Below are 115,343 nucleotides of genomic sequence, written 5' to 3'. Positions count from 1 at the left end.
TTGGATTTACACTAACCCAGAACATAATGCAGCCGACAGAGAAACTGCTTTTAAACAAATCTATACTCGTTTTGGCGCTGGTTTTGCAGATTGGACAAGCTTTGAACAACAATTTGGCAATTTGTGGCAAAAACAATTGCACTTGTTCGAAGTTCCTTTCTATTATATCGAATATGCAATTGCACAATTAGGTGCTATTGCTGTTTGGAAAAATTACAAAGAAAATCCGGAGAAAGCATTAGAACAATATTTGGCTGCGTTGGCTTTAGGCTATACCAAACCAATGAATGAAATTTACGAAACCGCAGGTATTAAATTTGATTTCAGTGCTGCTTACGTCAAAGAACTAGCCACATTTGTAAAAGAAGAATTGAATAAATTAGGATAGTCATCCAACCATATTTTTAAGAAGCCAAGCTATTCGCTTGGCTTTTTTTATGGAGTATAATTTAACTAATAGTTATTTTTTTGGATGTGTTCGTTTTACATTGCTAAAAGAATTATGCCATTATATTTATTAGCTCGAACTTAACTCGGGCTTCAGTCGCACTTTGGTCGGGTTCAATTGTCACAAGTCCGAACCAACCCCGAACTAACTCCGTCTAAAGTCCGTTTTAACAGGCATCATTTTACAATGATTTTACACCTAAAATTCAATGATGAGGGCTCAAAAATTGAATAGTTTTAAAGCTTAACTTTAAAGAAACTTAGCTGATTTTGCTTCATTCAGAATTTCTTCAGAATTAAAATCTAATTTTGCACATTCGTACAACCAAATCGAAATTTACATCTCATGCTTAAAAAAATATTCGCCACTCGTTTTAAACTACTGGCAATTGTATATCTATTTATTATTTCCGTTTCATTTTTAACAAGACTTGTTCTTTTCATCAAATCGTTTAGCCAAATAGATCCAAATCCACTTCAAATTATTGGCATCTTTTTAATTGGTTTGTTAAATGATACATTGATGAGTACATTTTTCCTTATTCCTTTTGTATTGTACTTATGGTTGGTGCCAAATAAAATCTATTTTAAAAAATGGCATCGGTTTATTTTATACGGTTTATGCCTTTTGGCATTTACTATACTCGTTTTTAATGCGGTTTCAGAATGGTTTTTTTGGGACGAATTTTCAACTCGCTATAATTTTATCGCGGTAGATTATCTTATTTACACCACCGAAGTTATTGGCAATATCTGGCAATCTTACCCAATTGTGAAGTTGATAATTGGCATTGTTGTGCTGAGTATTTTAGTGTTATTATTCACCAAAAAATACATTAAAGCAGAAGTAACTAATAGGATATCATTCAAATACAGAACTTTAATTACACTTATTTTATTGCTTTTACCCGTATTAGTTTTTCTATTTGGAAGTAATGGTGCAAAACAATTTAGTAAAAATCAATATGCATCAGAACTTTCTGGTAACGGAATGTATGATTTTGGAGCAGCCTTTATTAACAACCAATTAGATTACGATAAATTTTATAAAACTAATTCTGTGAATGCTATTTTCACTACCGTTAAAAAAGATTTCATCGCCAATAATAGTCAGTTTCAAAGCGATTCATCAACCTCAATTACTAGAACAATAACGTATCCTGGAGATCAAAAAAACTATAACCTAATTATGATTAGCGTGGAGAGTTTAAGTGGCGATTTCCTTTCCAGATTTGGCAATACCGAACACATTACTCCAAATTTAGATAGTTTAGCAAATCAGGGATTATTCTTTTCTAATCTTTTCGCCACTGGCACAAGAACCGTTCGCGGATTGGAAGCTTTGTCATTAAGTCTTCCTCCTACTCCTGGTCAATCTGAAGTGAAAAGACCAAATAATGAGGGCAGATTTTCACTAGGAAATGTGTTGAAAAGCAAAGGTTATACCACTCAATATTTATATGGTGGTTATGGGTATTTCGATAATATGAATTACTTTTTTAGCAATAATGGGTATGAAGTGATTGACCGTTCGGCCATTACAAATGAAAAAGACATCCATTACGAAAATATTTGGGGCGTGGCCGATGAAGATCTATTCACGTTAGCTGTTAAAACTTTTGACGCGAATTACAAGTTAAAAAAGCCTTTCTTTAGTCAAATAATGACGACTTCTAATCATCGTCCGTATACTTACCCAGAGGGAAGAATAGATATTCCATCACATACTGGGCGTTCTGGCGCAGTAAAATATACTGATTATGCTATTGGGAAATTCATTAACGATTGCAGAAGTAAACCTTGGTTTAACAATACCATATTTGTAATCGTAGCCGATCATTGTGCATCTAGCGCTGGCAAAACAGAATTACCCATTAAAAATTATCGCATACCCATGATTGTGTATGCGCCATCCATTATAAAACCAAGTACTTTTAATGGATTAACTTCTCAAATTGATATTCCGCCAACTTTATTAGGGATGTTAAATGTAAGTTACACTTCTAAATTTTTCGGGTTTGATATTTTTAATACACCAGCAAATCTGCGTAGAGCATTTATAAGTACGTATCAAAATTTGGGCTATTATAAAGGAAATCAATTAATTATTTTATCGCCACAGCAAAAAGTAGAAGCATTTAATGTAGACTCTACAAACTTTACAACCACACCGATAAAATCTCTTCCTGCGTTAGAAAAAGAAGCTATTTCTTATTATCAATCGGCAAGTTATTTATTACATCACCGACTTTATCAATTTAAAAAGTAACGAATACCTAACAAAACAATTTTTGGGAGAGTAGATTTAAACTTAATTTTTTAAGTTTGAGCAAACTAAACACGGAGTGCTCTTTGATTCCGCTAAAAACCATAATAAGCCAAAAACCCAAATATGTTCGACAAACTATTTAGAAAGAAATCCATTAGCAAAATTTTAGAAGATGCTGCAAAAGGATATGGAGACCACGGAGATTCATTACATAAAACCTTAGGAGTAAGAGATTTAACAGCATTTGGTATTGCTGCCATTATTGGTGCTGGTATTTTTAGTACCATAGGTAAAGCAAGTGCAGATGGCGGTCCGGCAGTTATTTTCTTATTTATTTTTACTGCAGTAGCCTGTAGTTTTGCCGCTTTTGCCTATGCAGAATTTGCCTCAATGGTTCCAGTTTCTGGTAGTGCGTACACGTATTCTTATGTAGCTTTTGGCGAGTTAGTGGCGTGGATTATTGGTTGGTCGTTAATTATGGAATATGCCATTGGTAATATCACAGTAGCTATTTCATGGTCCGATTACTTTACAGGATTACTCTCCTCCATCCGAATACCGGCATTAGGTATAGACGGTATAAATATCCCCGATTGGGCTACAATGGACTATTTAACCGCTTTTAATGGCCATAAACATGCTGACGCCTTATTAAATGCGGGTAAAAGCATGGCTAATTTAGATGATGCAACTCGTATTGCAAATCATGCTTGGACTTCCGCTCCTAAAATTGGAAACTTCCACCTAGTGGCAGATTTACCAGCATTAGGCATTATCATCTTTATTACGTGGTTAGTTTATCGCGGAATGAAAGAATCTAGAAATGCTAGTAATGCGATGGTAGTGGTAAAATTGGCCGTTATTTTATTGGTTTTAGCAGTCGGTGTTTTTTATATTGATACTAAAAATTGGAATCCTTTTGCACCAAACGGAGTTTCAGGTGTACTAAAAGGAGTTTCGGCTGTGTTTTTTGCTTACATAGGTTTCGATGCGATTTCTACTACTGCCGAAGAATGTAAAAATCCACAGCGAGATTTACCCAGAGGGATGATGTGGGCAATTATTATCTGTACGGTTTTATATGTTGCCATTGCTTTGGTATTAACGGGCATTGTAAAATCGGATACGTTGGCCGTAGGTGATCCATTGGCATTCGTGTTTGATGCTATCGACCTCAAATTAATGAGCGGTATTATTGCGGTGAGCGCAGTATTTGCCATGGCGAGTGTGTTATTGGTTTTTCAAATGGGTCAGCCACGTATTTGGATGAGCATGAGCCGCGATGGTTTATTACCTAAAAAATTCTCTAAAATACATCCAAAGTATAAAACTCCATCTTTTGCAACTATCGTGGTAGGTTTTGTAGTAGCGGTTCCATCGTTATTTATGAATTTAACTATCGTAACAGATTTATGCTCTATCGGTACTTTATTCGCCTTCGTATTGGTTTGCGCTGGTGTATTGGTGTTACAAAATAGACCAGGTGTACAAAGAGGGAAGTTCAAAATACCTTACGCAAATTCAAAATTCATTATTCCTGTTGCATTTATTGTAGTACTAGCAGTAGCATTCACAAAATATAAAGAAGAAACAACTGATTTTATCATTAACAAAACAAAAGTAAATAGCGCTGTTCCGTTTATCACTTCGTTATCTGCTCCAGAATTAGAAACTGTTAAAAAGGAAATCAGTGCAAGCCCTGTGGTATTACAAGGAAAACAGATTGATGCTGAGGCTTATTTAAATAGCCTAACACCTGCGCAGTACGATGAATTCATGACCAAATCAACCATCTCATTCGATAAGAAATACGAAAGTGGCTGGGGCTTATTTAAGCACAAAATTCCAATGTGGATTTTCTTAGTTATCTGTTTAGTCATTACGTATTATTGCGTTACTAAAAACTTATCATTAATACCTGTATTGGGCTTATTGAGCTGCTTATACATGATGTGTGAGCTAGGTATTTCTAATTGGATAGGTTTTGGAATTTGGTTGGTAGTTGGTTTGGTGGTTTACTTCGCCTATGGTTTTCACAATAGTAAATTAGGGCAGCAACAGGCTGAAGGATAGTTTAATTTCGGTCGCTGAGACCTAACCAATAGGTTTAAAATTATTATGCCACAGATGCGCAGACTGTCATCCTGAGCGTAGTCGAAGGAAATCTGCGCATCTGTGGCTTTTATTATATTAGTTAATAGAGATTCTTCGCTTCGCTCTGAATGACAAAGCTTAATTTTGATCGATTAGATGCCGACAGATAGGCCTAAGAACTATGTATCTATGTGGTTTAATCTTCAAATAAGTATCTTTGCTGGCAAGAATGAGCGACTTTAAAGTAAAAGATGACACTTCATGGCTAGACAATTTAAGAGTTATTGCCACAATAGGTGTAATATTCCTGCATGTCGCGGCCCCATTTCTATACAAATTCACTAAAATTTCTGGCTTTAATTGGTGGACTGCCAATGTTTATGATAGTTTGGTGAGATTTTGTGTTCCCGTATTTGTAATGATTACTGGAGCTTTATTACTGCCTAAAGATTACCAGTTAAATGATTATTTAAAGAAACGAGTAGCAAGAATAATCTTCCCATTTCTTTTTTGGATTGCAGTTTATTCCATTCATATTTTATTCATCCTTAAAAAAGGATTTGAATTACCAATTTTCAAAATGCTAACCATATCATCTAGTGCTTTTGGTTATAAAATAACCTACCATTTTTGGTATATCTACATGATTATTGGTATTTATTTATTCATTCCCATCATTTCAAAATGGATTAAAAATGCAAAAGAAAATGAGCTAGTTTATTTTCTTGTAATATGGCTGATAGCAGTACTAATCGCATTACCTATTTTTTCAAATTATATCCCCGATTTTAATTTAAAGTATTTCGGAGGTTTTATTGGTTACATCGTTTTAGGCTATTATTTATCAGTGAGAAATTTCGAAAATGTAAAACATATCAAAACCATTTCTCTTCTCATTTTTGCATCCGGTGTCTTATTAACCATATTTGGCACCTATTTTCTATCAACATACAATGGTCATTTTAGAATAGATCTATATACCTATTTTTCGCCAAATGTAATACTTGCAGCTGTAGGTTTGTTTCTATTTATTAAGCATACAAATAGTACAAATTCGACATTAAAAGCAATTAGAAAATTTCTTAATAAGCATAGCTTCGGCATCTATTTTATCCATATGCTAGTGCTTTACTACTTAAATAAATATGGTTTAAATGGTGCTGTTTTTGGCCCAGTATTCGGCATTCCGATTACCACTATAGCTTGCCTTGCTATTTCTAGTCTACTTATTTTTCTTTTAAAGAAACTGGGATTAGAAAAAGTGGTTGGTTAGCTTTAAATTATTAAGCCACAGATACGCAGATTTCCTTCGACTACGCTCAGGATGACAATCTGCATATCTGCGGCTTTCTTTATAAAGATTAATAGAGATTCTTCGCTGCGCTCTGAATGACAAGTGCGCTCTGAATGACAAGATTTTCGCCTACCTAAAGACTTAATTTTCTTAATTCCTTAATGTTAAAAACCGTGTTAACCTAAACAGCCAATCTATTCAATTCTATATCATCAGGTGTAACAAAAATTAACGGAACGGTTTCAACATCTACATAACTTGAATCTAAACCAAAACCACTCACTTCTGATAAACTAAAGTGCTTTAAAAGAAAGTAATAATCCATTATTGAACGTTCATAGAAACTTAATTTTGCAAATTTAGAAAGTTGTTTTTCTAATAGTACGAAACGAAAATCTCCAGCTATTTTATGTTTATTTAAAGACGAATATTGACTTGTAATATCTACTTCCCCATTTTTCACCAATTCTTCAACTACTTTACGATATAAAAGATTTACTCTTTGCTCTACCCTAAAACCTAACTTAAAATCTATACGTATCAATTTACCAGGAATTAAAAATTCTACCTTGTAATCTCTCGTATAGGGCTCGTCTACTACATCAACGTGTACCAACCAATACACATCGGCACGTTTAGGTTCCTTTTGTATAATCGAATATATAATTTTCGATTCGATCTCTGTTTTAAAGTTAGCACTGGTTAAATACACCAATTGCGATGAATATTTAGGCACAGAAATATCATCACTTAACTCGCTAATAATTTGAAAATAGTCTTCAATCTCTACATATTTAACAAACCGATTTTTAATTTTTCTGGCCACATACCAACTCCACATTACTGTAAATAAGCAGGAACCGATTAATACAGTTAACCAACCGCCTTCCATAAATTTATGAAGATTACTTACTAAAAAGGTGCCTTCAATAATCACATAAACCGTAATAAATATGGCGATAATGTATTTGGGAAACCGCTTGATTTTTAAATAATAACTTACCAAAATAGTAGTCATTAACATTGCAATAGTAATAGATAAACCATAGGCTGCATCCATCTTTTCTGATTTTTCCCAAAACCATACAATACTGCAACATCCAATCCATAACATCAAATTGATAGATGGCACATATAATTGCCCCTTTGAAGTAGTTGGATAAACGATACGGATTTTTGGCCAAAGGTTAAGTCTAACTGCCTCGGCAATTAAGGTAAACGAACCGCTAATTAATGCCTGACTAGCAATAACCGCCGCCATAGTAGCCAAAATAACCATTGCAATTTGATACTGCTCAGGTACAATTTGAAAAAACGGGTTCATTTTTGCGCCAGGAATATAATTATTTGCGTTTTGCAATATCCATACACCTTGTCCCAAATAATTAAGAATTAGGGTAAGTTTAACAAAAATCCAACTAATTCTAATGTTATTTCGACCGCAATGTCCCAAATCAGAATATAAAGCCTCGGCCCCAGTAGTACATAGAAAAACACCACCAAGTATAATAAACGCAATATTATTGTTAATTAATAGATGAATAGCATAATAAGGATTTAAGGCTTTCAGAATACTGAAGTCTTTAATGATAAATGAAATACCAACAATACCCAAAACTGCAAACCACACAAACATTACGGGACCAAAAAGCTTACCCACTAGGTTAGTGCCAAACTGTTGGATGATAAAAAGGATACTCAAAATGGCAATTACTACATATACCACCGGAATATGGGAAAACTTATTCGTTAATCCCTCAATAGCAGATGTTACAGTAATACTTGGGGTAATAATACCATCGGCCAATAACGCACAACCACCAACAATGGCAGGAATAACTAGCCATTTAGCCTTTTTACGCACCAGCGAGAAAAGTGAAAATATACCACCTTCACCCTTATTATCGGCTCTTAGCGTAATAATTACATACTTAATAGTAGTTTGTAAGGTTAAAGTCCAAATGATACAAGAAAGTACTCCTAATACAATATCTGCTGTAACTAGTTGCTTATCTCCTAAAATTGTCTTGAATATTGCATTTAAGGTATACAAAGGCGATGTACCAATATCTCCAAAAACAATCCCTAAACTGATTAGAACCCCACCGGCTGTGAGCGCATTAACGTTTTTATGATTTGACACTGCTATAAAATTTGACTGCAAAATTACTTAAATAAATAATATTAAAGTCATTAATATTTACATCATCACATGAAGCCGAAATAAGTAAAATTCAACCAAAAACAACTGTTGTTAAATAGTGTTAAATATTGTTTTAATACGCAAAATGTTTGATTTCTTTGCTTTATTATTTATATTTTTGCCAAGAGTAAAGGATGATTTCAAAGCCAAAAATAACGTTCTCATGGAGTTTACTATGCACAATTTGCATGGTGGTTTTGATGGGTTCTTCTGTTTTTGCGCAAAAAATTGACACTTCTAAAATCTCTATTAAACCTAAGGCAAAAGTAGTTAGTCGAGTTCCTCAAATAAAAGCAAACATCCAGCCTTACAAACCTAATACAATAGGCTACAACTCATCTAGCACTACATTATCTAGCCCTACGCTTACAAAACGCGGGAAAGTTTTAACGGTTTTAAAAGTTTATCCTAATCCTGTAAACGAGCAAATTAATATCAGCCTACGCCTAGATAGAGAAACCACACTTTCTATAAAAATAACAGATTTATTGAGTAATGATGTGGTTACCTTAGCCAACGAACGTACGCCAGCTGGTGAGCAAACCAAAACCTATACTATTCCAAATAAATTAAATCCTGGTATTTATTTTTTAAGGATATTGGCAAACGGCGAATCGATTGTAAAGAAGATTTCTGTATTATAAATTCCCCCATTTCTTTTCTATTTTTGCTATATGAAGATAATTGCAATTGGTCGCAACTATGCTGCGCATGCTAAAGAATTGAACAATGCTGTTCCAACAAAACCTATTATATTTTTAAAACCAGATACCGCTGTTTTAAAAGACAATAAACCTTTTTACATTCCCGATTTCTCATCAGATATTCATTACGAACTAGAAGTAGTTTTAAAAATTTGTAAAGAAGGAAAGCATATTTCCGAAAAATTCGCATCCAATTATTATGATGAAGTTGGACTAGGTATAGATTTTACAGCTAGAGATATTCAAAGCGAACATAAAGCAAAAGGTTTACCTTGGGAACTGGCTAAATCTTTCGATAATTCTGCTGCGATAAGCAATTTCTTACCAAAAGCAGAGTTTTCGGACATGTATCAATTGCAATTTGAATTGCAAATAAATAAAGAAACTCGTCAAAATGGGCATACTTCCAACCTCCTATTTTCGTTTGAAGAAATAATAGCTTTTGTTTCTCAATATATCACCTTAAAAAAAGGCGATTTAATTTTTACTGGTACGCCAGAAGGTGTTGGCCAAGTAAAGCAAGGTGATCAATTAGAAGCCTGGTTAGAAGGCAAACAATTGCTCAATTTCAACATAAAATAATCAACATGTATCGACCGAAAAACTATTCATATACATTAAAATACTCATCTTTATTTTTTTTACTCTTTTTAGCCATCAAGGCGGATGCCCAACAAATTTTTAGCAATACTATTTATCCGCTTACAGATTTTAGACAGCCTTTAGATATTGCGCCACCAGCATTGGCAGGTTCTTTTGGCGAGTTAAGAGCAAATCACTTTCACTCTGGAACTGATTTTAGAACAAATCAAAGAATTGGTTATCCGGTTTACGCAACTGCGGATGGCTATATTTCACGTTTACGTGTACAAAATAGTGGATTTGGATTGGCTTTATATATTAATCATCCTAATGGTTTCACTTCTGTTTATGGGCATTTATCTCGGTTTAGCCCTAAAATTGCACAACAAGTAAAAAGTATCCAATACAAAAATAAATCCTACGAAATAGACGAGTTTCCTAATGCCGATTTAATTCCTGTGCGCAAGGGAGAAGTGATTGCTTATTCGGGCAATACTGGAAGTTCTGGTGGTCCGCATTTACATTTTGAGTTGAGAGATACTAAAACCGAATTAACCATAAATCCTCAATTATTGGGCATTGAAATTCCTGATAATATTCCGCCAGTTATTTATTCGATGTATGTTTATCGCCTAAATAGCAAACCTTTTAATGAATTTACGCCTAAACAATACTTTCAAGTTGTTGGTGCTAACGGAAAATACAACTTAAATAAGGTAAAAACTATTAATTTAAGTGGGGAAGTTGGTTTTGGTATCATAACTACTGATAAACATAATGGACTTTCGGGTACAAACGGCGTTTATTCTATAGAATTGGAAGTAGATGGAAAAACTATTTTTACATCAGCTTTAGAAAAATTTAGTTTTGAAAACAGCAAGGCCATCAATTCTCATATAGATTATCCTGCATTTATCACACTTAAACGTAGCATTCAAAAAAGTTTTGTAGATCCAGGCAATCCCTTGCAGATTTACAGCAATTTGGTTAATCGTGGTCGTATTACCTTTAATGATGATAAATTACACGAAGTAAACTACATCATTACCGATTCTAAAGGCAACAAAAGCACACTTTTATTTAATGTAAAAGCCGATGCAAAAGCAATCATCAATACGCCTACTCCGTCTGCTGGCATTCCGTTTAGTTATGCAAAAGTAAATGAATATAATAGCGATGACATCAAAGTAATTTTACCAAAGGGAACTTTATACAATGATCTTAATTTCACTTACAAAAAATTACCAAAGCCTCAGCATAATGCATTTTCGGCAATTCATCAAATTCAAAATAATTTAACGCCGTTACACATTGGTTTCGAACTTTGGATTAAAGCAGATAGCAGTTTAGCAAAATATCAAAACAAGGCGTTACTAGTAAATACCAATCGTTCATCGCAAGGTGGATATTTCGAAAACGGTTATGTGAAAGCAATGCCAAGAAATTTCGGCAGTTTTTTCATCGCTATTGATACAATTGCGCCAACTATAGTTCCTGTAAACATCGCCAATGGTAAAAATATGGCGGGGATAAGTAAAATGAGTTTTAGAATTAGCGATGGACTTTCTGGAATTAAGAGTTTTAATGGCTACATTGATGGCAAATGGATTTTAATGGAGTTTGATGCAAAAACAGCAAACTTATGGCATAATTTTGATGAGCGAACTTCAACAGGAAAACATACATTTGAGTTAATTGTTGTTGACATGAAAGAAAATGTTAAACGATATGCCATCGATTTTTATAGATAAATAAAATAATTATGAGCACACTTAAGGCAGGCGATAAAGCGCCAACATTCACTTCAAAAGATCAAAATGGAAATACTGTTTCTTTAGATCAGTTTAAAGGCAAAAAAGTGGTTTTATATTTTTATCCAAAGGATGATACCCCAGGTTGCACCACCGAAGCTTGCAATTTTCGCGACAATTACCAAGGTTTAAAAGCTAAAGGAATTGAAGTTTTGGGTGTAAGTATAGATGATGAAAAATCACATCAAAAATTCATTACTAAACATAGTTTACCCTTCACACTTTTGGCAGATACTGATAAAGCAATTGTAGAGGCCTACGGCGTTTGGGGCGAAAAAAACATGTATGGCAAAAAATATATGGGTACCATTCGCACTACTTTTATTATAGATGAAGAAGGAAAAATTGCTCATATTATTTCTAAAGTAGACACCAAAAGTCCAACAGCACAAGTTTTAGATTTACTTAAATAGAATTTTAGTATATAAACAGTTTATTTTCGCTTAAACCTTATTCATAAATACATTACCTTTGGAAGGTAACAACAACACTTTATTTTAATGAAACATACAATTAGTGAATTAGAAGACATTGCCTCACAAGTTAGAAGAGATTGTTTGAGAATGGTTCATGCCGTTCAATCGGGTCACCCTGGTGCATCTTTAGGTTGCGCAGATTTCTTTACGGCTTTATATTTTGAAGTATTAAACCACAATCCTAAGTTTTCAATGGCTGGAGTTGGGGAAGATTTATTTTTCCTTTCAAACGGGCATATTTCGCCGGTTTGGTATAGCGTTTTAGCAAGATCTGGTTACTTTAAAGTTAGTGAATTAGCTACTTTCAGAAAATTAGATTCAAGATTACAAGGTCACCCTACTACTCATGAAGGTTTGCCAGGAATTCGTATTGCATCTGGATCATTAGGACAAGGTTTATCTGTTGCTATTGGTGCTGCTTTAGGCAAAAAACTTGATGGCGATAAAGGATTAGTTTATACCTTAATGGGCGATGGCGAGTTGCAAGAAGGTCAAAATTGGGAAGCATTAATGTTTGCTCCTTTTCACAAGGTGGATAATTTAATTGCGAGTGTAGATTACAACGGGCAACAAATTGATGGTCCAACTGAAAAAGTACTTTCATTAGAAAATCTTCAAGCAAAATTTGAGGCTTTTGGTTGGCATGTAATTACTTCAGACGGTAATGATATGGATGGAATTGTAAAATCATTGCATTATGCAAAATCATTAACTGGAAAAGGGAAACCAATTTTAAACTTAATGAGCACTCAAATGGGTTATGGCGTTGATTTTATGGTTGGAACCCACAAATGGCATGGTTCAGCACCAAGTGATGCGCAATTAGAAGTAGCATTAGGTCAACTTAAAGAAACAGCTGGGGATTATTAAACTAGATTTGAGACATTAGATATTAGATTTGAGTTTTCCTCTCACAATCTCCTATCTCAAATCTCACTTCTCATATCTAAATTAGAATGAAAAAATATACATATACAGAAAAGAAAGATACACGTTCGGGTTTTGGAGCTGGATTACATGAAGCAGGTAAACGCAATGAAAATGTGGTGGCCCTTTGTGCTGATTTAGTTGGCTCTTTAAAAATGGATGCTTTCATTAAAGATTTTCCAGAAAGATTTGTGCAAGTTGGTATTGCAGAAGCAAACATGATGGGTATTGCTGCAGGTTTAACCATTAATGGAAAAATTCCTTTTACAGGTACTTTTGCTAACTTCTCTACTGGTCGTGTTTACGATCAAATTCGTCAATCAATAGCTTATTCAGGTAAAAATGTAAAAATTTGTGCATCACACGCAGGTTTAACATTAGGAGAAGACGGAGCAACTCACCAAATTTTAGAAGATATAGGTTTGATGAAAATGTTGCCAGGCATGGTGGTAATTAATCCTTGCGATTATAACCAAACAAAAGCAGCAACATTGGCTATTATGGATTATGAAGGACCAGTTTATTTACGTTTTGGTCGTCCGGTTATTCCTGTGTTTACACCAGAAGATCAAAAATTTGAAATTGGTAAAGCTTGGATGGTAAACGAAGGAAAAGATGTAACCATCGTAGCAACTGGCCACATGGTTTGGAGAGCAATTGAAGCTGGCGAAAAATTAGCAGAACTAGGAATTGATGCGGAGATTATAAATATCCATACGATTAAACCTTTAGATGATGAGGCAATACTTAAATCTGTTAAAAAAACAGGCTGTATTGTAACCTGCGAAGAGCACAATAAATTTGGCGGACTAGGTGAAAGCGTTGCTCGTTTGTTAACTACAGAATATTTGGCACCACAAGAATTTGTGGCAGTAAATGATAGCTTCGGCGAAAGCGCTACTCCAGATCAGTTAATGACTAAATACAAATTAGATCCATCTGATATTGTTGCTGCAGTTCAAAAAGTAATGAAAAGAAAAAAATAAATTTGAGACATTAGATATGAGATTTGAGGCATGGTGTCTATGTAAATCTCATATCTAAATTCTCACATCTCACATCTAAAAAATAAATGAAACAAGTTGAAGATGCTGAAATATTGCAAAAATTTAGTGTAGAAAAAACACGAAATGAAGCCTTCAACTTGCTTTTAACTAAATATCAACAAAAAATATATTGGCACATCCGTAGATTAGTTATTGATCACGATGATACGGATGATTTAGTGCAAGAAACCTTTGTTAAGGTTTGGAAAAATCTAGCCAATTTCAGAAGCGACTCGCAGCTTTACACTTGGATTTATAGAATTGCCACTAACGAATCCATCACATTCTTGAATAAGAAAAAACTGAAGAACAATATTTCATTAGATGATGTAAGTGGAGAATTGGCCGAAAGCCTTACCGCTTCGTCTTATTTTGATGGAGATAGAGCACAGCGAAAACTTCAAGAGGCGGTTTTAACCTTACCAGAAAAGCAACGAATTATTTTTAACATGAAGTACTTCGATGATATGAAATACGATGAAATTTCAGAGGTTTTAGGTACAAGCGTAGGTGCGTTAAAAGCCTCATTTCATATCGCAGTAAAAAAAATAGAAAGTATTTTACTAAATGAGGATTAAGTATTAAACCTTTTACATTAAAATCTATCAATAGTTACATAATGAATAAGAGAGACGAAAATATGGAATGGGAAATGGAAGCACCGCACTTAGCGAGCTTGCCAAGAACTACGCCATATTGTGTACCAGATAACTATTTCAACGATTTAACAACACGTATTAATCAGTCTGTTTTTGTAGATGGATTGATGCAAAAGGAAAATCAAGGTTTTACTATTCCTCAAAACTATTTTGAAGATTTAGGTACGCAAATAGAAAATCGTATTGCTTTAGATCAACTTAAAACTTTGGTTCAAAACGATGGATTTAAAACTCCAGCAAACTATTTTGATAAATTACAATCCGATATTTTAAGCAAAACTTCAGGCACAGTTCAAAAAACAAAAGTTGTTCGCCTGTGGCATACAGATTTTATGAAATATGCTTCTGCTGCTTGCTTTATTTTGCTAACTGCATCAGGTTTATACTTTAACCAGCAAAACACACTAAAAGAAACTCGTACTGCCGAATTAGCAAGCGAGCAAATGTTATATGATATTGACGAAAGTGTAATTATTGATCATATACAAGAAAGCCAAGCGGCTACCACAACTTCTGCCTCAGATACAGAAATGGAAAACTACATTTTAAATCATTTCTCATCAAGTGATTTATCGAATAACTTATAAAATTTAGAGATGAAAAACTTAATTATTGCACTATTTATTTTATTACCAGGTTTAGCTTTTGCACAAGGGCCAAGAATGGATGATGAAAAAATGGAAGCTTACAAAGTAACATGGCTAACTACAAAACTTGATCTTTCTGCAGATGAAGCCAAAACATTTTGGCCTATTTATAACGATTTTACTAGAGAACAAAACGCATTGCGAAAAGAACGTATGCAGAAAATGATAAGTTTTAGAAAAATTAAAGAGATTGATGATTTAACAGATGTTCAAATTCAAGCGCTAATTGTTAATGATTTTGACTTTAAACAAAGAGAACTTAACATAGAGAAGAAATACTACAATAAGTTTAAATCAAATTTGCCTATTAAAATTGTAGGGAAATTTTATAGAGCACAAGAGGCATTTAAAAAAGAATTACTTAACCGTTATAGAGGCGGTCAACCAAAACAATAATAATTAATTATTTTTTAGAAAATCCTGTATGTACAAACGTATGGGATTTTTTATTTTAACGTGAATTCGGATTGAGCATTTCGCTATTTTTAACTAACTCAAGCCTAAGCACTATCTCTTCGTAAACCGAAAATCGACCTTGTCCAGTGCGGAATGCACCAATTATCCTTAGCAGAAACTTTAATAGCGCTGGGCGCAGTCGTGGATTTCTTTGCATACTTTTTTCATCTACAGGAAAAAAGTTTGTCCGCGAAGCGACAGAATCATAAATATATCTCAGAAATCAATGCCTTTTAAACCGCAATCATTGTATTTGCTATTTAAAGACTATTATTTATCCCGAACTTATGTTATTTTACATTATTCTGCTCGGATAAAATAATTAAGATTTCAAAAAAGCTTAATTTGCACTATGCAAACACAACGTCAGTTATTTTTAAAACATAACGCTCAAACCTCTGAAACCCCACTTCTATTAGAGTTTGTAAAAGCAAAAGGCATTTACATGTATGATCAATCTGGTAAAAAATACATGGATTTAATTGCAGGCATTGGCGTTAGTAATGTTGGACATTGTCATCCCTCAGTTGTGGAAGCAGTAAAAAAACAAGCAGAAACATACATGCATTTAATGGTGTATGGCGAGTTTGTACAAAGCCCTCAAGTTGATTTTGCAAAAGCCTTAGCATCGGTTTTGCCAGAAAATTTAAATTGCACTTACTTTGTAAATTCTGGAGCAGAAGCCGTTGAAGGAGCAATGAAATTGGCGAAAAGATATACCAATCGTACCGAATTAATAGCCTGTAAAAATAGCTATCACGGCAGTACACAAGGTGCTTTGAGTTTAATGGGGAATGAAGAATTTAAGCAAGCTTATCGTCCGTTATTGCCAGATATTAAGTTTATAGAGTTTAATTATTTACCCGATTTAGAAAAAATAACCACTAAAACTGCCGCGATTTTTATAGAAACCATGCAGGGCGAAGCAGGCATTAGAATTCCAGATGCAAATTACATAAAAGCCTTACGAAAGAAATGTACAGCAACTGGAACACTTTTAGTTTTTGATGAAATTCAGTGTGGATTTGGTCGTACTGGAAAGATGTTTGGTTTTGAACATTTTGATATTGTTCCTGATGTTTTATTATTGGCAAAAGGCATTGGCGGGGGAATGCCCATCGGCGCCTTCATCTCTTCTTCACAAATAATGTCGGTATTTACAAATAATCCAATTTTAGGTCACATCACTACTTTTGGTGGGCATCCTGTTAGTTGTGCAGCCGGATTAGCCACCTTAGAAACCATACTAGCTGAAGATTTAATTACTGAAGTGGAACAAAAAGGAGAATTATTTAAATCACTGTTAAAACATCCTGCAATTGCAGAAATTAGAGGAAAAGGATTAATGTTAGCCGTTGAATTTGACAGTTACGAAACCAATAAAAAAATTATCGATGGCTGTATTGAAGATGGCATAATTACCGATTGGTTCTTACATTGCAGTAATTCCATGCGTATTGCTCCACCCCTAATTATCACCGAAGATGAAATTAGGGAAGCTTGCAACATCATATTAAAAAATGTAAATTCAGTTTGCAATTAACTATTTGCATAATCCTAATGAACAATTGAACTAATGAACCCTAAATTAAATGAACGTATTAATAGTTGAAGATGAAAAAGGCTTAGCACTAGAAATGGATGAATTTTTAAGTAGAGAAGGATATATTGTTGAGCATGCTTGGAAAAAATCATCTGCCGAAGAAAAGATTTTCGTTAATAATTACGATTTCATTCTCCTAGATTTAGGTTTGCCAGATGGCGATGGATTTGAAGTACTTAAACAGTTAAAAAATCTAAAAGATCGCGATGATGCTGTAATTATCTTAACAGCTCGAAGTGCGGTTGATGACCGAATTAAAGGTTTAGATAGCGGAGCGGATGATTATTTAGCAAAACCTTTTTCATTAAATGAATTATTGGCTAGGATGCATGCCATTATTCGTCGCAAACATAAATTAGAGAAAAACGAAGTTAAAATACACGATTTCGTATTAGATATTCAAAACCATACTGTTTCATTTCAAGACGAAAGAGTTCCTTTAACAAAAAAAGAATATGAGATTTTTAATTATCTAGTTTTGAATAAAAATAGAGTAGTTTCTAGAATGAGTTTAACAGAACACGTTTGGGGAGATATTTTAGAAGTAAACTCTGATTCTAACTTTGTAGATGTGCATGTAAAAAATCTTCGCAAAAAACTAACACAATGCACCAAAACCGATTGGTTTGAAACCGTTCGTAGCATTGGTTATCGAATTAACTATTAACCAATGAACCTCCAGGCAAAATTTGCTTTATACAATGCCATCACTAAAATAGCCATCATTTTAGTGTTGGGAGCTATCATTTTGCTTTCCTTAGAAACCATTTCATCGCATCATTTAGATGGTCGATTAACTAAAAAAAGATTAACAGTAATTGAAAACTTAAGTGATAATGAAATAGACAGTTTATTAAGCAATCAACATTCATTTACAGATTACAATATTTTAAAAGATGAATTTATCGTCTTAAATGCAATTCCAAATGTGGGTAAAATTGATACGAGTATTACTTTTACAACCGAGCGAAGGGAAATTGAGGGCGATATAGAAATTTACCGAATCCTTAACGATCAATTCGAGTACAATAACAAACGGTATAAATTGGAGTTAGGCGAAACCATGACAGCTATGGAATCTGTAAAAACCACCATTCGCTTTTACATGTTAATCGTACTAATTGGCTCTTTATTAGTTACGCTCATTACAGATTACGCTTTTACCAATCTTATTTTAAAACCATTTTACAAAATAATCGATCAAAAGCTAAACAAAGTAAACGACCCCACTTCGTATAATTACGAAAACATTCCTACTAATACTACAGATTTTAAGATATTAGACAATAGTATTAATTCGCTCATGCGAAAAATTGCAAATTTATTTTTGTTAGAAAAACAGTTTATTGCCAATGTTTCTCACGAATTACTTACCCCTATTTCTATTTTAAGTGGTCGTTTAGAAAACATTTTGACTGCCGAAAACCTACCTATCGAACACGAAAACAAAATTTTAGCCTCCTTAAAAACCTTAAATCGCTTAAAAGTAATTATCAATAGTTTGTTATTAATTTCTAAAGTAGAAAACGAACAATACATTAAAAAAGATCAAGTTTCAATCCAACAAGAGTTAATAGATATTTACGAAGATTTAGAAGATCGCATTACCGATAAAGAAATCGTATATAAAAACGCAGTTAAAGAGCATTTTACCTTCACAGGAAATAAAGCGTTAATTCATACTTTATTAATTAACATTATTAACAATGCCACAAAATATAATGTAAATAACGGTTCAATCACTATACACGATGAACTAACGCTCACAAAATATATTCTAACTATTAAAGACAGCGGAATAGGGATGGAAAAAGAGAGCGTAGCCAATGCTTTTAATAGATTTGAACGCGAAAATAGCGATAATGAAGAAGGATTTGGATTAGGCTTGGCAATTGTAAATAGCATTGCAAAATTTCACCAATTAAACATCTTTATTCAGTCCGAAAAAGACAAAGGAACCACCGTTACCATAGAATTCCCAATTAGTTAATCTCTAACTTAAAACGCTCGTCATGCTCAGCTCGACTGGGCATCGTAATGCGATGGGTTTCCTAACCCTAATTAACACCTTCGTCATTGCGAGTCTCCAATTTTTCATCGGGACGAAGCAATCTTTCATGCAAAAAAAGACTGCTCCTACCTCCCAATAACAAAACAAAAATAAATGTCTTTTATTAATTGAACTCACGCCACAAACTTCATAAAATCTTCATAATTGAACGGCATCTTTGAGTAACAAAACATCAGAAGCGATTTCCGTTTTGTTATCTAATAAAACTCATCAATAGTTTTTTAGTTTTCCGGTTACCCTTATCTGAACCTTCCTGTATTGAAAAATATAGGAAGGTTTTTTTGTCTTTTGCATCCGTCATTGCGATACCGATTTTCCATCGGGAGAAGCAATCTTTCCAGCTAGATAGATTGTCATTTTAATTATCCTTCGACAAGCTCAGGATGACAAGTGAACCATTGAAACAGTGAACAAATGAACAAATGAACCACCCTACCCCATTTTCTGCCGCTTAATCAAATACCCTTGCAATACCTGATTAAACCCCGCATTAATATCAGCATCAATCATATCAATTTTATATTGCGCACATTTTAAAGCCAACTCTTTACGATAATTACTCATTTGTTCTATATAAGCAGCTGCAACTTTAGAAGTATGCGCTTTTAAAGTTGCACCAGTTTCCATATCAATAAACTGATGCGGTCTATTAGCAAAATCGAAATCCACTTCCTTATTTTTATCCGTAACATTAAAAATAACAACCTCATGCTTATTAAATTTCAAGTGTTGCAAAGAAGAAAACAAAGCCGAAATTTTATCTTCATCATGCACCGTATGCAGCATATCGCTAAACACAATTACCAACGAACGTTTATGAATTAACTCGGCTATTTGATGCAATGCCAAAGCCAAATTAGTCTGCACATTCATTTTTGGCGCTTGCAAAACCTGCTCCAATTGCGAATACAAATACTTTTGATGCGTGCCAGTCGATTTAGCCTGCGTATTTAAACTCAATTGATCCGTAAATAAACTCAACCCAAAAGCATCACGCTGTTTCTTCAATAAATAAATTAATGCTGCCGTACTTTGCACTGAAAAAGTCAATTTATTGTACTCCTTATCCGGAAAATACATAGACGAAGAAGTATCAATCACAAACTGACAACGCAAATTCGTTTCTTCCTCATAACGCTTACTAAACAGCTTATCCGTCTTCGCAAACAACTTCCAATCTATGTTTTTTACGCTATCTCCCGTATTATACAACCGATGTTCAGCAAACTCAACCGAAAACCCATGGAAAGGACTTTTATGCAAACCCGTAATAAACCCCTCAACCACTTGTCGGGCCAAAAGTTCCAAATTGCCCAAACTTCCCTCGTTCTGATAATTGATTTGCTGCATTACGTAAAACTAATAAATTATTGCGTTTAGTCCATACCATTTTACTACCCACCCCGTCATTCGCGTAAAACACGAAGCGTAAAGCAAAAACTAGCTAATTAATCTTTCTACAGCATTAAAAGCTATTTTAATCCCCATCCTTTTAGCTTAAAAAGTTAGTTGAAAATCACTTCCTGTACTCATCGGTTAGTTCAGCCCCGCTTTCCGTTACAATCTTTTTTGCATTTGTCATGCTGAGCTTGTCGAAGCACTGCAACAAAAAAGTATTTCCACTACAATCGGGTTTAATTAACAAAGCTAGTAGCTTTTGGGATTGTGCAGCTCCTGTAAACCTTCATAATTATTCGCTCAAAACCTAAGTACTTGTTATAAGTAAAAATTTAATAATCGGATATTAAACGGTTATATTCGTTTATAAATGCTTAAAAATAAACTTCGTAAACAAGAAGACCGAACAAAAATTCTTCTTTAAAAACGAGAAACAAGCAATAAAATGAACAACACTACAGCGCTTAACAAATTGACTGACATTTGGAACAAATACAACCAAGTAAGATTAGCTGGTGACAAAAAAACTGCCAATAAACTTTTAGCAGACTACATTGGCTTATTAAAACAGGAAGACCAAAAGGATATCAAAATATTCGTTGACAACATCTGCAGTTTGACTTTGGATACTGACGACAAAATAATTTCCAATAACGGAACAGAAGTATCAGAAAAAGATACAAGAATTCAACATCCACTTTTTAAAGAAATTATTCTACCAATACTCAAAGACCAATATAAAAAAGACAGTGCAAAACATATCAAATGGATTGGACAACTGGAGCAATTTTTCTATTCTGACTATACCACAACTATTACCTTTTTAAGAGAACTAAATATTACCGAATATTTTGAAGCAAGATATTTTTTCGAAAAATCTTTTGCCATTAACAATAGTCAAAATACACTTACACTACTGTTAAATAGAATGGCTAAGACCATCAATTTTTACACACACGAAGTTCCAATGGGTGTTCTTGTTAACCCAGACGTTTTAGCCGAAGAATTGATAATCTTTCGACAATACTGGCAACAATCAAACACAAAGAATATCTGGGAAGCTACTTTAACTGAATGGGAATTAATTTCAAAGCATTGGACATTGTATGTTGCAACCAAAAACAAATATGACAGCTTTGAAACTTATTTAAACACAAGTGGAATTCAACTTAACTGAAATACCTTCACTTGCTAGTGCAAGCTTTTAGCCCGTACTAATAAGCACTTGCCGTTTGTTGGCATCCCCACCAATAGGTTTCTTCATCCAGCAAGTAGAAAGCTAGCACCACCAGAAAGAAACCTAGCAAACGCAAGAAGAAACCTAACATGCGCAAGTAGAAACCTAGCAAACGCAAGCAAGAACCTAGCAAACGCAAGTAGAAACCCAGTAAGCGCAAATAGAAACCTAGCAAACACAAGCAAGAACCTAGCACCCGCCAAGAGAAACCTACCACCCGCCAGTAGAAACCTAACCTTGCTTTCCTCAACAAACACCTCCACCAGCTAAAATTTTACTAAATTTATCATGTCAGTCAGACATATATGCTATAACCAATGAAAAAAGCAATCTTTATAACTCTACTAACTGCTACAGCATTTTGCTCTGGCTTCGCATTTAAAACCATACTATCACAAAATAAAAATACAAAAATGAAAAAAGTAACAGGTATTGGCGGCATTTTTTTCAAATGCAAGGATCCAAAAGCAATGACAGAATGGTATCAAAAACATTTAGGTTTAAATACAAATCCTTACGGCGCAACTTTCGAGTGGTTTGAAGGTGCAGACAGCACAAAGAAAGCTCAAACTCAATGGACTCCATTTGCTGAAAAGACAAAATACTTTGAACCATCAACCAGAGAATTTATGATTAATTACAGAGTTGAAAACTTAGAAGCACTTGTTGAAGAACTAAAAAAAGAAGGCGTAACCTTAGTAGATACCATCGAAACTTACGATTACGGTAAATTTGTACACATACTAGATGCCGAAGGAAACAAAGTTGAATTATGGGAACCTAAGAATTAAATGACTAACAGCATATGCTAAAAAACCTATCAAAGCTCTTGATAGTTTTTTTTTGTTAAGCACTCGCCAAAGTTTTATAAACCTGATATGTTAGTAAAGCGTTTAGCTCCATCGGAGTCCCATGGGACAGTACTGAATTAACCTAAAAGCACTATTCTTGCTTTTCAAGTTAAAAAAGATCGATTACTTTTTATTTATTCTATACAAATTACCGCCATCTGTTACCGCATATAAAGCACCATCTTTACCTTCTACCAAATCTCTAAAACGCTCACCTTTATCTTCTAGTAATCTTTCTTCGCCGACTACTTTATTGTTTTTAAGTACTAAACGAATAATATGGGAACCACTTAAAGCACCTACAAATAAATTCCCTTTCCACTCGGCAATGTGGTTGCTATTATAAAACGCAATACTTCCAGGAGAAATAACCGGATTCCAATAATAAACAGGTTGTTCCATGCCAGCTTTTTGCTGAATACCATCGCCTACTTTCGCTCCGCTATATTCTACACCGTAAGTTATAATTGGCCAACCATAATTTTTGCCGGGTTTAATTAAATTAATTTCATCGCCTCCTTTTGGACCAAATTCGGCTTCCCATAAATCGCCAGTTTGTGGGTTAATTGCCAAACCATCTGGATTACGATGTCCATAAGAATAAATTTCTGGTCTGGCATCAGCTTTATCAGCAAATGGTCCACCAGCAACAGCTTTTCCTGCTGGGGTAAGGTGAAGGATTTTCCCTAAAGAAGAATTTAAGTATTGCGCTTGCACTCTAATTTCTTTATCAGAGCGTTCTCCTGTACTTACAAATAGGTTTCCATTTTTATCAAAAACTATTCTTGAGCCGTATTGCAATTTGCCAGTATGTGCCGGAGTAGCTCTATATATGATAACTTGATTTTCTAACGTAGTTTCGTTTGCCGATAACTTTCCTTTCGCGATAGCCAACACAACACCTTTGCTTAGCGGTTCAGAATATGCCCAATACACCATTCTACTTTTTGCAAAATCTGGAGCTAATGTTACGTCTAAAAGTCCACCTTGTCCAGAATCATCTACTTTAGGAAGCGCAGTAATTGTTTTAGACAATGTTCCATTGGCCAATAAAATAACCATTGTGCCACTTTTCTGAGTGATAAAAAATCTTCCATCTGGCATTACAGAAATTGCCCAAGGGTTTTCTAATTTCTTGTTAATGACTGATATTGCAAGTGGTGTTGTCGTTTTTACTGCTTTTATTCTGGTCTGACCTTCAAATGCGGGCTTATAATCTGCAGAAGGTTTTCCTTTTTCAACTGAATTTTGTGCTGAAACATTCGTTTCATTTACGCAGCTAAATAAAATGCTTACTGAAAGCAGACTTAATAATTTAAATGTTTTCATAAACTGGGATTTACTTAAAAGAACAAAAAATTAGTTGTAATAAAAAATCCGAGCTCAAGGAGATCGGATTTAAATATATATTCTCTTAAAAATTACTCTTTAAGATTGTGCCTCGCAAAACGAGAGGGCTTATAATTGCTTGTCTAATTTACCAGCTAATACTGATTTTGGAACTGCGCCAACTTGTTTATCAACAACTTCACCATTTTTAAAGAACAATAAAGCAGGAATATTGCGGATACCAAATTGAGTTGAAATTTGAGGATTGTTATCTACGTTCACTTTTCCTACTATTGCTTTTCCTTCGTATTCTTTTCCAATTTCATCAACAATTGGGCCTACCATACGACAAGGACCGCACCACTCTGCCCAAAAATCTACCAATACAGGTTTATCTGATTTTAATACAACTTCCTCGAAGTTCGCATCTGTTATTTCTAAAGCCATAACTTATTTTTAAATTTATATACAAATATATTATCAATTGTAATGCCATCAATAGGTTGCTGTCAATTTGACAATTTTACAACTTATTTTTGCACCGTCACCCTGAATTTATTTCAGGGTCTTTCCATGCTAAATAGATGCTGAAATAAATTCAGCATGACGATTATGTTAATTCAGTTTATAGTTTACAACATTCAATTTCGTTAATTGTTCTAAAAACTGATTGTTAGGATTTATTTTTAATGATTTTGAAGGAAGTTCTAATTTCAAATTCTGTTCCCTATCGTAAACTTCAAAATTTAGCTTACAATTGTGGCGCTCACTACCCTCTTTATTTTCTTGTAAAATCACATCTATTTTCTGCATTAACTCATCGTTAATTTCTTCAATAGGTACCTGAATAGTAATACATTTCGTCAGTTTATCACGTAATTCTGACAGTAAATCTATCGATGTAACTTTAAACTCCCAATCGCCTTCTTTTCTAAAACGTTCTCCTACTCTACCTCTAATTTGCAAGAAATATCCTTCCGTTAAAAACTGTTTAAATTTCAAGAAATCATCTCCAAACAAAGCAATTTCGCAACTATCGTCATAATCTTCAAAAACAAAAGTACCAAATGGCTTACCTGTTTTAGTAATGCGTTGTGAGGCGAGAACAACTAACCCGCCAACTACTAAATCTCTATTTTTTAAGGCTTCAAACTCTGTTAAAATTTCTTCGTTTGTATCGCCACTACGAATTTTATTTACAACTGATAAATGTTTAACCGAATGTTGGCAAAAATGGTTCAGCTCAAAACGATAATCATCTAACGGATGTCCTGATAAGAAAATTCCAATCGCATCCTTTTCATATTTCAAACGATCAATTAATCCCCATTCTGGAGAAACAGGGAAAGTTGGTTCTAAAATTAAATCGGCTTTTGAACCACCAAAAAGGGAAGCTTGAGATGAGCTTTCATTATTCTGGAAATCGTTAGCATATTTAATTAACTTCTCAATTCCATTCATTTTATCGTTAGCACCGATATAAAAATACTGCGCTCTATGAAATCCATAGGCGTCAAAAGCTCCGCTGTACACAAAACTTTCGTACGCTTTTTTGTTTACGATACGTGTATTTGAACGTTTAGAAAAATCGAAAACTGAAGTATAAGGCCCATTTTCTACACGTTCTTCAATAATACTTTCTACCGCTTTTTCTCCTACTCCTTTTACCGCCGACATGCCGAAACGCACTTCGCCTTTGGCATTTACAGAGAATTTTAAATCAGATTCATTTACATCAGGGCCCAAAACCGTAACGCCCATTTGTCGACATTCTTCCATAAAAAATGCCACCTGCTTAATATCACTCATGTTATTGGAAAGTACCGCAGCCATATATTCTGCTGGATAATTTGCCTTTAAATAAGCAGTCTGATACGCAATCCAAGCATAACAAGTAGAGTGAGATTTATTAAATGCATATTCTGCGAAAGCTTCCCAATCTTTCCAAATCTTTTCTAAAACTTTGTCATCGTGACCTTTTGCTGCCGCTTGTTTAATGAATTTGGGCTTCATTTTATCCAACACATCACGTTGTTTTTTACCCATCGCTTTACGCAAAACATCGGCTTCACCTTTGGTAAAGTCCGCTAATTTTTGCGATAAAAGCATTACCTGCTCTTGGTAAACTGTAATTCCGTACGTTTCCTTTAGTAATTCTTCGCAGGCTTCTAAATCGTATTTAATTTCTTCCTCACCGTTTTTTCGTTTTACGAAACTCGGAATATACGCTATTGGACCTGGTCGATACAACGCATTCATGGCAATTAAATCTCCAAAAACCGTTGGTTTCAGCTCTTTCATGTACTTTTGCATACCCGCACTCTCATATTGGAAAATGCCGACTGTTTCGCCACGTTGAAAGAGTTCATAAGTTTTTACATCATCTATCGGGAAAGTGTCTGGATCTAAATCAACATCATGTCTTTTCTTCACCAATTTTACGGTATCCTTAATTAGCGTTAAAGTTTTTAACCCCAAGAAGTCCATTTTTAACAAACCAGCGCTTTCTACAACCGAGTTATCAAATTGAGTAACATATAAATCCGAATCTTTTGCAGTAGCAACCGGAACGAAATTGGTAATGTCATCTGGTGTAATAATTACTCCACATGCGTGAATACCTGTATTTCTCAATGAACCCTCTAAAATTATAGCTTGTTCAATCGTTTCTGCGCTTAAATTTTTGGCCGCTGCTAAAGCTTTTAACTCTATAATTTTTTCATATTCATCTGGTCGCAAAGCGGATTTTAAAGCCTTTTCATCCAAGGTGAAAATCTTGGCTAGCTTCATATTCGGTATCAGCTTCGCTATTTTATCTGCTTCAAAAAGTGGCAAATCTAAAACTCTAGCCGTATCACGGATGGATGATTTTGCAGCCATTGTTCCATACGTAATAATCTGTGCTACTTGGCTCGAACCATATTTATTAATTACGTAATCCATTACACGACCACGACCCTCATCGTCAAAGTCAATATCAATATCGGGCATGGAAACACGATCTGGATTAAGGAAACGCTCAAATAGCAAATCGTATTGCAAAGGATCGATGTTAGTAATCCACAAACAATACGCAACAACAGAACCCGCCGCCGAACCACGACCAGGACCCACAGAAACATCACGACGACGAGCTTCCGCGATAAAATCTTGTACAATTAAGAAATATCCTGGGTAACCAGTTTTCTCAATCGTAGCTAATTCAAAATCTAAACGCTCAATTATTTCTTCGGTGAGTTCACCGTATCTTTTCTTGGCGCCTTCATAACTTAAATGCCTTAAATATTTATTCTCACCGCGTTTACCACTGTCTGTTTTATCTTCATCAACTAAAAATTCTGCTGGAATATCAAATTTTGGAAGTAAAACTTCACGAGCTAATTCGTAAGCTTCAATCTTATCTGCAATTTCTTGCGTACTCAAAATCGCCTCTGGTAAATCTGCAAAAAGCGATTTCATTTCATCAGCAGATTTAAAATAATATTCTTGATTTGGCAAACCGTAACGATACCCACGACCACGACCAATTGGCGTTGCTTGTTTTTCGGCATCTTTTACACACAACAAAATATCGTGTGCATTAGCGTCTTTTTTATTGATGTAATACGTATTGTTGGTAGCTACTAATTTAACAGAATGCTTATTAGCTAAAGCAATTAAATCTTTATTTACACGGTCTTCATTTTCCTGACCATGACGCATCAACTCGATATAAAAATCATCAGCAAATTGCTCTTTCCAATAAACTAATGCTTCTTCAGCTTGTTTTTCACCTAAGTTTAACAATTTACTAGCAACTTCACCAAACAAGTTTCCAGACAGCACAATAATATCACTTTTATACTGCTCAATTACTTTTCTATCAATACGAGGTACGTAATAAAAACCTTTGGTATAGGCAATTGATGACATTTTGGCGAGGTTGTGATAGCCCGTTTTGTTCTTTGCCAATAACACCACTTGATAACCATTATCTTGTCGCGTTTTATCCAAATGGTTTTCGCAAACAAAAAACTCAACCCCAATAATTGGTTTTACAACTTGAACAATTGGTTCTTCGCCTTTGGCTAAAGCCTCTTCGTTTTTAGTTTTGGCTTCTTTATTATGTTTACTTACTGCACTCACAAAGTGGAAAGCGCCCATCATATTCGCATGATCAGTTAGCGCTACTGCAGGCATTTTTTGTGCAGCCGCAGCTTTTACCAAATCAGGTACACTAATGGTACTTTGTAAAACCGAAAATTGAGTGTGATTATGCAAATGCACAAAGTTTGCGTTCGCTAATTCTTCCTTATTTCCAGCTAAAGTTTGTTTAGAAATGCCGCCAGTTTCTGTACTTTGCTGGCGTTTTCTTAATTCAGCAGATGCTGATTTTAAGTTTACATGCTGTATGCCAACAGCTTCAATTATTGGATTACGTTCTCTAAAACGAAGATAATAATCGGTATCAACTAATAATTCTTCTTTTTTGAAGACTTCTTTTTTAATCAATTCTAAAAAGCAACGCGTAGTCGCTTCCACATCGGCAGTTGCGTTGTGTGCTTCAGAAAATGGAACACCAAAAAGGTATTGGTGTAATTCCGTTAAAGTCGGCAATTTAAATCGACCGTTTCTACCTCCAGGTAGTTTTAACAAATTAGCTGTAATTTCTGTACACGTATCCAAAACAGGCATATCTGCCATCTGACTTGCTACACCTAAACGGTGAAATTCGCAACCCATAATATTTACATCGAACCCTACATTTTGGCCAACTACAAATTTTGCTTTACCAAGGGCGATGTTAAATTTATCTAAAACTTCAGCTAATTCAATTCCTTGATCTTGTGCCAATTCTGTAGAAATCCCATGAATTCGCTCTGCATCGTACGGAATATTAAATCCCTCTGGCTTTACCAAATAGTCGTGATGCTCAATCAGTTTCCCCATTTCATCATGCAACTGCCAAGCAATTTGAATACAACGCGGCCAATTATCGGTATCGGTAATAGGTGCATTGTAATTACGTGGCAAACCAGTCGTTTCAGTATCAAAAATCAGGTACATAGTTGGGAATTGATGGAAATCAAAAATAGAGAAATTTGAGGTGGAAGTTGTCAGCAAATTATCAACAATAAGAGAAATTGTTGAATTGATAGATTGTTAAATTATTGGCAATTTTGAAAAAGAAAGATAAATCTTATTAATCCATAAATTATAATCATATGTTCTTACGCACCGAAACTATTTCTTCCAAAAAGCTAATCGGTTTTAGTTTAAAAATGTCATTGGCCAATAACAAAACTTTTGAGCTTTGGAGCAAGTTTATGCCACAAAGAAAGGAAATTGAAAATACAGTTGGGAGTGATTTGTATTCTATACAAGTATTCGATAACAACTATAACCAATTCGATCCTCAATCAATATTCGAAAAATGGGCAGCAATTGAAGTAACTGGTTTTGAAGATGTTCCAACAGATATGGTGTCTTTCATTTTACCTGCCGGAAAATACGCTGTGTTTTTGCATAAAGGCTCTGCAAATGAAGGCTACAAAACTTTCCAGTATATTTTTGGAGTCTGGCTACCAAATTCTGGCTACGAGTTAGATAACAGACCCCATTTTGAGATTTTAGGAGAAAAATATAAGAACAATGATCCTAGTTCTGAGGAAGAGGTTTTTATTCCAATTAGATAACTAAGAGTTCTTAATTTTCCTAGGCTTAACATTAAAATGACAAAACCACTTTTTTAAACTAATGCAATTCTATACCTTAGGCAAGTAAACAATTTCTATCCAAAAATCTATAATAAAACAAAAATGAAGATAACGGTAGTAGGTGCTGGCGCTGTTGGTGCCACCTGTGCAGACAACATCGCAAGAAGAGAATTAGCTGAAGAATTAGTATTGCTTGACATTAAAGAGGGTTTTGCCGAAGGTAAAGCAATTGACATGATGCAAACTGCTACTTTGTTAGGCTTCGACACAAAAATTAAAGGGGTAACAAATGATTATAGTCAAACTGCAGGTTCTGCTGTTGCTGTAATTACATCGGGCCTACCACGTAAACCTGGAATGACTCGTGAAGAGTTAATTGGTATTAATGCTGGTATTGTAAAAGGCGTAGCCGAAAACATTTTAAAATATTCTCCGGATGCAATTATCGTTGTAATTAGTAATCCAATGGATACAATGACTTATTTAGCATTAAAATCTTTAGGATTACCTAAAAACCGCATTATTGGAATGGGTGGAACATTAGATAGCGCCCGCTTCAAATATTATTTAAGTGTTGCATTAAATTGTAATTCAAACGATTTACAAGGTTTTGTAATTGGCGGTCATGGCGATACAACTATGATTCCTTTAACCCGTTATGCAACTTACCAAAGTTTGCCAGTTAGCAATTTATTAGATGAAGCTACTTTAGCAAAAGTTGCTGCAGATACAATGGTTGGTGGTGCAACGTTAACAGGTTTATTGGGCACATCTGCTTGGTATGCTCCTGGTGCTGCAGGTGCGGCTTTAGTAGAAGCAATTGTACGTGATGAGAAAAAATTATTCACTTGCTGCGTTGCTTTAGATGGCGAATATGGTCAGAAGGATATTTGCCTAGGTGTTCCAGTAATTATTGGTCGTAATGGTTGGGAAAAAATCATCGACTATAAATTAAACGAAACAGAACAAGCTACGTTCAATAAAAGTGCTGATGCAGTGCGTAATATGAATAATGTATTGGCTGAAATGAAATTGATATAATTCAAATTTTAACATTAAGGAATTAAGAACAACAAGGCTACTCTTAATTAGCCTTAACTTCTTAATGGTAAAAACATAAAATGAGAACAATCACTGTTCCCTTAACTCTAATTAATTTACAAGACAACGGTTTCCATCTTTTGGTGGAAATTGTTGTTTTTGGCGAAAAATTATTTGCCGTATTAGATACTGGTGCTTCGAGATCTGTATTTGATAAAGGCTTAATGGAAAAGCACATTCAAGAACTCACCATAAGTGATGAAACGCAAGCGGCAACCATTTTTAGTACCGCAACGACTTTGCAAGGTTTTATCCCAAAACTTAAAATTGGAGGCTTGACTTTAAAACAATACCATGCTGTTGCTTTAGATTTACAAGGTGTAACCGATACATATTTATTGATGGGGCATCCGCCAATTGCAGGCATTATTGGTGGTGATATTTTAACCAAATTTCACGCCAAAATAGATTACCAGAAAAAAGTATTAAGGTTTTACAAATAATTTCTAATTAGTTGATACGCATTTTTAAACTCCTTCCACTTCTTTTACTTTTTAGCTTCACAACAAGTTTTGCTCAACAAATTCAGATTATCAATAAACCAATAGTTTTTGATGAAATAAGAGCTCAACTCTCTTTAGATTATTTGAAAAGAAGGCATAATCTCATCCAAAAAACACCAATAATTATTCCAAAAATGATTGTTCTACATTGGACAGCTTCTAGAAGTTTGATGGGAACTTATAATACATTTAACAAATCCATTTTGCCGAGTTCACGCAAGGCATTAGTGAATGCTAGTAGCTTAAATGTCTCTTCGCATTATTTAGTGGATCGCGATGGTTCCATTTATCAGTTATTACCCGATACCGTTTTTGCTCGCCATGTAATTGGTTTAAATTATTGCGCCATTGGAATTGAAAATGTGGGAAGCGATACTTATCCACTAACTCAAGCTCAACTTTTTGCCAACGAAAAATTAGTTCGTTATCTAACAAGAAAGTATAATATCGAGTATTTGATTGGGCATTATGAACATACTTGGTTTAAAAACACCTCTTTATGGAGAGAAACAAATCCTTATTATTTTTCTCAAAAAATCGATCCGGGAATATCATTTATGAGAAGAATTAGAGAAGAATTGCAAGATCTAAATTTAAAGGGTGCTCCTCCTAAAAAATAAGACTTGCATTTTCACTTGGTTTATTGCTAACTTTAAGTAAACCAAAACAAATAAAATATGAAAGTTTTAAAAGTTTTACTAGGCATAATTGTCGTATTAGTAATCATTTTCTTCGTAGGCGGAATGTTTTTGCCTAAAACCTATTCTGTAAGTCGCACAACAACCATAAATGCACCTGATAGTGTAATTTATAAGAATGTTGCAGATTTTAATGAGTTTTTAAAATGGAATCCGTGGACTAAAATGGAACCAACTGCTAAAGTTACCATTACTGGTACTGTTGCTCAACCAGGTCATTTATACGAATGGGTGGGCGATAAAGTTGGCACCGGCCAGATGAAATTAACTGAGGCTATGCCAAATCAGTCAATTGTAGAAGAAATGAAATTTATTAAACCGATGGAAAGTTCATCAACAGTTCGTTTTGATATTGCTAAAGAAGGCGATGGCAACAAAGTAACTTGGACCATCAGCGGCGAAAGCGTAGGCGCTATGAACAAATGGATGGGTTTATTTATGGATAAAATGATGGGCAAAGACTTTGAAGATGGCTTAAAATCTTTGAAAGAAAAATCTGAAAAAGGAGAATAATTTTCTTGATAAGACAAAAAAGCCCTTCAAATATTAAATTTGAAGGGCTTTTATTTGGTTTTCAGCTTTAGTCTTTTAGCTTATTAAGCGTCAATCTTAGCATATTTCGCATTGCGCTCAATAAATTCTCTACGTGGAGCAACTTCATCGCCCATTAACATAGAAAAAGTATGATCACATTCTGCTGCATTTTCAATAGTAGCTTTCAATAATGTACGTTTAGCAGGATCAAGAGTGGTTTCCCATAATTGCTCTGCGTTCATCTCACCCAAACCTTTGTAACGTTGAATGTGTACACTTTCTTCTTTACCAGCACCTTTTAAACGTTGAACTGCTTGATCGCGTTGTACATCATTCCAGCAATATTCAAAATCTTTACCTTTTTTAACTTGGTAAAGTGGTGGAGCAGCAATGTATACATAACCAGCTTCAATTAATGCTTTCATGTAACGGAAGAAGAAAGTTAGAATCAACGTAGTAATGTGTGATCCGTCAATATCAGCATCCGTCATAATCACGATTTTGTGGTAACGAAGTTTAGTAATATTTAAAGCTTTATCATCTTCTGGCGTTCCAATACTTACACCCAAAGCAGTAAACATATTTTTAATCTCGTCATTTTCGTAGATTTTATGCTCCATTGCTTTTTCCACATTCAGGATTTTTCCTTTTAGTGGTAAAATAGCTTGGAAATTACGATCACGACCTTGTTTAGCAGTACCACCCGCCGAGTCTCCCTCCACTAGGTACAATTCGCATTTTTCTGGATCAGTATCAGAACAATCGGCTAGTTTTCCTGGCAAACCAGAACCGCCCATTACACTTTTACGTTGCACCATTTCACGAGCTTTACGAGCAGCGGCCCTCGCAGTAGCAGCCAAAATAACCTTGTTTACGATCATTCTCGCCTCTCTAGGATATTCTTCCAAATAAATACCTAAAGCTTCACCTACAGCAATATCTACCGCACCCATTACCTCACTATTACCTAACTTGGTTTTGGTTTGTCCCTCAAACTGTGGTTCTTGTACTTTCACAGAAATTACCGCAGTTAATCCTTCTCTAAAGTCATCCCCAGTAATTTCAAATTTCACATTTTTAAGCAAACCCGATTTTTCAGCGTAAGCTTTCAATGTACGCGTTAAACCACGTCTAAAACCTGCAATGTGCGTTCCACCTTCGTGAGTATTAATGTTATTTACGTACGAGTGTACATTTTCCGAATAGCTATCATTGTATTGCAATGCCAACTCTACCGGAATACCATTTTTAATTCCTTCTACATAAATTGGCTCTGGAATTAATGATGGGCGAGTTCCATCCAAAAACTGAACAAACTCTTTTAATCCACCTTCAGATTTAAATAATTCTGATAAGAAAGTGCCATCTTCATTTACTTCACGCTCGTCTGTTAATGTTAAACTAATCCCTTTATTTAAAAAAGACAGCTCACGTAAACGCGATGCTAATGTATCATAACGATATTCTGTAGTCTGCGTAAAAATGGTAGCATCAGGAGTAAAAGTTACAATTGTACCACGCTTTTCTGTAGTTCCAATTTGCTTTACATCATACAAAGGTTTACCAATGTTGTATTCCTGCACCCAGATTTCTCCATCGCGATGTACTTCTGCTCTTAAATGTGTAGATAATGCGTTAACGCAACTTACCCCTACACCATGCAAACCCCCAGAAACTTTGTAGGTATCTTTATCAAATTTACCACCAGCGTGTAAAACCGTCATTACGATCTCTAGTGCTGATTTATTTTCTTTTTTATTTATTCCAGTTGGAATACCACGGCCATTATCTTCAACCCTAATTGAATTGTCTTTAAGGATATTTACATAAATGGTATCAGCGTGACCAGCTAATGCCTCATCAATTGAGTTATCTACTACTTCGTAAACTAAGTGGTGCAAACCTTTAATTCCGGTATCACCGATATACATGGAAGGACGCTTACGTACAGCCTCTAAACCCTCTAAAACCTGTATATTATCGGCACCATAATTTGAGTTTGGATCTTTTTCTTCGCTCATAATTTTATTTAATACATAAAGAATCAAAAATAACCATTTTTTACCTAATTAGGGCAGATGTGGATAACTATTTGGGTGTTAAAATCGGATTAAAATTGATTAAAAAACGTATGTTTTTAGGATAGTCCGTTTTGATTTTTATATTTGCTAAAATTTATTAAAATAGAATGAAAGTAACTACATTAAAAGTAAGCAGTTTAGCTACTGCAATAGCAATAGTTTCGGTACTAACTGCTTGTGGAAATAAGGATGGTAAAACTGATGCAGCAGCTACAAAAGCAACAACTGCAACAGTAGCCGCGGATGAGAAGATTGTTTATGTTAACTCTGATTCATTGTTAACTAAATACGAATATTTTAAAGACCTTAAAGCCAAAATGGAAGTGAAAGGTAAAGCTGCTGAAGGTGATTTAGCTGCTAAACAACAAGCTTTCCAACGTGAAGTACAACAATATCAACAAACGCAAAATACGTTGCCTGCTGATCAAAGAGCTGCTACTGAACAAAGATTACAACGTAAACAACAAGAATTACAAGCTTACCAACAAAATGCTGGTGCTGCTTTACAAAACGAGCAAGCTAAAGAACAAGAAGCTTTATATAACAAAGTTGCAGAATACTTAAAAGGTTATGCTAAAACTAAAGGATATAAAATGGTTTTAACTTACTCTAAAGGCAATAGTGCTATTTTATTTGCTGACGAAAGCCTTGATGTAACTAGCGCTGTAATTGTTGGCTTAAACGAAGCGTACACAAAAGATAAAAAATAAGATATCATTCTGAGTTTAGCTTAGAATTTTAGAAATTAAAATGCTCCGAGTAATCGGGGCATTTTTTTTGTACAAGAAAATATAAAAAAGATGGGCAATTACGAAGAACAGATCAATTACGAACTTCAGTTTTGGGAAATGGAGTTAATGAAAAAGCCGTCATTGCTTGGGAATTTAGCGACCAAAGTTCAAGCTAAAATCAATAGCTACATTCCAACAAAAGTTCACAAAGCGATTACTACAACCATTAAACAAATGGTTAAAGCTGTTTTATTTGGTTCTACGCACACTACATCGGCTACGCCAGATGTTGATATGAGTTTACTGCATCGCGAAGCCTTAGTAAAAGCAAAAATTGACAATTATAGCAAAACTGGCGCAGCCGAAGGCGGCATAACTGGTGCTGGCGGATTTTTAATGAGCATGGCAGATTTCCCAATCCTAATTGGCATTAAAATTAAAATGCTTTTTGAAATTGCTTCATTGTATGGTTTTGATGTAAAAGATTATCGTGAAAGACTTTACATTTTACATATTTTTCAGTTGGCATTTTCTAGTAAAGTAGGCACTCAAAATATATTTAAACAAATGCAAAACTGGGATGAAAAATTAATTGTGTTGCCAGAAAGCGCAGAGCAATTTGATTGGCAAACATTCCAACAAGAATACAGAGATTATATAGATTTGGCTAAAATGGCGCAATTACTTCCAGTTGTTGGTGCGGCAGTTGGCGCAGTTGCAAATTATAAATTAATACAAAAATTAGGCAAAACAGCAATGATGGCCTATCGATTAAGGATTTTAAATCAATTATCAATAGAAGATCGGTAGTTTAAGGTTTAAGTTCCCCTAATGAACCAATGACACCAATAAACTATTCTTCCTCAAACATCCCTCCTATTAAATCATCCGTTTCGCGTCTATCTTTTTTAGTCGGCCGTCCGGCACCACGATCTCTTTTCAAAGTTGGCGCATGAAACATCGATTTGAAAGCATGAGTTTCTTCCACAGGTGTGAGATCTTTATACTTCGTTACTGCAATTTTTGCTTCAACCCTGTTGTATAAAAGTTCTACCACTTCGATTATTTTTTTCTCTATTCCTTTTGATACCTGATAAACTTCGCCAACTTTTACAATGGCCGATGGCTTAAGATTTTGACCATTAAATTTCACACGACCCGCTTTACACGCATCAGTTGCTAGACTACGGGTTTTAAACAATCGTATTGCCCATAGGTATTTATCAATCCTTAATTTCTCTTTCTCCGTCATAAAAAATCAAAAATACAATGCTCAATACATAAAATTGACTTATTTTGTAAAAAAATAAAAAATACAATGATTGAAGATTTAAAGAAATTAATAGAAGCCGCCTGGGAAGACAGATCTTTATTAGCCTATAATAACTATTGTGAAGCAATTGAAGAGGTAATTTCAAGATTAGATAAAGGTAAATTGCGTGTTGCAGAGCCTGTTTTAAATAGTTGGGGAATTAATGAATGGATCAAGAAAGCTGTGATTTTGTATTTCCCGATTAACGAAATGAAAGAAATTAAAGTTGGTCCTTTCGTATACCATGATAAAATGGATTTGAAAACCAATTATAAAGAACAAGGTGTGCGTGTTGTACCTATGGCTAGTGCTCGTTATGGCGCTTATTTGGCCAAAGGAGTAATCATGATGCCATCCTATGTGAATATTGGCGCATATGTAGATGAAGGTACAATGGTGGATACTTGGGCAACTGTAGGCTCATGTGCACAAATTGGTAAACGTGTGCATTTAAGTGGTGGCGTTGGTATTGGCGGGGTGTTAGAACCTGTTCAAGCTGCTCCAGTAATTATAGAAGATGATTGTTTCCTGGGTTCAAGAGCTATTGTAGTTGAAGGCGTTAAATTAGAAAAGGAAGTTGTTTTAGGTGCAAATGTTGTTTTAACTGCATCGACCAAAATTATTGATGTAACAGGCGAAAAACCAGTCGAATATAAAGGATATGTTCCTGCTCGTTCGGTAGTAATTCCTGGTTCTTATACTAAAAAATTCCCTGCTGGAGATTTTCAAGTTCCTTGTGCATTAATTATTGGAAAACGTAAAGAATCAACCGATAAAAAAACTTCACTTAATGATGCATTAAGAGAAAATAATGTAGCTGTTTAATGATTTCTCGTAAAGGATCAGAAATTGTGTCAGTATCAATTGCGATGTGCACTTATAACGGCGCAAAATACATCGATGAGCAATTGGAAACAATTATAGCGCAAGATTATCCTTTACATGAAATTATTGTAGTTGATGACCGTTCATCCGACGATACTTTTAAAATTTTAGAAGAATGGCAGGCGAAATATCCTACATTATTTAAGCTTTGTTTAAATGAGAAGAATTTAGGTTTCGACAAAAATTTCGAAAAAGCCATTTCTCTTTGTACTGGAGATTTAATTGCAATTGCAGACCAGGATGATATTTGGATGAATGACAAATTAAGTTCTTTAGCTGAATTATTTTCAAATGAAAATGTAATGTTAGCACACGGCGCTTCAATTACCCTTAAAAATGGAAGTTTACACCACTTCTCTGGTCAGTTGAAGCGTTATAAACTTTTTGAAGGAAATGATAGTCGAAAATTATTTCTTTTAAATCAACTGAGTGGACATAATATAATGTTCAGAAAATCAATTTTAAATCAGGCCATTCCTATACCCGATTTTATGCCTTACGATTGGTGGTTAGCATTAAATGCAACTGTGCTGGGCGAAATTAAGGCGATTAAAAAATACCTAGTTCATCACAGAAAGCACGGAGACAATGCATTCTTCAGCAAGAAAAGGATAAAAAATCCATTAACATTGCTATCAAGATTATTGTTATTTAAGCAGATCCAAAATCTAAGTTCAAAAAGCCACCTATTTCTTGATGAATTTATAGCCCATGCAAAACAGCATGAACAAGCTACCGAATCAAAAATTGATTGGCAGTTTTTTAAATTTTTAATGAAGTACAGTAAAATTATTTTCGGTCATAAAAAAAGGATTTTCCCAGCGTTTACCTTTTTAACGAACTCCATTAAATTTGCAAAATGAAGGTATCCTTAATCATTGCAACCTATAATTGGCCGCAAGCATTAGAACTTGCCATTTTAAGTGCATTTAAGCAAAGCAGATTGCCTGATGAAATAATTATTGCTGATGATGGCTCGACCGATGATACTCGATTAGAAATTAATAAACTCGCCGAGAAAAGTAAAATACTAATCATTCATCTTTGGCAAGAAGATAATGGTTTTCAAAAAACATCAATTCTAAATAAAGCTTTTGCAAAAAGTACAGGAGATTATATTATTCAAATAGATGGAGATATTATTCTTCATCATCATTTTATTAAGGATCACTTAGGCTTAGCCAAAAAGAATGCATTTATCCAAGGTGGTAGAGTATTATTAGGTCCTGAAATTTCAAGTAAAATCTTATCAAATAAAAATATAAATATTAGCATTTTCGATGGTGACATCAAAAGAAAAAAAGATGGTATTAGGTTTTTAGCACTTTCAAATTTTATTGCTGCCGGATATAGAAATAGACATCCAAAATATTTTGCAAGAGGCGCAAATATGTCTTTTTGGAGAGAAGATTTACTCTTAACAAATGGTTACAATGAAGATTTTTCCGGATGGGGTCATGAGGATAGCGAACTCACCATTCGATTAATGAATGCTGGCAAACAGAAACTCCAGCTTAAATTTGGAGGTATAGCTTATCATATTTACCATAAAGAAGAAGCTTCCAAAAAACACGACCAACAAAATAAAGAGTTATTAGAAAACACAGTTAAATCAGGAATAATTTTCACACCAAAAGGTTTAAATCAATATTTAGATGCTTAGAGAAGAAGTTAATAAAGCTTTAGAGATTTTAAAAAATGGAGGAGTAATTCTCTACCCTACTGATACTGTTTGGGGTTTAGGCTGCGATGCTACAAACGAAGAAGCTGTAGCAAAAGTAAATGCGATTAAAGGTCGTGCTGCTGATAAAAGTTTAATTGTTCTTTTAGAAAACGATAATAAACTGCAGAGCTATGTTACCGAAATTCCAGATGTTGCATATGAGTTAATTGAATATGCTGAGAACCCATTAACAATTATTTTTTCTGGCGCAAAAAATTTAGCTAAAGGCGTGATTAATAGTGATGGTAGTGTTGGAATTAGAGTTGTAAAACACGATTTCTGTGAGCAATTAATTCAGCGTTTTCGCAAACCAGTAGTTTCTACTTCTGCTAATATAAGTGGTCAGCCAACACCAAAATTTTTCGATGAAATTAGCGATGAAATTAAAGACGCTGTTGATTACATTGTAGATCTTGAACAAGAAAATCGCACTGCAAAAAAGCCTTCAACCATTATTAAGTTGGGTCCATCTGGGCAATTTGAGTTTATACGTAAGTAAACCCCAACCCCTAAAGGGGCTTTATTCTGCATAAATTAAAGAAGCACCAATAGTTTTTATTAATTTCGCATTTCCTTTGTCATTCAGAGCGTAGCGAAGAATCTCTAAAAAAAGATACTTCCTTTGTCAGCATGACAAGTCTAAAATTATGCAGCAACATCTACAAAATCCAATATTTAAAGTTTTAGCCAACATTGCTGATCAAACCAAGACAGAAATTTATGTTATTGGAGGATTTGTACGTGATTTATTTTTAAATCGTCCATCAAAAGATATTGATATTGTAGTGGTAGGTAATGGAATTGAGTTTGCAGAAAAAGTTGGTCAGCAATTAAAAACTAAGGTTGCGGTATTCAAAAACTTCGGCACTGCCATGTTAAAATACAATGATTTGGAAATCGAATTTGTAGGCGCTAGAAAGGAATCATATCGCTCTAACTCCCGCAAACCAATTGTAGAAAATGGTACTGTAGAAGATGATCAGTTGCGAAGAGATTTTACGATTAATGCATTAGCAATATCTCTTAATGTAACAAATTACGGTGATTTAATTGATCCATTTAAAGGATTGACAGATTTAGAACAGAAATTAATTCGAACCCCATTAGATCCAACCATTACTTTTTCAGATGATCCGCTTCGCATGATGAGAGCTATCCGTTTTGCTACTCAATTAAATTTCAATATTGATGAAAGTGCAATCGAGGCGATTAAAGCACAGAAAGAACGGATTAGCATTGTGTCAAAAGAGCGAATTACAGACGAGCTGAATAAAATTATTTTAGCTAAAACTCCCTCAATAGGCTTCAACTATTTATTTGATACTGGCTTACTGCACCTTATTTTTCCGCAAATGGCGACTTTATATGGAGTGGAAATTATAAAAGGAAAAGGTCATAAAGATAATTTTTATCACACCTTACAAGTTTTAGATAACATTTGCACAACAACGGATGACCTTTGGTTACGTTGGGCTGCTATTTTACACGACATTGCTAAACCTCCAACCAAAAGATTTGAAGAAGGTCATGGTTGGACTTTTCATGGCCATGAAGATAAAGGAGCGAGAATGGTACCTCAAATTTTTGCTCAGTTAAAACTTCCATTAAATGAAAAAATGAAGTTCGTTCAAAAATTAGTTCAACTTCATTTACGCCCAATTGTTTTAGCACAAGAAAAAGTGACTGATTCTGCCGTAAGGCGATTACTTTTTGAAGCTGGAGAGGAAATAGAAAGTTTAATGTTGTTATGCAATGCTGATATTACAACCAAAAACGAGTATAAAATCAAGAAATACCGTAATAATTTCGAGTTAGTGAAACAGAAATTAAAAGATGTTGAAGAGCGTGATCAATTGCGCAACTGGCAACCACCTATTTCTGGCAACGACATTATGCAAACATTTGGTTTAAACGCAGGCAAAGAAGTCGGCATACTAAAAAATGCAATTCGAGAAGCTATTTTAGAGGGCGAAATAACAAACAATTACGAAGAAGCTTTTAACTTTATGTTAAAGAAAGCTAACGAATTAGGTTTAAAACCAATTACTAGATAGGCTTAACACCTAAAAATTATTTTTTATTTCTTAATTTTACAGTTAGAAACAGTACACTGAAAATGGCAATTTATAGATTTAAAATTTCTTTCGAAGATTTTGACGACGTAGTAAGAGAAATCGATATTAAAACTAATCAAACTTTTGAAGATTTACACAGAGCAATTCATCGCTCTACTGGCTACAATGCAGATAAATCATCGTCATTTTATGTAAGTACAGATAACTGGATTAAAGGTGATGAAATTTCTATTTTACCAAACCAACGCAAAATAGATAATGGAGTTACTTTGATGGAGAATGCTAAACTGAGCAACTTTATTGAAGATCCACATCAAAAATTTTATTATATCTACAATTTTGAACGTCCTTTTGATTTTCATGTAGAGCTGATTAAAATTATTCTAGAAAACGATCCAAACATCGAATATCCATTCTTAGTAAAAAGTACTGGCGAAGCACCTAAAATTATTGATCAAAACACAGGTGGTTTTGCGGTAACTAGTGCTGCCGCTGCATCAAGTGATTTTGATTTCTTAAATGAAATGGATTTTGTTCCTGAAGATACCGAAGAATTAGAAGCAATGGGTGGTAGAGGGATAAATGCTCCAGAAATTGATGAAGAAAGTGAAGAAGAGGAAGAAAAAGATGAATTTGCTGATGGCGATGATTTCGAAGAAGATTTCGGTTCAGAAAAAGAAGACTATTAGTAATTAATCCGTCACCCTGAATTTATTTCTAGGTCTAACTTGCTTAAATAGATGATAAAAGATTTTTTAAAAAATTTATTTAATCGAAAGAACACTAATGACCTTTCAAACCATAAAATTCCAGCAGGTTGGTATTTAACTGTTTCCGATTTGCATGAAGAATTGAGAAGCGGTAAAAGGATACAATTTGGAGAAAGCGAATTGACTTGGGCAAGAGAATATGAAAGAAGTTTAATTCCTGAAAATTACCGTTTTCCTCGAAAAGGAGATTTATATCAGGCTAAGTTTGATCAAGAAATCGATTATATTACAGATTGGTCTGCTCCTTACTCTGGTGGCGGGAAAGCAAAAATTTACGTTGGGGAGAAATTTTGGGTACATACAAATCCATCGGATAAAAAACCTATTGGAGCTTATCTAATCCCCGTTAATTACAAAGATTTAGAAGAGCGAATTATACCTTTTGATGATAGAACAGCTTTCAAATATAATGGCTATTACTTTTATGTAAGAACTAATTTGATTAACGAAAATTTCATTTTAGATAAGACAGGATTTCAAAAAGAAAAATATATTTAAAGCCCTCTATGCCACAAAAAACTTTAATTGTAGTAGTTGGGCCAACCGCCATCGGTAAAACTGCTCTAGCTATTGAGCTTGCTCAATTTTACCATAGCGAAGTTATTTCTGCAGATTCCCGTCAATTTTTTAAGGAAATGAATATTGGTACTGCTAAACCTTCAAAAGAGGAATTAGCAGCTGCACCACATCATTTTATTAATTCTCATAGCGTACAAACATTATTTAGCACAGGCGATTTTGAAGTTCAAGCACTTCAATTAATGGAAGATCTTTTTAAAAAGCACAACATTTTAATTGTGGTTGGCGGCTCTGGTTTATATATTGATGCCATTTGCAAAGGATTGGATGATTTACCTGAAATTGATTTTGCAATTCGTGAAAAATTAAATCAACAGCTGGCGAATGAAGGTATCGAAGCTATCCGAACACAATTACAAGAATTAGACCCTGAATATTTTGCTAAAGTAGATCAATCTAATCCTCAGCGCATGATTAGAGGATTAGAAGTTGTACTTTCTACAGGCAAGAAATTAAGCTCTTTTTTAACTTCCAATAAAAAAGAAAGACCTTTCAACATCATCAAAATTGGTCTAAACACAGATAGAGCTTTACTTTACGAGCGCATTAATCATCGCGTAGATTTAATGATGGAAGCTGGTCAACTTGAAGAAGCAGAAAGTTTGCTTCCTTACCGTCAATACAATGCACTAAATACTGTTGGCTATTCAGAATTGTTCGATTATCTAGATGGAAAAACTGATTTAGCTTCGGCAGTTGCAATGATTAAACAAAACACCCGTCGCTTTGCCAAAAGGCAACTTACTTGGTTTAGACGAGATGAAAACACAGTTTGGTTTGAGCCAAATCAAATTGAAGATATTATTCAATATCTAACCAAATTTTGTCATTCCGAGGTACGAGGATTCTAATAGAGAAGATAAACAAAAGAGATTCTTCGCTTCGCTCTGAATGACAAAAACCTTTTAAGCTTGCGCAGTTGGTCCGCCAAAATTCATTGGGAAACCTGGAGGCTCTTCTTGAGTTTTTATCCTTCCATTAATAGCTTCAAATTTCTCAACATTATCTAACATTGCATGAACTAACCTTTTTGCATGTTCTGGCGTTAAAATAATTCTAGATTTCACCTTCGCCTTTGGCACTCCTGGCATTACTCGTATAAAATCCAATACAAACTCAGTATTCGAATGAGTTATGATTGCTAAGTTTGAAAATACACCTTCAGCAATTTCTTCAGATAACTCTATATTAAGTTGGTTTTCGTTCTGTTGTTCTTCCATAATAATCAAAAATATAAAAAGCGTTTGTTAATTGGTACAATACGCAACAAAAAATCCCTAGCGAATGAACGCTAGGGATTTTAATTACAACTCCTTTTCAGGAATTAGTATGATGAATTATGCTTCTACCTCTTCTTCAGCTTTAGATGCTAATAATTTATCGTATTCTTCTTGAGAACCAACAATGATACGCTCATATCCACGAACACCAGTACCTGAAGGAATCAAGTGACCAACGATTACGTTTTCTTTTAAGCCTAACATATGATCACGTTTACCTGCGATAGCTGCTTCATTCAGTACTTTAGTAGTTTCCTGGAATGATGCTGCAGAGATGAACGATTTAGTTCCCAATGATGCACGTGTAATACCTTGTAAAATTGAACTCGCTGTTGCAGGTTGTGCATCACGTACTTCAATTTGTTTCAAATCTTTACGTTTCAATTGAGAATTTTCATCTCTTAATTTACGTAATGACAAGATTTGACCTGGTTTTACAGTGTTTGAGTCACCAGCTTCTACTACAACTTTTTTGTCATAGATGTCATCGTTCTCAACCATAAAGTCCCATCTATCAACAGAGTCATTTTCTAAGAAACGAGTATCACCCGGATCTTCGATATGAACTTTCTGCATCATTTGGTGTACAATTACTTCAAAGTGCTTATCGTTAATTTTCACACCTTGTAAACGGTAAACCTCTTGGATACCATTAACTAAGTATTCTTGTACAGCCGCAGGGCCTTTAATAGCTAAAATATCAGCTGGAGAAATTGATCCATCAGATAATGGCATACCTGCTTTCACAAAGTCATTATCCTGTACCAAAATGTGTTTAGACAATGGAACTAGATATTTTTTAACTTCTCCATCTTTACTTTCGATAGTCATTTCGCGATTACCACGTTTAACACCACCTAAAGTTACCACACCATCAATCTCAGTTACTACAGCTGGGTTAGATGGGTTACGTGCTTCGAATAACTCAGTTACACGTGGTAAACCACCCGTAATATCTCTTGTTTTTCCTGTTGCACGAGGTATTTTAACTAAGATTTGACCTGTTTGAACTGCTTCGCCTTCTTCAATAGCGATGTGAGCACCAACTGGGATGTTATAGTTTCTGATTAACTCACCTTTTTTATCTACTACCTGAATAGCAGGGTTTTTAGTTTTATCACGTGTATCGATAATTACTTTCTCACGGTGACCAGTTTGTTCATCTGATTCTTCACGGAAAGTAACACCTTCTACGATAGCATCGAAATGAATTTTACCTGCAAACTCTGAGATAATAACCGCGTTGTATGGATCCCATGAACAAATCTTATCGCCTTTAGAGATTTTTTGACCTTCTTTAACGAATAAGAATGCACCATAAGGAACATTGTTAGTTACAATTACTTTTCCAGTACCTGGTTCAGTAATTTTAAACTCGCCCGAACGACCTAATACAATCTCAACTACACCGTCTTCCGTTGTTGTTGGTACAGTACGTAAGTTTTCAAACTCGATAACACCATCAAATTTAGCGTTGATTTGAGATTCTGCAGCAATGTTTGATGCAGTACCACCCACGTGGAATGTACGTAACGTTAACTGTGTACCCGGCTCTCCGATTGACTGTGCAGCAATTACACCAACAGCTTCACCTCTTTGAACACGTTTACCAGATGCTAAGTTACGTCCATAACATAATGAACAAACACCTCTTTTATTTTCGCAAGTTAATACCGAACGAATTTCAATACCTTCTAATGGAGATTCTTCAATTGTTTTAGCAATTTCTTCCGTGATGTCTAATCCAGCACCCACTAACAATTTACCGTCTAATGGATTGAATACATCATGTAGAGAAATACGACCTAAAATTCTGTCATATAATGGCTCAACAATATCTTCTTGATCTTTTAATGCAGTAGTGTACATACCTCTTAACGTACCACAATCAACCGCGTTAACGATCATGTCTTGTGCAACGTCATGTAAACGACGAGTTAAGTAACCAGCATCAGCAGTTTTTAACGCTGTATCCGCCAAACCTTTACGAGCACCGTGAGTAGAGATAAAGTATTCTAATACCGATAATCCTTCTTTAAAGTTAGATAAAATCGGGTTTTCGATAATCTCACCACCAGAACCTGATTTTTGAGGCTTAGCCATCAAACCACGCATACCTGCTAACTGACGAATTTGCTCTTTCGAACCACGGGCTCCAGAGTCAAGCATCATATAAACAGAGTTGAAACCTTGGTTATCGCTAGACAATTGGTTCATTACAAACGTAGTTAAACGGTTGTTGATACGTGTCCAGATATCGATAATTTGGTTATAACGTTCGTTGTTGGTAATGAAACCCATGTTATAGTTGTTTCTTACCTCTTCAACTTCACCTGCTGCTTGTGCCAATAAAGTATGTTTCTCTACTGGAATATTAACATCTTGTAAGTTAAACGATAATCCACCTTGGAAAGCCATTCTAAAACCAAGTTCTTTGATATCATCCAAGAATCTTGCAGAACGAGCCATACCAGTCATCTTCACTACTTCACCAATAATATCTCTTAAAGATTTCTTAGTTAATAGTTCGTTGATATAACCCACTTCTTCTGGCACCATTTGGTTGAATAATACTCTACCAACAGTTGTTTCAGTTAATTTATTTACGATAGTTCCATCTTCTTGTTTTACATTAACTTTCACTTTAATGAAAGCGTGTAAATCAATTTTCTTCTCGTTGTAAGCAATAATAACTTCTTCTGGAGAATAGAATGATGAATCTTGTCCTTTAACTACACGTCCTTCGTCAGTTCTACGGCCTTTAGTAATATAATAAAGACCCAAAACCATATCCTGAGATGGAACCGTAATCGGTGTACCATTTGCAGGGTTTAGAATGTTGTGAGCTGCTAACATTAGAACTTGGGCTTCCAAAATTGCTGCATGACCTAAAGGTAAATGCACTGCCATCTGGTCACCATCAAAATCCGCGTTAAATGCAGTACAAACTAATGGGTGTAATTGGATCGCTTTTCCTTCAATTAAACGTGGTTGGAAAGACTGAATACCTAATCTGTGCAACGTAGGCGCACGGTTAAGCAATACTGGGTGTCCTTTCAATACGTTTTCTAGAATATCCCAAACTAGTGGGTCTTTTCTATCAACAATTTTCTTAGCAGATTTAACTGTTTTCACAATTCCACGTTCAATCATCTTACGAATAATAAACGGTTTGAAAAGCTCAGCAGCCATATCTTTTGGTAAACCACACTCATGTAGTTTAAGGTTTGGTCCTACAACAATTACCGAACGAGCAGAATAATCTACACGTTTACCTAGTAAGTTTTGACGGAAACGACCTTGTTTACCTTTTAAGATATCTGATAAAGATTTTAATGCTCTGTTACCTTCAGTTTTAACAGCATTTACTTTACGTGAGTTATCGAATAACGAATCTACAGCTTCCTGTAACATACGTTTCTCGTTACGTAAAATAACTTCTGGTGCTTTAATCTCGATCAAACGTTTTAAACGGTTGTTACGGATAATTACACGACGATATAAATCGTTCAAATCTGAAGTTGCAAAACGACCACCTTCTAGAGGTACTAAAGGACGTAATTCTGGTGGAATAACAGGAACGATTTTAATAATCATCCACTCTGGGTTATTCTCAATACGAGTTCTAGCACCACGGAAAGCCTCAACAACTTGAAGACGTTTTAACGCTTCATTTTTACGTTGTTGCGAAGTTTCGTTAGCAGCTTGGTGACGTAAGTTGTATGATAAAGTATCTAAGTCAATACGTTTTAATAAATCTTCTAACGCTTCAGCACCCATTTTGGCGATGAATTTATTAGGATCTTTATCATCTAAATATTGATTTTCTTTAGGTAATTTATCTAAGATATCTAAATATTCTTCTTCAGTTAAGAAGTCCATATAGTTGATACCTTCTGCCTCCATTAAACCAGACTGAATAACTACATAACGTTCGTAGTAAATAATCAAATCTAATCTTTTGGTAGGTAAACCTAATAAGTAACCGATTTTGTTAGGTAAAGAACGGAAATACCAGATATGCGCCACAGGAACCACCAAATTGATGTGTCCCATACGCTCTCTACGTACTTTTTTCTCAGTTACCTCAACACCACAACGGTCGCAAACAATACCTTTATAACGGATACGTTTGTATTTACCGCAATGACATTCGTAATCTTTTACCGGACCAAAAATACGCTCGCAAAACAAACCATCACGTTCAGGTTTGTAAGTACGATAATTGATAGTCTCAGGTTTTAACACCTCACCACTTGAACGCTCCAAAATAGTTTCTGGAGACGATAAGCTAATGGTTATCGAGGTGAAATTGCTTTTTAATTTATTATCCTTTTTGTAAGACATAGCTCTTTAATTTTGAGTAGTTAGTCATTAGTATTTAGTATTTAGACTAGGCGTTTGGCTTTATCTAAATACTAAATACTCGATACTAAATACTTAGTCTAACGTAATATCTAAACCTAAACCGCGTAACTCATGTACCAATACATTAAATGATTCTGGTACACCAGGAGTTGGTAAGTTTTCGCCTTTAACGATGGCTTCGTAAGTTTTGGCTCTTCCAATAACATCATCAGATTTAACTGTTAAGATCTCTTGAAGGATATTAGCTGCACCAAATGCCTCTAATGCCCAAACCTCCATCTCACCAAAACGCTGACCACCGAATTGAGCTTTACCACCCAATGGTTGTTGTGTAATTAATGAGTATGGTCCGATAGAACGAGCGTGCATCTTATCATCAACCATGTGACCCAGTTTAAGCATATAAATAATACCTACTGTAGTCGGCTGATCAAATTTCTCACCCGTTAAACCATTGTGTAAGTAAGTTCTACCAGAAGCTGGCACACCTGCTTTAGCAATCCACTCTTCAACCTCTTCAGACTTAGCACCATCAAAAATTGGAGTTGCAAATTTAACACCCAATTCTTTACCAGCCCAAGCTAATACAGTTTCGTAGATTTGACCAAGGTTCATACGTGAAGGTACACCCAGTGGGTTCAACACGATATCAACTGGTGTTCCATCTTCTAAGAATGGCATATCTTCATCACGTACAATACGAGCAACAATACCCTTATTACCGTGACGACCAGCCATCTTATCACCTACTTTTAATTTACGTTTTTTAGCTACATAAACTTTCGCCATTTGAACAATTCCTGATGGTAACTCATCACCAACACTAATCGCAAATTTATCACGTTTATAAGCACCTAATTCTTCGTTTACACGGATACCATAGTTGTGTAATAACAACTTGATTTGATCGTTTTTATCATCATCAGTTGTCCATTTGTATGGGTTAATATGAGCATACTCTAGGTCTGCTAATATTTTCTGAGTAAACTTAGCGCCTTTAGCGATTAATAATTCTTTGTAAACATTGAATACACCTTGAGATGTTTTACCGTTTACAATTTGGAACAATTTATCAACTAATTCGTTTTTAAGGTTCTCTGTAGCTAAATTATATCTCTTATCTAATTTCTCAATAGCTGATTTTTCTTCTGCTTTAGTAGTTTTCTTAGCTCTTGAGAATAATTTAGTATCAATTACCACACCTTTAATTGAAGGTGGAGTTTTTAATGAAGCATCTTTAACATCACCAGCTTTATCACCGAAAATTGCACGAAGTAATTTCTCTTCTGGAGAAGGATCAGACTCGCCTTTTGGTGTAATTTTACCAATTAGGATATCGCCTTCTTTTACTTCAGCACCAATACGAATGATACCGTTTTCATCTAAATCTTTAGTAGCTTCTTCAGAAACGTTAGGGATATCTGGTGTTAGTTCCTCTTCTCCACGTTTTGTATCACGTACTTCTAATTCAAATTCTTCGATATGTAAAGAGGTAAAAATATCATCTCTAACAATACGTTCATTAATTACAATCGCATCCTCAAAGTTATATCCTTGCCAAGGCATGAAAGCAACTTTTAAGTTTCTTCCTAATGCCAACTCTCCATTTTCAGTTGCATAACCTTCACAAAGTACTTGACCTTTAACAACTTTCTGACCTTTCTTAACAATTGGTTTTAAGTTGATACACGTATTCTGGTTGGTTTTTTTGAACTTAATTAATTTATAAGTTTTGCTATCACCTTCAAACGATACTAAACGATCTCCATCGTTACGTACATATTTAATAGTGATTTCGTTAGCATCTACATATTCTACAACACCATCACCTTCAGCATTGATCAACGTTCTTGAGTCACGAGCAACGCGACCTTCCAAACCTGTACCAACAATTGGAGCTTCTGGACGTAATAAAGGCACAGCTTGACGTTGCATGTTCGATCCCATCAAAGCCCTGTTCGCATCATCATGTTCCAAGAAAGGAATTAATGAAGCCGCGATAGAGGTAATTTGGTTAGGAGCAATATCCATTAAGTCTAATTTCTCAGGCTCAATAATCGGGAAGTCACCCTCATAACGTGCTTTAACACGAGCAGTTGTAAAGTTACCTTTATCATCATACTCAGCATTAGCTTGTGCAATTGTTTTACCATCTTCATCTTCAGCAGATAAATAAATAACTGGTTTATCTACCATTACTTTTCCACCTTCAACAGGTTTATATGGTGTTTCGATGAAGCCTAAGCTATTAATTTTTGCATGCACACAAAGTGATGAAATCAAACCGATGTTTGGTCCCTCTGGTGTTTCAATGGTACATAAACGACCATAGTGAGTATAGTGAACGTCACGAACCTCGAAACCAGCACGCTCACGTGATAAACCACCTGGGCCTAAAGCTGACAAACGACGTTTGTGTGTAATCTCTGCCAAAGGATTGGTTTGATCCATGAACTGAGATAATTGGTTAGTACCAAAGAATGAGTTAATAACCGACGATAAAGTACGGGCATTAATCAAATCTGTTGGCGTAAACACCTCATTATCACGAATATTCATACGCTCACGGATAGTTCTAGCCATACGAGCTAAACCAACACCGAATTGCGCATATAATTGCTCACCTACTGTACGAACACGACGATTCGACAAGTGATCAATATCATCCACTTCTTCTTTAGAGTTAATCAATTTGATTAAGTATTTAACGATAGCAATAATATCTGCTTTAGTTAATACTTTCACATGATCAGGAGTATCCATTTTCAACTTACGGTTGATACGGTATCTACCCACATCACCTAAGTCATAACGTTTATCTGAGAAGAATAAACGCTCAATGATACCTCTAGCAGTTTCTTCATCAGGTGGTTCTGCGTTACGCAAAGCACGATAGATGTTTTCAACAGCCTCTTTTTCAGAGTTTGAAGTATCTTTTTGTAAAGTATTGTATATAATAGTATAATCAGCTTGAGATGCACCATCTTCTTTAGACAAGATGATAGTTTTAACACCTGCATCGATGATCATATCGATATGGTCGTCTTCAAGAACGGTATCCCTATCTAAGATAACTTCGTTACGATCTATAGAAACTACTTCACCTGTATCTTCATCTACAAAATCTTCAGTCCATTTTCTTAAAACTCTTGCAGCAAGTTTACGACCTGTATACTTCTTCAAACCAGATTTACTAACTTTTACTTCGTCAGCAAGATCAAATAGTTCTAAGATGTCTTTATCAGAATCATAACCGATTGCACGTAATAAGGTGGTTACCGGGAATTTTTTCTTACGATCAATGTAAGCATACATTACGTTATTAACGTCTGTAGCAAACTCAATCCAAGAACCTTTGAAAGGAATCACACGAGCAGAGTACAGTTTAGTTCCATTTGTGTGACGGCTTTGACCGAAGAACACACCTGGAGATCTATGCAATTGAGATACAATTACACGTTCTGCACCGTTGATCACGAAAGTACCTTTTGGAGTCATATATGGTATGGTTCCTAAGTATACATCTTGTATGATGGTTTCAAAATCCTCGTGTTCTGCATCGTTACAAGAAAGTTTAAGCTTTGCTTTTAACGGAACACTGTAAGTTAACCCACGATCAATACATTCAGGAATGTCATAACGTGGTGGGTCAATAAAATAATCTAAAAATTCTAAAACAAAGATATTTCTAGAATCTGTGATTGGAAAGTTTTCAGCAAATACTTTAAATAAACCTTCTGTGTGACGGTTATCTGAAGTGGTTTCTATCTGAAAAAATTCTCTAAATGATTGCAACTGCACATCCAGAAAATCTGGATAATCAATGATGTGCTTACTACGTGCAAAATTTACTCTTTGGTCTACGACTTTATTTGCCAAGGGACTAAATTTAATTTAGTTTAAGAATAAACTATTTGCTTGGTTTGCCTCGAACCATTTCACCAACCAAACAAGATGAAATGTTTATAAACGGGAATAGACTCCGACTTAATAGTCGGAGTCTTATTCTTAAAGGTTCGTTAAAATTAAGTGATTACTTAATCTCAACTACAGCTCCAGCTTCTTCTAATTGTTTTTTCAAAGCTTCTGCTTCGTCTTTAGCAACACCAGTTTTTAATTCTTTTGGTGCACCATCAACTAAGTCTTTTGCTTCTTTCAAACCTAAACCAGTTAAGTCTTTTACTAATTTAACTACTGCTAGTTTAGCACCACCAGCTTCTTTCAAAATTACATCGAAAGTAGTTTTTTCTTCAGCTGCAGGAGCATCAGCACCAGCAGCAGGACCTGCAACAGCAACTGCCGCAGCAGCTGGTTCGATACCATACTCGTCTTTTAAGATTTGAGCTAATTCGTTAACTTCTTTAACTGTTAAGTTTACCAATTGCTCAGCAAACGATTTTAAATCTGCCATTTTATAGATTTTTAAAATTTTTACGTAAAATAATTTAATTCAATACGAACTTTAAGGGTTCGTTAACCTTCTCTTTCTTGTAGTGTTTTAACAATACCTGCAAGTTTAGCACCGCCAGACTGTAATGCCGAAATAACATTTTTAGCTGGAGATTGTAATAAACCAATGATTTCGCCAACAAGTTCTTCTTTTGATTTAAGACTTACTAATGAATCAAGGTAATGATCTCCAACAAATATTGCTGAATCGATATAAGCAGCTTTTAGCTGTGGTTTTTCTTCTTTACCTTTTCTTAAGGCTTTGATCAGCTTAGCTGGACCATTACCTACTTTAGAAAATAATAAAGCCGATTGACCTTTTAATGCTGGGAATATCTCAGATGAGTCGCCTTCTAATCCATCAATCGCAATTTTGATTAATGTATTTTTTGCAACTTTCATTTCGATACCGCTTTCGAAACATTTGCGACGGATGTTATTTACTTTCTCAACAGATAAGCCCGAGGTATCAGCAATATAAAAATTGCCAAACTCTTGCATTTTCTCTTGTAGAGCTAAAACTACTTCTTGTTTTTCTTCTCTGTTCATAATTAGATCCCCGCTACTGATTTAGTTTCGATTGCAATTCCAGGACTCATTGTAGAAGACACGTGAATGCTTTTAAAATAAGTTCCTTTTGCAGCAGAAGGTTTTAATTTTGAAATCGTTTGAAGTACTTCTAACGCGTTCTCATATATTTTCTCTGCTGAGAATGATACTTTTCCTATTGAAGCATGGATGATACCAGTTTTGTCAACTTTAAAATCAATCTTTCCGCCTTTTACGTCAGTTACAGCTTTACCAACTTCGTTGGTTACTGTACCTGATTTTGGGTTTGGCATAAGGTTCCTTGGACCTAAAACACGGCCTAATTTACCTACTTTTGCCATACAAGCAGGAGTAGTGATAATAATGTCAACATCTGTCCAACCACCTTCAATCTTAGCCACATATTCGTCTAAACCCACGAAATCTGCTCCTGCAGCTTTAGCCTCTTCTTCCTTATCAGGAGTACAAAGTACTAAAACACGTACAGTTTTACCTGTACCATGAGGTAAAGTAGCAATACCACGTACCATTTGATTAGCCTTACGTGGATCAACACCTAAACTCACATCGATATCTACCGATGCATCAAATTTAGTTGTAGTGATTTCTTTTACCAAAGCAGCCGCATCCTGTAAAGAATACGATTTACCGATTTCTAGTTTAGCGTGTGCCAGTTTTTGATTTTTTGTTAATTTCGCCACTGTTGTAAACTGTTTTTTGTTAATTAATTTGTCCAGGGTGCATCACCGCTAACGGTAATTCCCATACTGCGTGCTGTACCTGCTACCATTTTCATAGCAGATTCGATAGTGAATGCATTTAAATCAGTCATCTTATCTTCAGCAATTGACTTAACTTGATCCCAAGTCACCGAACCAACTTTCTTACGGTTGGGCTCAGCAGAACCACTCGTTAATTTAGTAGCATCCAATAATTGAATAGCTACAGGAGGGGTTTTGATGATAAATTCGAAAGACTTGTCGACATATACAGTAATTACAACGGGTAATACTTTACCTGGCTTATCTTGGGTACGAGCATTGAATTGTTTACAAAACTCCATGATATTAACACCTTTAGCACCTAATGCAGGTCCTACTGGTGGTGATGGGTTTGCAGCTCCGCCTTTGATTTGTAATTTAACAAGTGCACCGACTTCTTTTGCCATTTTCTGATTTGTTAATTGTAATACTCAATGTTAAATATTGGAAGCATGTAACATTTAAGACCTTTTTGCTATCGTAAAACAGCAAAAGGACTGCAAAGATATGAATAATCTTGCAGTCCTCAAATATTTTTTTATAAAAAAGTTGTTATTCTTTTTCTACTTGCATATAGTTAAGCTCCAATGGTGTTTTACGACCGAAGATTTTAACCATAACTTTCAATTTTTTCTTTTCTTCGTTAACCTCTTCAATAACTCCAGTAAAACCGTTGAAAGGACCATCCATTACTTTAACGTTCTCACCTACATAATAAGCGATGTTCATTGTTTCACCTTGCTGGCTCATTTCATCAACCTTACCTAAAATACGGTTAACTTCTGCTTGACGCATTGGAATTGCATTTCCGGCTTTATCACCTAAAAATCCAATTACACTATTTACCCCTTTAATAATATGTTCTAACTCACCATCTAAAATTGCTTCTATTAAAACATAACCAGGATAAAAGTTACGTTCTTTAGCAATTTTCTTACCCTCTTTCATTTGATAGTATTTCTCCATCGGGATTAATACTTGAGGAACCAAATGAGAAAGACCTAAACGGCTAATTTCAGAATCGATATACTGTTTTACCTTCTTCTCTTTACCACTTACCGCTCTAACTACATACCACTTTAACTGATCGTTCATCTAGTACTATTAATTTAAAGTGATTTATAAAAAGTTGATAATATATAGTTAGCACCATTATCCATTGCGTAAATTACTGCAGCAATAATTAGTGATGCGACTAGAACCAATACTGCCGAATTTTGCAATTCGCCCCATGTAGGCCAAGTTACCTTTTGGGTCATTTCTTCGTACGATTCTTTAATAAATTGAACTACACTAGCCATATTTATATTTTTTATGCACGGGAACAAGGATTCGAACCCTGATCAAAGGTTTTGGAGACCTCTATTCTACCGTTGAACTATTCCCGTAATTAGAAAGCAAAGTACCTAAGAAAATCATCTTAAGTACTTTGCAATCATGTATTCTTAATCCCCTAAGGGCTTTAGAATTATTTTACAATTTCAGTTACCTGACCAGCACCTACTGTTCTACCACCCTCACGGATAGCGAAACGTAGACCTTTTTCCATTGCGATTGCGTTAATCAATTTTACGTTGATTGTAACGTTATCACCTGGCATTACCATTTCAGTTCCTTCTGCTAAAGAGATTTCTCCTGTAACGTCTGTAGTACGGAAATAGAATTGTGGACGGTATTTGTTAAAGAATGGAGTGTGACGTCCACCTTCTGCTTTCGATAATACATAGATCTCAGCTTTGAAATCTGTGTGAGGAGTTACTGAACCTGGTTTACAGATTACCATACCACGACGGATATCAGTCTTCTCAATACCACGTAACAATAAACCTACGTTATCACCTGCTTCACCATAATCAAGGATCTTACGGAACATCTCAACACCAGTTACTGTAGATTTTAAGTTCTCAGCACCCATACCTAAGATTTCAACTGGATCACCAGAGTTGATTACACCACGCTCAATACGACCAGTTGCAACAGTACCACGACCAGTGATCGAGAATACATCTTCAACAGGCATTAAGAATGGAAGCTCAGTTAAACGTGGAGGAATTGGAATGTAGCTATCTACAGCATCCATTAACTCCATAATTTTTCCAACCCATTTTGGATCGCCGTTCAAGCCACCAAGAGCTGAACCTTGAATAACAGGAATATCATCACCAGGGAATTCATAGAAAGATAATAATTCACGAACTTCCATCTCTACTAATTCTAGTAATTCTGGATCATCCACCATATCAACTTTGTTCATGAAAACAACTAACGAAGGTACACCTACCTGACGAGCCAATAGAATGTGCTCGCGAGTTTGTGGCATCGGACCATCTGTAGCAGCAACAACGATAATTGCACCGTCCATTTGAGCCGCACCAGTAACCATGTTTTTTACGTAATCCGCGTGACCTGGACAGTCAACGTGTGCATAGTGACGGTTAGCTGTTGAATACTCAACGTGAGCTGTGTTAATCGTGATACCTCTTTCTTTTTCCTCTGGAGCAGAGTCAATCGAATCAAATGAACGCGCCTCAGATAAACCAGCATCAGATAACACTTTAGTGATAGCTGCTGTTAAGGTTGTTTTACCGTGGTCAACGTGACCGATAGTGCCGATGTTTAAGTGCGGCTTGCTGCGGTCAAACTTTTCTTTTGCCATGTTTTTATACTTATTAGTAGGTTAACTTTTTTATTTATTTATTGTTTTGATACAAATTCAATACAAAAAACCTTGTCTATTCTGTTACTACAGATTTAACAAAGTGTTTCTTCTTTATTATTATTACCAGAGCCAACTATGGGAATTGAACCCATGACCTCTTCCTTACCAAGGAAGTGCTCTACCGCTGAGCTAAGTCGGCTTATTCTTTTTAGCTCATTAGTTCATTTGTTCATTTGGCTACAATTGAACCATTTCAACTAATGAACTTCCAAGAGCGGAAGACGAGGTTCGAACTCGCGACCTATAGCTTGGAAGGCTATCGCTCTACCAACTGAGCTACTTCCGCTTATCGACTTACGATTTTTCGATTTACGAATTACGATTGAAATTCATCAATCTAAAATCGTCAATCTGAAATCTAAAATCAGATTGTGGGGGGAGAAGGATTCGAACCTTCGAAATCTTGCGATAACAGAGTTACAGTCTGTCCCATTTGGCCGCTCTGGAATCCCCCCGCTTCTAGTTTAACAACTTATTGCTAAGTCTATAAACTAAAAGAGCCTCCTATCGGGATCGAACCAATGACCTACTGATTACAAGTCAGTTGCTCTACCAGCTGAGCTAAGGAGGCTTATATCTTTCGTTAATTGAATTAAATCAACGTTTTTGATATTATTTTAATCTTTCATAGAACTTTCCATTTCTTCTGAGCCAATGCCCCCTCCGAAATGGAATGCAAATCTACAAAAATTAATCTTTGAAAAAAATATATTTTAAAAAAAAATTTGGCGGGTTGTTGCCCGCCAAATCTTATCTAATACAATATAAAAATATCGCCTTAGTAATCAGACACTTCGTCTGTGCTTAATATAGCTTTGTGCTCACTTAATTTAGCACGAGTTTTATCTTTATGTTTAGTAATTTGCTTTTTTAGGGATTCTATAGCCAAATCTGTAGCCTCTTCGAAAGATTTACATTGCTCTTTGGCAAAAAGTGTAATGCCGGGAACCATTAATTTAATTTCTGATATTTTATTTTCTTCATCTTCTACATTTTCTAGTTTCAAATAAACTTCACCTCCAATAATCTGATCAAAAAACTGATCTAACTTATCTACTTTCTTTTGAATGAACTCTAATAATTTTTGGTCCGCGTTAAAATGGATCGACTGTACTCTAATTTTCATTTTTCCTCCTTTTTTATGCCTTTGGATGGGCTTGTTTATATATAGATTTTAAACGTTCTACTGAATTATGTGTATATACTTGCGTAGCAGCCAAGCTGGCATGCCCTAGTAATTCTTTTATTGCATTTAAATCTGCACCTCTATTTAATAGGCTACTGGCAAATGAATGCCTCAGCACATGTGGGCTCTTTTTATCTTGTGTTGATATTAATGTCAAATAACGATTTACTATACGATAAATTAACTTCGGATATGCCGAAGCTCCTGTATTGGTAACGATTAAGGTAGTGCTTTTGTTATTAAAATTTTCAATTGATTTTAAAGCAAGGTAAGCTTTTAGTTGTTTAATCAATTCGCCATGTAAAGGAATAATTCGCTCTTTGTTTCTCTTACCCAATACTTTAATTGTGCCCTCATAAAAATCAATATCATTTTCTTTTACCTGTAACAATTCTGCTAAACGAACCCCCGTACCAAACAATAGTTCTAAAACCATTTTATCTCGTTGTCCAGAAAAACCATCCTCAAAATTTTCTGCATTATCTAAAAGGCTATCCATTTTAACTTCCTCAATAAAAACTGGTAAGCGTTTAGGAACTTTTGGTGCTTTAATTAAAAGCATTGGATTTACTTTTACTTCTTTTTCGCGAAGCAAATGTTTATAAAAGCTACGAAGTGTAGATATTTTTCGCCCAATGGCATTTTCAGAAATCTTATGATCTAAAAGATCAACTATAAAACTACGAACGTGTTGAGTTTGGACAACAGTTACCTCTAATTCAAAATTCGCTTGTAAAAAATCTTTAAATTGAATTAAGTCTGTTTTATACGACTGTATAGTGTGTGGAGAGTAGCGCTTCTCGTTTTGTAAATAGGTTAAGAAACTACTAATAAGCATAGGCCTTACTTTGTTATTCGTATTTGTGAATATACAAAAAATTAATGGATGAAAAATTTATTTTGTCATAAAAACGTACAATTTCTTAAAGGTTCTTAATGCGTCTTTTTTAAGGGCTTGGTTAATTCTACTGTATAGTAAGTCCGCATATAGTCCGCATATAGTCCGCATTATTATTTATAAATGCGGACTTACTATGGATTAACTGTGGAATTATACTAACTTAGTCTCGGACAAAGTATATTAAAGTGTCCTAGCAGGAATGGCAGTATACAATGGAAAAAGCCTTAAGGGCTCATTTGGAAATTTAACCTTTATTAAACATGGCGAGGTTGACATAGTAAGATCCAAGAGTAAGAGGGTAAAACAGACGAAGGCAACCAAAAAATCTGCATCCGTTTTCGGGAAATTTATTAGCCCTTTTGCAAAATTTATTAGGCAGTCTTTCGATGTGCTTATTAACGGCAATGCCGATAGCGCAATGGTAAACCGAATGAATTCTGATATTTCTACCTTAATTTATCAGCATATTGATGTTGATGGGAAATTCAATTTTACTCCGACTAGTTTCGATAGGTTACTAGATTTTAATTTTAACCTTTCATCTTCACTAAATAAAAGTTTATTAATTAAGCCTATTGTTAATTTTACATCTGGCAATGTGGAAATTATATGGCCAGAATTCTTGATTGCTAAAAATCTCCGTTTCCCCGTTAAGGCAAACAGTTGTGTAGTGAGCTTTCGCTTTGCGCAATATTGTTTAGCTAAAGGAAAATGGAATATCCCTGAAGTAGAAGAAATAGAAATCAAGAAAAGTCAATTATCCACCATCTCGCAAAGCTTTAATCTTCCAATACCCGCGGGATCACTTTTTTTACTTGGAGTAGGCATTACCTATTTTACAGGGACACCTAAAATAAAGCTAAACAATAAGACCTTTAATCCTGCTGGTATTTGTGGAGTAGGCTTTGTTCCTGGAAATTGTGCAGCCGCAGAGATAGCAGATTGGGAAATACTGCCCCTTGCTACAATGCAATAAAACGTACTAAACAAAAAAGCCTCCAGATTTTACATCTGAAGGCTTTAATATCAATTATAGAACTATAAAGTTCCTTCTTGGTTCATGTTCTGAATATAAACAGCGTGTTTAATTTCTGTACGACGAGCTACGGATTTTTTCTCGTATGCTTGACGACTACGTAATTCTCTCAATACACCAGTTTTTTCAAACTTTTTCTTGAAACGTTTAAGCGCTTTATCTAATGATTCGCCGTCTTTAATGTTAATAATAATCATAACGTTGAAATACCTCCTCTCGATGTGTTTAAATTTCCCCTATTTACTTGGGGTTGCAAATGTAGGTAAAATATTGGAAGAGAGAAAGTTTTTTCAAAAATCTTCTAATAATTAATGGATTTCAGAAAATTTATCTTTACAGTAAACAGTATTATTTATTTAATACTAGATTAAAGCACGTAATTCTATTTCTTTTGTTATTTTTATTTACCTAAAAAACATACCATGACAACAGGCAAAAAGGTTTTTTCTATAGCAACAGTTTTAATCGTATTGATTTTGGCTGGAATAATATACTATCGCTACTATTTTGTATTTGGCGAAGGTGTTAAAGCCGGCGAATTAAATTTCATCGTAAAAAAAGGTTACCTCTTTAAAACGTATGAAGGAAAAATTATTCAATCGGGAATACGATCAAGACAAACGGGTACGGTACAATCTAATGAGTTTGAGTTTTCCGTATCTGATGAAGAAGTAGCAAAAAAGATGATGGCCAATAGTGGTAAATCTTTTGAGCTACATTATAAGGAATACAAAGGCGCTTTGCCTTGGCGAGGATTTAGTGTATATGTGGTTGACAGCGTAGTAACCATGCATGAGCCATTGCCATAGTTATAAAAAACTTTGACAATCTTTTTTAGATTGTCAAAGTATAATTATTTTAGAATCTCTCTAGCAATTACTATTTTTTGTATTTCGGAGGTTCCTTCTCCTATTGTACATAATTTGCTATCGCGATAAAATTTCTCTACCGGAAAGTCTTTGGTATAGCCATAACCACCAAATATTTGAACCGCTTCTGTAGCACATCTTACTGCAACTTCTGATGCGTAATATTTAGCCATTGCCGATTCTTTGGTCATTGGTAAATGACGATTTTTTAAATCAGCCGCTTGGCGAATTAATAATTCTGCTGCTTCTATTTCTGTTGCCATATCTGCCAATTTAAAGCTAATCGCTTGAAAACTTGAGATAGGCACTCCAAATTGATAGCGTTCTTTAGCATAATCTAAAGCGGCTAAGTAAGCACCTTTTGCAATACCCAATGACAATGCTGCAATTGAAATACGACCTCCATCTAGTACTTTCATAGCTTGTTTAAAGCCATCACCTTCGTTACCTAACAGATTTTCTTTTGGAACTCTACAGTTATCAAAAACCATTTCTGTGGTTTCTGATGCACGCATGCCCAATTTGTTTTCTTTTTTACCAGCAGAGAAGCCCGGCGTACCTCGTTCTACTACAATTGCCGAAATTCCTTTAGCACTACCAGCTTCGCCTGTGCGAACCATAACTACGGCAACATCTCCTGATTTACCATGAGTAATCCAGTTTTTTGCACCATTAATTACGTATTCATCGCCATCTAAAACAGCAGTTGTCTGCATACGCAACGCATCAGAACCTGTATTGGCTTCTGTTAAGCCCCAAGCACCAATCCATTCTGCAGTAGCTAATTTTGGCAACCATTTTAACTTTTGTTCTTCATTACCGAAAGCCAAAATATGACCTGTACATAAAGAATTATGTGCAGCGAGCGATAAGCCAATTGAGCCGCAAACTTTTGAGATTTCTACAATAACATCTACATATTCTTGGTATCCAAAACCAGAACCTCCATAGTTTTCGGGCACTAAAACACCCATTAAACCTAGTTCGCCTAGTTGTTTAAAAATTTCTATAGGAAAATGCTGTGCTTCATCCCATTCCATTACGTTTTGACGAATATTCTTTTCGGCAAAATCGCTTACCATTTTTTTAATAATTTCTTGATTTTCGGCTACTTCAAAGCTAAAGCCTGTGTCCATATAGATAGGGTTTAAAAAAAGAAAAGCTTAAATCGAACGCCTTATAAGCGTTTGGATTTAAACTTTTCTTAAGATTTATATTTGGTTAGGAACAATGATAAGCAAATAATATAATAGAATCAACATATTTATATTCGCCAAAAAGTAGAATGTTTTGGTATTTGGTTCAATAACTTAATTCATTTAATTATTTGTAAGGAATACGTAGAAAAATTTAATTGAAAATATTTAAAAATTGCTTTATAATTAATTTTCAATGTGTTAAAACTTTGCCAAAGAAAATGTATTTGGGCTAAAAGAGGTTAATCGATCTCTACCATTTAAAAAATCTAAACTGATTAAGAAAGAGTACGCTGCCACATTTGCTTGTAATAAATTAACCAATTTAGAAGCCGCAACAACTGTACCGCCAGTAGCCAATAAATCATCGTGAATTAACACATTTTGCCCGGGTTTAAAAGCATCTTCATGCACTTCTAGCGTTGCACTTCCATATTCCAAATCATAAGATTGCTGGATGGTTTTGTAAGGCAATTTGCCAGCTTTACGAATAGGTACAAAAGGAACTTTTAATTCTTGTGCTAAAGCCAGACCAAACAAAAACCCACGACTTTCTATCCCTGCAACTACATCTATTTTAATATCAGCCAATTGCAAAGCTAAAGCTTGAGTAATTTCAGCACATAAAATTGGATCATGCAATACTGGAGTTATATCTTTAAAAATAATTCCTGGTTTAGGAAAGTCAGCTACATCGCGTAAGGTTTGTTTAATTTTTGCTTCAATCATTTAGAAAATAAGATAAGGTGCTATGGTTTGAATAATTTGCGGCGTTAAGATAGCTACTTTCTTTAAATCGGCAATATCATTATATTTTCCATGCTGTTTTCTGTATTGAATAATCGCATTAATTTGTTTGTATTTTAGGTAAGGATGATTTTTAAGGTCATCAAATTCTGCAGTATTAATGTTAATCTTTTTAAGGTTAGAAACATCAATCTTAATCTGATCTTTTATTTCGTTAAACTTAATACTATCCAATCCAAAAACTTCCAGTAATTGCTCTTTTTTATAAAATCCTCCGAGCCTATCTCGATATTTCGCAATCCTCCTCGCAAATGCTGCTCCTACCCCTTTTATTTCGTCCAGTTGTAAGGTATCTGCACTATTAATTTCTACAATTACTAGTTCTTTTTTTACATATGGAGCTTGCTTTGCATATTCTTGTTTTACATATTTAGTAGTTGTGTTTTGAATGTTGATATAAGGAGCTAATTGTTCAAACTTCTTTGGCGATATGGTATACATTTTCTTCAAATCTTCTGGCTTATAAAACTTCCCGCCTTTGTTTCTGTAATTAACAATTGACTGTGCCTGTTTTACAGATAAACCTAGTTTTTGCCACTCTTCAACATCAATTACATTTGGATCAAATTTGAAAAGTGCAGTGGTTGGAGTTGCTTCACTATCTTCAACTTGATTACGCATTTTAGCGTAATAGTTGGGCTCTTGCTGATTAACTAAAATCAACTTTTGTATAGCAACATGTTCTTCACCAGAAATAAGTGTCGGTTTAATCCAGAATGTTGTATAATAGTACGGAAGTACGCTTATTATTAACAGAATAGCCATTAAGGCTAATAATGCATTGTACTCTCGCTTTGTAAAGCCAAAGTAGTTATTTAACCATTTTTTCATAGATAGCATAGGTACTATAAATATAAATCTTATTTTTGATATTGCTTTATAAATTAAATACCTCCTTTTTAAATGAAGATAATTACTACAAAAGAGTTTGCTAAAGCGACCAAAATAGACAAATTAGGCGTTCCAGGTCTTGCGGCTCTATTAATGGAAGTAATGAAATTGAACGATATCAATAAAGTATTTTCTAAGAACGAACATTTTGCAGGCTTAGAATTTGTTGATAAAATACTAGAGACCATTGGCGTTACTATAGATTTTGACGAAGACGATTTAAAAAACATTCCAAAAACTGGAGGTTTTATTGCGATTGCGAATCACCCATATGGTGGTGTAGAAGGCTTAGCGTTAGTGAAACTTTTGTGTACGGTTAGGCCAGAAGCAAAGGTGATGGTGAATTTTATTCTTAAGAAAATACCTAATCTTAGTGAGTTTTTTGTGGCCGTAAATCCATTTGAAAATGTACAACATACATCAAGTATTAGTGGTTTAAAGGCAACTTTTGATTTATTACAAAGCGGAACTCCGATTGGAATTTTCCCAGCTGGTGAGGTTTCTACTTTTAATTTAGAAAGTCAGGAAGTTACCGATAGAATATGGCATCCGGTAGTTGGAAAGTTAATTGCTAGAGCAAAACTACCCGTTGTCCCTATCTATTTTCATGGCAATAACGGTGTGTTATTTAACATTTTAAGCTTTATTCACCCAACATTAAGAACTGCCAAATTACCTTCAGAATTTTTGAATAAACATGGTTTGAAAATTAAGGTAAGAATTGGAAAGCCGATTAAAATTGAAGATGTTTCTTATAAAAATAACACCAATAAATTACTCGATTTTTTAAGAGCTAGAACTTACGCATTAGGCACAAGCCTAGAAGAAGAAAAGAAATTATTTAATCCCATTAATCTTTTCAAGAGAAAGAAAAAACCTGCGCAAATTGTAGAAGAAACTGACAGAAACTTAATTGTTAAAGAAGTTGAAAAACTAGAAGATTTTAAAGTTTGGGAAGAGAAGAATTATGAGGTTTATATTACTCCCACCTCTAGCATTCCTAATATTTTAAGGGAAATTGGTCGCTTACGCGAGATTACTTTTAGAGAAGTTGGCGAGGGAACCAATAAAAAAATAGACTTAGATAACTACGATATTTATTATAATCATTTATTTATTTGGGATAAAGATTTACAAAATATTGTGGGTGCATATCGTATTGGCAAGGGAGATGAAATTTTAAATACGATGGGTCGTAGAGGTTTTTACCTATCCGAACTATTTAAAATTAGAGAGCCTTTTTACCCTATTTTACGCCAAGGGATAGAATTAGGTCGTTCATGGATAAGAAAAGAATATCAGCTAAAACCATTACCATTATTTCTATTGTGGAAAGGAATTTTAAAATATCTAGTTTTAAATCCTCAATACAGATACTTATTTGGCCCTGTTAGCATCAGTAATAATTTTTCTAAATTATCTAAATCTATCATTGTAGATTATATTACTAAAAATCATTTCGATTATGAACTGGCAGCTTATGTTAAGCCAAAAAACAAATTTAAGGCCGATTTAACTGGAATAGATACCGATTTATTAGTAGAAAGTAGTGATTCGTTAAAAGATTTAGATGGTTTAATTGGAGATATTGAGAATTCGCATATTAAAATTCCTGTGCTATTACGTCAATACATGAACTTAAATGCAAAAATTATTTGCTTTAACATAGATCCTAAATTTTCTGATTGCCTGGATGGATTTTTAGTAGTTGATGCACATAAAATTCCAACGGATATGCTGGAAAAGATTGGCAAGAACTTTTAGTTTAATAGCTCATTAGTTCAATTATAAAATATCATTAAAACAAAAGCCCCGACATCCATCGGGGCTTTTTGTTATCAACTAACCTAAACTGTTCTGCTAAATATTAACCAGATATTTAACACTGCAAAAGTAAGTTAGGTATGTTAAGCCTTCGTAAAATCGAGATTATCTTAAGATTATTTAACATACGATTTAAGAAAAACTCATTTTCTTAAAGATTTCATGTTTTACAAGCAATAAAGTAGATCATTAGATGTTAATTTTATGTATATTTAATATATCCTAAATGTTAACAGTTGAAAAATTCGTTTAAACATATTCTGTTTAAAGCATTAATTATCATCACATTAGTGTTTTCATTTGCTCTTGCTAAAGCACAACGCTATAGCTTTGAGTTTTATGATGGCACCTTCAATTTTGAAGCAGATTCAACTGTAAATATTAGTTTTAATCAGGAGTTGAGTAGCCAATCTGTAACTACTTTTTACAACAAGATTAACTCTGGCAATTACCAAGATGTAGTAAAATCGCTCTTAGCATATAAAGAGAAAAATAAATTAAATGACTGGCTTTATTATCAGCTAATTAGAAAAACAGCTCAACAGATTAGTCCAAAGGCCGAGAATTATAGTCGTTATACGTTGTATAAATGGTTTCTAATGTCGAAATCTGGCTATGATGCAAAAGTAGCGGTAGGAAATAATCAAATTATATTTTATGTGCGTAATGATGAGGATATTTCCGACATTCCTTTCTTCATGATCAATGAGAAAAAATACATGTGTTTGAATTACCATGATTATGGCAAGTTATTTAAAAAAGAAGATGCTTATAAACCTGTTGAAATAGTTGTACCAAATGCTACAGCCGCTTTTAGTTATAAAGTTACTCGCATGCCAGATTTTAAACCCGAAGATTACGTAGAAAAACAAATCGCGTTTAATTATAAGCATAAAGACTACCATTTTAAGGTGAAGTTAAATACAGAGGTAGAAACAATTTTTGTGAATTACCCTGGAGTAGATTTTGAATCTTACTTTAATATTCCATTAAGTCATGAAACTTATCAGTCTCTTATTCCTCTTTTAAAAGAAAATGTAAAGGGAATGAGTAAAAAAAATGGTGTTGATTATTTGATGCGTTTTACTCGCTATGCTTTTTTATATGAGGATGATGAAATGAATTTTGGAAAAGAAAAACGTTTATCGCCTGAACAAACTTTATTAACAAAATATAGTGATTGTGACGATAGAGCGGCATTATTTTTTTATCTGGTAAAGGAAATTTACAATTTACCAATGATAGCCTTACTCTATCCTACGCATATTACAATGGCTGTACAATTTGATAAACCAATTGGCAATCCTGTTGTTTATAATGGCAAATCTTATACTGTTTGTGAGCCTACACCACAAAAGCAAAACTTACGCATTGGCGAATTATCTGCAAGTCTAAAAAACAAACCGTACGAGGTTGTTTATCATTATGATCCTTTGAATAGATAATTTTAAAATCTTGCGCCAATACCCACAACTTTTTGGTCTTTACTATCAATATAAACAAATATAGGCCCTAGTAAAGCATCTTGGGTGGTATTAAACATTACAGCAACCATGTCTTTATTATCACGTTTTTCATAAGTAACGGATGCCTTTTGCCATTACGTGGTTACGGTAGCTTTTGAGTTTGCATCTAAATAATTCCAAGCAATTTCCCGATAGGTTGCATCAGTGATTTTTGCATCCTCTTTTTTGCAAGCTGATAAACTAGCTACAAATAAAATCAGGATTATTAAAAGTCTGATTGGGAATTTTAAAAGTAAAGTATGGGATTTCATAGCGTTTTATATTTATTATCAATACGTAAACTAAGCTGCTTTCGCTACATGTTTAATTTAATAAATAAGTGAAAAATCTACTAAAACAAAAAGCTGCTCCAACAAAAGTCGAAGCAGCTTTTTTTATTTATATTTCTTATTAATTTACAGCACCAGGTGTAGTGTAAGCTAAACCCTGTGGGTTAAAATTTGCCCAACTCGAAGCCCAATTAGTAGCACCGAAAGCACCTTTAAAAGTTACCGTTTTATCAAATCCTGAAGCTAATTTAGCATCAGTAAATAATGCACCACTAGCGGCGGCAGAAGCAGCAACAACAGTGAAGTTAGGAACACCAACTCTGGCAGTTGCAACTAAGTCAGCAGAATATTTATAAGGATCTGTGAAGATAGATGCGGCAGTTGCAGCAGCATCAAAGGTATTACTTACAGTTAATAATGGAGAAATTACGCCTAAAGCTGTAGCATTAGAAGCTTTGATTTGGTTTGATTTACTGTTGCTATTATAGATTAAGTTATTAGCAATTACAGATCTTCCAGCAGATAAGTTACCTGAAGAGTTTAATGTACCACCTGCAGGTAAAGCGTCATCAAAGAAAATACCTTCTGTATAACCAACAATAACAGAGTTGAAGATGCTTATTGCAGAATTACGGCGGATTTGAGCACCATGCTGGAAGTTTGCATTAATACTTGAACCACCTGAACCTACTGGACCTAAAATTGTCATGTTTGAGAAGACAGCTGAAGTTTGTGGAGTAGCGTTATCACCAGCAGCGTTGTTGTCTGATTCGAAACCGTTAGAACCAGATACATCAGCAGTTACAGCTAAACGTTGTGCTAAACCAAATTGAACTTTACCTGAGAAACCGTTATCAGTATCAAAATCATCATCCCAAGAATCAATAGCGATTAAGTGAGAACAGTTAACCGAACCACCGAACCATTCATAAGCATCATCACCAGAACGATAAACTTCAATATAATCAATAGTTGTACCTGAACCAACAGAACCGAAAGTTAAACCATTAATTTCGTTATCTGGACTTAAAGCAATACCTGCATATTCAATACGCACATATTTCATAGTACCAGAGTTATCTGCATTATCAGTACCACCATGTTTTCCTTTATCAGTAGCATCTGAAATACCTTCAATTGGCACAGAAGTACCTAAATTATTTTGGGCTTTACCTAATAAAATAACACCTCCCCAATCGCCTTCTTTACGGGCGCCAGCTGCGATGCTTGAAGTAAATACAATTGGTTTATCTACTGTACCAACAGCCATAATTTTAGCTCCTCTAGTAATAATTAAAGCTCCTTTAGTTGCTTTATCACCTTTAATAATGGTACCAGCTTCGATTGTTAATGTAGCATTGTTGGTTACAAAAACATTTCCTTTTAATACATAAATTTTACTTGCAGACCAAGTTGTGCTTGCAGTTACATCACCAGAAATTTCTACTGTATTTGCATCTGCTGGCGGATTTACATCTCCACCATTATCCGTTTTAGAACAGCTTGCCAAAAAAACTAACACGCTTAGCGCACAAAGTAATAATTGTTTTTTCATTTTATTTAAAATTTTATTTTTTTCAAAAGTGCGATATAGATATAATTCAATGATTAAGATTACTTTAAGTTATCATTAACAATACACCTACTTAAGCAACAATAACTTAACATTAAAACGTATACGTAAATGATAACGAGTAATTTGCACCTGGTTTATAACTACTTAAAGTATAATCTCCATTTGCTACACTATATTTTTTGTCCTGATCATTATCAAAATAGAAAGTTGTGCGTTGATTTAAGATATCGCCAGCATTAAATTTCAACTCTCCTTTTGTTTTTAATACTTTCAATGCCAATTGCAAATCAACCGCATCACGAGGGTTTTCCCAAACACCATGGAAAAGACGACCACCAGCAATATTCAACTTACGACCAACCCTGTTATATAAAGCGTTAAAACTTAATTTATCATTTAAGAAGCTGTGTTGTAAACCTGCATTGATGACGTAAGGTGCCTGACCAACCATTGGTCTGCTTGGTTCTAACAAAGTGATACCAACGTTATTGGTTTCAACTTTCGATTTTATAAATGAAAGATTGGTATAGAATGTTGTCTTCTTTAAAAAATCAGTTTCAGCAATAAAATCTAACGTTTTACGCAACTCAAACTCAACACCGTATACATTTACATTATCTGTATTCATATAGGTAATTGTTCTCGAAGAGTTTACATCACTATTGAAAGATTCGATTGCATTATGAAATTTTTTGTAGAAAGCGGAAACCGATATAACTTGTCCAGCTTGTGGATAAAATTCAAATCTAACATCAGCATTATCAATTTTTGCTTCCTTTAAAGAAGGATCTCCTTGTTGTTGCGCTAACAATTCGTAATCATAAAATGATCCAGAAGATAATTCTCTAAACTCTGGGCGTGCCAAAGTGCGGTAATATGATGCTCTTAAATTAATTTTTGGTGTTAAGCTATAGGTATAATTTACGGATGGCAAGATATCTACATAATTCTGATCAACCGATGTTTGTGGAGTTTTCACCTTTGCATCCAACGCTACGTGGAATTGCTCTACACGTACGCCCCATACCAATCTTGATTTTGCGCCTAATTTGTTATCTAACATTAAATAACCAGCATTAGTCATAGAGTTTGCAGTATAACTATCTGCATCACCTGGAATTTCATCTAGGTTATAAGATCCATTACTTAATACATCTCTACCAAATAAGGTATTTAATGGTCTTTGTCTTATTAAATTCGCATCAGATGCAGCAGTATTTAGTTGTAAACCTAAAAATCTTGCACCAAATGTACGGTTGCGATATAAAGAACTTAGCCCTGTTTTAAATATTGAAGTTTGTCCGAACATTTTTAATGGTAGAGTATAATTAGCAGCAGCCGAATAATTATCCTCGTTGAGTGTTGAATACAATCTCGTATTTTCTTTACCTAAAGTGGTAACATTGGCAAAATAAACATAGTCAGGCGAGCCAATATCCGATCGGTTTCTGTAATAAGAAACTTTCTTCTGATCTGGCTGATCATTTAATATATTACTGTAGCTTAAAGACCAGTTAATTTTTGCTTTTTCACCTAGCGGATGTGTGCCTTCTAAAGTTGATTTCAATAGAGCTTTTTGCATCAAATCAAAAGCAAAAAACTTCACATCTGCCCCACCACCAATACTTGAGTTTAAACCAGTTCTTGATAAAAAATTATCATCATACGTTCTGTTATAGATATTTTTGAAGGTGATTTTACTTTTACCATAGCTATAAGCGAAATTGGCAATCGCACCAATATTAGTCGAAAATTTATATACATTATCTCGATAATCCACATCAACATAATCACGAATTACATCATTATTAATTGTTTGCGAATTACGATAAGTTAATGATAGTAAGGCACCAAACTTATTACCTCCTTTAAAGTTCTTAACTCGTCCTAAGCTTAGCAACAAATTTTGTGTAGGTAATGCCGAGCTTGAATAGATATTAAAATCTTGTGGCAAGCTTTTCATTGCAGCAATACCTTGAGTTTGTGTAAGTGCTCTATTTACAATTTTGCTGGTTGATGGAAAACTTGCAGGTAAAGCTTTGTTGCCATTATCAAATCCTAAATAATCGGTTGCATTTCTAGCACCGCTCTTAAAATCCTTAAAAGTAGATGCAGTATTATAACCTTCACCAATACCAACACTAAAAAAGTTCTGATCAGGAATATCTTTGGTTACAATTTGAATAGCGCCACCTGCAAAATCTGCCGGCAGGTCTGGTGTAGCAGTTTTGCTAACAATGATATTGTCTACCAAATTTGACGGTACAATATCAAATGAAAATGCTTTTCTATTTGGCTCTGTACTCGGTAATGTAGCGCCATCAAGCGTTGCTGTATTGTATCTATCGCTTAATCCTCTAATTACTACAAATTTATTATCTTGAATTGTAGCACCACTTATCCTTTTCAAAACATCCGATGTATTTTTATCTGGAGATTTTTTAATTTGATCGCTTGAAACACCATCAGAAATTACAGCACTATTTTTTTGTTTTGCATACAATGAATTAACCGACTCTTGTTTAAAACTCGCTGTAATTACAACTTGATTTAAGGTTTGAGAACCCGCTTCTTCCATAATCACATTTAATGAAGTAGTGGTATTATTTTTAACCTCTACATCTGTGATTTTTTTAGTTGAATAGCCAACATAAGATATTTCAATAACGTATTTACCTTCTGCTAGACTTGGAAATATATATTTACCATCTACATCTGTACCTACACCTCTTGTTGTGCCAGCGATTTTAACAGAAACACCAATCAGCGTTTCGCCAGTTTTTTTATCTGATACTGTACCTGAGATTTTTCCTGTTCCTTGAGCGAAAACAGTTGCACCAATAACTACAAATAGTAAGGTTAATAATGCTTTTTTTAAAGTTAATTGTGATTTCAATTTGCCTATTTTTTGTTTAGGCAAAACTATTACCACAATGTTAGCTATATGTTAGCTGTAAATTACTATTCGTTTACCCACAGGTTAACAAATTGTTAAATACTAAGAGAATTAATATTTTAAGCCAATTTTTTTACAAATGAAGTGCAATAACCAAATTGGGCCAATTAACAAAAACTTAACATCATCTAAAAATGAAGGCTTCTTTCCTTCTATTTTATGACCAATAAATTGACCGATCCAAGCTAGTACAAATATAGCAGCATAAATGCCGTAAGCAGTTCCGCTCCCTAACCCAACCGCATGCTCTATCTTTACAATAAAAAAGCTCATAAGTCCTACTACCCATATCATTATAAAAAACAGTACGGGAGAAAGTGTAAAATAGTAATACAAGGAAAAGGCAAGTAGGAAAGATGCCCAGTTAAAGAAGGTTTTATATTGTCCTAAAAAACTTAATTCTGGAAATGGAATTTGCCAAACTAAACCCAACAAGCTAAAAACAATTAGCGGTACACAAATCCAGTGTATTAACTCATTCGTATGATTTTGATGGCTTTCTGCATATTTATCAAAAAGCACATCTACTGCGCGTTTTTCTATTTGTTCCATGGTTCAAAATTATATCCCTTATTGTCTTGTTCTTTATTTATAGATCCTTCGACAAGCTCAGGATGACAAACTGGAATGATTTGATTGTATAAAAATAAAAAAAGCGATAGAGAAACCTATCGCTTTTAAAAATTAATTTTATGCTATTATAAATTACTTAGCAAATGCTACGGATCTAGTTTCTCTAATTACCGTAACTTTAATCTGACCAGGATAAGTCATTTCAGTTTGAATACGATTAGAAATATCTGCCGCTAATAATTCTGCTTGTGCATCTGTAATTCTTTCACTTTCTACAATTACACGCAATTCTCTACCTGCCTGTATCGCAAAAGTTTTCTCTACGCCAGGATATGATAATGCTAATTCTTCTAACTCTTTTAAACGTTTAATGTAACTTTCTACCACTTCACGTCTTGCCCCAGGTCTTGCTCCCGAAATCGAGTCACAAGCTTGGATAATTGGCGAAATCATTGAAGTCATTTCAATCTCGTCGTGGTGAGCTCCAATTGCATTGCAAATTTCAGGGTGTTCTTTATATTTCTCTGCCAATTGCATACCCAAAATTGCGTGTGGTAATTCCGGATTATCATCAGGCACTTTACCTATATCATGAAGTAAACCAGCACGTTTGGCCATTTTTGCATTTAAGCCTAATTCTGCTGCCATTGTAGCACAGAAATTAGCTACCTCACGCGAGTGATGCAATAAATTTTGACCGTAAGAAGAACGATAACGCATACGCCCAACCATTCTAATTAACTCAGGGTGCAAACCATGAATACCTAAATCGATAACTGTACGCTCACCAATTTCTACAATTTCATCTTCAATTTGCTTTTTGGTTTTAGCTACCACTTCCTCAATACGAGCTGGGTGAATACGACCATCTGTTACCAAACGGTGTAAGGCCAAACGGGCAATCTCTCTTCTAACTGGATCAAATCCCGAAAGGATAATTGCCTCTGGCGTATCATCTACAATAATTTCAATTCCAGTTGCAGCTTCTAAAGCACGGATATTTCTTCCTTCTCTACCAATAACGCGACCTTTAATTTCATCGCTATCGATATGAAAAATAGATACTGAGTTTTCTATCGCCGCTTCTGCAGCAGTACGTTGAATAGTTTGAATAACTACTTTTTTAGCTTCTTTGCTAGCTGTTAATTTAGCTTCATCAACAATATCTTTAACTTGCATCATAGCCTGAGAACGTGCTTCAGACTTCATATTCTCTATCAATTGGTTCTTCGCTTCTTCAGCGCTTAAACCTGCAATAGTTTCTAATTGTTGTACATGCTGACTTTTCAAAACATCAACTTCTTCTTGCTTTTTAATGGCAACAGCAGTTTGTTTCTCTAAGTTAATTTTGTGAGTATCTAATTCTTGTTCTTTGCGATTCATGTTCTCCAACTTCTGTGTAAGCGATTGTTCTTTCTGCTTAACACTATTTTCGCGTTGGTTAACCTCATTATTTTTAGCATTTACTTGTTGCTCATGTTCTGCTTTCATTTGCAAAAACTTCTCTTTTGCCTCAAGTAATCTATCTTTCTTTAAAATCTCAGCGTTGCTTTCCGCATCTTTAAGTATTTTTTTTGCTTTGCTCTGTGCCGCTACTTCTTGCTGTTTTAGCAAGTTGCGCAATAGGTATCTGCCAATTGCAATACCCACAACTAAGCTGGCAAGTACGCATCCCGTTATTCCTAAAATCTCCATTTTGTTTTATATAAAAAAACCGTAACTAAATTATTATGTCGCATGCACCCAAACCTTTATTTTCAGCAAAGCTGATGAATAAATTACTTAGGAAATATTGAAACATAAAAATTTAGCCACGGCCAAATTTTATTAGCTACTATAGTTTGTTCAATGAAAATTCATTAAGCAAACTAAGTATAAAGAACGTTCTATTTAGCGAAAAACCCGTTTAATAAACTATCTAATTCTTCAACTTTTTCGGCAACTGCAGTATCTTGGTTTTGCACCTTATGCTCTGTTCTTAAAACGGCCGTTGCATAATGCAACACCGCCATAGAAAGCAAATCCTGTTTATCTCTAACCGCATAATTTTCTTGGTAGTCTTTTATACGCTCATTGATAATCTTAGCCGCCCGTCTTACAATTTCTTCTTCTTCCATATTCACCTTTAAAGGGTAAATACGGTCAGAAATAGTTATTTTAATCGAGATTTCTCCCATTTTTAGCTTAGTTTCAATTATTTTATGTCACTTATTTTTTAAGCAACACTACACACTTATCAATCTCTCGCACAAATTCGTTAATTTTTTGCTTTATATCAAGTGTCTTTTCACTTGTTCCTTCAATACTCTTTGCTAATTTAAGTACCCTTAACTTCTCATCGAGATCTGTATGCTTTATTTTTGCAGCATCTAAGGCTGCTTTTGTCTGCTGATTTTCTAATTTTAATAAATCATTTTCTTCTTGCAAAGCACTACAAAGCTCAATTAAGCGAGCTGTTTTTTGTAATACACTATTTAATTGATCAGCAACCGAAGACATTTTTTTTAGATATTAGTATTGAGATGTGAGATATAAGACAGTTCAACCTTCTTACCCTCAACCATCCGCCTTTTCATTATTTCCTTATCTCTGCTTTTGCAGTTTGGGCTAAGTTAGCTATTATCTTTTGCATAATGGCATCAATTTGTTTATCGGTTAAAGTTTGCTCTTCATCCTGTAAAGTGAAATTTAATGCATAAGATTTTTTGCCAACTGGTAATTTATCGCCTTGATAAACATCAAATACCTGTACACTCTTAATTAGTTTTTTCTCTGTTTTAAAGGCGATTGCTTTCAATTCATCAAAAGTAATTTGCTCATCTACCAACATCGATAAATCTCTTCTCACTGCCGGATATTTTGATACTTCTTTATTTACAATCTTATTTTTACGAACTGCATCTAACAATAAAGGCCAGTCAAAATCTGCATAAAACACTTCCTTATCTACATCAGCTTGTTTTCTATCGGCCGCAGTTGCTGCTCCAAAAGAAACCAATGTTTTATCACCTCTAAAATATTTTAAGCCATAGGCTAAGTTTTCATCCTTCACTTCTTCAACTTGATAATTGCTAATACCTAAACGACCAATTATCGCATCAACCGCAGCTTTTAAATTATAAAATGTAGATGGTGTAGTAGTATGATTCCATTGTTCGCTTTGTTTTGCGCCGCTAATTAAAATTAATAACCGTGGGCGTTCTACATATTTTGAATCAATATGATGATAGGTTTTACCAAATTCATATAATTTTAGATCTGAATTTTTGCGGTTCTGATTATAAGCTACGCTTTCTAAAGCAGGTTGCAATAAACTTTGGCGCATTACATTTAAATCTGAACTTAACGGATTTAAAATTTGTACAGCTTCATCAGGGTTTTTTGAAAAAGCTGAACGCGTTAACGAGTTGCACCAAATCTCTAAAAACCCATTTGCGGTAAGCATATCGGCAATTAGGTTTTGTACATTCTCTTTATTCGGCTTTGCTGTGTAGGCCAAAGAGGCATTTACTTTTGTAGGAATATGAATATTGTTGTAGCCATAAATACGCAAAACCTCTTCTGTAATATCACATTCGCGAGTAACGTCTACTTTGTAAGCTGGAACTTTTAAACTTAAACATTCTGTAGTTTCTGCAACTACTTCAATTCCTAATGCTAAAATAATTGCTTTAATTTCTGCTGAAGGAATATCCTGACCAATCAGTTTTACGATATTTGCATAACTAACTTCTACATCAAAAGGGTTTGACTTAACAGGATAAATGTCTGAAATTGAAGAAGAAATTTCTCCACCAGCCACTTCTTGAATTAACAACGCCGCACGTTTTAAAGCAATAATTGTAATTTCTGGATCTGTTCCACGCTCATATCTGAAAGATGCATCTGTTTTTAAATTATGTCTTTTAGAAGTTTTACGTACAGAAACTGAATTGAAATAAGCACTTTCCAAGAAAATATTTGTGGTTTTCTCGCTAACGCCAGAAGTTTTCCCCCCGAATACACCTGCAATACATAATGGTTTTTCGGCATCACAAATCATCAAATCATCTGCAGAAAGTTTGCGTTCTACATCATCTAAAGTTACAAATGGAGTTCCTTCAGCACATTTTTTAACAATAATTTGCTTGCCTTTAATTTGGTCGGCATCAAAAGCATGCAACGGCTGACCCAATTCATGCAACACGTAATTAGTTGCATCTACAATATTATTAATCGGACGGATACCGATAACTTTCAATTTATCTTTTAGCCAATCTGGCGATGATTTTACTGTTACACCTGTTAGCGTTACACTGCTATAACGTGAACAAGCGATTGTATCTTCAACCTTAACTTCGATTTTTAAATTCTCATTCTCAGTTTTAAAAGCCGACACATCTGGCATTTGATAAGAAGTACGCAAATAAGCAGCTAAATCTCTCGCTACACCTAAATGTGAAGCAGCATCTGCTCTATTTGGCGTTAAACCAATTTCAAACATAAAATCATCATCCATTTTGAAATAAGATTTTGCAGCCATACTGATTTCTGTATCTGCCGGCAACACCATAATTCCATCGTGAGATATACCTAAACCAATTTCATCTTCTGCACAAATCATCCCTTCAGAAACTTCTCCTCTAATTTTTGACTTATTGATTTTGAAAGGTTCTCCCTCGTTAGGAAAAACTGTTGTACCAACAGTAGCTACAACCACTTTTTGACCAGCAGCAACATTTGGTGCACCGCATACAATTTGCAATAATTCACCCGTACCAACATCAACTTTTGTTACTCGCAAACGATCTGCGTTAGGGTGTTGTGCACACTCAACTACATGGCCAATTACCAAACCTTCCAGTCCGCCAACAATAGGCTGAACTTTTTCTAAACTTTCTACCTCTAAACCAATATCGGTTAAGATTAAAGAAATTTCTTGTGGAGTTTTATCGGTTTGTATAAATTGTTTAAGCCAGCTGTATGATATTTTCATTTTTGGAGTATCAGGTATCAAATAGTGAGTATAAAGACGTCACCACTTTAAAAATTAAATGCAAAGATATTATTTATAGCTGAAAGGTAAAGCTAGAAAGCAAACAAAATGGCCTTTGTTTTGTATATAGTAAATCAGAAGTTAACTTAACTAATTTAACGATGAAATTCTTCAGCACACTACTCCTAGTCTCTCTGTACTTTTCTACTGCAAATGCACAAGAGATCAGTTATCAATCGGTAAAAGGTACTTGGGAGTATGAGAGTCCAAAAAAGAAAAGCAAATTGAGTTATAAATTTGATGTAGATAATAAATTTAAGAGTATAACAGAGCGTAAAGGAAATGAGATACAAGTTGATGGAACTTATGAAATTTATAAAAATGGGAATTTAGATCAACTAAAATTAACCTCAGCTGATAAAGAAAACAGTGCTCGTACGCAAATCTTATATCATTTTATCAAATTTATAGGGCCTGATACTCTTAAAATGCAACGTGTTAATGATAAACAAACGAATTGGTCAAGAGAAACTCGAAGAAATACAATGACCTTTGTAAGGAAGAAGGAAAAAGTTAAAGAAGAAAAGCCCAATTAGCCTATTTTATTTCACCATTCAAAAATTCCTTCATTGTTTTAATTAAAAAAACAGCCTTGCAAAAATTGGCAAGTGATCTGAATAATAACGTTGGTCTTTACTATCATATAAAACAGCAAATTTCTGCACTTTAAGCTTAAAAAATTATTTTATAATTACAATTGGCTCAGTTGGTTTTGTTTGGTTAGTACCCATTTCCCATTTTAAAACACCATTTACCCAAACACGTTGTAAAAGAATATTTATACTTCTATCTGTATTAAACTCTCCAATAAATTCATCCTCTGTACCATCTTTATACTTAACAAACTGTGTAATTTTATTGCCAGAGAAATTAGCATAAGAGCTTATATCAAAACTCATAACCATGATATACGGCCCCCTAGAATTGTCTGTAATGTAAAACATTTCTGGTCTATCAAGATTACTATAATAAACTTTTGTTTTAACTCCATTTTTTAACACAAATATATCGATATCTTCAGCTTTAATAGCTCCAGAAATAGATGGATCTAAAAGATTAACACCACTTCCATCTTTAAACAAAATTGGAAATTGTATATCTAAAACCACTGAATTAGGAGTTTGTTTCTTACAAGAAATACAAACTGAAACAACAAACAGTAAAAAAAATAATTTTTTCATAACAATAAAAATTTAAGGGTGAATACCAATTATCATACGGTTTTCATAATTATAGGAACTTATGCCTGGTGTAAAATCATGCAAACCATACCATCCGTCATAACTACCACCCCATCCCCAGTTCATATGAAAATATAAAAAAGTTGATGCTCCTGTATAACCACCTTCTGGTCCGCAAACAAATCCTTCATGAAACCCATCCACTACCCAAGCATGTCCTTTTATGTAAATAGGGAAAATTAGCCAGTTGCCCTGGGTACCACCCCCCATAATAATAGGTCTACTAGCCTTTAATTCGTTTTGAACTGTCACATAACTACCACTACCATAAGTTAAATACTGCGCAGTATTTGCATAACCAAAGGTGTTTATAAAAGAATTAGGTACCGATGAAAGATTGGCTCCTGTGCCTGAACAATCGTAACTAGCACCAACAGAAGCACTCGCATTTTGCATAATTGCTGCAATTTCATTTGCCCCTGCAGATGTATAATCCCACGAATAAAGGGTGTTCTGCATTATGTTGTAGTTGTACCAATTAGTTGGGTACTGGTGATAACGAATAATTTGAGCCATAGCTGTTGCTACGCAGCCTGTCCATGCTCGTCCAGCTGGTCCACAACTTAAACTCGGCATTAAATTATTATAGCCATTACCTTGACTCCACTGTGTTTGTAACAAAGGGCCAACTTCTTCATAATACCCAGTGCAAGTGGTATCTATTGGTGCAATATTTGGCAGTAGGTTTGAAGCCTTGGCAAAATAGTCTAACTTATCTTGACCAGTATACTTAATTTTTTTGTCTCTAACTTCCTCTATTTTTAATTTAGTAGTATTTAACCATTCATCTAAACCAGAAGGAACCGTATCGGTTCTAAAATTATTTTTATCAGAATAGGCCAATATGTTTGGGGTTCGTTTATCTGCAGACACAATTGAAAAACCTCCACCTTCATAATTTATAATATAAAACGCATTTGTATTATCCTTTGCTTTAATGCTTACTAGATTTTTCACAACCTTTTTTGAAAAACCAACCTCGCTATCTCTTGTACTTTGTATTTTTCTATTAATTGATACCTGTCTATTTATAAATGTTAACGCAATAGAGCTAGCTTTTTCTATCCCTATATAATTTTCATTTTCTATAATAGGTTTATCTTTAGTACAAGAAAAAAGTATGGATATTATAAAGATGGCTAAAAGATATTTACTTATTAATTTATTCATAAAAGGTTATTTATATATTATTTTAAAAAATAGTCTTCGACTACGCCCAGATTGATATACAAAATTGTTTAATTTAAATTTTAAACAGACACTTACAATTTATACCTTTTCTATAGCAACTCTTTATTCTTATCCATGACCAATTCACCCACCTCAATTAACAGCATAAACTCTAACACCTTACATATAAATTAATAAACAATCCAAGCAGCACATAAAATCTTTACAAGTATACTAGTAAAATCATTTTAAAAAATAATCTTTTAAGGGTAATGAAATTTAAGTTAAACCTTAAAAAAGTGCCAAATTTCATTTGACTAACTCAAATAATCACCTATAAGGATTAGTTCAAATATTTAGCTTTATCGTTGTATAAAAAATGCTTCCGCCTTAAAACCCAATATAAAGATTAAAAGCCTATTTAAATTTTGTTCAATTATATTGCTTATTTTAAGTTGTCAGTCAAGATTGATATACAAAATTGTTTAATTAAAATTTTGAACCGAATCTTAACCTAAAAAAACAGCCTTGCAAAAATTGGCAAGTGATCAGAATAATAACGTTGATCTTTACTATCAGATAAAACAGCAAATTTCTGCACTTTAAAAGCCTTGTTTACAAAAATATAATCGATTTTATCTTTCAAAGGACTATCCCATTTAAACCCATTAAATGTGCCAGTCGGCCCGTATGGTGGTTCTATTGAAATCTCCTTAGCATCTGTTAAAAATGATTTAATTGTAGCGATTGCTTCAGTTTCAGGAGTTACATTTAAATCTCCCGTAAAAACAACTGGCAATGTTGGAGCTATTTCCTGAATTTTCCTTTTAATTAATTTTGCAGACTCGATTCTTGCTTGCACACCAATATGATCGTAATGCGTATTAAAAACAATAAATTCTTTTTTGTTTGATTTATCGTACAGCTTTACCCATGAACAAACTCTATTTAATGCAGCATCCCAGCCTTTGCTAGGTACATCTGGCGTAGGCGATAACCAAAAAGTTCCTCCATCTTTTTTTACGAAGCGATTTTTGTTAAAATATACAGCAGAAAATTCACCTTTTCGTTTACCATCATCTCTCCCTACCCCAACTACATCAAAATCTGAGTTCGCTAATAAATCATCAAATTGCTCTGGCAAAGCTTCTTGAACACACAAAATATCGGCATCGTAAAATTTAACTAAAGCTTTAACATTATCTTTTCTGTTTGGCCAAGCATTAATTCCATCAGACGCTACATTTAACCTAATATTATAAGAAATAATATTTATTGGTTGATTTTTCTGCGCATGGGTTACCGAAACAATCGATAAGCACATTAACAAAAGGGTAAAGGTTCGTTTCATCATGCCACTAAATTACAAATTGAATGTTAAATTAGTATAAATTTAGACTTTGCTTTTACATCAATCTTTCATCAGCAAGGCTTAAAAAAGAATGATCGCTAAGAATGAGATGATCGTAAACCGTAATTTCCAAAACTTTTCCAGCCTCAACTAGTTGTTTGGTAATTTTAATATCGGCTTCACTTGCTGTTAAATTACCAGAGGGATGATTGTGCGCCAATACAATTGATGATGCATTTTGCTCTATCGCCACTTTAAAAATAATTTTCGGATCTACAACCGTTCCTGCTTGTCCGCCTTTACTAATAAAATGTTTGCTAATGACGAAATTAGCTCTATTGAGTAGCAAAATCCAAAATTCTTCGTGTGGTAAATCTGTAAGTTCAGATTTAAGAATAAGATAAGCATCTTTTGAAGACGTGATTTTTATTGGTCCATCCTCTTCTGTTTCTTTTCTACGTTTACCTAATTCTAACGCTGCAACAATAGCAATTGCCTTTGCTTCACCAATTCCTTTAAACTTAGAAAGTTCTTTAACGCTCAATTTCGCCAATTTGGCTAAATCATTCTGATAAAAACTAAGTATTCGTTTACTTAAATCAACTGCAGTTTCAGATCTACTGCCCGAGCCAATTAAAATGGCAATGAGTTCTGCATCAGTTAATTGCCTTCTACCTTGCAAAAGCAATTTTTCTCGTGGTCTATCGGCTTCTGCCCAAGCTTTAATACCTAATTTTTGTTCATAATTATCCATTCCATTTTTTAATTATTAATTTATAATGTTATTAGGGATGGATTGATTATGATAAATATAGAAATTTTAATGGATCAAAGGCAAATTAATTATCGAACTCCACAGGTTACAAGTTAAACAAAAAGAGAATACTCTTTTTGCCTTAAGGTTTGCTTCGTGTTAAGGTGGTATTAAGACCATAATAAATCCGCATATAGTCCGCATTATTACATAAAAACGCGGACTATACGCGGACTCACTGCGGACTTACTATTAACAAGACTCGAACTTGACCTTAATTTGTGCACACTGCTAAACGAGTTTAAAAAGCACACAGCTGAATTAAAGGTGAACTAGGTAGAAAGCAAGGATTAAATGGCAAACCTTACTATGTTTTCTAGGTAATTGGTAAAACAGAATGAGGGTTTTAGTTGCAAAAAAAGTCCACAACTTTTATGCTTTGCCCATTTTAATCTTCTATTGCCTATAGAAATTTTAGGCACAAAAAAAACGGTATCGCTAAAAGCAATACCGTTTAAATATCGAGAAAAAAAGCGAACTATTTTAAACCGTTAACGAATTTCGTTAATTTAGATTTGTTGTTAGCAGCCTTGTTTTTGTGAATTACGTTTTTCTTAGCTAAACGATCTAACATAGAAATTACTTTAGGTAATAACTCAGCACCAGTTTTTTTATCTTCAGCTGCACGTAATCTTTTAATGAATGTACGTGTAGTTTTTGCCTGGTATCTGTTACGTAGACGTTTTGTAGCGTTTGCTCTAATTCTTTTTAAAGACGATTTATGATTTGCCATTGTTGTTTAGCCTTTTATATCTTCTGTGTTAACTATTTTTCGGACTGCAAATATAGAGTTTATGTTTTTAAAATGCAAAATGCTTTTGAAATATTTTTTAGTAATATTAATATGTAGATGAAATTCATCAAAAAACAGCTGCTTATTTAGCTAAATCATTATCCCTTAAATCTTGATAAACAGATATAATTTATAAAAAAATAGTAAAATGCTTCCATTAAAAGGGTAAAATGCTATTTTTGAAAAAAACATCAAGCTTAGTGAAAAAACGCATCGCAATTTTTGCTTCAGGATCAGGATCAAATGCCCAAAAATTAATGGAGCATTTTAAACGCAACACAGAAGTGGAAGTTGCTTTAGTTTTAACCAACAATCCAGATGCCTATGTTTTGCAGCGTGCTGATAGCTTCGAAATCCCTTCTCACATATTCGATAAACACGAATTTTACAAAACCGATAATATTATTGACCTTTTAAAAAACTTAGATGTCGATTTAATTGTATTAGCAGGTTTTTTATGGCTAATCCCTAAAAATTTATTGCAAGAATATCCTGGAAGGATTATAAATATACACCCTGCTATTTTACCGAAATTTGGCGGAAAAGGAATGTATGGAGATTTTGTGCACAAAGCAGTAATGGAAGCTAACGAGCCTGAGGGCGGAATTACTATCCACTATGTGAACGAAAATTACGACGAAGGAGAATACATTTACCAAGCAAAATACCGCATTGATAAGGGCGACAACCTTGAAATGGTGAAATTTAAAGGTCAGCAATTAGAACATTTGCATTACCCACGTATTGTGGAGAGTATTATTAAGAAGATTAAAAAGTAGAATTAAGTCGGAAAAGTCAGAAAGTCCGAAAGATTAAAAGGCAAACAATTCAGCAATTTAACTATTGAATTTTTATTGCATTTTATTTAAAATTCTCATTTCAAAAACCAACCTGTTTTCTTACCTTTGCGGCTTAAAATAACACCTTCAATGAGCCAACCAGTTAAGATCAAAAACGCTTTAATTTCAGTTTATTACAAAGATGGTTTAGCACCTCTTGTTCAATATTTAGCCCAGCAAGGCGTAACGCTATATTCTACTGGCGGAACAGAGCAATTTATTAAAGATTTAAACCTGCCTGTAACTGCTGTTGAAGATTTAACTGGCTATCCTTCTATTTTAGGTGGGCGTGTAAAAACTTTGCACCCGAAAGTTTTTGGTGGAATTTTAAACCGTAGAAATTTAGCTGGAGATCAAGAGCAAATTGCTCAATATGAAATTCCAGAAATTGATTTGGTAATTGTTGATCTCTATCCGTTTGAAGAAACTGTAAAAGCTGGTGGAACAGATGCAGAAATTATTGAGAAAATAGATATTGGTGGAATTTCATTAATTCGTGCTGCCGCGAAAAACTTTAATGACGTGGTGATTATTGCATCAAAAGATGATTACGGAACTTTATTAGCAGAATTATTAGCTCAAAATGGCGCTACAACTTTAGCTCAACGTAAATCGTATGCTAAAAAAGCTTTCCATACTTCTTCTCACTACGATACTGCAATTTTCAATTATTTTAATGCAGAAGAACCATTAAATGTTTTCAAACAAAGTGTAAAACAAGCGCAAACTTTGCGTTATGGTGAAAATCCTCATCAACAAGGAACATTTTATGGCAATTTAGATGAAATGTTTACCAAGTTAAACGGTAAAGAATTAAGTTATAACAATTTGGTTGATGTTGATGCAGCCGTAGCGTTAATTGACGAATTTACAGAACCAACTTTTGCTATTTTAAAACACACTAACGCTTGCGGATTAGCATCGAGAGCTACTGTTTTGGAAGCCTGGAAAGATGCATTAGCTTGCGACCCTGTTTCTGCTTTTGGTGGAGTTCTAATTACTAACCAAGAAGTTGATTTAGCGACAGCAACAGAAATTAACAATTTATTTTTTGAAGTTTTAATTGCTCCTTCTTACCAACCAGAGGCGGTGGAATTGTTTAAAGCAAAGAAAAACAGAGTGATTTTACAACGTAACGAAGTTGAGTTGAGCAAAAAACAATTCAAAACTTTGTTAAATGGTGTAATTGAGCAAGATAAAGATTTGAGTTTAGAAGGTGCTGAACAAATGACAGTTGTTACTGAAAAAGCTCCAAGTGCAGAATCTATTCAAGATTTAATTTTTGCTAATAAAATTGTAAAACATACTAAATCAAATACCATCGTTTTTGTAAAAGACAATGTGTTAATTGCAAGTGGTGTTGGTCAAACTTCTAGAGTTGATGCATTGAAACAAGCAGTTGTGAAAGCAGAAGCATTTGGATTTAGTTTAAAAGATGCAGTTATGGCATCGGATGCATTTTTCCCTTTCCCTGATTGTGTTGAACTAGCTGCAGATGCAGGAATTATTGCCGTTTTACAACCAGGTGGATCGATAAAAGATCAGGATTCGATTAACATGTGTAATGAAAAAGGGATTGCAATGGTAACAACTGGAGTAAGACATTTTAAGCACTAAAGAAGTCGGAAAAGTCAGAAAGTCCGTAAGACCGAAAGATTAAAGCGCTATACAATTCCCCTCTTGAGGGGTGCCCGAAGGGCGGGGTGGTTTTTAAACGCTCTGCAACTTTTAATAGTTACACAAACCGAAGTAAAATAAACCCGATTGAAGTGTAAATACTTTTTTGTTATACTGGCACTTCGACTACGCTCAGTGTGACAGTACAAAAAGATTGAAACGAAAAGCGGGGCTGAAAAAACCGATAGAAACGTGGTATTGATTTTCAACTATTTTGAAAAAATAAATACTTTACACTACATATTTTTTTAATTCGGAATACAATAAAAAGGTGTATTTTTACATTGTATAAGTACACATTAATTTAAGACAAAAAAACACCGCATATAAATGGGTTTATTTAATTGGTTTACACAAGAGGTTGCTATAGATTTAGGCACCGCGAACACCCTCATCATACATAACGATAAAGTAGTAGTTGACGAACCTTCGATAGTTGCTTTTGATAGGCAAACAAACAAAATCATTGCAATTGGCCGTCAGGCGATGCAAATGGAAGGTAAAACACACGATAATATTAGAACAGTTAGACCTTTAAAAGATGGTGTAATTGCAGATTTTAATGCTGCAGAAGCCATGATTAAAGGAATGATTCGTATGTTAAACGGAGGTAAAGGATGGATGTTTCCATCGTTAAGAATGGTTATTTGTATTCCTAGCGGGATTACGGAAGTTGAAAAACGTGCCGTTAGAGATAGTGCAGAAATAGCCGGAGCAAAAGAAGTTTACTTAATTCATGAACCGATGGCTGCTGCTGTAGGTATTGGAATTGATGTAGAGGAACCGATGGGAAATATGATTATCGACATAGGTGGTGGTACTACTGAAATTGCGGTTATCGCTTTATCGGGTATTGTTTGCGATCAGTCTATCCGCGTTGCGGGAGATAATTTTGATAGTGATATTGTGAATTATATTCGTCGCCAACACAACATTATGATTGGTGATCGTACTGCTGAGAAAATTAAAATTGAAGTTGGTGCTGCTTTACCAGAATTAGCTGATCCACCTGCAGATTTCGCCGTACAAGGAAGAGATTTAATGACTGGTGTGCCAAAACAAATTACGGTTTCGTATACTGAAATTGCACATTGCTTAGACAAATCTATCTCAAAAATTGAAGAAGCGATTTTAAAAGCGTTAGAGATTACGCCTCCAGAACTTTCGGCAGATATTTACCAAACTGGTATTTATTTAACGGGTGGTGGTGCATTGTTACGTGGTTTGGATAAACGTGTGGCTGCGAAAACAAAATTACCTGTTCACGTTGCCGAAGATCCACTTCGTGCTGTTGTTCGTGGTACTGGTATCGCTTTGAAAAACATTGGTAGTTTTAAATTTTTAATGCAATAAGGTAGATTTACGAATGTAGATTTTAGATTGACGATTGATGAATAGCGAAATTTTAAAAGCAAGAACAAAAGCATATTCAATATCAATTGGAAAATTAATTATCGACCTTCCTTTCAATATATTAAACAAAAATTATTCGAACCAATTGGTAAGATGTTCTAGTTCTGTTGGCGCAAACTATAGAGCTGCATGTAGAGCAAAATCTACCGGTGATTTTCTGAATAAACTAAAAATTGTAGAAGAGGAACTTGATGAATCAATGTTTTTCTTAGAATTGTTGGAAGAATTTAATATATCCTTAAAGGAAATCATTCAAAAAAACCTGAAAGAGGGAAATGAACTATTGGCAATAATAGTTTCTTCAATCATCACAATTAGAAAAAACGAACAGAATCGTAAATTAGCTCTTTAATTTGATGGAAACTATGCAGGAAATCGTAAATCGTAAATCAAAAATCGTAAATCAGCATGCGTAACCTTTGGATTTTCATAAGCAGATATAACGCATTTTTCTTTTTCATCATTTTCTTTGCTGTTGGCATTATTCTTACCCTAAAAAATAATGTTTTTCAACGTAGCGTTACCTTAAACTCTACGAATGAAGTTGTAGGTAGTGCTTATGAACGCTTAAATGTTTTAAAACGCTATTTAAATTTAGGACAGGTTAATGATAGTCTTGCTACAGAAAATGCCAAGCTTAAAACAGAACTAATTTCCTTAAAAAATATCGATAGTAGTAAAACTATTATTGTTAAGGATACCGTAAATCAGCAGCAATATACTTTGCTTTCTGCTAAAGTGATAAAAAACTCGGTTACTCAACGCAATAATATTATCACCATTAATAGAGGTAGCGATGACGGTATTGTAAAAGATATGGCAGTTATTTCACCAAATAAAGGTGTGGTTGGTTTTATATTAAATGTTTCACCACATTTAGCTACTATTAGATCGTTATTGCACAAAGAAACTTTAATTAGCGTTAATCTTAAAAAGAATAATGCTTTTGGTTCGTTGGTTTGGGGCGATGGAAATTTTGATTTCAGAAAAGCTTATGTGAAAGAAATTCCAAATCATTTTAAAGTTAATGTTGGAGATACTATTGTTACTTCTGGCGCAGGTGGTTTTCCCAAGGGGATAGAGGTTGGCAAAATTAGCAAAACGAAAATTAGTACTGGAGATAGCTTTATGACGTTGGAAATTAATCTTTTTAACGATTTTAGCACGTTGCAATATGTGTACATTATAAAAAACCGATTAGCAGAAGAACAAAAAGTTTTAGAAATTCAAACACCAAATGAACAGTAAAACTATTTTCATCAATATATTTAGATGGTTTGTACTTTTATTTGTACAAGTTTTCCTGTTGCGCAACCTTAGCTTTTACGATCTCTCCACTCCTTTTATTTACGTATTATTTATTTTGGTTCTTCCTTTCGGGATACCAAATTTATTACTTTTCATTATTGCCTTTGGTACTGGTTTAACGTTAGATTCCTTTTACGATACCTTAGGCGTACACACAACTGCTTGTGTTGCGTTAGCTTTTGTACGGATTTTATTTATCTCTGTCAGCGTGAACCGCGATGCTTTTGATGAACCAGAACCCTCACTCGGTAATATGGGCTTTAAATGGTTTTCTATTTACGCGATACTCTGTATTTTTGTTCATCACTTTGTGGTATTCTTTTTAGAAGCATTTAAATTAAGCGAATTCTCTTACACTTTAGGCCGATGTGTTTTAAGTGTTATTTTCACCTTATTTGTAGTTTTATTGGTCGAGTTCATCTTCCATAATAGAAAATCGAATTAATGGATCAATTGTTTAATAGAAAATATATTATTCAAGGTTTATTTGTTTTGATTGCCATAATCCTTTTAGGCAAGCTTTTTTATATGCAGGTAATTAGCGATAAATATTTTTTAAGCGCTAATAATAATGCTCTTCGCAAAATTTACACCTATCCAGCCAGAGGTGTAATTTTAGATCGTAACAATAAAGTTTTAGCACAAAATCAGCCTACTTATGATTTATTAGTTACCCCAAATCAGGTAAAACCTTTTGACACCCTATCACTTTGTAACATCATTGGCATCGACATGATAGAGTTTAGGAAAAAGTTTCAAAAAGCGATTGTGCAATCGAGATATCAAGAATCCATTTTTCAAAAATTAATATCAGTTGAAACTTACGCCTCTCTTCAAGAAAAAATGTTTAATTACAGAGGTTTTAGTGTTCGAAAAAGAACGATTAGATATTATCCAGATAGTATTGCAAGTCAGTTTTTAGGCTACATGAGGGAAGTTACTCCTAAGGATATAGAAAAACATGCTGGTTACTACAAATCAGGAGATTATATTGGAAAAAGTGGCATTGAAAGAGAATATGAACCCGTATTGCGAGGCACAAAAGGGGTTACCAATATGTTGTATAATGCGCATAATGTAGCGCAGGGAAGTTATGCGAATGGAAAATTGGATTCATTAGCCGTTTCTGGAGATCAATTAACATCAACTATTGATAGTAGAATACAAAAATTAGGCGAACAATTATTGGCCAACAAAGTTGGAAGTATTGTTGCAATAGAACCGAGCACTGGAGAAATTTTAGCCTTTGTTAGTAGTCCGGGCTATGACCCTAATAAATTAGTAGGAAATAGCTTTAGTCCAAACTACAGAGAAATTTTCGCTAATCCGAATAGACCATTTGTGGTTAGACCAATACAAGGTGGATATAGTCCGGGATCCGCTTTTAAACCACTAGATGCTTTAATTGCCTTAAGTGAAGGAGTTGTAGATCCAAACACTACTTTCAATTGTCCAGGCTATTATATTGCCGGAAATAGAAAATTTAAATGCGAACATGTGGATGGAAATATTAGTTTACGCCGAGGAATTGCTCGTTCATGCAATACTTATTTCTATAATATTTTCGCAAAGCTGATGACCAAAAATGGCGGTTCATACGCCAAACAACATAGTACGTACGAAGCATGGCAAAATATGGTTAGGAAGTTTGGTATTGGTGATACTTTAGGGATTGACTTCCCTGGTGAAAAAGCTTATAAACTATTTAGAGCCGCAGATTATGATAAACTGCATCGCAGCAAATATTGGGGTAATACCTCAATTATGTCTGTAGCTATTGGACAAGGAGAAATTAACACCACACCTTTACAAATAGCTAATATCATGGCAATTATTGCTAACAGGGGTTATTACCTAAAGCCACATGTAGTTAAGGCTATTGGAAATGGTAAAGGAATAGATCCAAGATTTAAAGAAAAACATTTTGTAGGTATTGATGCTCGTTTTTTTGAACCAGTAATTGATGGTATGCAAGATGCTGTAAACCAATCTTGGGGTACAGCTACGGAATCGAGGTTGCAAAATATCATAATGTGCGGAAAAACAGGTACAGTACAAAATAGTCGCGGTAAAAATCACTCTGTTTTTATTGGCTTTGCCCCAAGAGATAATCCTAAAATTGCAATTGCGGTAATTGTAGAAAATGGTGGTTACGGTGGTGCGTATGCTGCGCCAATAGCTAGTTATATTACCGAAAAATATTTAACTGATTCACTTTCGGGAAGAAGAATAAATGGCAGTACAATAGAAATGTATAAAGAGGCTAACTTATTACCTGTGTTTGTCACCAAACCTCTAGTAAAGCCACTTAATACCCCAGATAGTTTAAAAAAAACTGACAGTTTAAAAAAGGCTTTACCACTAAAAACAAAAGTTGCTCAAAATCAATTTAATAAATTAGCTATTAAACCAAAAGTCAATGCAACATCAAAGTAATCGGTTTTTCTTTAATGTAGATTGGATAACGATATTGATTTATATTGCTTTGTGTGCAATTGGCGTAGCTAATATTTATTCTACCGAATATAATCCAGATAAAGCAGCTGCTTTTAGCCTTGGAAGTAGTTATGGCAAGCAACTTATATTTGCAGGTACTGGATTAATTTTAGGCCTATCTATCTTATTGTTCGATGCCAAATTTTTTAGCGTATTTGCGCCTGTAATTTATGGAGTAACTATTTTTTTACTGCTGGTCGTTTTAGTTGTTGGTAGAAATGTGGGCGGAAATCAAGCTTGGATTCCCATTGGTTCATTTAGATTACAACCCTCAGAGTTTGCTAAATTTGGTACAGCTCTGCTTTTGGCAAGATATATCAGTTCTTTTAATGTTAAACTTAATTCGCTAAAACCAATTCTTATTTCTGGGGCGATTATTATACTACCGATGGCGCTAATTATGTTGCAGCCAGATGCAGGTTCTATGCTCGTATTTTTATCATTTATGTTTCCATTATATAGAGAAGGTTTACCTGGCAATCTATTAATTATATTTTGGGGAGCTGTTTTGCTATTTATTTTAAACCTCTTTCTCTCTCCTTTCATACTCATCTCCTCTATTTTACTTATTGGAGGATTATTTATTTACAATAACAGAAAAAGACAGCAAAAGATAATTAGTATTGGAGTGATTACTCTAATAGCCATTGCTTATTTATTTGTTGCTAAATTTCTATTCAATAATGTTTTGCAACCACACCAACGCACCAGAATTGAATTGATACTTGGTTTAGCGAAAGATAATAAAGGTGCTGGCTACAATGTGATACAAGCTAAAATTGCCATAGGTTCTGGACAATTTACAGGCAGAGGTTTTTTACAAGGAACGCAAACTAAATTAAAATATGTACCTGCACAAAGTACCGATTTTATTTTTTCAACCGTAGGTGAAGAATGGGGTTTTGTAGGTTGTTTCGTGGTAATTGGCCTTTATAGCTTTTTACTCTTAAGAATTGTAAATATTGCAGAGCGACAGCGTTCGTCTTTCTCTAGAATTTATGGGTATTGTATTGCCTGCATTCTCTTCTTTCACGTATTTATTAATATAGGAATGGCTATCGGTTTAATGCCGGTTATTGGAATTCCCTTACCATTTATTAGTTATGGTGGATCATCTTTATGGAGCTTTTCGATTTTGTTATTTATCTTCTTAAAACTCGATTCGAATAGAATGGGATTTATTTAAACCGTTGATTTAACAATTCGTAAAACTTATCAACCGTTGGTTGTTTTTCTGCCCAATTATTTTTGACAGCATAATTCTTTTTGAAAAAATTATCGGCAGCTTCAAAATTTGGTAATTTGTTAGCTACATCTATTGCTTCGGCGTAAGCCAAATTATATCCATTAAAAAGATCTTTAATGTAAAGTAGTTTATCGTTTAAATTAATTGCTTGTTTTAAATCTGAAATACCAGTTGTTGCGGTAGAATTTAGGTTAACACCAGATTTACTTGCCAATAAGTCATTTAAAGTTGGTTTATAGTTTGGATCTTCAACAGGCTCATTTTCATCTACTTTGACTTCAATTATTTGAGCTTCTTCTAGTTTAATATCTTTTAGCTCTATCGGAAAATCCTCTTCCTCTTTCTGAACTAAAAATGGCTCAGGTCCAATTTCATCTTCATCGGTTTCTGTACTTTCTTCAGTCGTGTGCGCTCTTAATTTCCTTTTCTGTGCTAAAATATGTTCTTCGGCTTCACTTAAAGGTCTATCAAAAATTTCATCGACACTTTTCTCTTCAAAATCAAATTTCTCATGTTCTGAGTGATCATTTAAAATAAATTCGAATTTAGAAGGTTCATTATCTAATTTAAAAACCTCTTCTTCTATCTCAGCCAAATCTGTTTCTGGCTTATCCTCTATGATTGGTTCAGGTTCTTCGGTTTGATCTGCAAAAGTTATTTCCTCCATTTGTAGTTCATCCTGAACTTCATCTTCTACAATTTCAGGTGCATTTTCCGTTAGTTCTGACTTTTCATCAGCAGGCGCTAAAGCTAGAGGAGCTTGTTGACCACCATTTATTTTTTTTATGATTTGAACATGATCTGCTAGGAAATTCGCATTAGCATGAAAAAGCTCCAATTCTAACTCATTGAGTTGTTGTGGGTTTTGTGCTAAAAACTGATATTGTTCATTCAACTCATTCAATATCAATCCTAATTTCTTAAAAAGATCTTCTTGTTTCATCATAACTGTGTAACGAAAAAATTGGAGATTTATGTTAATAAATGACAATCAAAAGTACTATAAAATTCTTTTATATTTGGCTAAAATACCTTTACAAATGTTATTCAGCGAGCAAAACTTTAGAAGAGGAGAATTTTGTGGAAGCATCGAAGTAATTTGCGGCTCTATGTTCTCAGGCAAAACAGAAGAATTAATTAGGCGATTAAAAAGAGCGCAAATCGCAAAGCTTAATGTAGAGATATTTAAACCCAAAACTGATACACGTTATGATGAAACTGCAGTAGTTTCTCATGATTTAAACTCGATACAATCCACTCCTGTTGATAGTTCATCAGCTATTTTATTATTAGGCACCAACACGCAAGTTGTGGGTATAGATGAAGCACAATTCTTTGATGAAGACCTGCCAGATGTTTGCAATAAACTTGCCCTAAAAGGGATTAGAGTAATTATTGCAGGTTTAGACATGGATTTTTTAGGCAAGCCTTTCGGTCCGATGCCTGCCCTACTAGCTATTGCAGAACATGTTACCAAAGTAAACGCGGTGTGTATGCGTTGCGGCAGTCCAGCGGTTTATTCTTATCGCACAGTAGCTAATGATGCAAAGATTTTATTGGGAGAAAAAGACAGTTACGAGCCTCGTTGCAGAGCTTGTTATAATGCGCTTGGCTAAAAATTTGTCGTCTTTACACCTTTAAAATGTCTGATCACACCTTGTTTTTTCGTTAAATAATTGCTGAACTTTAGTTTATTAATTAAAACGAAAAATTATGACAAAAGATATTTGGATTAATCTGCCTGTAAAGAATATTAACAAATCAGTAGCATTCTTTACCCAAATGGGATTTACACTTAACGAGCATAATCCTGTTACCGAAACAATGGCTTCTTTTTTTATTGGTGATAGAAAATTAGTACTCATGCTATTTACAAATGATGTACTTGCTGGTTTTAGTGGGAACAAAGTTGCAGATACAAGTGTTGGTACTGAAGTGCTTTTCTCTATTGATGCAGAAAGTTCGCAAGAAGTAGATCAAATGCTACAAAAAGCTGAAAATGCTGGTGGTAAAATTTACGCTAATGGCGGCGAAAAAGATGGTTGGATGTATGGTGGTGGTTTTATTGATGTAGATGGACACAGATGGAATGTACTGTACATGGATTTTAGCAAAATGAGTAAATAATTTCTAACTTATTACGTATAACCTAAACCTTATAACTCTTTTATTATGGAATTTAAAATTGAAATTAATGCGCCTAAAGAAAAAGTATGGGATGTACTTTGGGGCGAAAAAACGTATCCAATGTGGACTGCTGCATTTGGCGAAGGTTCTCGAGTAGAAACCGATTGGAAAAAAGGAAGTAAAGCTTTATTCTTAGGTGACCAAAACAGCGGAATGGTTTCTAGAATTGCAGAAAACATGCCAAATGAGTATATGTCAATTGAACATTTAGGAATGATTATAAATGGCGTGGAAGATTTCGAAAGCGATGAAGTAAAGAAATGGGCTGGCGCTAAAGAGAATTACACACTTAAAGATTTAGATGGTAAAACAGAATTACATATTTTTATGGAAATGGATGATTCTGAAGATAATAAAGCGATGATCGAAATGTTTGCAGGAATGTGGCCTAAAGCATTAGCGAATGTAAAATCATTAGCGGAAAAAAACGAAATCATTCCGCCAGTGGTTGTTTAAGATAGTAAACCATTTATCGATTATTTCAAAAATCTAATGGCAGGCTTATAAAAAGTGCTTTTTGAATTATAACTTCGAATGGTATTAAATATAATTAAGCAGAAATTGTATGCATATAGTAAAATTGGAATAACTATTATCAAAAATTCAGAACCTCCAAAATTTATTCTAGCAAGACTTCTTAAAACAAAACTTGGCATACGTATATCGACATGAAAAGCTATAATGCAAATGAATGAGATATACAGAAGACCAAGGAGAATACACCATGTAATTTGAAAATTAATAATCTTTTTACCTGTTTCATCTACATTTTTAACTTTATCTCTTTTTAATACCCATAAAGCGATAGGAACAATTAACCCTAATAAAGGAAAAACTACAAAACTCAATGCAGATAAATTTAGGAAGGTCAAAAACCCTCTATCTTCTTGCTCTATCCATTGAATTAAATCATTTGGAGTAACATCTAAGGCATTTGCTAATCTCTTAAGCGTATCTCCTCGTGGTTCAGTTTCCCCACCTTCAATCCGTTGAATAGTTCTTAAACTTAGTTGAGTTCTTTCGGCAAGTTCTTCTTGACTAAAGCCTTTGTTTGCACGAAGTTGTTTGATTTTTTTAGCAAGTTCTAAATTTATCATGTTCTTGGTTTTTGTTGTCACAAATGTATTTTGATTAAATTTAATTTACTTGCGTCTTGTTTACGACATATTTGCGACATACGTGTCAGTACCAAATTTCCCCACCAAATTAAGGTTTTAACATTTAAGAATTACTTATTCTATTCTTATTCGTTATATTTATTTGGAATAAATCTAAATAATTTACACCTTTGCTGTATACAATGATTATTGCAACAAATGCAGCAAACAACAACGATATCTTCAATCACTTTTACTGAAGTATTTAGCATAAAAGACGGTGCTATTTATCAATCAGATTCTGAAGGTTGTTGGTATATAGATTTTGCTGGTAAACTTGCTCGTTTTGATTATCGTAATTTACTGAAACTAAAAAAAGCAGTTTATCAAATTGACATTGAGGACAAACTTTTAAATAATGGTCCATCAGCAGATGTTGAAATTATTTTCATTTGCGCATGCGATCATTGCTATGTTTTATCGCTCTTACAAATTATTAAGCTTAAAGAATTATTGCAAGGTTCGTTTGTTATGCTCGAGCTTAATCATATCATTTTTGATCGATTACATAGAATAGCTTCTTAATTAGCTAGAATTAGAATCTTTCCATATTGCCTTTAAATTCTTGGTAATCAAATTATAGCACTATTTTTGATTCTATTAATTCACTAAACATAATAGGAATCATGAAAGATATTATTCGTATAAAGTGTTTGCTATCATCAGATGTAGAAACACTTATTAATCAGCAGATAAAAAAAGAAGCGCATTCCTCAGCTATTTACCTTTCAATGGCATCATGGTGTAATCGTCATGGTTATGATTTTTCATCAGATTATTTTTTCAAGCAAGCGGAAGAAGAAAGAGCACATCAGCTTAAATTTTATAAATATATTTTAGATATGGGAGGAACAGCGATTTCTCCAGAAGTGACTAATATAAAAATTGAATATAACTCATTCCGCGAAGTTTTTGAGGAAGCTTTAGATCAAGAAATTAATATCACTCAATCTATTAAAAGTATTGCAGCACGTTGTACAAAGGAGCAAGACTATATCACGTTAGAGTTTTTAAATTGGTTCTTCAGAGAACAAAGAGAAGAGGAATATAAAGCTCGCCGTGCACTAGAATTATTTGATGTAATTGGCGAAGAAGGAACTGGAAAATGGCAAATTGACAAACATGTGGGTCAGATTGCTTACAATAGCGAGGCTTAAAATCAAAATTACATACGTTTTTAGAAGGCACATATTAAACAATATGTGCCTTTTTTAGCTTATATTAGGGTATGTCGAAGAAAGACAAAAAGAAGAAAAATTCAAAGCAGAAAGTAAAAGATAAAAAGAAAAAGGACTGCTGTGAAAAATACCTAAGAGGAAAGCGATGTAAAAACTGTCCTATGGGATAAGACTGTATAAGCCAAAGGCGAAAATCTAGTATAATTTAATAACTTGAAAATCTTTTATAGATACTGTATGATAAAACGAATTCTTAATCTATTAATTCTGACTCAGTTTTGGGGGTATAAAAAAATAAATGGTTGGTTATCGCAAAATGAGGCTGTTGGTTTATATAAAGTATCGAGCTTATTGCCAAAGAATGCAGTAGTTGTTGAAATAGGGAGCTGGCAGGGTAAGAGTACATATTGCATTTTAAGTGGCTTAATTTCTGGAAAAGTATATGCTATTGATCCATTCGATGCTACGGCTGGTGCTGATTTAAAAAATGAAACTGAATATATGGAAAAAGCAAAAGGCATCGACTTGCTAGAAATATTTAACGATAATCTCAAAAAATTTATATCAACAGGGAAAATTGAGCCAAGGAAAGGATATTCAAATCAATTTAACAACGAATTTAAAGAGATAGATTTTCTATTCATAGATGGTGATCATACTATAAAAGGATGTACAGAAGATTATGATTTATATGCACATAAAATTGTAAAAGGTGGGTATATAGCCTTTCATGATTATTATGAAGAAAAATTAGATCTAGGCCCTACCCACGTCATCAATGAGGTTATTCTCAAAGAAAACATATTTACATTTTTTGGAAGATACGACTCGCTTTGGGTCGCAAGAAAAAATTAAGTTATCAATAGCAATATAACAAACGATGGCAATTTTACTTTACTGATGAAGGTTTGATATAAAATACATGCACCAAAATCAGCTGAAAAGAAGTGTCATTAAACAAATAGCTAATTGGCGCTAGAAGCATGCTAAAACGTTAAATATGGTTTATAAGCATTATCAATAAAACCATTCAAACGCAAAAAACCCCAGATTTCTCTGAGGTTTTAAAGTGGTATGGGCCGGGATCGAACCGGCGACACATGGATTTTCAGTCCATTGCTCTACCGACTGAGCTACCGTACCTACTTCCCGTTTGGGATTGCAAATGTAGTGTCTTTTTTTAAAGCTACCAACATTTTTTTACTTTTCTTTTTCTATAAAAATTTTATTAGACTATTCATACTCTAAATCAATAGTTTACAAGCATCAAAAAATTAAAATTATTCATATCCATTCTAAATTTTTAATTTTATGCATGCATAATAAATATTTTAAAACTAAATATTTTAACTTAGCTAAACCATTACAGCAAAGAAACTATGGCATCACAACTAATATTCTTACTTCTTACGCTTGCTGGGGTTGCGCTATTTAGCTTTAACGCCCGAAAAGTAATTCGTAATATTAAAACAGGTAAGCCCGAAAACCGTACAGATCAACCTGCAAAAAGGTTTGCAACCATGCTTAAAGTTGCTTTTGGTCAAACCAAAATGGCGGTTAGACCAGTACCCTTTTTACTGCATTTAGTGGTTTATTTAGGCTTCGTCATTATCAATCTCGAGGTTTTAGAAATTATGATTGATGGTATTTTTGGTACACATCGCATATTTGCTGGCTTAGGCGGTTTTTATAATTTCTTAATTGGTTCATTTGAACTTTTAGCTCTAGGTGTTTGGTTAGCCTGTGCTGTTTTCTTAATCAGAAGAAATATTTTAAAATTAAAACGCTTTAGTGGCGTAGAAATGAAATCGTGGCCAAGATCTGATGCCAATTACATCTTGATTACAGAAATTTTATTAATGACTGCTTTTCTACTTATGAATGCTGCAGATTCTAAATTACAAGCATTAGGCGAAGGTCATTACGTAAGTGCAGGTGCATTTCCAGTAAGTGCTTATTTGCAAGGTTTATTACCCACATTTGCTAGTAGCTTAATTTTAGTAGAACGTGTATGTTGGTGGTTTCACATTGTGGGTATTTTTGCCTTTTTAAACTACCTACCCTACTCTAAACATTTCCATATTCTTTTTGCGTTTCCAAACACGTATTTTTCTAATTTGAAACCAAAAGGTGAATTTACCGATATGGCGAGTGTAACCAACGAGGTAAAAGCTATGCTTGATCCTTCTTTTGTACCTGCAGAAATCGCCCCTGGCAAATTTGGCGCTAAAGATGTGAATGATTTAAGTTGGATCAATTTAATGAATGCCTACACCTGTACAGAGTGCGGGCGTTGTACTTCAGTTTGTCCAGCCAACATAACTGGAAAATTATTATCGCCCCGCAAAATTATGATGGATACGCGTGATCGTTTAGAAGAAGTAGGTAAAAACATTGATAAACATGGAGCTGATTATCAAGACGGGAAATCTTTATTAGATGATTACGTAACTCGTGAAGAAATTTGGGCCTGCACAAGTTGTAATGCTTGCACCGAAGCCTGCCCTATTAATATTGACCCTTTGGCCATAATTGTAGAGCTACGCAGATTTGCTGTGATGGAAGAATCGATTGCTCCAGCAAGTATTAATGCAATGCTAGGAAATGTAGAGAATAACGGAGCTCCTTGGAAATATTCTCCAGCAGACAGATTTAATTGGGCTGAGGAAGGTTAGGGAGTAAGCGAACAAAGAACTTAAAGTATAGTAAAGTAGTAAACTCTAACTACTAAATACTAACTACTAAATACTAGAAGAAAATGGAATTTAAAGTACCAACAATGGCCGAGTTAATGGCCATGGGCGAAGAGCCTGAAATATTATTCTGGGTAGGATGCGCTGGCAGTTACGACGAAAGAGCTCAGAAAATTACCAGAGATATTTGCAAGATTTTACATCATGTGGGTATTAAATATGCTGTGTTAGGTACAGAAGAAAGTTGTACAGGAGATCCTGCGAAGCGGGCTGGGAATGAATTTCTTTTTCAAATGCAGGCCATGACTAATATCGAAGTGCTGAATGGCTATAACATCAAAAAGATTGTAACAGGTTGTCCGCATTGTTTTAATACCATTAAAAATGAATATCCAGGTTTAGGTGGCACGTATGAAGTAATTCATCATACCCAATTAATACAAGATTTGATTAGTGAAGGCAAACTTAAAGCCGAAGGCGGCGAAAGCTTTAAAGGTCGTAAAATCACATACCATGATCCGTGTTATTTAGGTCGTGGAAATGGCGTTTATGAAGCTCCGCGTAAAGCTTTAGAAGTTTTAGATGCGCAATTAGTAGAAATGAAGCGCTGCAAAAGTAACGGACTTTGTTGTGGTGCCGGTGGTGCACAAATGTTTAAAGAGCCAGAAAAAGGAAATAAAGACATCAATATTGAAAGAATTGAAGAGGCTTTAGAAACTCAACCACAAATTATTGCTGCTGGTTGTCCATTTTGTATGACGATGTTAAGTGATGGCGTTAAATTAAAGGATAAAGACCAAGAAGTTAAAGTTTTAGATATCGCTGAAATTACTGCAAGAGCAAATGGTTTGTAACATTTTTTCGCTCTAAAATATCTGCCAAGGCTCCATCCCAAAGATTAATTCGTTTTTGTAGGGATTGAATAGTTGCCTCAGTTGCTTGTTCCCAAAACTCCTCATTAGTACCGCATAAATTGGCTGTCATTGCTAAGGCTAAGTGGCTATGATGATCGCCATCTACCTCAATGTGTCTTTCTAAATAATATTTAAAGATTGAAATACTATCTGGAAATTGCTGATGAATATCATTTACAATTGAAATAAACATAGCAGGAATCAAATCTTCTCTTCCAAAAGTAAACACTGCCGATTGGATATGGCTTTGATTGCTTTCTATAATTTTAAAAGTATGCTGTACAAAATCCTCGGCCGCCCTAGGTGTTTTAGCTTGTAAAAAAGCCAAAGGTAAATCTACTTTATTTTTTAAGGATGTAATAAATTTCTCTATCTCAATGGTATCTGCATCACATTGTGTCATCGCATCGAGATAAATTTCGAAGTGGCTTTTTCTAATACCAAAACTATCAACATCTGATTCTTCACCAGCAACAATTTCATTAATTAGATATCTGGTATCTGCCGATCCTGTTGGGAACCAAGGAACTGAAGTACAAGTAAGGTTATTTTGTAATGATTTTAGCAAAGACATAAAATCCCAAACAGCATATACATGATAGCGCATAAAAATCTTAAGATCTTTTATATCTTTAATTGCTGCATATAACTTATGGTTGATGATTTGTTGCCTTAAAGGCGCTATAGATTGTTGAATTCGCTCTAAATATTCACTCATCTTATCTTCTTGTGTTCAAATTTTAATCGAGTACAAAGATACCCCACGAGGATAAATGATTGGCTATTTTGCATCAACAGAAAATTATCTTGACTTTAAAAAGACCTTAGATTAAATAGTCAGCTTATTTATTACTTGCTAATAAAGTTTGATTAATTCTTTTAAAATTCTCTGCTAAAGCATTTAATTCTGCTACATCAATATTTTTTAAAGGAATAACCAAATAAGTTCCCATCGAATCGATTTCTCCTTGGCTATCATTACGTGTTTGGATAATTACATCGTCGTTTTTGGTACGCAAATATAAGTCACCTTTGGTGTTTGTGCCATAATAATCCATTGCTTTAAAACGTGATAAATTAAACGCAAAAAACTCTTCTTTTCCATTCGTATAAACCTTTCTGTAACGACAAAAACCAGTGTTAGTAACATTAATTTCATAACGTTTAACTTCTTGATTTTGCCCATCATTGTCATAGTATTTTGTAAGCATATTTTGGATGAAAACAGTATTTTCTTCTGGCGAATTAAATCCAGAAAAGACACAAAAAGTTAGGCAAGCAGTAAAAGAAAACACAATTTTTAAGTTCAATGTAAACTTTTTCATCAGAAAGACGTTTTTAGAATAGTAAATTAAATAAAATGATAAATTTGAACTATGATTTTTTCTCCACATTCTAAAGTTTGGATCTACCAAAGTAATCGTCAGTTTACAGCGACAGAGGCTGAAGAAATACAGCAAAAATTGGATGTTTTTACAGATCAATGGAAAGCACATGGTCATCAGCTAAAAGCAAAAGCAGAAATCCCTTACAATTTCTTTATCGTTTTAATTGTAGATCAGGATTCGGCCTCTGCCACAGGTTGTTCTATAGATTCATCAGTTCGTGTAATTAAAGAAATTGAAAATACGTATGGCGTTGATTTATTTGATCGATTTAATATGGCTTACAAATTAGACGATCAGATTTATGTAAATACTAAAGAAGATTTCGAAACTTTAATCACTATCAAAAAAATCGGTCCACAAACTATAGTGTTTAATAATATGGTACAAACCTTAGCAGAATATGAGCAAAAATGGGAAGTACCTTTAGAAAACAGTTGGCATCAACATATTTTTGCAGAACAGCTAGGAAATTAGTTCAATCGTCATTAGTTCATTTGGGCAAATTGCATATACACCCAACCCAATGACTATTGAACGAATGACACTAATGAACATTGAACCAATGAAACTTTAAAGGGTTTAATTTGTTATCTTTAATAACATCAAAACCCAATCTATGGCTCGTTGGCTTAAAATTTCACTTAAAATACTTGCATCTTTTTTTATTTTAATCGTATTGGTATGGTTAGGTGCTGCCTATTATATCAACCATAATAACAAGGCTATTTTAGGTACAATTCTCAATCAATTGAACGCTAATGTAAACGGTAAAATCAATGTAGAGAATATGGAAACGACGCTTTTAAAGGGATTTCCAGGTGTATCTGTTTCTCTAAAAAAAGTTCAACTTAGAGATAGTTTATGGGCTAATCACAAACATGATTTACTGAATGCTGAGGATATTGATGTTTCATTAAATATTTTCTCGCTTATTGCTGGAAGTATTAAAATTAACAAAATAGGAATTAACAATGCTGCTATCTATCTCTACACCGATAGCTCAGGTTATAGCAACACCAGCATGTTTAAATCTAAAAAAGCGACAGACTCTAGCACTAAAAAAAACTCAAGTGCTTTCGAAATAAAGCGAGTAGATTTTAATAACGTTAACTTAATTGTAGATAATCAAAAACGATTTAAGCTTTTTCAATTTTTAGTCGATGATCTTGAAGGAAAAATAGATTATCCTGATTCTGGCTGGAATGGAAATTTGAAATTGAATACTATGATTAAAAGTTTTGCTTTCAATACCAGAAAAGGAAGTTTTTTAAAAGATAAAACATTGAAAGGAACATTGGTAGCTCATTACAACAATAAGAATAAAGTAGTTACCATTGATCCAGAAAAATTAAATATTGGTGATGATGAATTTTTTATTGGTGCGAAAATAGATTTAGCAAAAAACGAGTCTGCATTTTCTATTGATATTAGAGCGGATAAGATTTTATATAAAAACCTCGCTCTTATATTGTCGCCCAATATTTCATCAAAACTTTTAAAATTTGCCATTGATGAACCAATTGCGGTTACTGGCCATATTATAGATGACGGAAGTAAAAGTGGTAAAGATCCATTGATTAATGTGCGAATGATTGTTAAAGATAACACCGTTACCATCCCTTCTGGGCAATTAACTAAATGCAATTTCACTGGAACATTTACCAATAAAGATACCCTTAGCAGAGCTATAGGCGATGAAAACTCTGCAATTAAATTTTATGGCTTAACTGGCGATTATTACAATGCTCCGCTCAAAATTGATACTTTTTTAATTAGCAATTTGGCTCGGCCAGTTGCTGCAGGATTTGTAACCTCTCAGTTTCCGTTAGAAAAACTAAACAGTTCTATTGGTGGAGAAACTTTTAGTTTTAAAAATGGCACCGCCGATGTAAGATTATATTGCAAAGCGGATATTGATAATTTTAGATTTACCAAGCCAGTTTTAACTGGAAATGTCGCAATTAAAGATGCTGATATTACCTATTTGCCACGCAACATGAAATTGGTTAACAGTTCATTAACACTTAATTTCAATCAAAAAGACTTAAATATTACTGGAAGCAGATTTCAGCTGGGGAAAAGCATTTTGAATATGAATTGTTCTATTGAAAATTTTCTTAATTTCTATTACACTGACCCCGAGAAGATATTGGTGAATTTAAAATTAAGCAGTCCGCAATTATATTTAAGTGAATTTATGCCATTTTTAGGTTCAAGGAAATCAGTAAAACGAAAACCTGTTTCTAAAAATGCTGTTAAAGAAGTTTCAGATCAATTGAGTGCTGTAATGGAAGCCGCTAAAGTCCAAATCCAACTAAATGTTAATAAAGCCATTTACAATCGTTTTGTAGCTAACAACCTAAATGCTAGTGTTTCCATGCTTGGCGATGGGATTTATTTTAATAAAATTAGCGTGAATCATGCAGGTGGAAATTTGAATTTAATTGGAAACATTAAGCAATCGGGAGCTATAAATAAGTTCACCATCAACTCGATTATTAGCAAAGTAAGTGTGAAAGATTTCTTTTATGCTTTTGAGAATTTCGGACAAACTTCTATTACTAATCAGAATATAAAAGGTTATTTATCAGCAAAAGTAAATGCAGTTGGCAGCATAACTGATAAAGGAAATATAGTTTCTAGATCAATGTATGGTCAGGTGGTTTTTAATTTAAATAACGCTGCTTTAATCGGATTTGAACCACTAGTAAAAGTGCAAAAACTGGCATTTGCAAATCGAGATTTCTCCAATATAGCCATCGAAAAATTAGATGGAACATTAACCTTAAATGGAGATAAAATCATGATTAGCCCTATGCAGTTTAACACTAGCGTATTAAATTTTAACATGAAAGGCATATATGGTTTGGGTTTAGGAACTGATATTGCCATGGATATTCCGTTAAGAAATCCTAAAAAAGATGAAAACATAACTGATAAAGCAGCAAAAGAACAAGCCCGCATGAAGGGTATAGTTTTACATCTTAAAGCAGTTGATGATGGCAAAGGGGGAATAAAAGTGAGATGGAATAAAGACCATGATTAGTTTTCAGGCATGAGTCTCAAGTCAATAACCAATAGTCAAAATGGACTGAAGACTATTGACTCAAGGCTAAAAATCCAAAGGCCCTAACCTTCTCATATTTCTCATAATTAAATACTGGCGGTGTCTAATATATCCAGTTGGTCTTTTGGGCGTCCAACGTAATGGATTTGGAAAACAAGCTGCGATTAAAGATGCCTCGCTTCGAGATAAATTATTACACGATTTACCGTAATACGCTTGTGATGCAGCTTCGGCTCCGTAAATACCATCGCCCATTTCTATTACATTCAAATACACTTCTAAAATTCGCTCTTTGCTCCACAATAATTCGATTAATAATGTGAAATAGGCTTCAAAACCTTTTCTAATGTAGGATCTGCCTGGCCAAAGAAATACATTTTTAGCAGTTTGTTGTGAAATAGTGCTTCCACCTTTTACTTTTTTGCCTTTTGCGTTGCTGGCATATGCTTTTTCAATTGCCTTGATATCAAAACCCATGTGTTGTAAAAAGAGCTGATCCTCTGCAGATACCGCGGCACGTTTCATATTATCAGAAATATCTTCGAACTTAACCCATTTCTGAACCATTTTCTTTGGCTTGTCATCCGTTTTGCGCTCCCAATTGCGTTGCACCATTAATAAGGTAATTGGCGGGTTGATAAAACGATACGCCAAAACCCAAATCACACTAAACAGAACAAACCATAGCAAAACTTTACCAGCAATTATGCTGATACGTTTTAGGAAAGATTGTTTTTTTGTGTTGGTAGGTTTTGTTCTTCTTTTTGTCATTGGGATAAAGGTAAATAAATATTTAAATTTAAGTATTCTCTTATTAACCATTAAGAAGTCAAGGGATATTAAGCTTAATTTTCTTAATTCCTTAATGTTAAAATTGACCCATAAAAAAACCGCTCTTGAAATTCAAGAACGGTTTAATTTTATTATTGAGACCCTTCGACAAGCTCAGGGTGACAAAAAAGATTACTCAGCTACAACTTCGAAAGGAACTTTAACTTTCACTTCTTTGTGTAAGTTTAAGTTAGCTACGTATTCCCCAACCATTTTAGGTTCAGTTTCGAAAGTGATACGACGACGATCTACATCAAAGCCTTTAGCTTTTAATGCATCAGCAATCATAATAGTGTTTACAGCACCAAAAATCTTACCTGTTTCGCCAGCTTTAGCACCAATGCTTAATTTAACATCAGTTAAACGTTCAGCAATGCCTTCAGCATCTTTTTTAATTTTATCTTGTTTAAAAGCAGCTTGCTTTAAGTTTTCTGCCAATACTTTTTTAGCAGATGGTGTAGCCAATTGTCCAAAACCTTGTGGAATTAAATAATTACGACCGTAACCTGGTTTTACTGTAACGATATCATCTTTTTCACCTAGTGATTTGATATCTTGCTTTAAAATAATTTCCATTTCTCTGCGCTTATTTTAATTGGTCAGTAACGAAAGGTAACAAACCGATGTGACGTGCACGTTTAACCGCCTGAGCCACTTTACGTTGAAATTTCAATGAAGTACCAGTTAAACGGCGAGGTAAAATTTTACCTTGATCATTGATGAATTTTAACAAAAAGTTTGCGTCTTTGTAATCAATATATTTAATACCATTTTTTCTGAAACGGCAATATTTTTTTCTGTTATCGTCCACTTTTGGAGCGGTAACATATTGTATTTGATCCTTTGCCATTATGCTCCAGCCTCCTCTTTCTTAGGTTTTTTGTTAAAAGCTCCACTGCGTTTTTTCTCACTATAAGCAATCGCATGGCGATCTAATCTTACAGTTAAGAAACGTAAAACACGTTCGTCACGTTTTAATTCCAACTCTAATTTGTTAATTAATTCACCATTACATTTGTATTCTGTAAGGTGGAAAAATCCGCTTGCTTTTTTTTCAATCGGATACGCTAATTTTCTCAAACCCCAATTATCTTCTGCGATAATTTCGGCTCCGCTATCAGTAATAATGCTTTTGTATTTGGCTAAAGCCTCTTTCGCAACATCTTCTGACAACAACGGGGTAAGAACGATAACAGTTTCGTACTGATTCATCATTGTTTTTTAAAGTGATTTATAATTTATTTTCCGCTATTAAAACGGGTTGCAAATGTAGTAATATATTTCTAAAAACCAAAGAGATTAAGCAAAAGAATGGTTGTAATAAATTCGTCAATCTACTTTGGCACCAATAGCGTTAGTGTTTACCAAAGAGATAGTTAAATCCAATACTGTAACTTTTTTCAGTGATAGCATGAGTAAGGTAACCAGTTAATGGATTTGGCGGCAGAAAACCAACTGAAAGCTCATATTTTTTTGCAACTACCACACCAAGTTTCATCGGGTAATTGAATGTAAAATCATTAAGATCAATTTCATCTTTTGTCGATGTCTCTAATTTTGTTGTTGTATAAATAGTATTGATAATATTATTGCTGTAGATAGAGTAATTTACTGAAACACCAGCATTTAAGAACACCTTAATATTGCTCTTGTTGTAAATATTATAAATAAGGGAGTTCACAAATGATGACCTGAACTGATCGAAAGTATGCACTCTGTAAATCGCAGGCAAAGTTGCACCAGAACCAGCTGTCGACATTTCTGCTCTATTTATATTGAAGTTCAACATGATTCTATAAATGATTTTTCCAGTACTGGGATTGAAAAATGTATCAAAGCCGGCATTGATATTGGGAGAAATATTTGATTTATTTGAAGCCTGTGGATTATTAAATTCAGATGCTCCCCTATGATAGATTTCGGTAAAACCAACTCCTGCACCAGCAAAAAATCTAGATTTAGCCAATTGTGTTTTTACTACTTTATCATTATTAATCAATGCTGCTATTTTAATTAAACTTCCTTGTTCGTAACTCAAATTTTGCAATTTATTACCAACATTGACATCATATTTGCTAGCCAATGCTGCCAATTGTCTTTTGTAGGTTTCACCAGTAATCATTTGATCACCTCTATCATTCATATAAATTTGTCTGATTAATTCCATTGGCTCTTTTTGGTCATTAGCTTTGGTGAAAAACCTGAGCTTAATAGGATCTAAAAAAGAATATAAAGTCACATTTTTTCCAGTTTGCAAAACTTTCAGCCAAGTCATGTCTCTCCTAAAAGAAGTATCAATCTTCTCTGTGATTTTAGTTAGATCTACTTGACTCATGGTTATATTGACTAGATGGCTCTCATAACTTTCTAAGCCATCAATGCTATAAGCAATGATATCCTCATGTCCAAAAATCTGCGATTTAGCATCAACATTTGCTTTAAAAGTTACAGATGTTGGATTGCTATTGCGCTCTCTTAGGTCGATATATCCGCGTAATGTGTCCTTTGTTTTAGTAATTACATATCCTTTTTGAAAATTGGATTGTGCAAAAATAGAGCTTGGTACAGTTAATAATAAGACAAATAAGAAGTATTTCATGAGCGATTTTTTTTCAAAAATAGCATTTAAATTTTCTATTACAAGTTCTATAAAAAATCTCACTTTCTATGATGTATATTAGATTAATTAACAACATTATAATACTATTAAAAGCCAAACGGCTCGGTCTTTGGGAAAACACGAGCCGTTAGCACACCTATTGAAATTTAAAACAACACTTATTTGGTTAATTTATACAAGTACATTGCAAAACCACCCATTACCTTAATAAAATATGTTAGCTTTTTCATGTTAGATAAATTATACTACTAAAATCGACAACTATTTTCAATAATTCATCCGTACTAATACGTATTTTTAAAAAATACCTAAAAGTAGGTATGTCCGGTTATCGCATTGTGGAAAGTAATTTTCAAATTCTAAACCATCTCACTAAGTAACTTTTCAACATTCCAATTTTTCAATCCTGCAACACTAAAAAAATTCCTATTTTCGTTGCGATGGAAAATTTTATTGTTTCGGCACGTAAATATCGTCCAGCTACGTTCGAAACCGTAGTTGGGCAACAGCATATTACGGGTACTTTGCAAAATGCCATCAAGAATAACCAATTGGCACAAGCGTTTTTATTTTGCGGTCCACGAGGTGTAGGTAAAACTACTTGTGCTCGTATTTTAGCAAAAACAATTAATTGTACCAACCTCACTCCAGAACAAGAAGCATGTGGCACTTGTGAAAGTTGCGTTTCTTTTCAAACTGGTCATTCTTTTAATTTCCACGAATTAGATGCCGCTTCTAACAACTCTGTTGATGACATCAGAAGTTTAATTGAGCAAGTGCGCATACCACCACAAGCAGGTAAGTACAAAATCTATATTATTGATGAGGTGCACATGCTTTCTGCTAATGCTTTTAATGCATTTCTTAAAACATTAGAAGAACCTCCTTCTTATGCTATTTTTATTTTAGCAACTACTGAGAAACATAAAATTTTGCCAACTATTTTATCACGTTGTCAGATTTTTGATTTTAATAGAATACAGGTAGAAGACATTGCAAATCATTTGAACAAAATCGCTATCAGAGAAAACATTTCTGTAGATAGTGATGGTTTACACATTATTGCGCAAAAAGCAGACGGTGGTTTACGTGATGCGCTTTCTATGTTTGATCAGATTGTAAGTTATACCAACAAAAATTTAACTTACAAAGCAGTAATTGATAACCTTAACATTTTAGATTACGATTATTATTTTAAACTGATTGATTTTTTAAGCAGCGGTGATGTGAGTCAAACTTTATTGCTATTTAATGAAGTTTTAAATAATGGTTTTGATGGCAATAACTTCATTAATGGATTGGCAAGCCACTTTAGAAATTTATTAGTTGGTAAGGATAGTCAAACGTTGCAATTGCTTGAGGTAAGTGAAAATATCAAACAAAAATATTTAGCTCAAAGTAAATTAACTGATCTTGGTTTTATTCTAACTGCTTTAAATTTAGCTAACCAATGCGATTTAATTTATAAAAACAGTAAAAATCAACGTTTGCAAGTAGAATTGGCTTTAATAAAAATGTGTCATATCCCATCGGTGATACAATTAGCGCAACAACCTAAAGCAACTGACCTAGATCAGGATAAAAAAAAAACTTTAATTAGTTCGGAAGTTGGGAAGTCAGAAAGTCGGGAAGATCGAAAGTCGGAAAGTCAAGTAATTGAAAGCCAAAAGTCAAAAGTTGAAAATGCCACCATAGCTGATCTTAAGGATTTCCTTGACCAAGAAGATTTACAGGATTTACCAGATCATTTGGATGTTGCTTTACCGACCGAAATTCCAGTTCAAATTCCAAAAACACCATCCGTAAATAAACCTTCGAGTGGTTCGATTAAAATTCAGCCACTGCATACTAATAAAATAACTTCTTTAATTCCATCACTTACAGATTTAGAGCGAGTTGCCAGTGGCGAAGAAGAAAAAGGTCCGCAATATGTAAGTGGTAATGAGAAACAGGAGTTTACAGAGGAGCAATTTTTAGAGTTTTGGAAAATTTATACGCAAAAAGCGAAAGATGCTGATAAAATTCACCTGTTTACCTTAATGAATAATGATCCGATTATTAATGGAACAGAAATTACGGTATTAGTAGAAAATTTAGCGCTGGAAAGTACACTTCAAGATGAAAAAATTGAATTATTAAACTTTCTTCGTACTGCATTAAAGAATTTCGATTTACAAATTGTTTCAAAGCGAGCAGAAAACACACAAAAGAAACGCATTTACACCAACAAGGATAAATATACTTACATGGTAGAGAAAAATCCGCAGTTGGAAGAAATGCGTAAACGTTTTAATTTGGATATTAATCCTTAATCAGTCCGGAAGTCGGGCGTTCGAAAGTCCGAAGTCAAATTGTACTATGTATCATTCTTCGGTCTTTCAGACTAAAAACTTTCGGACTATTTTAAAGCATCATTCTTCGGATACCCCTCTTCATCCAAATCATCCCGATCATCTTCTTCCGTTCTAGATAAAATTTCATCTTCAGGGCTTACAGTTACTATTTCCCCAGTATGATCAATGTGCATGGCAGAATCTTCCATCGCGTTTTCTGCTTGCTCATGCAAATCATATTCATCGCCAACATAAGGATTTGCCTCATCATACGTAGAAATACTATCCTCCCCATTTTGTGCAGAAGTATCGTAAGGTAAAGGATGGTCGTACTCTTTTTCTGGACCTTTCACATCAAATTCATAACTATTTTTATCCTTATCAAAAGATAATTGATTAAAATCTTTGGTTTCGCCAAGATCGCTTGGATGCAATTTATCTGTGGCTCTGTGCGGATTGTCGTTTGAATTTGTACTCATACCCTTTTCGATTTAATATATAAATATAACGAAATGAATTTAGCAATTGTTTTACGGTTCACAATAAACATATTAACAAAAAAGCCCAAATGCGAATGCAAATGGGCCTATGTTTTTAAAGCAAGTAGATTACAAGCTTGCCAAAGTAGTATTTAATACGTTTCGTAAGTATAAGTAGTTTTAACCGTATTTTGATTTGAGGGAACAGTTCTACTTATAGTCTTTATTCTACCTACATTATCCAATTCGTAAGTTTGGTTATAATTTGAACTCGCGTAAGCACTTGATGTTCCAGCTTTTGGAAAAAACTTACTTTCATTTGTAGAACTTGCAAGGAAATATGAAATTGGATCAATCACATCTTTATAATATTCTGTTGATGTATTATACGGAAAACCAAGTAAAAACCCATTTACCACTTGTGGAATATGATCAATACTTACAAATGTATTTTCTCCCTTTATACTAAAGCTATACGTACTAATAAGAGTTGGGATATTTTTATCATTTTTTGTGGTCATTTTAAAAATTTTCCCATCAACATAACTGTAATCTGTATTAATTGTTGAGATGATTACTGGTAGCGCAGGATTTTCATAATCTATAGCATTAAAAAATGTACTTTCTACAAAATCTGTATTACCTTGATATGTATAATCAGTAATATATTTTGTTGAAGTGCCATTTTCTATAACAATCTGAGAAAGTTTACCATTTGCATATGTATATGTTAATAAGCTAATGAAGCCGGGCTGGCCTTTTTCGGAATATTCCATTTTTACAATCTGATTAGCAGTATTATAAGAATATTTATATATACTGCCATCATCGCTTGATGACTCTATTGGACGAGAATGTTTATACGGATCAGTAGCAATTGGATCAACTGGTTTAGGCTCTTTTTTACAGGCAGCAAATAAACCCATCAAGGCAATTAAACTATAAGAGAGTATTTTTTTCATTTTGTTAGGATTAATATGTTTCGTAGGTATAAGTAGTTTTCATCGTATTTTGACTAGAAGGATAGGTTGTGCTTATAGTCTTTATTCTACCCACATTATCCAATTCATAAGTTTGGGTATAATATGAATTTTCGTTTGTACTTATTGCTCCGCTTTTCGGTATAAATTTGCTTTCAAATGTAGAGTTTGTAGAATAATGTGACATTGGGTCAAATACATCTTTGTAATATTCTGTTGTTATATTAAAATTAAAAGCTGGATTAACAGGATTCCCATTTAGCGCTTGCGGAAAAAAATCAATTGTTACAAACGGGTTTTCTCCCTTTACACTAAAGGTATATGTACGAATACTAGATGTTACATCCATACCATTCTTTGTTGTTACTTTAAAAACCGTTCCATCTGCATAGCTGCTGTAGTATTGAGTACTTGTTAAAGTAGTTATTGGTTGCGCAGGATTTATATATTTTATACTAGTGGAAATTATGCTTTCAATGATATCTGTATTACCTTGATATGTAAAATCCTGTGTATTTTTTATAGATGTCCCTTTTTCTAGAGCAATTTGAGTTAGTTTACCATTTGTATACGTATATGTTTCTAAATTATTGAGGGTGCCATTTTGATAATATTCCGCTTTAATAACTTGATTGGTAGCATTGTAAGAATACTTGGTTAGCCTGCCATCATCACTTGATACTTCTATTGGTCGAGAATTTTTATACGGATTAGTAACAATATGATCAACTGGTTTAGGCTCTTTTTTACAGGCAGCAAATAAACCCATCAGGGCAATTAAACTATAGAAAATATTTTTTTTCATTTTGTTAGGGATTAAATTATTCAGCAAACCTAGCCATTCAATAGTCTGCAAAAAATCGTCTTTTAGAGGTGTACAAAAACTAAATCGATAATGAAAACAAGGAAGAATTAAGAAAGTATCACCTTAAAAGGTGATGAAATTAAGTAGAGCTAAAAGTATCTTACATTAATTAACAAAAAAAGTCGTAGCGATATGCTACGACTTATATGATATTATAAAAAATTTGTATCGACTTAACTTTGTGTCTATGTGGTTAAACGATTACAAACTTGCCAAGGTAGTATTCAACGTTTCACTTGGGCGCATGGCTTTACTTGCCAAGTCATCATTAGGATGATAGTAACCACCAATGTTCTGTGGTTTACCTTGTGCATCAATTAATTCTGCAACAATTTTAGTTTCATTTTCAGTTAATGCTTTTGCAAGTGGAGTAAATCTTGCTTTTAAATCTGCATCTTTTGTTTGATTTGCTAAAGCCTCTGCCCAATACAAAGCCAAATAGAAATGAGAACCACGGTTATCAATCGTTCCTAATTTTCTTCCAGGAGATTTATCTGTAGCTAAGAATTTTGCATTTGCTTCATCCAATGCATCAGCTAAAACTTGCGCTTTTGCATTATTTTGTGTTTGCGATAAATGCTCTAAAGAAGCTTGTAATGCTAAGAACTCTCCTAATGAATCCCAACGTAAATAACCTTCTTCTATAAATTGTTCAATGTGTTTTGGAGCAGAACCACCAGCGCCAGTTTCAAATAAACCACCGCCATTCATTAACGGAACAATAGATAACATTTTTGCAGAAGTTCCTAATTCTAAAATCGGGAATAAATCTGTTAAATAATCACGCAATACATTACCTGTAACCGAAATTGTATCTTGTCCTTTTCTAATTCTTTCTAAAGTATATTTTGTAGCAGCAATTGGATCAAGGATCTGAATATCTAATCCGTTAGTATCATAATCAGCTAAGTATTTTTTCACTTTTGCGATGATTTCTCTATCGTGTGCTCTGTTTTCATCTAACCAAAAAACAGCTGGCGTAGCCGATAAACGAGCTCTATTTACAGCAAGTTTAACCCAATCCTGAATTGGCGCATCTTTAGTTTGGCACATGCGGAAGATATCGCCTTTTTCTACTTTCTGATCGAAGAAAACTTTTCCAGCTGCATCCGTTACACGAATAGTACCGTTTGCTTTTGCTTGGAAAGTTTTATCATGAGAACCATATTCTTCAGCTTTTTGTGCCATTAAACCCACATTAGGTACAGAACCCATTGTAGTTACATCAAAAGCGCCATGTTTTTTACAATCATCAATTGTTGCAGTATATACACCAGCATAACAACGATCAGGAATTAAAGCAGTGATATCTTGAGATTTACCGTCCTTATTCCACATCTGACCAGATGTACGAATCATTGCTGGCATCGAAGCATCTACAATTACATCCGATGGTACGTGCAAATTAGTAATTCCTTTATCAGAATTTACCATCGCCAATGCCGGACCATTTGCAATTGCTTTTGCTAAGTCTGCTTCAACTTCAGCTTGTTTCGGGTTGCCTGCAATTTTCGCATACACATCGCCTAAACCATTGCTCGTATCAACATTCAATGCTGCAAATAAATCTGCATATTTTGTAAATACATCTGCAAAGTAAACTTCTACAATTGCACCAAAAATAAGTGGATCAGAAACTTTCATCATCGTTGCTTTTAAATGTGCAGACAATAAAGTTCCTTCAGCTCTTGTGGCTATAATTTCTTTCGCTACAAATGCTTTCAATGCAGAAAGACTTAATGCAGAACTATCAATTACTTCACCAGCTTTTAAATTAGCCAATGCTTTTAATTCTGTTACCGCACCATCTTCTGCAACAAATTCTATTTTAAATTGCGAAGCCTCAGCTAAAGTTACAGATTTCTCTGAACCATAAAAATCACCTTCGCTCATGCTAGCAACTCTAGTTTTAGAATCTGCCGACCAAGCACCCATCGAGTGTGGATTTACTTTTGCATAGTTCTTAACCGCTTTTGGTGCTCTCCTATCCGAGTTACCTTCACGTAAAACTGGGTTTACTGCCGAACCTAATACTTTACCGTATTTAGCTTTGATGGCTTTTTCTTCATCACTCTGTGCATTATCTGGATAGTTTGGCAACGCATAATCTTGCGCTTGTAGTTCTGTAATGGCATCAACCAATTGCGGAATTGAAGCAGAGATATTTGGTAATTTAATAATATTCGCCTCTGGCGTGGTAGCCAATGCACCAAGTTCCGCTAAAGCATCGCCTATTTTCTGATCGTCTTTTAAAAACTCTGGGAAGTTTGCCAAAATTCTTCCTGCCAATGAAATATCTCTGGTTTCTACATCAATACCTGCCGAAGCGGTAAAAGCTTGTACAATTGGTAAAAATGAATAGGTAGCCAACATTGGCGCTTCATCTGTTTTGGTGTAGATAATTTTAGAAGTAGTAGACATATGAAATTGGTTTGTTAATGTTAATATTGATTGGATTTTATCCCATGGGTTAAAATCGCCTAAAGATAAAATAATCAGATGAATTTAAAGACATTGGATTGTTAATTAACGTGAATTCGGGATATGAAATAGCTTTTAACTAGTAAATACAATGGTTGCGTTTTAAAAGTCATTAATTTCTGAGATATATTTATGTTTCTGTCGCTTCGCGGAAATACTTTCAACTATCGGCTGATGTCTTCACCTGCCGAAATATACTACTGAAATTTGCAAGTAGTTTTTTTGAAAAGCAAGGTTCTGTGTTCCATAGGTCTCGAAA

At 34.2% G+C, this 115,343-nt stretch carries 107 protein-coding genes and 6 tRNA genes (1 of these 113 cut by a window edge); 57 read left to right on the top strand and 56 right to left on the bottom strand.

Annotated features, from left to right (window positions below; translation table 11 throughout):
• The 4 genes from GM921_RS17005 to GM921_RS16990 all read left to right on the top strand — a co-directional run.
• Window positions 1–388, top strand: the end of a protein-coding gene (locus GM921_RS17005; RefSeq protein ID WP_182923817.1) for a M3 family oligoendopeptidase. Its footprint begins 1,328 nt before the window's first position; the window shows 388 of its 1,716 coding nt (coding positions 1,329–1,716); its start codon lies beyond the left edge, outside the window; its stop codon occupies window positions 386–388.
• Window positions 389–793: 405 nt separating this feature from the next.
• Window positions 794–2,716, top strand: a complete 1,923-nt coding sequence (locus GM921_RS17000; protein ID WP_182923816.1) for an LTA synthase family protein — start codon at window positions 794–796, stop codon at window positions 2,714–2,716.
• Between the two features lie 123 nt (window positions 2,717–2,839).
• Window positions 2,840–4,789: an amino acid permease gene (locus tag GM921_RS16995; RefSeq protein ID WP_182923815.1), complete on the top strand. Its 1,950-nt coding sequence runs from the start codon at window positions 2,840–2,842 to the stop codon at window positions 4,787–4,789.
• A 250-nt stretch (window positions 4,790–5,039) separates the two neighbouring features.
• The gene (locus tag GM921_RS16990; protein WP_182923814.1) at window positions 5,040–6,083 is read left to right on the top strand and encodes an acyltransferase; all 1,044 of its coding nucleotides are present in this window, start codon (window positions 5,040–5,042) and stop codon (window positions 6,081–6,083) included.
• Between the two features lie 202 nt (window positions 6,084–6,285).
• Here GM921_RS16990 and GM921_RS16985 read toward each other — a convergent pair whose 3' ends face one another.
• Window positions 6,286–8,247, bottom strand: a complete 1,962-nt coding sequence (locus tag GM921_RS16985; protein WP_182923813.1) for a KUP/HAK/KT family potassium transporter — start codon at window positions 8,245–8,247, stop codon at window positions 6,286–6,288.
• Window positions 8,248–8,495: 248 nt separating this feature from the next.
• Here GM921_RS16985 and GM921_RS16980 point away from each other — a divergent pair, with 248 nt between their 5' ends.
• From GM921_RS16980 to GM921_RS16925, 12 genes are all read left to right on the top strand, one after another.
• Window positions 8,496–8,951 (top strand): T9SS type A sorting domain-containing protein, encoded by a 456-nt coding sequence (locus GM921_RS16980; RefSeq protein WP_182923812.1) that lies wholly within the window; start codon window positions 8,496–8,498, stop codon window positions 8,949–8,951.
• Between the two features lie 30 nt (window positions 8,952–8,981).
• Complete coding sequence (locus GM921_RS16975) at window positions 8,982–9,593, top strand: fumarylacetoacetate hydrolase family protein (RefSeq protein WP_182923811.1); 612 nt, start codon at window positions 8,982–8,984, stop codon at window positions 9,591–9,593.
• Window positions 9,594–9,598: 5 nt separating this feature from the next.
• Window positions 9,599–11,344, top strand: coding sequence for a M23 family metallopeptidase (locus tag GM921_RS16970; RefSeq protein ID WP_182923810.1), 1,746 nt, complete (start codon window positions 9,599–9,601; stop codon window positions 11,342–11,344).
• 11 nt (window positions 11,345–11,355) lie between these two features.
• Window positions 11,356–11,817, top strand: coding sequence for a thioredoxin-dependent thiol peroxidase (bcp, locus tag GM921_RS16965; protein WP_182923809.1), 462 nt, complete (start codon window positions 11,356–11,358; stop codon window positions 11,815–11,817).
• Window positions 11,818–11,904: 87 nt separating this feature from the next.
• Window positions 11,905–12,750, top strand: a complete 846-nt coding sequence (locus GM921_RS16960; RefSeq protein WP_182923808.1) for a transketolase — start codon at window positions 11,905–11,907, stop codon at window positions 12,748–12,750.
• Between the two features lie 86 nt (window positions 12,751–12,836).
• Window positions 12,837–13,793 carry a transketolase family protein gene (locus GM921_RS16955; protein ID WP_182923807.1) on the top strand — a complete coding sequence of 319 codons (957 nt, stop codon included), beginning with the start codon at window positions 12,837–12,839 and terminating at the stop codon, window positions 13,791–13,793.
• A gap of 86 nt (window positions 13,794–13,879) precedes the next feature.
• Complete coding sequence (locus GM921_RS16950) at window positions 13,880–14,431, top strand: RNA polymerase sigma factor (protein ID WP_182923806.1); 552 nt, start codon at window positions 13,880–13,882, stop codon at window positions 14,429–14,431.
• A gap of 41 nt (window positions 14,432–14,472) precedes the next feature.
• Complete coding sequence (locus tag GM921_RS16945; protein ID WP_182923805.1) at window positions 14,473–15,099, top strand: hypothetical protein; 627 nt, start codon at window positions 14,473–14,475, stop codon at window positions 15,097–15,099.
• 9 nt (window positions 15,100–15,108) lie between these two features.
• Window positions 15,109–15,555 carry a hypothetical protein gene (locus GM921_RS16940; RefSeq protein WP_182923804.1) on the top strand — a complete coding sequence of 149 codons (447 nt, stop codon included), beginning with the start codon at window positions 15,109–15,111 and terminating at the stop codon, window positions 15,553–15,555.
• A 412-nt stretch (window positions 15,556–15,967) separates the two neighbouring features.
• A complete protein-coding gene (locus GM921_RS16935; protein WP_182923803.1) occupies window positions 15,968–17,158 on the top strand; it encodes an aspartate aminotransferase family protein in 1,191 nt (396 codons plus the stop codon).
• Between the two features lie 49 nt (window positions 17,159–17,207).
• Complete coding sequence (locus tag GM921_RS16930) at window positions 17,208–17,885, top strand: response regulator transcription factor (protein ID WP_182923802.1); 678 nt, start codon at window positions 17,208–17,210, stop codon at window positions 17,883–17,885.
• A gap of 3 nt (window positions 17,886–17,888) precedes the next feature.
• Window positions 17,889–19,208 (top strand): sensor histidine kinase, encoded by a 1,320-nt coding sequence (locus tag GM921_RS16925; RefSeq protein ID WP_182923801.1) that lies wholly within the window; start codon window positions 17,889–17,891, stop codon window positions 19,206–19,208.
• A gap of 513 nt (window positions 19,209–19,721) precedes the next feature.
• Here GM921_RS16925 and GM921_RS16920 read toward each other — a convergent pair.
• On the bottom strand, window positions 19,722–20,639 hold the full coding sequence (locus GM921_RS16920) for a DUF58 domain-containing protein (protein ID WP_182923800.1): 918 nt from the start codon (window positions 20,637–20,639) through the stop codon (window positions 19,722–19,724).
• A 493-nt stretch (window positions 20,640–21,132) separates the two neighbouring features.
• Between GM921_RS16920 and GM921_RS16915 the strand changes: the two genes are divergently transcribed.
• Window positions 21,133–21,864 carry a hypothetical protein gene (locus tag GM921_RS16915; RefSeq protein WP_182923799.1) on the top strand — a complete coding sequence of 244 codons (732 nt, stop codon included), beginning with the start codon at window positions 21,133–21,135 and terminating at the stop codon, window positions 21,862–21,864.
• 37 nt (window positions 21,865–21,901) lie between these two features.
• Here GM921_RS16915 and GM921_RS16910 read toward each other — a convergent pair whose 3' ends face one another.
• Entirely contained in the window at window positions 21,902–22,174 is a 273-nt protein-coding gene (locus GM921_RS16910) for a hypothetical protein (RefSeq protein WP_182923798.1), read from the bottom strand.
• Window positions 22,175–22,241: 67 nt separating this feature from the next.
• Here GM921_RS16910 and GM921_RS16905 point away from each other — a divergent pair, with 67 nt between their 5' ends.
• The gene (locus GM921_RS16905; RefSeq protein ID WP_202985672.1) at window positions 22,242–22,715 is read left to right on the top strand and encodes a VOC family protein; all 474 of its coding nucleotides are present in this window, start codon (window positions 22,242–22,244) and stop codon (window positions 22,713–22,715) included.
• A 183-nt stretch (window positions 22,716–22,898) separates the two neighbouring features.
• On the opposite strand, the gene GM921_RS16900 is transcribed toward GM921_RS16905, so the two are convergent.
• The 3 genes from GM921_RS16900 to dnaE form a co-directional block, all read right to left on the bottom strand.
• Window positions 22,899–24,104 (bottom strand): PQQ-dependent sugar dehydrogenase, encoded by a 1,206-nt coding sequence (locus GM921_RS16900; RefSeq protein ID WP_182923797.1) that lies wholly within the window; start codon window positions 24,102–24,104, stop codon window positions 22,899–22,901.
• 129 nt (window positions 24,105–24,233) lie between these two features.
• Window positions 24,234–24,551 (bottom strand): thioredoxin, encoded by a 318-nt coding sequence (gene trxA / locus GM921_RS16895; protein ID WP_182923796.1) that lies wholly within the window; start codon window positions 24,549–24,551, stop codon window positions 24,234–24,236.
• 168 nt (window positions 24,552–24,719) lie between these two features.
• Entirely contained in the window at window positions 24,720–29,150 is a 4,431-nt protein-coding gene (dnaE, locus tag GM921_RS16890) for a DNA polymerase III subunit alpha (RefSeq protein WP_182923795.1), read from the bottom strand.
• A gap of 158 nt (window positions 29,151–29,308) precedes the next feature.
• On the opposite strand from dnaE, the gene GM921_RS16885 reads away from it, so the two are divergent.
• From GM921_RS16885 to GM921_RS16865, 5 genes are all read left to right on the top strand, one after another.
• Window positions 29,309–29,779: a GyrI-like domain-containing protein gene (locus GM921_RS16885; protein WP_182923794.1), complete on the top strand. Its 471-nt coding sequence runs from the start codon at window positions 29,309–29,311 to the stop codon at window positions 29,777–29,779.
• 123 nt (window positions 29,780–29,902) lie between these two features.
• On the top strand, window positions 29,903–30,841 hold the full coding sequence (mdh, locus tag GM921_RS16880) for a malate dehydrogenase (RefSeq protein WP_182923793.1): 939 nt from the start codon (window positions 29,903–29,905) through the stop codon (window positions 30,839–30,841).
• Window positions 30,842–30,921: 80 nt separating this feature from the next.
• Window positions 30,922–31,344: an aspartyl protease family protein gene (locus GM921_RS16875; RefSeq protein WP_182923792.1), complete on the top strand. Its 423-nt coding sequence runs from the start codon at window positions 30,922–30,924 to the stop codon at window positions 31,342–31,344.
• 11 nt (window positions 31,345–31,355) lie between these two features.
• Window positions 31,356–32,024: a peptidoglycan recognition protein family protein gene (locus tag GM921_RS16870; RefSeq protein WP_202985671.1), complete on the top strand. Its 669-nt coding sequence runs from the start codon at window positions 31,356–31,358 to the stop codon at window positions 32,022–32,024.
• A gap of 57 nt (window positions 32,025–32,081) precedes the next feature.
• A complete protein-coding gene (locus GM921_RS16865; protein ID WP_182923791.1) occupies window positions 32,082–32,615 on the top strand; it encodes an SRPBCC family protein in 534 nt (177 codons plus the stop codon).
• 83 nt (window positions 32,616–32,698) lie between these two features.
• Here the strand turns inward: GM921_RS16865 and gyrB are convergent, their stop codons facing one another.
• Window positions 32,699–34,657 (bottom strand): DNA topoisomerase (ATP-hydrolyzing) subunit B, encoded by a 1,959-nt coding sequence (gene gyrB, locus GM921_RS16860; RefSeq protein ID WP_182923790.1) that lies wholly within the window; start codon window positions 34,655–34,657, stop codon window positions 32,699–32,701.
• Between the two features lie 167 nt (window positions 34,658–34,824).
• Between gyrB and GM921_RS16855 the strand changes: the two genes are divergently transcribed.
• The gene (locus tag GM921_RS16855) at window positions 34,825–35,427 is read left to right on the top strand and encodes an OmpH family outer membrane protein (protein ID WP_182923789.1); all 603 of its coding nucleotides are present in this window, start codon (window positions 34,825–34,827) and stop codon (window positions 35,425–35,427) included.
• A 90-nt stretch (window positions 35,428–35,517) separates the two neighbouring features.
• Entirely contained in the window at window positions 35,518–36,258 is a 741-nt protein-coding gene (locus tag GM921_RS16850; protein ID WP_182923788.1) for an EcsC family protein, read from the top strand.
• A 43-nt stretch (window positions 36,259–36,301) separates the two neighbouring features.
• Here the strand turns inward: GM921_RS16850 and GM921_RS16845 are convergent, their stop codons facing one another.
• Window positions 36,302–36,700 carry an RNA-binding S4 domain-containing protein gene (locus GM921_RS16845; protein WP_182923787.1) on the bottom strand — a complete coding sequence of 133 codons (399 nt, stop codon included), beginning with the start codon at window positions 36,698–36,700 and terminating at the stop codon, window positions 36,302–36,304.
• A 66-nt stretch (window positions 36,701–36,766) separates the two neighbouring features.
• Here GM921_RS16845 and GM921_RS16840 point away from each other — a divergent pair, with 66 nt between their 5' ends.
• The 8 genes from GM921_RS16840 (at window position 36,767) to miaA (ending at window position 43,643) form a co-directional block, all read left to right on the top strand.
• Entirely contained in the window at window positions 36,767–37,585 is an 819-nt protein-coding gene (locus GM921_RS16840; protein WP_182923786.1) for a 2,3,4,5-tetrahydropyridine-2,6-dicarboxylate N-succinyltransferase, read from the top strand.
• Complete coding sequence (locus tag GM921_RS16835; protein ID WP_182923785.1) at window positions 37,585–38,508, top strand: glycosyltransferase; 924 nt, start codon at window positions 37,585–37,587, stop codon at window positions 38,506–38,508. The genes GM921_RS16840 and GM921_RS16835 overlap by 1 nt, the downstream gene beginning before the upstream one ends.
• Entirely contained in the window at window positions 38,505–39,308 is an 804-nt protein-coding gene (locus tag GM921_RS16830) for a glycosyltransferase family 2 protein (protein WP_182923784.1), read from the top strand. Before GM921_RS16835 ends, GM921_RS16830 begins: the two co-directional genes overlap by 4 nt.
• Window positions 39,301–39,867 carry an L-threonylcarbamoyladenylate synthase gene (locus GM921_RS16825; protein WP_182923783.1) on the top strand — a complete coding sequence of 189 codons (567 nt, stop codon included), beginning with the start codon at window positions 39,301–39,303 and terminating at the stop codon, window positions 39,865–39,867. The genes GM921_RS16830 and GM921_RS16825 overlap by 8 nt, the downstream gene beginning before the upstream one ends.
• A 148-nt stretch (window positions 39,868–40,015) precedes the next feature.
• Window positions 40,016–41,422 (top strand): CCA tRNA nucleotidyltransferase, encoded by a 1,407-nt coding sequence (locus GM921_RS16820; protein WP_182923782.1) that lies wholly within the window; start codon window positions 40,016–40,018, stop codon window positions 41,420–41,422.
• 62 nt (window positions 41,423–41,484) lie between these two features.
• The gene (locus tag GM921_RS16815) at window positions 41,485–42,132 is read left to right on the top strand and encodes an IS1096 element passenger TnpR family protein (protein WP_182923781.1); all 648 of its coding nucleotides are present in this window, start codon (window positions 41,485–41,487) and stop codon (window positions 42,130–42,132) included.
• 51 nt (window positions 42,133–42,183) lie between these two features.
• Complete coding sequence (locus GM921_RS16810; protein ID WP_182923780.1) at window positions 42,184–42,711, top strand: hypothetical protein; 528 nt, start codon at window positions 42,184–42,186, stop codon at window positions 42,709–42,711.
• An 8-nt stretch (window positions 42,712–42,719) separates the two neighbouring features.
• Entirely contained in the window at window positions 42,720–43,643 is a 924-nt protein-coding gene (gene miaA / locus GM921_RS16805) for a tRNA (adenosine(37)-N6)-dimethylallyltransferase MiaA (RefSeq protein WP_182923779.1), read from the top strand.
• A gap of 54 nt (window positions 43,644–43,697) precedes the next feature.
• Here miaA and GM921_RS16800 read toward each other — a convergent pair whose 3' ends face one another.
• From GM921_RS16800 to GM921_RS16720, 17 genes are all read right to left on the bottom strand, one after another.
• Window positions 43,698–44,012, bottom strand: coding sequence for a DUF3467 domain-containing protein (locus tag GM921_RS16800; RefSeq protein WP_182923778.1), 315 nt, complete (start codon window positions 44,010–44,012; stop codon window positions 43,698–43,700).
• A gap of 117 nt (window positions 44,013–44,129) precedes the next feature.
• On the bottom strand, window positions 44,130–48,419 hold the full coding sequence (gene rpoC / locus GM921_RS16795; protein WP_182923777.1) for a DNA-directed RNA polymerase subunit beta': 4,290 nt from the start codon (window positions 48,417–48,419) through the stop codon (window positions 44,130–44,132).
• A 93-nt stretch (window positions 48,420–48,512) separates the two neighbouring features.
• Window positions 48,513–52,319: a DNA-directed RNA polymerase subunit beta gene (rpoB, locus tag GM921_RS16790; RefSeq protein ID WP_182923776.1), complete on the bottom strand. Its 3,807-nt coding sequence runs from the start codon at window positions 52,317–52,319 to the stop codon at window positions 48,513–48,515.
• 154 nt (window positions 52,320–52,473) lie between these two features.
• Window positions 52,474–52,851: a 50S ribosomal protein L7/L12 gene (rplL, locus tag GM921_RS16785; protein ID WP_182923775.1), complete on the bottom strand. Its 378-nt coding sequence runs from the start codon at window positions 52,849–52,851 to the stop codon at window positions 52,474–52,476.
• A gap of 62 nt (window positions 52,852–52,913) precedes the next feature.
• The gene (rplJ, locus tag GM921_RS16780; protein ID WP_182923774.1) at window positions 52,914–53,438 is read right to left on the bottom strand and encodes a 50S ribosomal protein L10; all 525 of its coding nucleotides are present in this window, start codon (window positions 53,436–53,438) and stop codon (window positions 52,914–52,916) included.
• A 2-nt stretch (window positions 53,439–53,440) separates the two neighbouring features.
• Complete coding sequence (rplA, locus tag GM921_RS16775) at window positions 53,441–54,139, bottom strand: 50S ribosomal protein L1 (RefSeq protein ID WP_055132255.1); 699 nt, start codon at window positions 54,137–54,139, stop codon at window positions 53,441–53,443.
• Between the two features lie 23 nt (window positions 54,140–54,162).
• Window positions 54,163–54,606 (bottom strand): 50S ribosomal protein L11, encoded by a 444-nt coding sequence (rplK, locus tag GM921_RS16770; RefSeq protein ID WP_090994168.1) that lies wholly within the window; start codon window positions 54,604–54,606, stop codon window positions 54,163–54,165.
• 145 nt (window positions 54,607–54,751) lie between these two features.
• A complete protein-coding gene (gene nusG / locus GM921_RS16765; protein WP_182923773.1) occupies window positions 54,752–55,294 on the bottom strand; it encodes a transcription termination/antitermination protein NusG in 543 nt (180 codons plus the stop codon).
• Between the two features lie 14 nt (window positions 55,295–55,308).
• Window positions 55,309–55,500, bottom strand: a complete 192-nt coding sequence (secE, locus tag GM921_RS16760; RefSeq protein ID WP_182923772.1) for a preprotein translocase subunit SecE — start codon at window positions 55,498–55,500, stop codon at window positions 55,309–55,311.
• Window positions 55,501–55,516: 16 nt separating this feature from the next.
• Window positions 55,517–55,587, bottom strand: a tRNA-Trp gene (locus GM921_RS16755).
• A gap of 80 nt (window positions 55,588–55,667) precedes the next feature.
• Complete coding sequence (gene tuf, locus GM921_RS16750; protein ID WP_182923771.1) at window positions 55,668–56,855, bottom strand: elongation factor Tu; 1,188 nt, start codon at window positions 56,853–56,855, stop codon at window positions 55,668–55,670.
• A gap of 130 nt (window positions 56,856–56,985) precedes the next feature.
• Window positions 56,986–57,057, bottom strand: a tRNA-Thr gene (locus GM921_RS16745).
• A gap of 74 nt (window positions 57,058–57,131) precedes the next feature.
• Window positions 57,132–57,204: transfer RNA gene (locus tag GM921_RS16740), tRNA-Gly, on the bottom strand.
• A gap of 86 nt (window positions 57,205–57,290) precedes the next feature.
• Window positions 57,291–57,373: transfer RNA gene (locus tag GM921_RS16735), tRNA-Tyr, on the bottom strand.
• 43 nt (window positions 57,374–57,416) lie between these two features.
• Window positions 57,417–57,489: transfer RNA gene (locus GM921_RS16730), tRNA-Thr, on the bottom strand.
• Between the two features lie 207 nt (window positions 57,490–57,696).
• On the bottom strand, window positions 57,697–58,044 hold the full coding sequence (gene hpf / locus GM921_RS16725; RefSeq protein ID WP_182923770.1) for a ribosome hibernation-promoting factor, HPF/YfiA family: 348 nt from the start codon (window positions 58,042–58,044) through the stop codon (window positions 57,697–57,699).
• Window positions 58,045–58,057: 13 nt separating this feature from the next.
• Complete coding sequence (locus GM921_RS16720; protein ID WP_182923769.1) at window positions 58,058–58,942, bottom strand: tyrosine-type recombinase/integrase; 885 nt, start codon at window positions 58,940–58,942, stop codon at window positions 58,058–58,060.
• 262 nt (window positions 58,943–59,204) lie between these two features.
• Between GM921_RS16720 and GM921_RS16715 the strand changes: the two genes are divergently transcribed.
• Window positions 59,205–59,981, top strand: coding sequence for a hypothetical protein (locus GM921_RS16715; RefSeq protein WP_182923768.1), 777 nt, complete (start codon window positions 59,205–59,207; stop codon window positions 59,979–59,981).
• 62 nt (window positions 59,982–60,043) lie between these two features.
• Here the strand turns inward: GM921_RS16715 and rpsU are convergent, their stop codons facing one another.
• On the bottom strand, window positions 60,044–60,238 hold the full coding sequence (gene rpsU, locus GM921_RS16710) for a 30S ribosomal protein S21 (protein ID WP_055132547.1): 195 nt from the start codon (window positions 60,236–60,238) through the stop codon (window positions 60,044–60,046).
• Between the two features lie 225 nt (window positions 60,239–60,463).
• Between rpsU and GM921_RS16705 the strand changes: the two genes are divergently transcribed.
• Entirely contained in the window at window positions 60,464–60,850 is a 387-nt protein-coding gene (locus GM921_RS16705; protein WP_182923767.1) for a hypothetical protein, read from the top strand.
• A gap of 44 nt (window positions 60,851–60,894) precedes the next feature.
• Here GM921_RS16705 and GM921_RS16700 read toward each other — a convergent pair whose 3' ends face one another.
• From GM921_RS16700 to GM921_RS16690, 3 genes are all read right to left on the bottom strand, one after another.
• A complete protein-coding gene (locus GM921_RS16700; protein WP_182923766.1) occupies window positions 60,895–62,046 on the bottom strand; it encodes an acyl-CoA dehydrogenase family protein in 1,152 nt (383 codons plus the stop codon).
• A gap of 261 nt (window positions 62,047–62,307) precedes the next feature.
• Window positions 62,308–62,835, bottom strand: a complete 528-nt coding sequence (locus tag GM921_RS16695) for an adenine phosphoribosyltransferase (protein ID WP_182923765.1) — start codon at window positions 62,833–62,835, stop codon at window positions 62,308–62,310.
• On the bottom strand, window positions 62,836–63,744 hold the full coding sequence (locus tag GM921_RS16690) for a helix-hairpin-helix domain-containing protein (RefSeq protein WP_182923764.1): 909 nt from the start codon (window positions 63,742–63,744) through the stop codon (window positions 62,836–62,838).
• A 72-nt stretch (window positions 63,745–63,816) separates the two neighbouring features.
• Between GM921_RS16690 and GM921_RS16685 the strand changes: the two genes are divergently transcribed.
• Entirely contained in the window at window positions 63,817–65,568 is a 1,752-nt protein-coding gene (locus tag GM921_RS16685; RefSeq protein WP_182923763.1) for a lysophospholipid acyltransferase family protein, read from the top strand.
• 296 nt (window positions 65,569–65,864) lie between these two features.
• Window positions 65,865–67,073 (top strand): hypothetical protein, encoded by a 1,209-nt coding sequence (locus GM921_RS16680; protein ID WP_202985670.1) that lies wholly within the window; start codon window positions 65,865–65,867, stop codon window positions 67,071–67,073.
• Between the two features lie 155 nt (window positions 67,074–67,228).
• Here the strand turns inward: GM921_RS16680 and GM921_RS16675 are convergent, their stop codons facing one another.
• From GM921_RS16675 to pheT, 8 genes are all read right to left on the bottom strand, one after another.
• Window positions 67,229–67,405, bottom strand: coding sequence for a hypothetical protein (locus tag GM921_RS16675; protein ID WP_182923762.1), 177 nt, complete (start codon window positions 67,403–67,405; stop codon window positions 67,229–67,231).
• Between the two features lie 139 nt (window positions 67,406–67,544).
• Window positions 67,545–68,978 carry a hypothetical protein gene (locus tag GM921_RS16670; protein ID WP_182923761.1) on the bottom strand — a complete coding sequence of 478 codons (1,434 nt, stop codon included), beginning with the start codon at window positions 68,976–68,978 and terminating at the stop codon, window positions 67,545–67,547.
• Window positions 68,979–69,090: 112 nt separating this feature from the next.
• Window positions 69,091–71,895, bottom strand: coding sequence for a TonB-dependent receptor (locus tag GM921_RS16665; protein WP_182923760.1), 2,805 nt, complete (start codon window positions 71,893–71,895; stop codon window positions 69,091–69,093).
• A 111-nt stretch (window positions 71,896–72,006) separates the two neighbouring features.
• Window positions 72,007–72,507, bottom strand: coding sequence for an Mpo1 family 2-hydroxy fatty acid dioxygenase (locus GM921_RS16660; protein ID WP_182923759.1), 501 nt, complete (start codon window positions 72,505–72,507; stop codon window positions 72,007–72,009).
• A 153-nt stretch (window positions 72,508–72,660) separates the two neighbouring features.
• Complete coding sequence (rny, locus tag GM921_RS16655; protein ID WP_182923758.1) at window positions 72,661–74,223, bottom strand: ribonuclease Y; 1,563 nt, start codon at window positions 74,221–74,223, stop codon at window positions 72,661–72,663.
• A 191-nt stretch (window positions 74,224–74,414) separates the two neighbouring features.
• Window positions 74,415–74,705, bottom strand: a complete 291-nt coding sequence (locus GM921_RS16650) for a cell division protein ZapA (RefSeq protein WP_173272232.1) — start codon at window positions 74,703–74,705, stop codon at window positions 74,415–74,417.
• A gap of 31 nt (window positions 74,706–74,736) precedes the next feature.
• The gene (locus tag GM921_RS16645; RefSeq protein ID WP_182923757.1) at window positions 74,737–75,027 is read right to left on the bottom strand and encodes a hypothetical protein; all 291 of its coding nucleotides are present in this window, start codon (window positions 75,025–75,027) and stop codon (window positions 74,737–74,739) included.
• Between the two features lie 76 nt (window positions 75,028–75,103).
• The gene (gene pheT / locus GM921_RS16640) at window positions 75,104–77,503 is read right to left on the bottom strand and encodes a phenylalanine--tRNA ligase subunit beta (RefSeq protein WP_182923756.1); all 2,400 of its coding nucleotides are present in this window, start codon (window positions 77,501–77,503) and stop codon (window positions 75,104–75,106) included.
• Window positions 77,504–77,664: 161 nt separating this feature from the next.
• On the opposite strand from pheT, the gene GM921_RS16635 reads away from it, so the two are divergent.
• A complete protein-coding gene (locus GM921_RS16635; RefSeq protein WP_182923755.1) occupies window positions 77,665–78,099 on the top strand; it encodes a hypothetical protein in 435 nt (144 codons plus the stop codon).
• Between the two features lie 144 nt (window positions 78,100–78,243).
• Here the strand turns inward: GM921_RS16635 and GM921_RS16630 are convergent, their stop codons facing one another.
• From GM921_RS16630 to rpsT, 5 genes are all read right to left on the bottom strand, one after another.
• Entirely contained in the window at window positions 78,244–78,744 is a 501-nt protein-coding gene (locus tag GM921_RS16630) for a hypothetical protein (RefSeq protein ID WP_182923754.1), read from the bottom strand.
• 12 nt (window positions 78,745–78,756) lie between these two features.
• Window positions 78,757–79,974 carry a C10 family peptidase gene (locus tag GM921_RS16625; protein ID WP_182923753.1) on the bottom strand — a complete coding sequence of 406 codons (1,218 nt, stop codon included), beginning with the start codon at window positions 79,972–79,974 and terminating at the stop codon, window positions 78,757–78,759.
• A 514-nt stretch (window positions 79,975–80,488) separates the two neighbouring features.
• On the bottom strand, window positions 80,489–81,298 hold the full coding sequence (locus tag GM921_RS16620; RefSeq protein WP_235969855.1) for an endonuclease/exonuclease/phosphatase family protein: 810 nt from the start codon (window positions 81,296–81,298) through the stop codon (window positions 80,489–80,491).
• An 82-nt stretch (window positions 81,299–81,380) separates the two neighbouring features.
• Window positions 81,381–82,079 (bottom strand): RadC family protein, encoded by a 699-nt coding sequence (gene radC, locus GM921_RS16615; protein WP_182923752.1) that lies wholly within the window; start codon window positions 82,077–82,079, stop codon window positions 81,381–81,383.
• A gap of 538 nt (window positions 82,080–82,617) precedes the next feature.
• Window positions 82,618–82,872 (bottom strand): 30S ribosomal protein S20, encoded by a 255-nt coding sequence (rpsT, locus tag GM921_RS16610; protein WP_055132277.1) that lies wholly within the window; start codon window positions 82,870–82,872, stop codon window positions 82,618–82,620.
• Between the two features lie 260 nt (window positions 82,873–83,132).
• Here rpsT and purN point away from each other — a divergent pair, with 260 nt between their 5' ends.
• The 8 genes from purN to rodA all read left to right on the top strand — a co-directional run bounded on the left by purN (window position 83,133) and on the right by rodA (window position 91,851).
• Window positions 83,133–83,711 (top strand): phosphoribosylglycinamide formyltransferase, encoded by a 579-nt coding sequence (gene purN / locus GM921_RS16605; RefSeq protein ID WP_182923751.1) that lies wholly within the window; start codon window positions 83,133–83,135, stop codon window positions 83,709–83,711.
• A 150-nt stretch (window positions 83,712–83,861) separates the two neighbouring features.
• Window positions 83,862–85,388, top strand: coding sequence for a bifunctional phosphoribosylaminoimidazolecarboxamide formyltransferase/IMP cyclohydrolase (purH, locus tag GM921_RS16600; protein WP_182923750.1), 1,527 nt, complete (start codon window positions 83,862–83,864; stop codon window positions 85,386–85,388).
• Between the two features lie 390 nt (window positions 85,389–85,778).
• Entirely contained in the window at window positions 85,779–86,801 is a 1,023-nt protein-coding gene (locus tag GM921_RS16595; RefSeq protein ID WP_182923749.1) for a rod shape-determining protein, read from the top strand.
• Between the two features lie 37 nt (window positions 86,802–86,838).
• Window positions 86,839–87,213: a four helix bundle protein gene (locus GM921_RS16590; RefSeq protein ID WP_182923748.1), complete on the top strand. Its 375-nt coding sequence runs from the start codon at window positions 86,839–86,841 to the stop codon at window positions 87,211–87,213.
• Window positions 87,214–87,269: 56 nt separating this feature from the next.
• The gene (mreC, locus tag GM921_RS16585) at window positions 87,270–88,109 is read left to right on the top strand and encodes a rod shape-determining protein MreC (RefSeq protein WP_182923747.1); all 840 of its coding nucleotides are present in this window, start codon (window positions 87,270–87,272) and stop codon (window positions 88,107–88,109) included.
• Entirely contained in the window at window positions 88,099–88,614 is a 516-nt protein-coding gene (locus GM921_RS16580) for a rod shape-determining protein MreD (protein WP_182923746.1), read from the top strand. Before mreC ends, GM921_RS16580 begins: the two co-directional genes overlap by 11 nt.
• Window positions 88,614–90,605, top strand: coding sequence for a penicillin-binding protein 2 (mrdA, locus tag GM921_RS16575; RefSeq protein ID WP_182923745.1), 1,992 nt, complete (start codon window positions 88,614–88,616; stop codon window positions 90,603–90,605). The genes GM921_RS16580 and mrdA overlap by 1 nt, the downstream gene beginning before the upstream one ends.
• Window positions 90,589–91,851: a rod shape-determining protein RodA gene (gene rodA / locus GM921_RS16570; RefSeq protein WP_182923744.1), complete on the top strand. Its 1,263-nt coding sequence runs from the start codon at window positions 90,589–90,591 to the stop codon at window positions 91,849–91,851. The genes mrdA and rodA overlap by 17 nt, the downstream gene beginning before the upstream one ends.
• Here the strand turns inward: rodA and GM921_RS16565 are convergent.
• Entirely contained in the window at window positions 91,844–92,857 is a 1,014-nt protein-coding gene (locus tag GM921_RS16565) for a hypothetical protein (protein WP_182923743.1), read from the bottom strand. The two genes, rodA and GM921_RS16565, sit on opposite strands and share 8 nt — an antisense overlap.
• 94 nt (window positions 92,858–92,951) lie before the next feature.
• Between GM921_RS16565 and GM921_RS16560 the strand changes: the two genes are divergently transcribed.
• The 3 genes from GM921_RS16560 (at window position 92,952) to GM921_RS16550 (ending at window position 94,554) form a co-directional block, all read left to right on the top strand.
• A complete protein-coding gene (locus GM921_RS16560; RefSeq protein ID WP_182923742.1) occupies window positions 92,952–93,527 on the top strand; it encodes a thymidine kinase in 576 nt (191 codons plus the stop codon).
• Window positions 93,528–93,624: 97 nt separating this feature from the next.
• A complete protein-coding gene (locus tag GM921_RS16555; protein WP_182923741.1) occupies window positions 93,625–94,038 on the top strand; it encodes a VOC family protein in 414 nt (137 codons plus the stop codon).
• 45 nt (window positions 94,039–94,083) lie between these two features.
• Window positions 94,084–94,554 carry an SRPBCC family protein gene (locus GM921_RS16550; protein ID WP_182923740.1) on the top strand — a complete coding sequence of 157 codons (471 nt, stop codon included), beginning with the start codon at window positions 94,084–94,086 and terminating at the stop codon, window positions 94,552–94,554.
• A 20-nt stretch (window positions 94,555–94,574) separates the two neighbouring features.
• Here GM921_RS16550 and GM921_RS16545 read toward each other — a convergent pair whose 3' ends face one another.
• Window positions 94,575–95,195: a helix-turn-helix domain-containing protein gene (locus tag GM921_RS16545; protein WP_182923739.1), complete on the bottom strand. Its 621-nt coding sequence runs from the start codon at window positions 95,193–95,195 to the stop codon at window positions 94,575–94,577.
• 219 nt (window positions 95,196–95,414) lie between these two features.
• Between GM921_RS16545 and GM921_RS16540 the strand changes: the two genes are divergently transcribed.
• From GM921_RS16540 to GM921_RS16530, 3 genes are all read left to right on the top strand, one after another.
• On the top strand, window positions 95,415–95,780 hold the full coding sequence (locus tag GM921_RS16540; protein ID WP_182923738.1) for a hypothetical protein: 366 nt from the start codon (window positions 95,415–95,417) through the stop codon (window positions 95,778–95,780).
• A 101-nt stretch (window positions 95,781–95,881) separates the two neighbouring features.
• Window positions 95,882–96,412 (top strand): ferritin, encoded by a 531-nt coding sequence (locus tag GM921_RS16535; protein ID WP_182923737.1) that lies wholly within the window; start codon window positions 95,882–95,884, stop codon window positions 96,410–96,412.
• 258 nt (window positions 96,413–96,670) lie between these two features.
• Window positions 96,671–97,288 carry a class I SAM-dependent methyltransferase gene (locus GM921_RS16530; protein WP_182923736.1) on the top strand — a complete coding sequence of 206 codons (618 nt, stop codon included), beginning with the start codon at window positions 96,671–96,673 and terminating at the stop codon, window positions 97,286–97,288.
• Between the two features lie 215 nt (window positions 97,289–97,503).
• On the opposite strand, the gene GM921_RS16525 is transcribed toward GM921_RS16530, so the two are convergent.
• Window positions 97,504–97,576: transfer RNA gene (locus GM921_RS16525), tRNA-Phe, on the bottom strand.
• A gap of 236 nt (window positions 97,577–97,812) precedes the next feature.
• Here GM921_RS16525 and GM921_RS16520 point away from each other — a divergent pair.
• Together GM921_RS16520 and GM921_RS16515 are read left to right on the top strand one after the other, a co-directional pair.
• The gene (locus GM921_RS16520) at window positions 97,813–99,108 is read left to right on the top strand and encodes a (Fe-S)-binding protein (protein WP_182923735.1); all 1,296 of its coding nucleotides are present in this window, start codon (window positions 97,813–97,815) and stop codon (window positions 99,106–99,108) included.
• A gap of 83 nt (window positions 99,109–99,191) precedes the next feature.
• Window positions 99,192–99,980, top strand: a complete 789-nt coding sequence (locus tag GM921_RS16515) for a (Fe-S)-binding protein (RefSeq protein WP_182923734.1) — start codon at window positions 99,192–99,194, stop codon at window positions 99,978–99,980.
• Here the strand turns inward: GM921_RS16515 and GM921_RS16510 are convergent.
• Both GM921_RS16510 and GM921_RS16505 read right to left on the bottom strand, forming a co-directional pair.
• Window positions 99,955–100,758: a DUF3050 domain-containing protein gene (locus tag GM921_RS16510; RefSeq protein WP_182923733.1), complete on the bottom strand. Its 804-nt coding sequence runs from the start codon at window positions 100,756–100,758 to the stop codon at window positions 99,955–99,957. The genes GM921_RS16515 and GM921_RS16510 overlap by 26 nt on opposite strands.
• Window positions 100,759–100,882: 124 nt before the next feature.
• Window positions 100,883–101,365 carry a hypothetical protein gene (locus tag GM921_RS16505; RefSeq protein ID WP_182923732.1) on the bottom strand — a complete coding sequence of 161 codons (483 nt, stop codon included), beginning with the start codon at window positions 101,363–101,365 and terminating at the stop codon, window positions 100,883–100,885.
• Window positions 101,366–101,416: 51 nt separating this feature from the next.
• Between GM921_RS16505 and GM921_RS16500 the strand changes: the two genes are divergently transcribed.
• Complete coding sequence (locus tag GM921_RS16500; RefSeq protein WP_182923731.1) at window positions 101,417–101,902, top strand: ABC transporter ATPase; 486 nt, start codon at window positions 101,417–101,419, stop codon at window positions 101,900–101,902.
• Window positions 101,903–102,044: 142 nt separating this feature from the next.
• Window positions 102,045–104,474 carry an AsmA family protein gene (locus tag GM921_RS16495; RefSeq protein WP_182923730.1) on the top strand — a complete coding sequence of 810 codons (2,430 nt, stop codon included), beginning with the start codon at window positions 102,045–102,047 and terminating at the stop codon, window positions 104,472–104,474.
• 66 nt (window positions 104,475–104,540) lie between these two features.
• On the opposite strand, the gene mtgA is transcribed toward GM921_RS16495, so the two are convergent.
• From mtgA to GM921_RS16470, 5 genes are all read right to left on the bottom strand, one after another.
• Complete coding sequence (gene mtgA / locus GM921_RS16490) at window positions 104,541–105,266, bottom strand: monofunctional biosynthetic peptidoglycan transglycosylase (protein WP_182923729.1); 726 nt, start codon at window positions 105,264–105,266, stop codon at window positions 104,541–104,543.
• 192 nt (window positions 105,267–105,458) lie between these two features.
• On the bottom strand, window positions 105,459–105,902 hold the full coding sequence (gene rplI / locus GM921_RS16485) for a 50S ribosomal protein L9 (protein ID WP_182923728.1): 444 nt from the start codon (window positions 105,900–105,902) through the stop codon (window positions 105,459–105,461).
• A gap of 10 nt (window positions 105,903–105,912) precedes the next feature.
• Entirely contained in the window at window positions 105,913–106,176 is a 264-nt protein-coding gene (gene rpsR, locus GM921_RS16480) for a 30S ribosomal protein S18 (RefSeq protein ID WP_055132310.1), read from the bottom strand.
• The gene (gene rpsF, locus GM921_RS16475) at window positions 106,176–106,538 is read right to left on the bottom strand and encodes a 30S ribosomal protein S6 (protein WP_182923727.1); all 363 of its coding nucleotides are present in this window, start codon (window positions 106,536–106,538) and stop codon (window positions 106,176–106,178) included. Before rpsF ends, rpsR begins: the two co-directional genes overlap by 1 nt.
• Window positions 106,539–106,680: 142 nt before the next feature.
• The gene (locus tag GM921_RS16470) at window positions 106,681–107,925 is read right to left on the bottom strand and encodes a hypothetical protein (protein ID WP_182923726.1); all 1,245 of its coding nucleotides are present in this window, start codon (window positions 107,923–107,925) and stop codon (window positions 106,681–106,683) included.
• A 461-nt stretch (window positions 107,926–108,386) separates the two neighbouring features.
• Between GM921_RS16470 and GM921_RS16465 the strand changes: the two genes are divergently transcribed.
• Window positions 108,387–110,258 carry a DNA polymerase III subunit gamma/tau gene (locus GM921_RS16465; protein ID WP_182923725.1) on the top strand — a complete coding sequence of 624 codons (1,872 nt, stop codon included), beginning with the start codon at window positions 108,387–108,389 and terminating at the stop codon, window positions 110,256–110,258.
• Between the two features lie 86 nt (window positions 110,259–110,344).
• On the opposite strand, the gene GM921_RS16460 is transcribed toward GM921_RS16465, so the two are convergent.
• From GM921_RS16460 to GM921_RS16445, 4 genes are all read right to left on the bottom strand, one after another.
• A complete protein-coding gene (locus tag GM921_RS16460; RefSeq protein WP_182923724.1) occupies window positions 110,345–110,758 on the bottom strand; it encodes a hypothetical protein in 414 nt (137 codons plus the stop codon).
• Between the two features lie 152 nt (window positions 110,759–110,910).
• Window positions 110,911–111,720, bottom strand: coding sequence for a hypothetical protein (locus GM921_RS16455; RefSeq protein ID WP_182923723.1), 810 nt, complete (start codon window positions 111,718–111,720; stop codon window positions 110,911–110,913).
• 10 nt (window positions 111,721–111,730) lie between these two features.
• Window positions 111,731–112,543: a hypothetical protein gene (locus GM921_RS16450; protein ID WP_182923722.1), complete on the bottom strand. Its 813-nt coding sequence runs from the start codon at window positions 112,541–112,543 to the stop codon at window positions 111,731–111,733.
• A gap of 261 nt (window positions 112,544–112,804) precedes the next feature.
• On the bottom strand, window positions 112,805–115,024 hold the full coding sequence (locus GM921_RS16445; RefSeq protein WP_182923721.1) for an NADP-dependent isocitrate dehydrogenase: 2,220 nt from the start codon (window positions 115,022–115,024) through the stop codon (window positions 112,805–112,807).
• Window positions 115,025–115,343: the final 319 nt, after the last annotated feature.

It is taken from the genome of Pedobacter planticolens (assembly GCF_014172375.1).
Taxonomy (GTDB): domain Bacteria; phylum Bacteroidota; class Bacteroidia; order Sphingobacteriales; family Sphingobacteriaceae; genus Pedobacter; species Pedobacter planticolens.
The sequence above is the reverse complement of the archived record's forward strand: the minus strand, read 5'-3'. Positions and strand labels throughout refer to the sequence as shown.

Bases quoted from the DNA above. Each gene is read 5' to 3' on its own strand.
- GM921_RS16955 (WP_182923807.1), top strand. From the start codon at position 12,837: ATGAAAAAATATACATATACAGAAAAGAAAGATACACGTTCGGGTTTT.
- GM921_RS16845 (WP_182923787.1), bottom strand. From the start codon at position 36,700: ATGACGGAGAAAGAGAAATTAAGGATTGATAAATACCTATGGGCAATA.
- GM921_RS16555 (WP_182923741.1), top strand. From the start codon at position 93,625: ATGACAAAAGATATTTGGATTAATCTGCCTGTAAAGAATATTAACAAA.
- GM921_RS16930 (WP_182923802.1), top strand. From the start codon at position 17,208: ATGAACGTATTAATAGTTGAAGATGAAAAAGGCTTAGCACTAGAAATG.
- GM921_RS16645 (WP_182923757.1), bottom strand. From the start codon at position 75,027: ATGTCTTCGGTTGCTGATCAATTAAATAGTGTATTACAAAAAACAGCT.
- GM921_RS16825 (WP_182923783.1), top strand. From the start codon at position 39,301: ATGCTTAGAGAAGAAGTTAATAAAGCTTTAGAGATTTTAAAAAATGGA.
- hpf (WP_182923770.1), bottom strand. From the start codon at position 58,044: ATGAAAATTAGAGTACAGTCGATCCATTTTAACGCGGACCAAAAATTA.
- GM921_RS16970 (WP_182923810.1), top strand. From the start codon at position 9,599: ATGTATCGACCGAAAAACTATTCATATACATTAAAATACTCATCTTTA.
- GM921_RS16720 (WP_182923769.1), bottom strand. From the start codon at position 58,942: ATGCTTATTAGTAGTTTCTTAACCTATTTACAAAACGAGAAGCGCTAC.
- GM921_RS16675 (WP_182923762.1), bottom strand. From the start codon at position 67,405: ATGAAATCCCATACTTTACTTTTAAAATTCCCAATCAGACTTTTAATA.
- GM921_RS16715 (WP_182923768.1), top strand. From the start codon at position 59,205: ATGGCAGTATACAATGGAAAAAGCCTTAAGGGCTCATTTGGAAATTTA.
- dnaE (WP_182923795.1), bottom strand. From the start codon at position 29,150: ATGTACCTGATTTTTGATACTGAAACGACTGGTTTGCCACGTAATTAC.
- GM921_RS16465 (WP_182923725.1), top strand. From the start codon at position 108,387: ATGGAAAATTTTATTGTTTCGGCACGTAAATATCGTCCAGCTACGTTC.
- GM921_RS16685 (WP_182923763.1), top strand. From the start codon at position 63,817: ATGAAGATAATTACTACAAAAGAGTTTGCTAAAGCGACCAAAATAGAC.
- GM921_RS16670 (WP_182923761.1), bottom strand. From the start codon at position 68,978: ATGAAAAAACAATTATTACTTTGTGCGCTAAGCGTGTTAGTTTTTTTG.
- GM921_RS16835 (WP_182923785.1), top strand. From the start codon at position 37,585: ATGATTTCTCGTAAAGGATCAGAAATTGTGTCAGTATCAATTGCGATG.
- GM921_RS16995 (WP_182923815.1), top strand. From the start codon at position 2,840: ATGTTCGACAAACTATTTAGAAAGAAATCCATTAGCAAAATTTTAGAA.
- GM921_RS16705 (WP_182923767.1), top strand. From the start codon at position 60,464: ATGACAACAGGCAAAAAGGTTTTTTCTATAGCAACAGTTTTAATCGTA.
- mreC (WP_182923747.1), top strand. From the start codon at position 87,270: ATGCGTAACCTTTGGATTTTCATAAGCAGATATAACGCATTTTTCTTT.
- GM921_RS16865 (WP_182923791.1), top strand. From the start codon at position 32,082: ATGAAAGTTTTAAAAGTTTTACTAGGCATAATTGTCGTATTAGTAATC.
- rplI (WP_182923728.1), bottom strand. From the start codon at position 105,902: ATGGAAATTATTTTAAAGCAAGATATCAAATCACTAGGTGAAAAAGAT.
- GM921_RS16560 (WP_182923742.1), top strand. From the start codon at position 92,952: ATGTTATTCAGCGAGCAAAACTTTAGAAGAGGAGAATTTTGTGGAAGC.
- GM921_RS16855 (WP_182923789.1), top strand. From the start codon at position 34,825: ATGAAAGTAACTACATTAAAAGTAAGCAGTTTAGCTACTGCAATAGCA.
- rplL (WP_182923775.1), bottom strand. From the start codon at position 52,851: ATGGCAGATTTAAAATCGTTTGCTGAGCAATTGGTAAACTTAACAGTT.
- rplJ (WP_182923774.1), bottom strand. From the start codon at position 53,438: ATGAACAGAGAAGAAAAACAAGAAGTAGTTTTAGCTCTACAAGAGAAA.
- GM921_RS16595 (WP_182923749.1), top strand. From the start codon at position 85,779: ATGGGTTTATTTAATTGGTTTACACAAGAGGTTGCTATAGATTTAGGC.
- GM921_RS16935 (WP_182923803.1), top strand. From the start codon at position 15,968: ATGCAAACACAACGTCAGTTATTTTTAAAACATAACGCTCAAACCTCT.
- GM921_RS16450 (WP_182923722.1), bottom strand. From the start codon at position 112,543: ATGAAAAAAAATATTTTCTATAGTTTAATTGCCCTGATGGGTTTATTT.
- GM921_RS16990 (WP_182923814.1), top strand. From the start codon at position 5,040: ATGAGCGACTTTAAAGTAAAAGATGACACTTCATGGCTAGACAATTTA.
- GM921_RS16925 (WP_182923801.1), top strand. From the start codon at position 17,889: ATGAACCTCCAGGCAAAATTTGCTTTATACAATGCCATCACTAAAATA.
- GM921_RS16660 (WP_182923759.1), bottom strand. From the start codon at position 72,507: ATGGAACAAATAGAAAAACGCGCAGTAGATGTGCTTTTTGATAAATAT.
- radC (WP_182923752.1), bottom strand. From the start codon at position 82,079: ATGGATAATTATGAACAAAAATTAGGTATTAAAGCTTGGGCAGAAGCC.
- GM921_RS16520 (WP_182923735.1), top strand. From the start codon at position 97,813: ATGGCATCACAACTAATATTCTTACTTCTTACGCTTGCTGGGGTTGCG.
- GM921_RS16635 (WP_182923755.1), top strand. From the start codon at position 77,665: ATGAAATTCTTCAGCACACTACTCCTAGTCTCTCTGTACTTTTCTACT.
- GM921_RS16495 (WP_182923730.1), top strand. From the start codon at position 102,045: ATGGCTCGTTGGCTTAAAATTTCACTTAAAATACTTGCATCTTTTTTT.
- GM921_RS16580 (WP_182923746.1), top strand. From the start codon at position 88,099: ATGAACAGTAAAACTATTTTCATCAATATATTTAGATGGTTTGTACTT.
- GM921_RS16850 (WP_182923788.1), top strand. From the start codon at position 35,518: ATGGGCAATTACGAAGAACAGATCAATTACGAACTTCAGTTTTGGGAA.
- GM921_RS16460 (WP_182923724.1), bottom strand. From the start codon at position 110,758: ATGAGTACAAATTCAAACGACAATCCGCACAGAGCCACAGATAAATTG.
- GM921_RS16695 (WP_182923765.1), bottom strand. From the start codon at position 62,835: ATGATTGAAGCAAAAATTAAACAAACCTTACGCGATGTAGCTGACTTT.
- GM921_RS16650 (WP_173272232.1), bottom strand. From the start codon at position 74,705: ATGGGAGAAATCTCGATTAAAATAACTATTTCTGACCGTATTTACCCT.
- GM921_RS16455 (WP_182923723.1), bottom strand. From the start codon at position 111,720: ATGAAAAAAATACTCTCTTATAGTTTAATTGCCTTGATGGGTTTATTT.
- GM921_RS16700 (WP_182923766.1), bottom strand. From the start codon at position 62,046: ATGGACACAGGCTTTAGCTTTGAAGTAGCCGAAAATCAAGAAATTATT.
- rpsT (WP_055132277.1), bottom strand. From the start codon at position 82,872: ATGGCAAATCATAAATCGTCTTTAAAAAGAATTAGAGCAAACGCTACA.
- GM921_RS16875 (WP_182923792.1), top strand. From the start codon at position 30,922: ATGAGAACAATCACTGTTCCCTTAACTCTAATTAATTTACAAGACAAC.
- GM921_RS16950 (WP_182923806.1), top strand. From the start codon at position 13,880: ATGAAACAAGTTGAAGATGCTGAAATATTGCAAAAATTTAGTGTAGAA.
- rpsF (WP_182923727.1), bottom strand. From the start codon at position 106,538: ATGAATCAGTACGAAACTGTTATCGTTCTTACCCCGTTGTTGTCAGAA.
- mrdA (WP_182923745.1), top strand. From the start codon at position 88,614: ATGGATCAATTGTTTAATAGAAAATATATTATTCAAGGTTTATTTGTT.
- GM921_RS16830 (WP_182923784.1), top strand. From the start codon at position 38,505: ATGAAGGTATCCTTAATCATTGCAACCTATAATTGGCCGCAAGCATTA.
- secE (WP_182923772.1), bottom strand. From the start codon at position 55,500: ATGGCTAGTGTAGTTCAATTTATTAAAGAATCGTACGAAGAAATGACC.
- GM921_RS16500 (WP_182923731.1), top strand. From the start codon at position 101,417: ATGATTTTTTCTCCACATTCTAAAGTTTGGATCTACCAAAGTAATCGT.
- mdh (WP_182923793.1), top strand. From the start codon at position 29,903: ATGAAGATAACGGTAGTAGGTGCTGGCGCTGTTGGTGCCACCTGTGCA.
- GM921_RS16940 (WP_182923804.1), top strand. From the start codon at position 15,109: ATGAAAAACTTAATTATTGCACTATTTATTTTATTACCAGGTTTAGCT.
- GM921_RS16840 (WP_182923786.1), top strand. From the start codon at position 36,767: ATGATTGAAGATTTAAAGAAATTAATAGAAGCCGCCTGGGAAGACAGA.
- GM921_RS16625 (WP_182923753.1), bottom strand. From the start codon at position 79,974: ATGAATAAATTAATAAGTAAATATCTTTTAGCCATCTTTATAATATCC.
- mtgA (WP_182923729.1), bottom strand. From the start codon at position 105,266: ATGACAAAAAGAAGAACAAAACCTACCAACACAAAAAAACAATCTTTC.
- GM921_RS16915 (WP_182923799.1), top strand. From the start codon at position 21,133: ATGAACAACACTACAGCGCTTAACAAATTGACTGACATTTGGAACAAA.
- nusG (WP_182923773.1), bottom strand. From the start codon at position 55,294: ATGAACGATCAGTTAAAGTGGTATGTAGTTAGAGCGGTAAGTGGTAAA.
- rpsU (WP_055132547.1), bottom strand. From the start codon at position 60,238: ATGATTATTATTAACATTAAAGACGGCGAATCATTAGATAAAGCGCTT.
- rplK (WP_090994168.1), bottom strand. From the start codon at position 54,606: ATGGCAAAAGAAGTCGGTGCACTTGTTAAATTACAAATCAAAGGCGGA.
- GM921_RS16535 (WP_182923737.1), top strand. From the start codon at position 95,882: ATGAAAGATATTATTCGTATAAAGTGTTTGCTATCATCAGATGTAGAA.
- GM921_RS16810 (WP_182923780.1), top strand. From the start codon at position 42,184: ATGATAAAAGATTTTTTAAAAAATTTATTTAATCGAAAGAACACTAAT.
- rodA (WP_182923744.1), top strand. From the start codon at position 90,589: ATGCAACATCAAAGTAATCGGTTTTTCTTTAATGTAGATTGGATAACG.
- GM921_RS17000 (WP_182923816.1), top strand. From the start codon at position 794: ATGCTTAAAAAAATATTCGCCACTCGTTTTAAACTACTGGCAATTGTA.
- rpsR (WP_055132310.1), bottom strand. From the start codon at position 106,176: ATGGCAAAGGATCAAATACAATATGTTACCGCTCCAAAAGTGGACGAT.
- GM921_RS16515 (WP_182923734.1), top strand. From the start codon at position 99,192: ATGGAATTTAAAGTACCAACAATGGCCGAGTTAATGGCCATGGGCGAA.
- GM921_RS16565 (WP_182923743.1), bottom strand. From the start codon at position 92,857: ATGATGAAACAAGAAGATCTTTTTAAGAAATTAGGATTGATATTGAAT.
- GM921_RS16630 (WP_182923754.1), bottom strand. From the start codon at position 78,744: ATGAAAAAATTATTTTTTTTACTGTTTGTTGTTTCAGTTTGTATTTCT.
- GM921_RS16900 (WP_182923797.1), bottom strand. From the start codon at position 24,104: ATGAAAACATTTAAATTATTAAGTCTGCTTTCAGTAAGCATTTTATTT.
- GM921_RS16885 (WP_182923794.1), top strand. From the start codon at position 29,309: ATGTTCTTACGCACCGAAACTATTTCTTCCAAAAAGCTAATCGGTTTT.
- GM921_RS16975 (WP_182923811.1), top strand. From the start codon at position 8,982: ATGAAGATAATTGCAATTGGTCGCAACTATGCTGCGCATGCTAAAGAA.
- GM921_RS16540 (WP_182923738.1), top strand. From the start codon at position 95,415: ATGCAGCAAACAACAACGATATCTTCAATCACTTTTACTGAAGTATTT.
- GM921_RS16530 (WP_182923736.1), top strand. From the start codon at position 96,671: ATGATAAAACGAATTCTTAATCTATTAATTCTGACTCAGTTTTGGGGG.
- GM921_RS16545 (WP_182923739.1), bottom strand. From the start codon at position 95,195: ATGATAAATTTAGAACTTGCTAAAAAAATCAAACAACTTCGTGCAAAC.
- GM921_RS16815 (WP_182923781.1), top strand. From the start codon at position 41,485: ATGGCAATTTATAGATTTAAAATTTCTTTCGAAGATTTTGACGACGTA.
- GM921_RS16800 (WP_182923778.1), bottom strand. From the start codon at position 44,012: ATGGAAGAACAACAGAACGAAAACCAACTTAATATAGAGTTATCTGAA.
- GM921_RS16920 (WP_182923800.1), bottom strand. From the start codon at position 20,639: ATGCAGCAAATCAATTATCAGAACGAGGGAAGTTTGGGCAATTTGGAA.
- GM921_RS16980 (WP_182923812.1), top strand. From the start codon at position 8,496: ATGGTGGTTTTGATGGGTTCTTCTGTTTTTGCGCAAAAAATTGACACT.
- GM921_RS16550 (WP_182923740.1), top strand. From the start codon at position 94,084: ATGGAATTTAAAATTGAAATTAATGCGCCTAAAGAAAAAGTATGGGAT.
- GM921_RS16445 (WP_182923721.1), bottom strand. From the start codon at position 115,024: ATGTCTACTACTTCTAAAATTATCTACACCAAAACAGATGAAGCGCCA.
- GM921_RS16960 (WP_182923808.1), top strand. From the start codon at position 11,905: ATGAAACATACAATTAGTGAATTAGAAGACATTGCCTCACAAGTTAGA.
- miaA (WP_182923779.1), top strand. From the start codon at position 42,720: ATGCCACAAAAAACTTTAATTGTAGTAGTTGGGCCAACCGCCATCGGT.
- GM921_RS16820 (WP_182923782.1), top strand. From the start codon at position 40,016: ATGCAGCAACATCTACAAAATCCAATATTTAAAGTTTTAGCCAACATT.
- purH (WP_182923750.1), top strand. From the start codon at position 83,862: ATGAGCCAACCAGTTAAGATCAAAAACGCTTTAATTTCAGTTTATTAC.
- rny (WP_182923758.1), bottom strand. From the start codon at position 74,223: ATGGAGATTTTAGGAATAACGGGATGCGTACTTGCCAGCTTAGTTGTG.
- GM921_RS16905 (WP_202985672.1), top strand. From the start codon at position 22,242: ATGAAAAAAGCAATCTTTATAACTCTACTAACTGCTACAGCATTTTGC.
- gyrB (WP_182923790.1), bottom strand. From the start codon at position 34,657: ATGAGCGAAGAAAAAGATCCAAACTCAAATTATGGTGCCGATAATATA.
- rpoC (WP_182923777.1), bottom strand. From the start codon at position 48,419: ATGTCTTACAAAAAGGATAATAAATTAAAAAGCAATTTCACCTCGATA.
- tuf (WP_182923771.1), bottom strand. From the start codon at position 56,855: ATGGCAAAAGAAAAGTTTGACCGCAGCAAGCCGCACTTAAACATCGGC.
- bcp (WP_182923809.1), top strand. From the start codon at position 11,356: ATGAGCACACTTAAGGCAGGCGATAAAGCGCCAACATTCACTTCAAAA.
- GM921_RS16510 (WP_182923733.1), bottom strand. From the start codon at position 100,758: ATGAGTGAATATTTAGAGCGAATTCAACAATCTATAGCGCCTTTAAGG.
- GM921_RS16690 (WP_182923764.1), bottom strand. From the start codon at position 63,744: ATGAAAAAATGGTTAAATAACTACTTTGGCTTTACAAAGCGAGAGTAC.
- GM921_RS16505 (WP_182923732.1), bottom strand. From the start codon at position 101,365: ATGAAAAAGTTTACATTGAACTTAAAAATTGTGTTTTCTTTTACTGCT.
- GM921_RS16590 (WP_182923748.1), top strand. From the start codon at position 86,839: ATGAATAGCGAAATTTTAAAAGCAAGAACAAAAGCATATTCAATATCA.
- GM921_RS16620 (WP_235969855.1), bottom strand. From the start codon at position 81,298: ATGTGCTTATCGATTGTTTCGGTAACCCATGCGCAGAAAAATCAACCA.
- pheT (WP_182923756.1), bottom strand. From the start codon at position 77,503: ATGAAAATATCATACAGCTGGCTTAAACAATTTATACAAACCGATAAA.
- trxA (WP_182923796.1), bottom strand. From the start codon at position 24,551: ATGGCTTTAGAAATAACAGATGCGAACTTCGAGGAAGTTGTATTAAAA.
- GM921_RS16945 (WP_182923805.1), top strand. From the start codon at position 14,473: ATGAATAAGAGAGACGAAAATATGGAATGGGAAATGGAAGCACCGCAC.
- GM921_RS16470 (WP_182923726.1), bottom strand. From the start codon at position 107,925: ATGAAATACTTCTTATTTGTCTTATTATTAACTGTACCAAGCTCTATT.